The sequence below is a fragment of the Bradyrhizobium valentinum genome, from assembly GCF_001440405.1.
GTDB classification, from domain to species: domain Bacteria; phylum Pseudomonadota; class Alphaproteobacteria; order Rhizobiales; family Xanthobacteraceae; genus Bradyrhizobium; species Bradyrhizobium valentinum.
Genome location: NZ_LLXX01000119.1, coordinates 233916 through 347695, shown reverse-complemented (window position 1 = coordinate 347695; position 113780 = coordinate 233916). Strand labels below are relative to the sequence as shown.

General features: G+C 61.7%; 92 protein-coding genes, 1 tRNA gene and 4 pseudogenes. 55 read left to right on the top strand and 42 right to left on the bottom strand.

Features of this window, described 5'->3' with window-relative positions; all coding sequences use genetic code 11:
• Window positions 1-803, top strand: an 803-nt coding sequence (locus tag CP49_RS46135) for a hypothetical protein (protein ID WP_057851827.1), incomplete at its 5' end; no start/stop codon positions are given.
• 118 nt (window positions 804-921) lie between these two features.
• Window positions 922-1251 carry a GcrA family cell cycle regulator gene (locus CP49_RS19615; RefSeq protein ID WP_057851826.1) on the top strand — a complete coding sequence of 110 codons (330 nt, stop codon included), beginning with the start codon at window positions 922-924 and terminating at the stop codon, window positions 1249-1251.
• 107 nt (window positions 1252-1358) lie between these two features.
• On the opposite strand, the gene CP49_RS19610 is transcribed toward CP49_RS19615, so the two are convergent.
• Window positions 1359-2750 (bottom strand): hypothetical protein, encoded by a 1392-nt coding sequence (locus CP49_RS19610; protein ID WP_057851825.1) that lies wholly within the window; start codon window positions 2748-2750, stop codon window positions 1359-1361.
• A gap of 603 nt (window positions 2751-3353) precedes the next feature.
• On the opposite strand from CP49_RS19610, the gene CP49_RS19605 reads away from it, so the two are divergent.
• Window positions 3354-3563 (top strand): hypothetical protein, encoded by a 210-nt coding sequence (locus CP49_RS19605; RefSeq protein ID WP_057851824.1) that lies wholly within the window; start codon window positions 3354-3356, stop codon window positions 3561-3563.
• A gap of 43 nt (window positions 3564-3606) precedes the next feature.
• Here the strand turns inward: CP49_RS19605 and CP49_RS19600 are convergent, their stop codons facing one another.
• The gene (locus tag CP49_RS19600) at window positions 3607-5391 is read right to left on the bottom strand and encodes an acyl-CoA dehydrogenase family protein (RefSeq protein ID WP_057851823.1); all 1785 of its coding nucleotides are present in this window, start codon (window positions 5389-5391) and stop codon (window positions 3607-3609) included.
• A 283-nt stretch (window positions 5392-5674) separates the two neighbouring features.
• On the opposite strand from CP49_RS19600, the gene CP49_RS19595 reads away from it, so the two are divergent.
• A tRNA-Gln gene (locus CP49_RS19595) sits at window positions 5675-5749 on the top strand.
• Between the two features lie 381 nt (window positions 5750-6130).
• On the opposite strand, the gene CP49_RS19590 is transcribed toward CP49_RS19595, so the two are convergent.
• From CP49_RS19590 to CP49_RS19560, 7 genes are all read right to left on the bottom strand, one after another.
• The gene (locus CP49_RS19590) at window positions 6131-7954 is read right to left on the bottom strand and encodes a S8 family serine peptidase (RefSeq protein ID WP_156438519.1); all 1824 of its coding nucleotides are present in this window, start codon (window positions 7952-7954) and stop codon (window positions 6131-6133) included.
• Between the two features lie 17 nt (window positions 7955-7971).
• Window positions 7972-8430 (bottom strand): hypothetical protein, encoded by a 459-nt coding sequence (locus CP49_RS19585; protein WP_057851821.1) that lies wholly within the window; start codon window positions 8428-8430, stop codon window positions 7972-7974.
• Window positions 8431-8528: 98 nt separating this feature from the next.
• Window positions 8529-9248, bottom strand: a complete 720-nt coding sequence (locus CP49_RS44790) for a hypothetical protein (protein WP_156438518.1) — start codon at window positions 9246-9248, stop codon at window positions 8529-8531.
• A gap of 486 nt (window positions 9249-9734) precedes the next feature.
• The gene (locus CP49_RS19575) at window positions 9735-10811 is read right to left on the bottom strand and encodes a zinc metalloprotease HtpX (protein WP_156438517.1); all 1077 of its coding nucleotides are present in this window, start codon (window positions 10809-10811) and stop codon (window positions 9735-9737) included.
• Between the two features lie 771 nt (window positions 10812-11582).
• Window positions 11583-16412 (bottom strand): NAD-glutamate dehydrogenase, encoded by a 4830-nt coding sequence (locus CP49_RS19570; RefSeq protein WP_057851864.1) that lies wholly within the window; start codon window positions 16410-16412, stop codon window positions 11583-11585.
• 629 nt (window positions 16413-17041) lie between these two features.
• On the bottom strand, window positions 17042-20230 hold the full coding sequence (locus tag CP49_RS19565) for an efflux RND transporter permease subunit (RefSeq protein ID WP_057851818.1): 3189 nt from the start codon (window positions 20228-20230) through the stop codon (window positions 17042-17044).
• A gap of 26 nt (window positions 20231-20256) precedes the next feature.
• Window positions 20257-21498 carry an efflux RND transporter periplasmic adaptor subunit gene (locus CP49_RS19560; protein WP_057851817.1) on the bottom strand — a complete coding sequence of 414 codons (1242 nt, stop codon included), beginning with the start codon at window positions 21496-21498 and terminating at the stop codon, window positions 20257-20259.
• Between the two features lie 202 nt (window positions 21499-21700).
• Here CP49_RS19560 and CP49_RS19555 point away from each other — a divergent pair, with 202 nt between their 5' ends.
• Window positions 21701-22300: a TetR/AcrR family transcriptional regulator gene (locus CP49_RS19555; RefSeq protein ID WP_057851816.1), complete on the top strand. Its 600-nt coding sequence runs from the start codon at window positions 21701-21703 to the stop codon at window positions 22298-22300.
• Window positions 22301-22523: 223 nt separating this feature from the next.
• Here the strand turns inward: CP49_RS19555 and CP49_RS19550 are convergent, their stop codons facing one another.
• A complete protein-coding gene (locus tag CP49_RS19550; RefSeq protein ID WP_082646098.1) occupies window positions 22524-23000 on the bottom strand; it encodes a helix-turn-helix domain-containing protein in 477 nt (158 codons plus the stop codon).
• A 165-nt stretch (window positions 23001-23165) separates the two neighbouring features.
• On the opposite strand from CP49_RS19550, the gene CP49_RS19545 reads away from it, so the two are divergent.
• Together CP49_RS19545 and CP49_RS19540 are read left to right on the top strand one after the other, a co-directional pair.
• A complete protein-coding gene (locus CP49_RS19545; RefSeq protein WP_057851815.1) occupies window positions 23166-23948 on the top strand; it encodes a hypothetical protein in 783 nt (260 codons plus the stop codon).
• 19 nt (window positions 23949-23967) lie between these two features.
• A complete protein-coding gene (locus tag CP49_RS19540; protein WP_057851814.1) occupies window positions 23968-24342 on the top strand; it encodes a nuclear transport factor 2 family protein in 375 nt (124 codons plus the stop codon).
• Here CP49_RS19540 and CP49_RS19535 read toward each other — a convergent pair.
• Entirely contained in the window at window positions 24307-25185 is an 879-nt protein-coding gene (locus CP49_RS19535; RefSeq protein WP_057851813.1) for a hypothetical protein, read from the bottom strand. The genes CP49_RS19540 and CP49_RS19535 overlap by 36 nt on opposite strands.
• A gap of 396 nt (window positions 25186-25581) precedes the next feature.
• Here CP49_RS19535 and aepX point away from each other — a divergent pair, with 396 nt between their 5' ends.
• From aepX to phnY, 5 genes and pseudogenes are all read left to right on the top strand, one after another.
• Window positions 25582-26532 (top strand): phosphoenolpyruvate mutase, encoded by a 951-nt coding sequence (gene aepX, locus CP49_RS19530; protein WP_057851812.1) that lies wholly within the window; start codon window positions 25582-25584, stop codon window positions 26530-26532.
• Window positions 26533-26803: 271 nt separating this feature from the next.
• The gene (locus CP49_RS19525; protein ID WP_245310758.1) at window positions 26804-27664 is read left to right on the top strand and encodes a methyltransferase; all 861 of its coding nucleotides are present in this window, start codon (window positions 26804-26806) and stop codon (window positions 27662-27664) included.
• Window positions 27665-27705: 41 nt separating this feature from the next.
• Complete coding sequence (gene aepY, locus CP49_RS19520) at window positions 27706-28968, top strand: phosphonopyruvate decarboxylase (RefSeq protein WP_245310757.1); 1263 nt, start codon at window positions 27706-27708, stop codon at window positions 28966-28968.
• Between the two features lie 17 nt (window positions 28969-28985).
• Window positions 28986-29819: pseudogene (locus tag CP49_RS19515) on the top strand (DMT family transporter); the annotation flags it as partial.
• 106 nt (window positions 29820-29925) lie between these two features.
• Window positions 29926-31362 carry a phosphonoacetaldehyde dehydrogenase gene (gene phnY / locus CP49_RS19510; RefSeq protein ID WP_057851810.1) on the top strand — a complete coding sequence of 479 codons (1437 nt, stop codon included), beginning with the start codon at window positions 29926-29928 and terminating at the stop codon, window positions 31360-31362.
• Window positions 31363-31370: 8 nt separating this feature from the next.
• Here the strand turns inward: phnY and CP49_RS19505 are convergent, their stop codons facing one another.
• Window positions 31371-32279, bottom strand: coding sequence for a sugar-binding transcriptional regulator (locus CP49_RS19505; RefSeq protein WP_245310756.1), 909 nt, complete (start codon window positions 32277-32279; stop codon window positions 31371-31373).
• A gap of 244 nt (window positions 32280-32523) precedes the next feature.
• Between CP49_RS19505 and CP49_RS19500 the strand changes: the two genes are divergently transcribed.
• The 12 genes and pseudogenes from CP49_RS19500 (at window position 32524) to CP49_RS19450 (ending at window position 45275) form a co-directional block, all read left to right on the top strand.
• Window positions 32524-33726 carry an ABC transporter substrate-binding protein gene (locus CP49_RS19500; RefSeq protein WP_057851808.1) on the top strand — a complete coding sequence of 401 codons (1203 nt, stop codon included), beginning with the start codon at window positions 32524-32526 and terminating at the stop codon, window positions 33724-33726.
• Complete coding sequence (locus CP49_RS19495; protein WP_063791719.1) at window positions 33723-34544, top strand: ABC transporter ATP-binding protein; 822 nt, start codon at window positions 33723-33725, stop codon at window positions 34542-34544. Before CP49_RS19500 ends, CP49_RS19495 begins: the two co-directional genes overlap by 4 nt.
• Window positions 34537-35244 (top strand): ABC transporter ATP-binding protein, encoded by a 708-nt coding sequence (locus tag CP49_RS19490; RefSeq protein ID WP_063791718.1) that lies wholly within the window; start codon window positions 34537-34539, stop codon window positions 35242-35244. The genes CP49_RS19495 and CP49_RS19490 overlap by 8 nt, the downstream gene beginning before the upstream one ends.
• Window positions 35245-35254: 10 nt before the next feature.
• Window positions 35255-36115 (top strand): annotated as a pseudogene (locus tag CP49_RS48950) (branched-chain amino acid ABC transporter permease); the annotation flags it as partial.
• Window positions 36116-36199: 84 nt separating this feature from the next.
• A complete protein-coding gene (locus CP49_RS48945; protein ID WP_338060367.1) occupies window positions 36200-37168 on the top strand; it encodes a branched-chain amino acid ABC transporter permease in 969 nt (322 codons plus the stop codon).
• Window positions 37165-38505 (top strand): amidase, encoded by a 1341-nt coding sequence (locus tag CP49_RS19480; protein ID WP_057851806.1) that lies wholly within the window; start codon window positions 37165-37167, stop codon window positions 38503-38505. The genes CP49_RS48945 and CP49_RS19480 overlap by 4 nt, the downstream gene beginning before the upstream one ends.
• On the top strand, window positions 38502-39794 hold the full coding sequence (gene phnA, locus CP49_RS19475; RefSeq protein ID WP_057851805.1) for a phosphonoacetate hydrolase: 1293 nt from the start codon (window positions 38502-38504) through the stop codon (window positions 39792-39794). The genes CP49_RS19480 and phnA overlap by 4 nt, the downstream gene beginning before the upstream one ends.
• A gap of 2 nt (window positions 39795-39796) precedes the next feature.
• Window positions 39797-41083: an alkaline phosphatase family protein gene (locus CP49_RS19470; RefSeq protein ID WP_057851804.1), complete on the top strand. Its 1287-nt coding sequence runs from the start codon at window positions 39797-39799 to the stop codon at window positions 41081-41083.
• On the top strand, window positions 41076-42197 hold the full coding sequence (locus CP49_RS19465) for an ABC transporter ATP-binding protein (protein WP_057851860.1): 1122 nt from the start codon (window positions 41076-41078) through the stop codon (window positions 42195-42197). Before CP49_RS19470 ends, CP49_RS19465 begins: the two co-directional genes overlap by 8 nt.
• 101 nt (window positions 42198-42298) lie before the next feature.
• Window positions 42299-43126, top strand: coding sequence for a carbohydrate ABC transporter permease (locus CP49_RS19460; RefSeq protein WP_245310754.1), 828 nt, complete (start codon window positions 42299-42301; stop codon window positions 43124-43126).
• Window positions 43123-43965 (top strand): carbohydrate ABC transporter permease, encoded by an 843-nt coding sequence (locus CP49_RS19455; protein ID WP_057851802.1) that lies wholly within the window; start codon window positions 43123-43125, stop codon window positions 43963-43965. The genes CP49_RS19460 and CP49_RS19455 overlap by 4 nt, the downstream gene beginning before the upstream one ends.
• Window positions 43966-43985: 20 nt before the next feature.
• On the top strand, window positions 43986-45275 hold the full coding sequence (locus CP49_RS19450; protein ID WP_057851801.1) for an ABC transporter substrate-binding protein: 1290 nt from the start codon (window positions 43986-43988) through the stop codon (window positions 45273-45275).
• Window positions 45276-45374: 99 nt separating this feature from the next.
• Here the strand turns inward: CP49_RS19450 and CP49_RS19445 are convergent, their stop codons facing one another.
• Window positions 45375-48101, bottom strand: coding sequence for a molybdopterin-dependent oxidoreductase (locus tag CP49_RS19445; RefSeq protein ID WP_057851800.1), 2727 nt, complete (start codon window positions 48099-48101; stop codon window positions 45375-45377).
• A complete protein-coding gene (locus tag CP49_RS19440) occupies window positions 48098-48925 on the bottom strand; it encodes an FAD binding domain-containing protein (RefSeq protein ID WP_057851799.1) in 828 nt (275 codons plus the stop codon). The genes CP49_RS19445 and CP49_RS19440 overlap by 4 nt, the downstream gene beginning before the upstream one ends.
• A 135-nt stretch (window positions 48926-49060) precedes the next feature.
• Between CP49_RS19440 and CP49_RS19435 the strand changes: the two genes are divergently transcribed.
• Window positions 49061-50410 (top strand): 8-oxoguanine deaminase, encoded by a 1350-nt coding sequence (locus CP49_RS19435; RefSeq protein ID WP_057851798.1) that lies wholly within the window; start codon window positions 49061-49063, stop codon window positions 50408-50410.
• A 204-nt stretch (window positions 50411-50614) separates the two neighbouring features.
• On the opposite strand, the gene CP49_RS19430 is transcribed toward CP49_RS19435, so the two are convergent.
• The 13 genes from CP49_RS19430 to CP49_RS19365 form a co-directional block, all read right to left on the bottom strand.
• Window positions 50615-51694: a BMP family ABC transporter substrate-binding protein gene (locus tag CP49_RS19430; protein WP_057851797.1), complete on the bottom strand. Its 1080-nt coding sequence runs from the start codon at window positions 51692-51694 to the stop codon at window positions 50615-50617.
• A gap of 76 nt (window positions 51695-51770) precedes the next feature.
• A complete protein-coding gene (locus CP49_RS19425; RefSeq protein WP_057851796.1) occupies window positions 51771-52688 on the bottom strand; it encodes an ABC transporter permease in 918 nt (305 codons plus the stop codon).
• Complete coding sequence (locus CP49_RS19420) at window positions 52675-53766, bottom strand: ABC transporter permease (RefSeq protein WP_057851795.1); 1092 nt, start codon at window positions 53764-53766, stop codon at window positions 52675-52677. The genes CP49_RS19425 and CP49_RS19420 overlap by 14 nt, the downstream gene beginning before the upstream one ends.
• Window positions 53750-55321 (bottom strand): ABC transporter ATP-binding protein, encoded by a 1572-nt coding sequence (locus CP49_RS19415; protein ID WP_057851794.1) that lies wholly within the window; start codon window positions 55319-55321, stop codon window positions 53750-53752. Before CP49_RS19415 ends, CP49_RS19420 begins: the two co-directional genes overlap by 17 nt.
• Before the next feature lie 306 nt (window positions 55322-55627).
• Window positions 55628-56125 (bottom strand): nucleoside deaminase, encoded by a 498-nt coding sequence (locus tag CP49_RS19410; protein ID WP_057851793.1) that lies wholly within the window; start codon window positions 56123-56125, stop codon window positions 55628-55630.
• Window positions 56125-57657 carry an ABC transporter ATP-binding protein gene (locus CP49_RS19405; protein WP_057851792.1) on the bottom strand — a complete coding sequence of 511 codons (1533 nt, stop codon included), beginning with the start codon at window positions 57655-57657 and terminating at the stop codon, window positions 56125-56127. Before CP49_RS19405 ends, CP49_RS19410 begins: the two co-directional genes overlap by 1 nt.
• Window positions 57654-58337, bottom strand: coding sequence for a biuret amidohydrolase (gene biuH, locus CP49_RS19400; protein WP_057851791.1), 684 nt, complete (start codon window positions 58335-58337; stop codon window positions 57654-57656). The genes CP49_RS19405 and biuH overlap by 4 nt, the downstream gene beginning before the upstream one ends.
• Before the next feature lie 26 nt (window positions 58338-58363).
• Entirely contained in the window at window positions 58364-59290 is a 927-nt protein-coding gene (locus tag CP49_RS19395) for an ABC transporter permease (RefSeq protein WP_057851790.1), read from the bottom strand.
• 1 nt (window position 59291) lies between these two features.
• Window positions 59292-60401, bottom strand: coding sequence for an ABC transporter permease (locus CP49_RS19390; protein ID WP_057851789.1), 1110 nt, complete (start codon window positions 60399-60401; stop codon window positions 59292-59294).
• Window positions 60398-61507 (bottom strand): BMP family ABC transporter substrate-binding protein, encoded by a 1110-nt coding sequence (locus CP49_RS19385; RefSeq protein ID WP_057851788.1) that lies wholly within the window; start codon window positions 61505-61507, stop codon window positions 60398-60400. Before CP49_RS19385 ends, CP49_RS19390 begins: the two co-directional genes overlap by 4 nt.
• 378 nt (window positions 61508-61885) lie before the next feature.
• Window positions 61886-62902 (bottom strand): formamidase, encoded by a 1017-nt coding sequence (locus CP49_RS19380; RefSeq protein WP_057851787.1) that lies wholly within the window; start codon window positions 62900-62902, stop codon window positions 61886-61888.
• A 1036-nt stretch (window positions 62903-63938) separates the two neighbouring features.
• Complete coding sequence (locus CP49_RS19370; protein ID WP_057851785.1) at window positions 63939-64265, bottom strand: antibiotic biosynthesis monooxygenase family protein; 327 nt, start codon at window positions 64263-64265, stop codon at window positions 63939-63941.
• Window positions 64266-64344: 79 nt separating this feature from the next.
• Window positions 64345-65535 (bottom strand): NADH-quinone oxidoreductase subunit D, encoded by a 1191-nt coding sequence (locus tag CP49_RS19365; RefSeq protein WP_057851784.1) that lies wholly within the window; start codon window positions 65533-65535, stop codon window positions 64345-64347.
• Window positions 65536-65759: 224 nt separating this feature from the next.
• Here CP49_RS19365 and CP49_RS19360 point away from each other — a divergent pair.
• The 3 genes and pseudogenes from CP49_RS19360 (at window position 65760) to CP49_RS19355 (ending at window position 67515) form a co-directional block, all read left to right on the top strand.
• Window positions 65760-66314 (top strand): annotated as a pseudogene (locus CP49_RS19360) (NuoB/complex I 20 kDa subunit family protein).
• A gap of 295 nt (window positions 66315-66609) precedes the next feature.
• Entirely contained in the window at window positions 66610-66747 is a 138-nt protein-coding gene (locus CP49_RS44785; RefSeq protein ID WP_156438516.1) for a hypothetical protein, read from the top strand.
• Between the two features lie 534 nt (window positions 66748-67281).
• Window positions 67282-67515, top strand: coding sequence for a hypothetical protein (locus CP49_RS19355; RefSeq protein ID WP_057851859.1), 234 nt, complete (start codon window positions 67282-67284; stop codon window positions 67513-67515).
• Between the two features lie 75 nt (window positions 67516-67590).
• Here the strand turns inward: CP49_RS19355 and CP49_RS19350 are convergent, their stop codons facing one another.
• Window positions 67591-68514 carry a complex I NDUFA9 subunit family protein gene (locus CP49_RS19350; protein ID WP_063791724.1) on the bottom strand — a complete coding sequence of 308 codons (924 nt, stop codon included), beginning with the start codon at window positions 68512-68514 and terminating at the stop codon, window positions 67591-67593.
• Window positions 68515-68649: 135 nt separating this feature from the next.
• Here CP49_RS19350 and CP49_RS44780 point away from each other — a divergent pair, with 135 nt between their 5' ends.
• The 5 genes and pseudogenes from CP49_RS44780 to CP49_RS19330 all read left to right on the top strand — a co-directional run bounded on the left by CP49_RS44780 (window position 68650) and on the right by CP49_RS19330 (window position 72716).
• Window positions 68650-68997, top strand: coding sequence for a hypothetical protein (locus CP49_RS44780; RefSeq protein ID WP_156438515.1), 348 nt, complete (start codon window positions 68650-68652; stop codon window positions 68995-68997).
• 796 nt (window positions 68998-69793) lie between these two features.
• Window positions 69794-70195 (top strand): annotated as a pseudogene (locus CP49_RS42935) (DUF2267 domain-containing protein); the annotation flags it as partial.
• A 60-nt stretch (window positions 70196-70255) separates the two neighbouring features.
• Window positions 70256-70690, top strand: a complete 435-nt coding sequence (locus CP49_RS19340; RefSeq protein WP_057851858.1) for a CBS domain-containing protein — start codon at window positions 70256-70258, stop codon at window positions 70688-70690.
• A 172-nt stretch (window positions 70691-70862) separates the two neighbouring features.
• Window positions 70863-72353: a trypsin-like peptidase domain-containing protein gene (locus tag CP49_RS19335; RefSeq protein ID WP_057851781.1), complete on the top strand. Its 1491-nt coding sequence runs from the start codon at window positions 70863-70865 to the stop codon at window positions 72351-72353.
• 183 nt (window positions 72354-72536) lie between these two features.
• Window positions 72537-72716, top strand: a complete 180-nt coding sequence (locus tag CP49_RS19330) for a hypothetical protein (RefSeq protein ID WP_057851780.1) — start codon at window positions 72537-72539, stop codon at window positions 72714-72716.
• Between the two features lie 15 nt (window positions 72717-72731).
• On the opposite strand, the gene CP49_RS19325 is transcribed toward CP49_RS19330, so the two are convergent.
• From CP49_RS19325 to CP49_RS19315, 3 genes are all read right to left on the bottom strand, one after another.
• Complete coding sequence (locus tag CP49_RS19325) at window positions 72732-73001, bottom strand: hypothetical protein (protein WP_057851779.1); 270 nt, start codon at window positions 72999-73001, stop codon at window positions 72732-72734.
• A 241-nt stretch (window positions 73002-73242) separates the two neighbouring features.
• Window positions 73243-74775, bottom strand: coding sequence for a sensor histidine kinase (locus tag CP49_RS19320; RefSeq protein WP_063791717.1), 1533 nt, complete (start codon window positions 74773-74775; stop codon window positions 73243-73245).
• Complete coding sequence (locus CP49_RS19315; protein ID WP_057851777.1) at window positions 74772-75491, bottom strand: response regulator; 720 nt, start codon at window positions 75489-75491, stop codon at window positions 74772-74774. The genes CP49_RS19320 and CP49_RS19315 overlap by 4 nt, the downstream gene beginning before the upstream one ends.
• Before the next feature lie 504 nt (window positions 75492-75995).
• Here CP49_RS19315 and CP49_RS44775 point away from each other — a divergent pair.
• The 9 genes from CP49_RS44775 (at window position 75996) to rpiB (ending at window position 83789) form a co-directional block, all read left to right on the top strand.
• Entirely contained in the window at window positions 75996-76397 is a 402-nt protein-coding gene (locus tag CP49_RS44775) for a hypothetical protein (protein WP_156438514.1), read from the top strand.
• Between the two features lie 341 nt (window positions 76398-76738).
• Window positions 76739-78247 carry an amidohydrolase family protein gene (locus CP49_RS19305; RefSeq protein WP_057851775.1) on the top strand — a complete coding sequence of 503 codons (1509 nt, stop codon included), beginning with the start codon at window positions 76739-76741 and terminating at the stop codon, window positions 78245-78247.
• A gap of 412 nt (window positions 78248-78659) precedes the next feature.
• On the top strand, window positions 78660-79400 hold the full coding sequence (locus CP49_RS19295; RefSeq protein ID WP_057851773.1) for a FadR/GntR family transcriptional regulator: 741 nt from the start codon (window positions 78660-78662) through the stop codon (window positions 79398-79400).
• Window positions 79401-79438: 38 nt separating this feature from the next.
• Window positions 79439-80341 carry an NAD(P)-dependent oxidoreductase gene (locus CP49_RS19290; protein ID WP_057851772.1) on the top strand — a complete coding sequence of 301 codons (903 nt, stop codon included), beginning with the start codon at window positions 79439-79441 and terminating at the stop codon, window positions 80339-80341.
• A gap of 10 nt (window positions 80342-80351) precedes the next feature.
• Window positions 80352-81035 (top strand): amino acid ABC transporter permease, encoded by a 684-nt coding sequence (locus tag CP49_RS19285; RefSeq protein WP_057851771.1) that lies wholly within the window; start codon window positions 80352-80354, stop codon window positions 81033-81035.
• A gap of 8 nt (window positions 81036-81043) precedes the next feature.
• A complete protein-coding gene (locus tag CP49_RS19280; RefSeq protein ID WP_057851770.1) occupies window positions 81044-81712 on the top strand; it encodes an amino acid ABC transporter permease in 669 nt (222 codons plus the stop codon).
• A gap of 1 nt (window position 81713) precedes the next feature.
• Window positions 81714-82469: an amino acid ABC transporter ATP-binding protein gene (locus CP49_RS19275; protein WP_057851769.1), complete on the top strand. Its 756-nt coding sequence runs from the start codon at window positions 81714-81716 to the stop codon at window positions 82467-82469.
• Between the two features lie 17 nt (window positions 82470-82486).
• Window positions 82487-83284, top strand: coding sequence for a transporter substrate-binding domain-containing protein (locus CP49_RS19270; protein WP_057851768.1), 798 nt, complete (start codon window positions 82487-82489; stop codon window positions 83282-83284).
• A 58-nt stretch (window positions 83285-83342) separates the two neighbouring features.
• Window positions 83343-83789 carry a ribose 5-phosphate isomerase B gene (gene rpiB / locus CP49_RS19265; RefSeq protein WP_057851857.1) on the top strand — a complete coding sequence of 149 codons (447 nt, stop codon included), beginning with the start codon at window positions 83343-83345 and terminating at the stop codon, window positions 83787-83789.
• A gap of 103 nt (window positions 83790-83892) precedes the next feature.
• Here the strand turns inward: rpiB and greA are convergent, their stop codons facing one another.
• The 4 genes from greA to CP49_RS19245 all read right to left on the bottom strand — a co-directional run bounded on the left by greA (window position 83893) and on the right by CP49_RS19245 (window position 90465).
• Window positions 83893-84375: a transcription elongation factor GreA gene (gene greA, locus CP49_RS19260; RefSeq protein WP_057851767.1), complete on the bottom strand. Its 483-nt coding sequence runs from the start codon at window positions 84373-84375 to the stop codon at window positions 83893-83895.
• Between the two features lie 144 nt (window positions 84376-84519).
• Entirely contained in the window at window positions 84520-86028 is a 1509-nt protein-coding gene (locus CP49_RS19255) for a helicase HerA domain-containing protein (protein ID WP_057851766.1), read from the bottom strand.
• A gap of 151 nt (window positions 86029-86179) precedes the next feature.
• Window positions 86180-89290: an efflux RND transporter permease subunit gene (locus CP49_RS19250; RefSeq protein ID WP_057851765.1), complete on the bottom strand. Its 3111-nt coding sequence runs from the start codon at window positions 89288-89290 to the stop codon at window positions 86180-86182.
• Complete coding sequence (locus tag CP49_RS19245; RefSeq protein ID WP_057851764.1) at window positions 89287-90465, bottom strand: efflux RND transporter periplasmic adaptor subunit; 1179 nt, start codon at window positions 90463-90465, stop codon at window positions 89287-89289. The genes CP49_RS19250 and CP49_RS19245 overlap by 4 nt, the downstream gene beginning before the upstream one ends.
• 67 nt (window positions 90466-90532) lie before the next feature.
• Here CP49_RS19245 and CP49_RS44770 point away from each other — a divergent pair, with 67 nt between their 5' ends.
• Both CP49_RS44770 and CP49_RS44765 read left to right on the top strand, forming a co-directional pair.
• The gene (locus CP49_RS44770) at window positions 90533-90676 is read left to right on the top strand and encodes a hypothetical protein (RefSeq protein WP_156438513.1); all 144 of its coding nucleotides are present in this window, start codon (window positions 90533-90535) and stop codon (window positions 90674-90676) included.
• Window positions 90676-91887, top strand: a complete 1212-nt coding sequence (locus CP49_RS44765; protein ID WP_057851763.1) for a hypothetical protein — start codon at window positions 90676-90678, stop codon at window positions 91885-91887. Before CP49_RS44770 ends, CP49_RS44765 begins: the two co-directional genes overlap by 1 nt.
• A gap of 125 nt (window positions 91888-92012) precedes the next feature.
• Here the strand turns inward: CP49_RS44765 and CP49_RS19235 are convergent, their stop codons facing one another.
• Window positions 92013-92243 carry a hypothetical protein gene (locus CP49_RS19235; protein ID WP_057851762.1) on the bottom strand — a complete coding sequence of 77 codons (231 nt, stop codon included), beginning with the start codon at window positions 92241-92243 and terminating at the stop codon, window positions 92013-92015.
• A 445-nt stretch (window positions 92244-92688) separates the two neighbouring features.
• Here CP49_RS19235 and CP49_RS19230 point away from each other — a divergent pair, with 445 nt between their 5' ends.
• Together CP49_RS19230 and CP49_RS19225 are read left to right on the top strand one after the other, a co-directional pair.
• Entirely contained in the window at window positions 92689-93366 is a 678-nt protein-coding gene (locus tag CP49_RS19230; RefSeq protein ID WP_057851856.1) for a response regulator transcription factor, read from the top strand.
• A 78-nt stretch (window positions 93367-93444) separates the two neighbouring features.
• Complete coding sequence (locus CP49_RS19225) at window positions 93445-94809, top strand: sensor histidine kinase (protein WP_057851761.1); 1365 nt, start codon at window positions 93445-93447, stop codon at window positions 94807-94809.
• 20 nt (window positions 94810-94829) lie between these two features.
• Here the strand turns inward: CP49_RS19225 and CP49_RS19220 are convergent, their stop codons facing one another.
• On the bottom strand, window positions 94830-95123 hold the full coding sequence (locus tag CP49_RS19220; protein WP_057851760.1) for a hypothetical protein: 294 nt from the start codon (window positions 95121-95123) through the stop codon (window positions 94830-94832).
• 353 nt (window positions 95124-95476) lie between these two features.
• On the opposite strand from CP49_RS19220, the gene CP49_RS19215 reads away from it, so the two are divergent.
• Entirely contained in the window at window positions 95477-96379 is a 903-nt protein-coding gene (locus CP49_RS19215) for an RNA polymerase factor sigma-32 (protein ID WP_082646093.1), read from the top strand.
• A 254-nt stretch (window positions 96380-96633) separates the two neighbouring features.
• On the opposite strand, the gene CP49_RS49300 is transcribed toward CP49_RS19215, so the two are convergent.
• Complete coding sequence (locus CP49_RS49300) at window positions 96634-96819, bottom strand: helix-turn-helix domain-containing protein (RefSeq protein ID WP_082646092.1); 186 nt, start codon at window positions 96817-96819, stop codon at window positions 96634-96636.
• A 208-nt stretch (window positions 96820-97027) separates the two neighbouring features.
• Here CP49_RS49300 and CP49_RS19205 point away from each other — a divergent pair, with 208 nt between their 5' ends.
• Genes CP49_RS19205 through CP49_RS19195 form a run of 3 tightly spaced genes read left to right on the top strand, consistent with a single transcriptional unit; the run spans window position 97028 to window position 99819 of the window.
• Entirely contained in the window at window positions 97028-98017 is a 990-nt protein-coding gene (locus CP49_RS19205) for a C4-dicarboxylate TRAP transporter substrate-binding protein (RefSeq protein WP_057851757.1), read from the top strand.
• Window positions 98018-98027: 10 nt separating this feature from the next.
• Window positions 98028-98522: a TRAP transporter small permease gene (locus tag CP49_RS19200; protein WP_057851756.1), complete on the top strand. Its 495-nt coding sequence runs from the start codon at window positions 98028-98030 to the stop codon at window positions 98520-98522.
• Window positions 98523-98538: 16 nt separating this feature from the next.
• The gene (locus CP49_RS19195; RefSeq protein WP_057851755.1) at window positions 98539-99819 is read left to right on the top strand and encodes a TRAP transporter large permease; all 1281 of its coding nucleotides are present in this window, start codon (window positions 98539-98541) and stop codon (window positions 99817-99819) included.
• Between the two features lie 227 nt (window positions 99820-100046).
• Here the strand turns inward: CP49_RS19195 and CP49_RS19190 are convergent, their stop codons facing one another.
• The gene (locus tag CP49_RS19190) at window positions 100047-100913 is read right to left on the bottom strand and encodes an aldo/keto reductase (protein ID WP_057851754.1); all 867 of its coding nucleotides are present in this window, start codon (window positions 100911-100913) and stop codon (window positions 100047-100049) included.
• Window positions 100914-101551: 638 nt separating this feature from the next.
• On the opposite strand from CP49_RS19190, the gene CP49_RS19185 reads away from it, so the two are divergent.
• Together CP49_RS19185 and CP49_RS19180 are read left to right on the top strand one after the other, a co-directional pair.
• The gene (locus tag CP49_RS19185; protein ID WP_057851753.1) at window positions 101552-103348 is read left to right on the top strand and encodes a vanadium-dependent haloperoxidase; all 1797 of its coding nucleotides are present in this window, start codon (window positions 101552-101554) and stop codon (window positions 103346-103348) included.
• A gap of 767 nt (window positions 103349-104115) precedes the next feature.
• Window positions 104116-106431, top strand: coding sequence for an MHYT domain-containing protein (locus tag CP49_RS19180; protein WP_245310753.1), 2316 nt, complete (start codon window positions 104116-104118; stop codon window positions 106429-106431).
• Between the two features lie 237 nt (window positions 106432-106668).
• On the opposite strand, the gene CP49_RS19175 is transcribed toward CP49_RS19180, so the two are convergent.
• A complete protein-coding gene (locus tag CP49_RS19175; protein WP_057851752.1) occupies window positions 106669-107835 on the bottom strand; it encodes an acetyl-CoA C-acyltransferase in 1167 nt (388 codons plus the stop codon).
• Window positions 107836-108065: 230 nt separating this feature from the next.
• On the opposite strand from CP49_RS19175, the gene CP49_RS19170 reads away from it, so the two are divergent.
• Together CP49_RS19170 and CP49_RS19165 are read left to right on the top strand one after the other, a co-directional pair.
• Window positions 108066-110231 (top strand): VTT domain-containing protein, encoded by a 2166-nt coding sequence (locus CP49_RS19170; protein WP_245310752.1) that lies wholly within the window; start codon window positions 108066-108068, stop codon window positions 110229-110231.
• On the top strand, window positions 110228-110911 hold the full coding sequence (locus tag CP49_RS19165) for an endonuclease/exonuclease/phosphatase family protein (RefSeq protein ID WP_245310751.1): 684 nt from the start codon (window positions 110228-110230) through the stop codon (window positions 110909-110911). The genes CP49_RS19170 and CP49_RS19165 overlap by 4 nt, the downstream gene beginning before the upstream one ends.
• Before the next feature lie 13 nt (window positions 110912-110924).
• On the opposite strand, the gene CP49_RS19160 is transcribed toward CP49_RS19165, so the two are convergent.
• Window positions 110925-111116, bottom strand: a complete 192-nt coding sequence (locus tag CP49_RS19160; RefSeq protein WP_057851751.1) for a hypothetical protein — start codon at window positions 111114-111116, stop codon at window positions 110925-110927.
• Between the two features lie 179 nt (window positions 111117-111295).
• Complete coding sequence (locus tag CP49_RS19155) at window positions 111296-112228, bottom strand: dihydrodipicolinate synthase family protein (protein WP_057851750.1); 933 nt, start codon at window positions 112226-112228, stop codon at window positions 111296-111298.
• Window positions 112229-112338: 110 nt separating this feature from the next.
• Between CP49_RS19155 and CP49_RS19150 the strand changes: the two genes are divergently transcribed.
• Complete coding sequence (locus CP49_RS19150; protein ID WP_057851749.1) at window positions 112339-113523, top strand: CaiB/BaiF CoA transferase family protein; 1185 nt, start codon at window positions 112339-112341, stop codon at window positions 113521-113523.
• Window positions 113524-113780: the final 257 nt, after the last annotated feature.

The following is a 113780-nucleotide window of genomic DNA, read 5'->3' as shown; positions in this document are numbered from 1 at the left end:
CGCTCGAGCCGCCGGCGGTTTCCGCCGCGCCCGCCGTGCCGGAGGCCGTTCCCGCCGCTCCGAAACGCACCAGCGGCGCCGTTGCCCTTGCGGCAGCGCTCGCACTGGCGACGGTTGCAGCCTATTTTTCAGTCGCGGGCATGGCCGAAATATTTCCGGGTGATCCGGTTGCGGTCATGGTGCTCGCCGCCACGATGGAAGCCGGCAAGCTCGTGATCGCCGGGTGGCTCGCCGCGCACTGGCGTCGGACCAACTGGAAAATGCGTTTCGTCATGGTCGCCCTCGTCGCCGGCCTTGCACTCATCAACGCCGCCGGTGTGTTCGGCAAGCTGGTCGAGGCACACGTCAGTGTGGCGGCCACGTCGCGTTCCGGCGTCACTGAGCGCATTGAAGCGCTCGATGCCCGCGTCACGGCGCAAACGGCTGTTGTCGCCGACCTGGCCGGCCGCATTGCGCAAATCGACCGGGCGGTGGACGAGTCGACACGGCGTGGCCGGGTAACCCGGGCCATCAACATCGCGGCGCAAGAGCGCGCAACGCGGGATGGACTGGATACGCAGCGACAGGCGGCAACCGCAGCGCTGGTGGGTCTGCAGGCGCAACGCGCGGCGCTGGCCGGCGAGCGTTCGCGCATCGAAGCATCCGCAGGCCCGATCCAGTATCTTGCGATGATGGTCGGTGCCGCGCCCGAAGCCGCGGTGCGATGGCTGATCCTGTTGATGGTGCTGTGCTGCGATCCCGCAGCGATCGCCTTGACGGTCGCGGCGACCGCTTCGCGAGCTGGCGAGCCGAGGCAGGAGTAGACACCACTAGCCAATTCCCCAAGCTGGTGGCGGCTGCATTAACGACGAGATCAACCGTCGGCCGAGCACCATCAGCAACGACTCGCCTGTTGTCGACAACAGGCGTATAGTATCTTCCATGAGTTGGGATGCGAAAGACGTAGCACTGCTCAAGCAGCTCTGGGCCGACGGCCAGAGTGCCGGTCAGATCGCAAGTCGGCTGGGCTACAGCCGCAACGCCGTCAGCGCCAAGTTGAAGCGCCTGGGCCACAAGCGGGGTCACAAGCCACCAACGACCAGCCCCAAGATCGTGGCCGTGCCGACGCGAAGGCCAGCCCTGGCGGCAGCGTGTGGCCGGCCGGTGGATAAGGTGGTGTCGAAGCCCAAGCAGGTACCGACGCCGACCAAGGAATTCACCAAGCGCGAGCTTTACGCCATGCTGGCTGATGCGGTCAGAAACACGGGCTGACGCTCGCTGCCGCCTGGTCGAGAGGATGTGCATGATGGATGCGCTCCTGGCAGGAGCGTAAGCGAGGCGGGTTTGCAGGTCCTTCCGCATGAAGCCGGAAGTGCCGGCTACATGGTTCGTCCCTTGGACAATTTTGCGGTCTTGGCCTGTGGCAATCTTGCGGCCTTAGCCTGTTTCGTCTTGCTGCTGTGGTCGTTCCGCTTCGCCTTGGCCTTGCTGTGGTCGTCCCGCACAGCGACCCGGTTGGGCTTCTTGACCTTCGCTTGCGCGTCTTGCGTTTTCGTTCCGCCGCGGCGAGAGGCATATTCCTGGCCGTCGATCGGCGCCACATGCGGCGGATCCCTATCGAGATAGGGCCGCCCGATTCCAAATTCCCTGCCGCGCTCGTCGATCCACTTCCAGAGCTTTTCAGTGGAGACCCATCGCTGCGCGCGGGTGCTGCCCTTGACGCTCACCACATCGGCCGCAACCCCGCCGCCATAGCCGCCGCGGGAACTGCCGCCATGGTAGGATCGGCCGGTTGCTGCCTTCAGGCCGGTTGCGATCGACTGACGGTAGTCGTCGCGGAACGCGCTGGTGATGCCGGGCGACAGGCCGGCCTGCTCAGCCGCATGGAGCGTATGAAAGAGCTTCAGCTTGAACTTCCGGTCCATGCCTCCGATCACGTAGTCCATCATCGCCATACCGGCCTTGTCCGCCGCCTTCGGGTCCTTCCACGTAAAATCCTCGTCGACCCGCCTGGTAAAGGTCCTGGTGACAGTCACTGTCTTGCCCTTCCTCTTGACTGTCACTTTCCTTCGCTCATGCACCTTGATGGCGTCGATCTTGGGCGCCCGCTCGTAGAGGGCCCACAGGTATCGGTCGATGCAGATCTCGACCACCAGACATTCCTCGTTGATTTCGATGATGCTCACAGCTTGCTGGGCATTGAGGGTCGTTGCGCCGTCGGCGGATAGTGCTTCGGGCGGAAACACCTGCGACGGATCGGTCAGCGTGGCCACGACCAAAGGTTTCGGCTCGTCCTGGCTTGCCGTCGCGTCGGCGGCTTTCTCCGGCGCGGGATCAGCCTTGCTCGCTGTCACGCCCCCGGCGGACGGTGCTTCGGGCGGAAACACCTGCGACGAATCCGGCAGCGCGGCCACGACAAACGGTTTCGGCTCATCCAGACTCGCCGTCGTGTCGGTGGTTTTTTCTGGCGTGGCTTTGGCGGGCGTCGCCACCTCAACATCGCCGATGGTGGCGTTCGCTACTACGGTCGGCGGCGGTAGGTCCGTGGGCTCGGTGCTTGCGATGACAGTTGGTTCGTGGCGCTCCACGATTGGCTTCGCGCCGACGCTCGCGATGGAAGCTGCACCGGTGCCCTCGACGGAAGCGCTGGTGTACTTGATGGAAGCCGAACCGAAGCCTGCAAGCCAGGCCAGAATACAGCTCGCGAGAGCCAGGCTCGCGAGCGCGTTGATTCGGCGCTGCGCCGTCGTCGCCAATCGCCATGGGTCCATGATCCGGCCTCCCCAAGGCTCCGCATGAGCCCAATTGCAAAGCCAAGCACGCGACAGCGCTCATTCTTCGCATTGCGAAATAAATGCGCAACGGCCGGAGACTACGTGATCTTTCATTTTTTCCAAGGTGTTGCTTCAATACCACGCGCTGCAAACATGGAACTCGGCGGACGTTCTGCAACGTTTGAGCCGTAAGTGTGCCGCCCTGTCCCACACGAAACAATGCTGCAATACGCCCGAAACCATTTTTCGAAGGCCGCGAAGACACCCCGAAACGGAGGCCTGATATCAAAAGCCCACGATCAAACAACGGGGTGCGATCATGTGGATGCTTCTCAGCGTGCTTTACCGCCAATATTGCCGTGCACGGGTGGCTGAAATCCGCAGATGCAACTTCGCAAGGACCGCCTGATGTAATGGCGGTCTCGTGGAATGGGAACAATGCGTGACGAATTTGCCTCCAATGCATTCCTTGCGGTTACCGTCGCCGGCCTTTTTCTGCTCGGTTCCGGCTTACTCGCCCTGGCGTTTAGCTGAGCGGGCCACTTTTCGTAGTCGGCACGCACCGATTTGGATCTAGGAAAAGTCTCGGGAAGCCTTCGCATGACTGAGTCCGATTTGGACAAATTATGGAACGTAGTTCCCGTCGGCGAAGCCAATGCGGCGGCGGCAAGCAAGATCTGGAAGCGCCTCGACATGTGGACGCGCCCAACGATCCAACACAAGCTGCGCTGGATGGCTGACGTCGGACGAATTCACCGGCTGTCGCGCCCTATGCCGATGGGCGGGGTAGTGCGTTTGTACTACCGCTGATGCTCGGCCATGGTCAGGGGGCTGCGTCCATCTGTACGAACTGTCATCCCAGCAACACCGCGTCCGCGCCGTTCACGGCTTCGGCCGAGTCGGTGACCGTCTTCTCCAGCGATCCCGCCTGCACAGTGATGTTCTCGGCAAAGAACCGCGCCACCGTCACGTAGCGCTGCGGATCGCCGCCGGCCTCGCCGCTGTTCTTGGCAGCCAGCGCTTCGCCGGCCAGCATGCAGCCGCCGAGCGTCGAGCCGAACAGGCGCAGATACGGCGTGGCGCCGGCGAGCGCATCGTTCGGCGCGGAAGCCACGCACTCCAGCAGCCATTTGCTGGCGCGTTCGAGCGAGCCGAGCGCATCCCGCAGCTTGGTGCCGGTGGTGCCGAAGGCGGGATCGTTCGAGGCTTCGACCTGCTTGACGATGCCGCCCAGTTCATCGAGCAGGGCCCAGACCGACGCGCCGCCATTGGCGGCGAGCTTGCGCGTGACGAGGTCGATCGACTGGATGCCGTTGGTGCCTTCATAGATCGAGGTGATGCGCGCATCACGATAATGCTGCGCGGCGCCCGTTTCCTCGATGAACCCCATACCGCCGTGGATCTGCACGCCCAGATACGTCACCTCGTTGCCGATGTCGGTGGAGAACGCCTTTGCGATCGGCGTCAGCAGCGCGCCGCGGGCGGCGGCATCTGCGCGCACCTTGGCGTCCTTGGCGCGCACGGAAATGTCGAGCGCGACAGCAGTGGCGTAGCAGATCGAGCGCGCGGCGGCCGTCATGCTCCGCATTTGCAAGAGCATCCGCTTGACGTCGGGATGCACGATGATCGGATCGAGCCCGTCGCCCTTCTTGCCGACGGCGCGGCCCTGGCGGCGTTCCTGTGCGAACGCCAGCGCCTGCTGATAGGCGCGGTCGGCGATGCCGACGCCTTCGAGGCCGACGCCGAGGCGGGCCTGGTTCATCATTGTGAACATGCAGAGCATGCCCTTGTTTTCCTCGCCGATCAGGTTACCGATGGCGCCACCATGATCGCCCATGGTCATGGTGCAGGTGGGGGAGGCGTGCATGCCGAGCTTGTGCTCGACGCCTGACGGATAGATGTCGTTGCGCGCGCCGAGCGAGCCATCGGCGTTGACGAGGAATTTCGGAATCAGGAACAGCGAAATCCCCTTGGTGCCAGCGGGCGCATCGGGCAGGCGCGCCAGCACGAAATGCACGATGTTGTCGGTCATGTCGTGGTCGCCATAGGTGATGAAGATCTTGGTCCCTTTGATGCGATAGCTGCCGTCGGGCGCGCGCTCCGCGCGAGTACGCAAGGCTCCGACGTCGGAGCCGGCCTGCGGCTCGGTGAGTTGCATCGTGCCGGTCCATTCGCCGGAGACGAGTTTTTCCAGATAGATTTTCTTCAGCCCCTCGCTGCCATGGGCGTCGAGCGCCTCGATCGCAGAGAGCGTGAGCAGCGGGCAGAGGCCGAAGGCGATGTTCGACGCGCTCCAGATTTCGGTGCAGGCGGCGTTGATGGCGAGCGGCAGGCCCTGGCCGCCAAAAGCTTCCGGGCCCGACACCGCGTTCCACCCGGCGGCGGCCCAGCGCTGATAGGCGTCCGGCCAGCCGGGCGCGGTCGTCACCTTGTTGTCGGCGAGCTTGATGCCGTGTTCGTCGCCCACGCGGTTCAGCGGCGCCAGCACGTCGCCGGCGAATTTTCCGGCTTCCTCCAGCACGGCCGCGGCGATGTCGCCGTCGAAATCGCCGTAATGGCCGGCCTTCACGGCCGCCTGCAGGCCTGCGCCGTGGTTGAGCGCGAGCAGGATGTCGGAGATCGGCGCGCGGTAAGTCATGACGAAAATCTCGCTTTTGGAGTAATGAGCTGCCGCCGTCTTCCCACGAAACCGGGGCTCTCTCAACTCTCCGCCGGGCGGTATTCGCCTCGCTCGGGGGCGGCGGAAACCGGCGGCGGACGGTCCCTATATATCCTATATATAAAGGCTCACGCCCCTGCGGGGCGGATTCGGGTGAAATTCGAGATTTCAGCCTGTTGAAATGGCTGAAGTCCCTCTATAGACCGGCATTGTCCGAACCGGTTCGCGCGGGGCATCCCCGGCGCGTTCGGCCTCGGCCTGTTGGGGCGTAGCCAAGCGGTAAGGCAGCGGATTTTGATTCCGCCATTCGGAGGTTCGATCCCTCCCGCCCCAGCCAGCGTGCAAGCTGCTGTGTTCGTTATATAAACAGCTCTGTTCCCGGCCAAGTTTAGGGGCGTGTTTGGAAATTGAGATTTAGAAGCTCGGTCGAGAATCGAACGAAACGGCTTCGCGCGTCATGCTGACCATATCGGCTTATCTCCATGGCTTTCATCCCAACATATACCGCGGAGACTAGTCGGGGCAGCGCCGTTATGTCCTCATCGTAGAACAGGGTATTGCGGCGAGCAAATCGGACAACCAATCGAAATGATGCGTCCCGGGACCACGAGGTGTGTCGCGCAGCCCTTGGCAATAAGCGGTGTCCGCCCGCCGCGATAAATGCGACGGACGCGACCGACTAAAGCGCGATTGCGATTCGACTTAGAGCCATCGCGCTTTAGCGTTCTGCCGCCAAACCAGCGAACGCCATTGCTGCCTTGAGTTCGTGGATGCTTGCTTTCCCGCCGCCGTCGGCCTGGAACGCCAGAGGTCCCGAACTCAGCGGCAGGCTACTCACCTTGGCCGGACCACGCGGCAGCTCGAGCGGCATCAAGTTGCTTGCGCCGAACTGAATCTGGTCGAGCTGCCGAATGGCGCTGCGCATCTGACGCAATCCGACATCCAGCGGCACGACTGTCGCTCGCTGCTCAGACCAGATGCCAAGCGCACGCGCCGCGTTCGGTAGCCCAGCCCCGGTCTGCCAGGGATGACCGATCGGCTGCGCGGTATCCTTGAGAATCTGGAATAGCCGTTCGACGCGTTGCAAATCTCTGGCAGCGAAACTGCTCTTGAAATCGCTGTGATCGGCGAGGATCAGGGCTGCGAGTGCGGTAACGTGGGCAGCCGCGAGCGAGGTCCCGTCACAGACCGCGTAACTGTCAGGGGACTGGCAGGCAGTGATCGCAACGCCAGGCGCGCAGAGGTCGAGCTCGGGCCCGCGACAGGAAAACGGCGGTACGAAGAACCCGCCGGCGAGCGCGATGGCTGCCGCCGCTTGTGCCGCCTGCGGACTGTCCTCTGGGAAGCTTCCCGCTTGTCCGACCGCACCAACCGCCATGACGTTCGGGGAGCAAGCCGGAAATAGCACCGCTCCTGCGGAATTTCCGGCAGCCGCAATGAGGCTCATGCCATGCTGTTTTGCCTCAGCGATGCGTTGCTCAACCAGAGCTGAGCCGCGCTCGCAACCGAATCCCAGACACGCCACGTCAATGGCGTTCTGCAGGCAATAGTCGAGCGCCACGATCAGATCGCTGCAATAGGCATCGGACGGAAGCTTGCAGATATGCAGCTCGCTGTCCGGCGCGTAACCCTGTACGCCGTGCGCTGTCTGGGGCGCGGCACTGATAAGGCCCGCGCATGGCGTGCCGTGGCCGATTGCGTCCTTCGACCAGGATTTTGCTTCGGCGCTCCTGATGTCGATACCGTGATCGATTCTGGTCAATCGCTTGTGGCTGGTCGCAACGCCGCTGTCGATCAGAGCGATCTTGATTCCGGCGCCGCGGCATTGCTTCGGGATCTGATCAACCTGCATGGCTGCGCCCCCCCAATCCAGCGCCTCCGGCAGCGACACCGGTTTTAGGGTGAAGATGTTCACCGCATCGGCGTCGAGATGAGGTCGATGTTGCCACAGGCCCCAAAAGCCGGAGCGCGGGTTGACAAATATGGCAGCGACCGTGTCCGGCTGCTCGCCTTGCAGCGTCAGATCTATTCTGCCGTCGTTATCCGTCAGTCCCTGAACTGACACCTGCTCGCCGATGAGCCGCACCGCCGTCTGCTCCACGGGCGTGCCGGCTTCGCTCACGATCCGGATCGTCACCTTCAAATCCGGCCCGAATGCGGTCATCATCGGGGCCGTCGGGAGAACCGATGACGCGCCAGCGAATGATGCAGCTCGCAGATGGAGGTCCGGCTCGATGATCAAGCTGCCGGCTGCGGAGCGGCGCAGTGCGGTGGCGGCATCGTCAGCTATGCGCACGACCGCAATCGGCGGGGCAGTGGTGTCGCGCCGGTCACGGGTCCGCAGGATTTCGATGTTGCCGAACTGGTTGAGCTGCTCGGCTAGCTCTTGACCGCTTACGCCAGGTCCCGCCGGCGCAATCATGTACTGACTGGTGCGAGCCGGTTTTCTTCGATCACCGGCCGGGGCTGAGCGCGCGTCACGTGCTGATTTGCGTCGGTCGCCGCTCGCCGTGGAGCGCGCATCATCTGAACTTGCTGCCATGGTGTCGCCTCCCACCTTTAGTGGATTGAGGATCGAGTCTGATCGGTCGAAGCCTGTCGCACCGGCGGAACGCGCGGATCAGCTGCGCGGACGATTTCGATCATGCGATAGGCCTGCCCGATCAGGTCGAAGGCCTGCGCATAATCCCGCGCGGCAAACCTGTGCGCGGCTTGGGTCACGATCGGCACGCAGTTCTCCAGGCCGGCATGCTGCGCTGCGTTGGCTGCGAGAAAGGCGGAAAGCGAGCGTAGCGATTCCGCGACCATATCGCCGATCATGTTTTCCGCGGCCTGACGATCGAGGACCGGGTTCGGTATCGGCAGGCTACCGGGCATGGTCTGGAACGGTTGCTCAAAAGGTTGAGACTGAAGGCGCATGAGAAGCGGCATCAAATTGCCGAGCAGCGCGACGAGCTGCTGAATGTCTGCCGGGCGTGGCTGTGACGCGGTTGCGCCAGAAGGATTGGAATCGGACATGGATGTTCTCCTCCGGAGGGAAGCATGACGGCAGAGACCGCAACCGCCGCTTTGGGCGGCGGTGGCTGATTACCTTGCGGACTGGCCGCGAATTGCGCTCAGATCATCCGCTGTTGGCTATAGGCCTGAAGGTTACCTATGACCTGAGGAATGACGCCGATCAGCTGGCGGGTGATGTCGGCCACATCCTGCTGCGTCAGTTGTCGCTGCTGGCCAAAGGCCATGGGACCGCCGAACGCCGACTGGAACTGAGGTGTGCCCCAGGCCTGCGCTGGATGGCCGAGACCAAGCTGGCCGAGGCCTCCGAACTGACCCTGACCGAGGCCGCCCTGCATGGCCGCATAGTGAGGTTGCTGCTGACTCTGCAGCATTCCAACGATCTGCGGAACGACGGGCAGGATTTGCCGCACGACTTCATTCACGTCCTGCGGGCTCAGCTGCCGCGGCGCTTGGCCGTAGGCTGCGTAGCTGATTCCGCCGAACGGATTTTGTGCTTGCGCGAGGATTTGAGGCAGCGCCGGTACCAGTTGACGCACGACCTCGTTCACGTCCTGTTGCGAAAGCTGGCGCTGTTGGCCACCCCACTGCTGGCCCCATCCCATCGGTTGCCCGCCCCAGCCGGGGCTATATCCGAATGCGCCGAAGGGCTGCTGACCGCCGTATTGTCCATATTGCTGGCCGTAGGCCGCCTGTCCGCCTTGTCCAAGACCGCCTTGTCCAAGACCGCCTTGCGAACCTAATGCTCCCCATCCCCCTTGTTGTTGCGGACCGAACTGTCCGAACTGCGGATTATGTTGCGGGGTGTCAAAGTAGGTCATCGCCATTCTCCTTGCGATGGTTGGTGCCCTCAGCCCAAAGCCCTTTGAAGGAGCATCCGCATGCGAGGTCCTTCGGTGGCACAGTCCGTCACGCCGGTTTGTGACGGCTTTGCATTTTTCAAATTCAAATGCTCAACGCCGGACACGTCGCAGCAATAGGCCACATCTTCCTTGAGGCACGCGAACTGCGTTCCTCAAGGCAACAAACGAATGAGAAGCATAAGGCGGCAAAACAAAGCCGTTGAGAGATGAAGGAGCGGGTTTGTTGTTTCTTACCAGCCATCTCCTAGAGGCCGGCCACTTACGTCCGCTCAGACGCTCTGCGATTGATCGCTGACTTTTCCCCGAACGCGTTCAAGCGCGAATAGTTTCGCGGAAACGCGACGATATTTTGGTGGCAACTCCATGAAAATTCCAAGACGCGCGGATCTTGTCAGCCTAGTCAGCACTCTCGCCGAAGCACATCTGCTTCGGCTCACGCGATTGCTAAAAAGTGAGGTTGAGTAGAGTACCGACGCGCTCGGAGGTAGCGGGGTGGCTGCGAAGCAAGCGCATGGGATCATGCCCGAATGCAGACACAGCCATTGGCACAGAGCCGGTATGATGGCGCTCCAGCTTATCAAGTGCGGCGATGAGTGCCCGCGAGTCGCCGGTCAATTCTAGCGCGGTTGCATCCGCATCCAGTTCGCGGACGCGCGACAGCGCCAGTCCAAGCAGCTGACCGAGCGTCGGAGCTGCGCTCAGCAGCGTCGCCAATGGCTGGCTTGCCCTCATCGCGCCGTGGTTATGTCGCGTTCGCAGCAGGGCGAGACCGGCGAGCGAGGTCCAATCGATCGCACGACGCAATGCAGTCGCCCAACTCATTGTCCAGGTGTCATTGTTGCGGATATGCGCCACTTCGTGGGCCAAGATCCCGGCGATCTCTTCGCGCGTCATGCCTCGCAACAGCCCCTCAGTTAAGACGATGGCGCTGCGTTCCGGTCCGCCGAGCGCGTAGGCATTCATATCGCTTGGCGCCGGTAGACAATAAAGCTCCGGCACTCGAGCCAAGCCGGCTCGGCCGCAAATCTTCGTCAGAATGGCGAACAACTCCGGCACCTGGGCGTGGGACAGCAGGCGGGCGCCGAACCAGCGATACATGCTCTCGCGCGAGATGACCGTGCCATCGGGGCGGGGGGCGGCTCCCTGTAACGCGCGCCGCATGCCCTCGGTCCCACCGACGATCCAACCGCACACCGCGAGCAGCAACATCATTGCAAGGATCGCCAATGCCGATGATTGATAGTTCGCCGTCTGATGGGCGAGCCGCCGACGCCGCAACAGGTCCCGATCTTTCGAGTTCAGCTCGGATTTCAGCTCAATACGGCATCGCAGGTAAACGCCTGCCTCACCCGACGGCCAATAAATCTCCACGGTAGTACCGCACCGGGAAATGCTCAGCATTTGCATCGGCGGCGCGCAGCGCACCAAAGCAAGTGAAATGCCTGGCGTGAGGTCGACGACGACATCCCGCCGCGGCCGATGACCATGTAAAGCTGTCCAGCTTATGCCAGCGTCAAACACCCCTGTTCCTGCCCCCTGATGCACGCCCAACGCGAAGGTTACGGACCAACTTGCGCCCTGTCATGCCAATTTCATGCCATAGACACAGGAAACTTGCGGAATGCACAAGGGATACTACGGTATTAGCGGGAACCGGCTTTGGTTGCGTGGCGTATTGGGACCCGCCGATGGTTCGCATCGATCACGATGGTGCGGAAAGTCTGTGAGCTAGACTAGACCGATCTGCTGGTCGACTCAGGCCCGCGAGAGATCTCGACCCTCTTCTGGGGAAGACACGAGGTCGGCGTAAGTTTGCGGGGGCGGTACGAGCAAGATCCGTGAGAGCAGGGGAGATGGTCAGTTAGAGGTCAATGCCCCCTACCTGTCGCGCCCGGGCGACCTCTGCCGGGTGACGGGCGACGGCATGCTGGTCGAATTCGCAAGTACTGTCGACGCCGTGACCTTCGCGGTCGGCATGCGCGCAACCCGTTGCCTCAGATTTTGCGAGACTGATTCCCTGCGACGGCTGCTTATTTGGAAACGGCGGCCAAGCTATTGAAATCGCTAGAGGGCATTTTGAGCCTTTTCTCCAAATGCGCCTTGAAATTGTTGGATAATCAAACTGATTTTGATTCCGCCATTCGGAGGTTCGATCCCTCCCGCCCCAGCCAGGACTTAAGCTGCTGAGTTCGTTATGTAAGGCGCGTTTGGAAATGGAGCTTTGAAGCTCGTTCCAGAATCGAACTAAGCGGCGTCGTGCATGACCCATTGGGGTTAGAGCTAGCGCGCCCATCAACTCTTGGCCAAATCCCCCAGCAGGTTCGCCGTCACAGTCAGCTTGGCGAGCGTCAGTCCGCTGACAGCGATCTCCTCGACGGAGCGGCGGATGCGCGTCGCCTGAGGATGAGCCGCGAGCCAGGTCTCGGTAGCCTGCTGGCCGCATTGGCCGGTTGTCAGCATATCCGCGGCCAATCTTCTTTCGGCTGCTGCGATCTGGTCAATCGCGCGGTCGATGGCGAGACGTTCGAAATGATCGTTTGCCGGAACGCTGCGCGCCGCGACGATGATGGGATGAAGGTGGAAATGGGCCTCGGCAGCGAAGAAGGTCGTGGCGGCGTCGCCGATGGCGCGGCTGGTGCGCTCGGCGACAGTCACGATATCCGGTGCGGAGACCAAGGCGTCGAGATCGGCGAGTTCGTTTGCGAGGTCGGTGGGGACGCCGGCATCGACCAGGTCCCGTCGCCGCTTGCTGCGGCCAGCCTGCAAGTCCTGCGGCAGGGCGTTGTCGAGCCCAGCGGCGATCTCTCGGATACTCGGGCCGAAGCGCGAGATGACCGCGTCCAGGCCGGCTTTGAAATCAACGTTGCGCACGTACCAGATCATGCGGGAGAGCAGGAGATCCTGAATCGCCGCGTAGAGGCCGAGTTGCACTTGACCGTTGATCTCCGTGTCAAGCGCATCAATCGCGTTGTTCAGCCGCTCGAGACCGTAAGATTCCTCCACCGCCACGAAGGCCATGGCGATGGTGGATACGTCGGCGTCCGTCTCATCGATCAGGCGGCCGATGCAGGTCGGGCCGCCACGATTGATTACGGCATTGGCAAGATTGGTGGAGATGATCTCCCGGCGCAGACGATGGTGTTTCATGGCATCGGGGAACTTGTCTCGAATCTCGTGCGGGAAATATTTTGACAATTCGCCGATGAGATAAGGGTCGTCCGGCACGCTTGTGACGAGCAGATCATCGTAAAGGGTAAGCTTGGCGTAGGCGAGCAGGACGGCGAGTTCTGGCCGCGTAAAGGGTTGGCCGCGCTGGGTGCGCGCGGCGATCGCGACGTCGTCCGGCAGGAACTCAACGGCGCGGTCGAGGAGGCCCCTCCGCTCGAGCGCTTGCATCAGGCGGGCAAGGAAGCCATTGTCGGCCACGCCCTTTCGTTCGGCTAGCGACAACGCCAGCGACTGAAGGTAATTGTTGCGAAGCACCAGCGTGCCGACCTCGTCGGTCATCGCGGCAAGCAGGCTGTTGCGGTCACTCGGACTGAGGCGTCCCTCGCGTTCGGGACGCGCCAGCGCAATCTTGATATTGACCTCGACGTCGGAAGTGTTCACTCCCGCCGAATTGTCGATGGCATCGGTGTTGAGCTTGACGCCTCTCTGCGCCATTTCGATGCGGCCGCGCTGGGTCGCGCCGAGATTGGCACCTTCGCCGATCACCCGGGCGCGGATGTCAGAACCGGTAACACGGATCGGATCATTGGCGCGATCGCCCGCCTGATCGTCGCTTTCCGTAGACGCGCGGACATAGGTGCCGATGCCGCCAAACCAGAGCAGGTCGACGCGCGCCTTCAGAATCGCCGTCATCACCTCGAAAGGCGTGGCCTGCGGCTTGTCGAGATCCAGCAGGGTGCGCACTTCCGGCGCGAGCGGAATTGCCTTGAGCGAACGCGAGAACACGCCGCCGCCCTGCGAGATCAGCGATTTGTTGTAGTCCTGCCAGCTCGACCGCGGCATGTTGAACAAGCGCAGGCGCTCGGCGTGGCTGATGGCAGGGTCGGGCGAGGGATCGATGAAGATGTCCCGGTGGTCGAAGGCCGCCACCAGCCTTGTCGCCGGCGAAAGCAGCATGCCATTGCCGAAGACGTCGCCGGACATATCGCCGACACCTGCAACGGTGAAGGGCATGGTCTGGATATCGGTGCCGAGCTCGCGGAAATGGCGCTTGACTGCTTCCCACGCACCGCGCGCGGTGATGCCCATCTTCTTATGGTCATAACCCTGGCTGCCGCCGGAGGCGAAAGCGTCACCGAGCCAATGGCCCTTCTCGACTGAGATCGCGTTGGCGGTGTCGGAGAAAGTCGCCGTGCCCTTGTCGGCCGCGACGACGAGATACGGATCATCCTCGTCGTGCCGCACGGTGTCGTCGGGCGGCACGATCGCATCGCCATCGAGATTGTCGGTAAGTTCGAGCAGCGAGCGAACGAAGATGCGATAGGCTTCGGTGCCTTCCGCCATCCAGGCCTCACGATTGGAGGGCGGCAGGCGCTTGGGCACGAAGCCGCCCTTGGCGCCGACCGGCACGATGACGGCGTTCTTGACCTGCTGTGCCTTGACAAGGCCGAGGATCTCGGTGCGGAAATCCTGCGGCCGGTCAGACCAGCGCAGGCCGCCGCGCGCGACCTTGCCGAAACGTAGATGGATACCTTCGAGACGCGGCGAATAGACAAAGATCTCGTAGAGCGGTCGCGGAGCCGGCAGGTCATCGATTTTGCGGGCGTCGAACTTGAAGGAAATCACCGGACGCGGATGTCCGTCCTGGCCAATTTGCCACAGGTTGGTGCGGATGATGGCCTGCACCAGATTGGTGAAGCGGCGCAGAATGCGGTCTTCGTCTAACAAGGCGACGGATTTGAGCTGCTCCTCAATCTCGGCGAGGAGGGCCGTCTCCCGCGCCGAGCGCTCGGCAGTGGTGGCGGCGAGCCGCGGGTCGAAGCGAGCCTGGAACAGCGCGACGATGCTGGTGGTGATTGCGCTGTTCTTGCGCAACGTCCCCCACATATAGTCCTGGCTGAACGGAGCGCGGATCTGGTGCAGATAGCGGGAGAGGGCGCGGATGGCCGAAACTTCGCGCCAGCTCAAGCGCGTGCGCAGGATGAGGGCGTTGTATCCGTCGGATTCGGCGCGATCGCCCACCACCGCCATGATCGAGGCTTCCAGGCGACGGCCGAATTCCTCGGTAATAACGATCGGCTTGCCGTCATTGGCCTCGATCGTCATGTCGTGTAGCCAAACCGGTGCGGGTGCAGGCGTGGCGCTGGGCGTAATCTGGTAGGTACGCTCGTTGACGACGCGCAGGCCGTGATTTTCGATTACCGGGACGCGATAGGACAGTGATAGCGGCGTGCCGCGCGAAAAGACCTTAAGGCCGAAACGCGTCGGATCGTCGCCGTCGATGCGGTAGACCGAAAGCGCCACGGGACGAGCAGCTCTGAGCTTTTCGATGGTGGCGATGTCAGTGATGGCCTGTGAGGCATCGAAGATCTCCGTATAGCCGCCGGTAAAGGCCCGGGCATAACGGTTGGCGAGCAGGCGAGCCCGCATGCCGTCAGTGGTGGTCGCAAGCGCGGCTTTCAGCTTGTCGCCCCATGTTGCGATGATTGCGCTGATCCCGCCTTCAAGCGTGGCGCGCTCGACGACGGGCGTTTCGCCTTCATAGCGCCCGATGATGTAGTGGACGCGCGCAAGCGGACCTTCGGGGAAGGACACGTAGGAGGCTGCCAAGGTCCCCTTGTATATCTGGGCCAGGAAGGCGGCGACGCGCGTCCGTACGTCGGTGTCATACTTCTCGCGCGGAATGAACACGAGGATGGAGACGAAGCGGTCAAATTTGTCAGCTCGTGCCAACGCCCGCAAGCGAGGGCGCTCATAAAGCATCAGGACTTCCATGACGAAATTATAGAGCGTCTCGATATCGACCTGGACGATCTCGTCGCGCGGATATTCTTCGAGGATATGCAGCAGTGCCTTGCCGGAATGGCTGTTGGGGTCGAAGCCGGCGCGCTCGAGCACCTGCGCCACCTTGTGGCGGACGTAGGGGATTTGTCGCACCGAACGAGTATAGGCGCCCGAGGTGAACAGACCGACGAGGCGCAGTTCGCCGTCGAGCCGGCCGTCCGATGTGTACAGTTTGATGCCTACGTAGTCCATCCGGACGCGGCGATGGACGCGGCTGCTGACATTGGCCTTGACAACGATGAGGAGTGTCGGCTCGCGCATAAACTCGCGGATTTCCTGTGTCATCACCACCATTTCGGTGCCGCGGCGCAGCACCCTCACATCAGGATCACGCAGGATGCCGAGACCTTCGCCGCTGCTGATCTCGTCCGACGCAGCGCTGTCGGGCGAGAAGCGATATTCGCGCAGGCCCAGGAAGGTGAAATTGTCGGCGCACAGCCATTGCAGGAACTGGTTGGCTTCGGCGACCTCGTCGATCGGCAGCGGCGGCGGATTGGAGCTCAAGGTCTTGATCGCCCCTTCGACGCGGGCGCGCATGGCTCGCCAGTCGGTCACGCAAGCGCGCACGTCGTTCAGCGTCTTGGTGAGGCCGTCGATCAGTTTCTGCCGGTCGTCAGCGGCGTCGAGACGGGCGATATGCAGATGGATCAGGCTTTCGCGCTCGCCCTCTGACCCTTCGGGCAGTGTTTCGCCATGGAAGCGCATCAGCTTGCCGTACGCGTCGCGCTCGACGGCTATGATCGGATGGGCGACCAGCGTGACTTCGATGCCCTGCTCGGCGAGTTCCGCCATGGTCGAATCGAAGAGGAAGGGCATGTTGTCGTTGAGAACTTCGAGCACGGAAATCTCGCGCCCGTCCGGCATCATTGGATTGATGACGCGGATATCGGCACGGCCTGCCGCGCGTTGCTGCACATGCTCCCAAGCCTGTTCCGCCAGGAAGGCGAGGGACGCGGCATCGTAGCTGGTGAGATCCTCGCTATTGGTGTGGCAGAACAGAAGCTCGGCAAAAGTCCGGGGGGTCTTGCCCGGCTGGACGCTTCCCGCTGCATCGCGGATCAGGGTTGCCCTGACCCTGTCGTCACGCCAGGACGCCATAACGTCCTCCATTTTCCGCGCCATCCGACCGCAGGTGCGATCGTCCGCTTGACTGTGGAGTGCATCTCTTCGAGGGCCATTTTCTCGACCGCGATTGATCGCGTAAGCGAAATCCTCGGTCTCGGAGCTTCAATAGCTCCTGAAGACAGTACCATCCTAGAGCGGCCCCGGCCAGCTATAGCTGGTGCCATCCCAGTTCTACAATGCCCTTGGAGAAGCTCGCCGTGTGCGGAGCGTTCCGCGTCCCGATCTGCTCGGTCGGTTCCATGAGTCGGAAGATTGAAGAAGATATCGGAGGTTCGGTTGGTGTGGGGAAAGGCGGTAGCGCCCCCCGCTACCACGGGGCCGCGATTTTCTACGCCAAGTTACGATCTTCTGCGATTTCGTACTCCTGACGGTAGCGGTTGGAGCTCGCTGGCGGCCCCGAAATGTCAATGCAAGCAGCTCACCGCCTGGTCGCAAGCCGTACTGCAAGCACACACGCCGGTCGTACTCGTCGAGATTGATCTATTCGTCGATCGTGCGCGGCTCGTTCTGCCCCGCGCCATAGGCCCGCGGCTCGCATGCGTTGCTCGACCTATGGGCGCTCGACGTTCGGCCGCGGCCAACCACTGTCCGTCGTTCGACCATAGTGCCCCGCATTAGCGACCGGGCTCCGGCGCATGACCGGTCGCTACACTGGCGGAATGGTTGGTCAGTGGCTTCAGTCCCGTGACGGTGCGCAACAGAACATAGAACACGGGTGTCAGGAAGAGGCCAAACACCGTGACGCCGATCATGCCGGAGAAGACGGCGACGCCCATAGCTCGGCGCATTTCCGAACCGGCACCGGTCGAGAGCACCAGAGGCAAGACGCCCATGATGAATGCCATCGAGGTCATCAGGATCGGACGCAGCCGCAGGCGGCTTGCCTCGATCGCTGCCCGGATCGGCGAACGACCTGCGAACTCCAGTTCGCGCGCGAATTCGACGATAAGGATCGCGTTCTTGGCAGACAATCCCACCAGCACGATCAATCCGATCTGGGTGAAGACGTTATTGTCGCCCTTCGACATCCAGACGCCGAACATCGCGGCAAGCAACCCCATTGGCACGATCATGATGATCGACAGGGGCAGGGTCAGGCTCTCATAGAGCGCAGCCAGCACCAGGAACACGAGGAGGATCGCGAGTGGAAAAACCCAGATGCCGGAGTTGCCGGCGATGAACTCCTGATAGGTCAGGTCGGTCCATTCAAAGGCGAAGCCGGGCGGTAGCACTTCGGCGGCGATGCGCGTGGCCGCTTCCTGAGCCTGGCCGGAGGAATAGCCGGGCGCTGCCGCGGCGTTGACGTCGGAGGACAAGAAACCGTTGTAACGAATCGCGCGTTCAGGCCCGGCGCTCTGGCGAATCGTCAAGAGCGCCGAGAGCGGGATCATGTCGCCGGAAGACGAGCGCACCTTCAATTGCCTGATGTCGTCGGCCCGCGCGCGGAACGGCGCGTCGGCCTGCACACGGACCGAATAGGTGCGGCCAAATTTATTGAAGTCGTTGACGTAGTAAGAGCCCAGATAGATCTGCAGCGTGTTGAAGACCTCTGTCACGGGCACGCCGAGCTGCAAGGCCTTGGTGCGGTCAATGTCGGCGAACAACTGTGGCACGTTGACCTGGAAGCTCGAGAAGACGCCGGCGATTTCCGGCGCCTTTTGCATCGCGGCCATGAACGCGTTGGTCGCCTCGTTCAGCGCGTCATAGCCGAGGCCCGCGCGGTCCTCGATCTGGAGCTTGAAGCCGCCGATGGTGCCGAGCCCGTTGACCGGCGGCGGCGGGAACATGGCGATGAAGGCCTCCTGGATCCCGGCATACTTCTTGTTCAACTCGGCCGCGATCGCGTGGCCGCTCAGCGCGGGGTCCTTGCGCTCGTCGAACGGCTTCAAGGTAGAGAACACGATTCCGGCGTTGGAGGAGTTGGTGAAACCGGAGATCGACAGGCCGGGAAACGCCACCGAGCTCTCGACGCCGGGCTGCGTCAGCGCAATGTCGCTCATCTTGCGGATGACCTCTTCGGTGCGGTCGAGCGTGGCGCCGTCGGGCAGGCGTGCGAAGCCGACGAGGTACTGCTTGTCCTGACCTGGGACGAAGCCGCTCGGCACCTGCTGGAAGAGCAGGGCGGTCAGGCCGATCAGGAGCAGATAGACGCCCATCACCGCCGCCTTGCCGGAGATCACTTTGGACACGCTGCCGCTATAATTCTCGGAGGCGCGCGCGAAGGCGCGGTTGAAGCCGCGGAAGAACCAGCCGAGCCCTTTTTCTAGAATGAGGGTAAGCCTGTCCTTGGGCTCATTGTGGCCCTTGAGCAGTAACGCCGACAATGCCGGCGACAGCGTCAGGGAGTTGATTGCGGAGATCACGGTCGAGATCGCGATCGTCAGCGCGAACTGCTTGTAGAATTGCCCGGTGAGGCCGGAGATGAAGGCGAGGGGAACGAATACGGCAATCAAGACCAGTGCGATCGCGATGATGGGGCCGGAGACCTCCCGCATTGCCTGGTAGGTGGCGTCTCGCGGCGACAGCCCGGCCTCGATGTTGCGCTCGACGTTCTCGACCACGACGATAGCGTCGTCGACGACGATGCCGATAGCGAGCACCAGGCCGAACAGGCTGAGCGCATTAATGGAGAAGCCGAACACGTACATCACGGCGAATGTGCCGACGATCGATACCGGCACGGCCAGGAGCGGAATGATGGAAGCCCGCCAGGTTTGGAGGAACAGGATGACCACCAGTACCACCAGCGCGATCGCTTCCAGCAGCGTGTGGATCACCGCCTCGATCGACGAGCGCACGAACTGTGTGGGGTCGTAGACGATCTGATAGGATACGCCCTCGGGCATGTTCTTCTTGATCTCGGCCATGGTGGCGCGGACGTGGTCGGAGATCTGGAGCGCGTTGGAGCCCGGCGCCTGGAAGATCGGGATCGCCACCGCCTGTTTGTTGTCGAGCAGCGAGCGCAGGCCGTATTCGGACGCACCTAATTCGATGCGCGCGACGTCGCGCAGCCGCACCACCTCGCCACGCGAACCGGTCTTGACCACGATGTCGCCGAACTGTTCATCACTCGCGAGCCGGCCTTCGGCGTTGACCGACATCTGAAGGTCAATGCCCTTGACGCTCGGCGAGGAGCCGACCACGCCGGCGGCGGCCTCAACGTTCTGCGCCTGGATCGCCCTCACGATGTCGCTTGCAGTCAGGCCGTGCTCGGCGGCCTTCTGCGGGTCGACCCAGACGCGCATCGAGTAGTCGCCGGCACCGTAGAGCTGGACATCACCGACGCCGTCGATCCGCGCAAGGCGGTCCTTGACGTTCAGCACCGCGTAGTTGCGGAGATACGTCATGTCGTAGCGGTTGTTTGGCGACAGCAGGTGCACGACCATGGTAAGGTCGGGCGAGCTCTTCTTGGTGATAATACCGAGCTGGCGAACTACCGCCGGCAGGCGCGGCTCGGCCTGCTGCACGCGGTTCTGCACAAGCTGTGTCGCCTTGTCAGGATCGGTGCCGAGGCGGAACGTCACTGTCAGCGTCATCGCCCCGTCGGTGGTTGCCTGGCTGCTCATATAGAGCATGTTCTCGACGCCGTTGATCTGCTCCTCGATCGGCGTTGCCACTGTCTCCGCGATCACCTTCGGATTGGCGCCGGGGTAGGTCGCGCGCACCACCACGGAGGGCGGCACAACGTCCGGATACTCCGAGATCGGCATGGCAAAGAGCGAGATCAGGCCGGCCAGGAAGATCACGATCGAAAGCACACCGGCAAAAATCGGCCGATCGATGAAGAACTTTGAGAGATTCATTGCTATGCCCCAAGCGCTGACGGTCGTTAGCGCTGCACGATTTGCCGGCTGCCGGCGTTCGATGCTTGCTGCGGTCCGCGCGAGCCCATCTCCGCAATTTCGGTCTTCAGGAGCGCGCCCGGGCGTACCCGCTGTAGGCCGTTTACGACGATGCGGTCACCGGATTTTAGGCCCCCCGTCACGATGCGGAGCCCGTCGACGGCGCCGCCGAGCGTTATTCCGCGATAGACCGCGCGGTTGTCGTCGCTGACCACCATAACGAACTTCTTATCCTGATCGGTACCGATGGCCCGCTCGTCGATCATCACCAGCGTCTGTTGCTGAGGCTGGCCCATCCGCACCCGCGCGAACTGGCCGGGGATGAGGCGTCCATCCTCGTTCTGGAATACCGCGCGGACGCGTATCGTGCCGCTCTGTCCATTGACCTGGTTGTCGATCAACTGGATATGGCCTTTGGCCGATGTGCCGCCAGAGGTGGTCATCTCGACGGGTATTTGATCAAGATTGCCGCGCTTGCCCGAACGATCTGCAATGGAATTCAGCGCCCGCAGCACGATCTCTTCGTCCGCATCGAAACTCGCATAGATCGGGTTGACAGAGACCAGAGAGGTCAGGACCGGGGAGGCAGTCCCTGCGGCCACGAGATTTCCGACGGTCACCTCGATCTTGCCGACGCGGCCATCGACGGGTGCGCGGACCTCGGTGTAGTCTAGATTGAGCTTTGCAGTCTGCAGCGTCGCCTCGGCCGCCTTCACATTTGCGATCGCTTCGCGATTGGCGTTCTCGCGCTGATCGAAATCGCGCCGCGTGACGACGGCGTTGCCGACGAGCTGCGCGCCGCGCTCGACTTCGCTCGCAGTGAAGATCGCACGCGCTTTTGCCGCCTCGAGCTGCGCACTCGCCTTATCCACTTCGGCGGCGTAGGGCGCGGGATCAATCTTGAACAGGACATCGCCGGCTTTCACCAACGCGCCCTCGGCAAAATTGGCCGAAAGGATCGCGCCAGCGACGCGTGGGCGGAGCTCGACGCGGTTGACGGCTTCGAGACGTCCAGAGAAGTCATCCCATAGCGCGGTCCGACGCGGCTCGATCACCGCGATCGTGACGGAAACGGCCTGCTCGGGTGCGGTCCCTGTGGTCGCCTGGGCCGCATGAAAATAGCGGCTGCTCGCGATCGAACCGGCCGCTGCGAGGACGCCGATGATGGCAACGCCGCTGATAACGTGTCGGAATCGGCCGGAACGGGAGGTATTGGCGGTTGGGGGCATTTGCGCGCTCCATATCTGTAGTGCTCACTACAGATATGGAGCTGGACGGCTCTCTGCAAGATACTTATGTACTGCACACTACGAAAATCTTATGTCGCAAACCGCAAGACTGGAAATCAAATAAAAGAACCACGATAAATCAGAAGGTTAGAGGATTGAACGTCGAGCGGAAAACGGCGTCGGCTTCAAGGGAGTAACGCGAATGGCCATGGGACGCCCGAGAGAATTCGACGCCGATGCCGCATTGGATCAGGCGATGGAAGTCTTCTGGAGACATGGCTATGAGGGCGCGACCATTGCCCAGCTTACCGAGGCGATGGGCATTAACCCGCCGAGCCTCTATGCGGCATTTGGAAATAAGGAAGGTCTCCTGAAGGCTGCCCTCGATCGGTACACGGCCAAACGTGCGGCCTGGATGGAGGGAGTTTTGAGCGCGCCGAGCGCCCGCGACGTCGCGGAGCGGATGCTCATGGGTACTGCAGACAGCCAAACCGATCCCGACAATCCGCCCGGTTGCCTGCTCGTGCAAGGCGGCCTTGCCTGCGGTACCGGTTCGGAGAACGTTCCCTTCGAGCTCGCGGCGCGCCGTGCACTGACCGAGGATCAGCTACGCGAACGCTTCGTCAGGGCGAAGCAGGAGGGCGATCTGAAGCAGACCGCCGACGCTGCCGCGCTGGCGCGCTATCTTTCGGCAGTGTCCGCCGGCATGGGCGTGATGGCGTCATCAGGTGCCGATCGCGAAGCGCTGCGACAGGTGGCGAACGTATCCGTCAAAGTTTTCGAAGAACAGTCGACAACGTGAGAGGTCATCTTCTTGCCGAGCCGAACTGCGCGACGGACGACGCGACGTCGATTACCTAAGGAAGAGACAGCATAGCCCGCGCTGGCTAACACAACGGCTGAAGCCACCCACCCACCAAACCACCAGCTCCCGAACCGGGTCGCCCTGCTTCGCAACAGCCACTTCTCCAGCCAGCAAGTTGCCTTGCGCGGTGATCCTCGTTGTTTCGTGCTCCCGCTGGCCCTTATTCCGCGTCAGTTGTCTTCAGAAGTTGCGCGACTTCCATCAATTTTCGGCGTAGGCGCTCATCAGCAATGCCGAAGTAGAGTTCGAGGAGCTGACGCGACTCTCGCTTCGTAACGAGTTCACTCCAATCCTGCGCTTCGGCGGTTTGCTTCGGTTCGATGGACGGTCGTTTCTTGCCTTCCATCTCGTCGAAGAACCATGTGATCGGGACGGCAAGTTGCACGGCAATGGCGTAGAGTCTTGACGCGCTGATCCGGGTTTCCCCGGCCTCATATTTTTGGATGAGCTGAGACGTCAGGCCAAGACGCCTTGCTAGTTCGTCCTGACTGAGGCCGAGGAGGTTGCGCCTAAGACGCAACCGCTTCCCCACGTGTTCGTCGACATGAGTCGGCTTCTTCGACGAGACCCTGATTTTGCCGCCGCGTTTGCTCGGCGTGCGGGATTTCGATTTCTTCTCGGAAGGTTCAGAAGGCATCAAGCACCGCGGTTGAATTCCTGCTTGGTACAATCAATGGAACTATGAACGACGGCATATCAACTCCTGGGGGGTAATATCAACTAGAATTATGTCACGCAGGTTACAAATGCGCGGATTATTAGGCCCTAAACCACAAGGTGTGAGAATGGGAGAACGTAATCCATGCAAGAGCCTCTTCCGGTATCGGGACGCCTACCCACTCAACTCAAGGTTAAATACGGTCCGGTGGACCTGCTCGGGCGGTTCTTCCTCTGGGCCGACACCGCTGCAAGGGATCGCGGAGTAACGCTTTTTTTTGCCAGCCTGAAGGATCTCATCGAAGCCAACAGGGGCAACTCCGATAGCTGGCGCCCGCTTGTGCCGGCTTTTGACGAGGCTTTGGGCGGCGTTACGCCGGAGGCAGCGTTTGTCCTGATCGGGCGGAACAAGGATGGGGAGGTCGTCGCAACACAGGCGGCGCGCATCTATGATTGGCCGGAAACGTCTCTGAAGGACGAAGCCACTTCGCTGCGAATGTTTTATGCCGATCCTGATGCCGCTTTCGCGCGCGGAGATCGCTGCGAGATCACCGCGCCGATTGCCGAGAAAATCACCGGCCGCGTCGTCTTTTCCGGTGGCATCTGGTATCGGCGTGATTTCAGAGGCAAGGACCTTGGAACCATCCTGCCGCGCATTTCGCGGGCATACGCCTTCACGCGCTGGAATAGCGATTTCACGACCGGCATGCTGGGCGATGGCGTCATCGCCGGCGGCCTGGCAGAGCGTGCCGGATACACGAAGATCGAGCTCGGCTGCATCAAACTTGTGGCGTCGCCGCTTGGCGAGATGCGTTGCGGGTTAGCCTGGATGCAGACTGACGAACTCCTCGCCGATCTCGCAGCAATCATGGATCGGGCGAATGTCCCTGTTATTGGGCCCCGCATTGCCGAGGAGGCAAATCATTGATGTCGCACGGCGAGGCAGTATGAATATCCAAACCTTTCGTCCAGAGGATTCAGAAGGGCTTGTCAAAGGGCTGTTCGGTTGCATCGACGGCCGGGACTGGGCAGGGCTTTGCGAATTTCTCCACGAGGAAGCGATCTACGAACGGCCGGGGTATGAGCCGTTCGTCGGAAAGCCGGCTATCCTGGACTTCTACCTGACGAAACGGATTATTTCGCTCGGCCAGCACCGCGTCGAGAGGGTGCTGAGCGACGGCGCAAACATTGCGTGCTGGGGCAGCTTTTCCGGCGTTGCCAAGAATGGGCGCAATCTCAGCATGCGTTTTGCAGATGTCTACCGCATCAGGGAAGGGCGGATTGATCTACGCCGGACATTCTTCGACAGCCCGGCGATCTAGGCCGGATTGTTGCTCCCTGAAGTCAAAGACCGATGCGCCGAGAAGGCATGTTCCCCCGTTTCCCTTGCAGGTGAACGGCAAGATGAGGCGCCGATAACGGCAGTGAATGCTATCGTTCTTGTCTGGCCGTCTGATCGTGGCATGCACCTCGTCCAGGCGCGGCAGTCGCGTCTCCTGGACCCGGCGGTAAATGCCTTGCACCCATTGGCCGTAGTCATAATCCGGTTGTTCTTCCATCGGCAGACCCCGCGAATTCTTCCGCCAGGTCTCGCCGTAAATCTCAAAGCCAGATCCGACATCGGTAATGGTCAGGCGGCCATCCAGGGGCTCGACAAGCATGAAGCGCGGACAAAGCGATTCAGGCAACACGTCGGCCAGCGTCGCTGAATCGTAAACCTGCTTCGAATCAATCCATTGCGTGAGAAGGGATGAAAGTGCTTCGTCCGTGTTCGCAAGTATTTCGAGCGGGAGCTCTTTGCTCGTGAACGAAGAAGGTTGCTGTTGGCTCGCAGCAATCTGCTCGGCAATGTAGGCGATCGTCTGCGCGAGGCTCGGGACCAGCTTCTCGACGAACTGGTCCGGGTGGGAAATGATGGTGCGCTCGATCCCCGTATCAGCGAGGTAGTATAGAACTGCGGCGATGCTCGTCTGGGACACCGTTTCGGGCCGAAATCGGATGCGCGCCGCATTGGGAGCGATTTTCGTGACAGCCACAAATCCCAGATTTTCGATGAGGTAGGTCAGAAAATCGAAGTCAGGAATCGAGCAGTGCAGGAAACTGCGTAAGGCCGGGGATCGAGCGTCCCATGCGCGGCCATGGTCGTCCAGAATGATTGTTTGCATGCGACCCCCACCCAACCGAGGAGCAAAGTCGTCCATCTAGCGCTCGTTATCTGGCGCAGTTGCGGCATCTTAGTGATACTCGCTCAGCTAGACATCAAAATTCGATGAACGATTGGCTTCACGCTTTCGTGACGGCAGTTTTCCTGCGATTCCGCTTCGCCTCAATCGGCGTGCCGATCTGACTGCGCGAAGTCGGGGCTGAATCAGTTCTCGGTTGCAATGAATTATTGAAGTGGCATCGGGCATCCGCCCGCGTGCGCTCCGGATGCTCCGCATCAACGAGAATTAGAAATTTAGCGCATCAACTAGAATTAGATATTGACGTCGTGTATAAACGTGTCACAACTATTGTTAGTCAAGCGTCGTGATGCAGATGGGACGCTCAAGGAGTTCGACATGCAAACGCAAAACCAGTCCGTCGTCGCAAACGGCCGTCGCCATCACGCTGCGTCGGGAGCGGCGGATAAACTTCGCAACCAGATCTGCTGCAATCACGAGCTCTCCTTTCTGATGGAGGCCCATGACGGTCTTTCGGGCGCCATAGCCGAGCGTGCAGGTTTCAAGGGACTCTGGGCATCCGGCCTGTCGATTTCGTGCTCGCTCGGCTACCGTGACGCCAACGAAGCCTCCTGGACGCAGCTCGTTGATGTCGTCGAGCGCATGGTCGACTCAACTGATCTTCCGGTGCTTGTCGACGGCGATAGCGGCTTTGGCAATTTCAACAATGCGCGCCTTCTGGCACGCAAGCTACAGCAGCGCGGCGCCGCGGGCGTCGCGCTGGAGGACAAGGGCTTTCCCAAGATGAATTCGTTCGTCGGCGATCGGCATCCGCTTGCCGATACCGGCGAATTCTCGGGCCGGCTGCGCGCTGTGAAGGATGCGGTGGGCGACGACCTGGTCCTCGTTGCACGGATCGAGGCGCTGATCGCCGGCCACGGAATGGACGAGGCCCTTACGCGCGCCCATGCCTATGCCGAGGCCGGAGCTGACGCCATCCTCATTCATTCGCGCAAGAGCGTGGCGGACGAGATCCTCGCTTTCGCCGGCGCCTGGCAGAACCGGCTTCCCGTTGTGATCGTCCCCACCAAATACTATCGAACGCCCGTCTCCGCCTATCGCGAAGCCGGTATCTCGACGGTGATCTGGGCCAACCACTCGATGCGAGCTGCAATCGCCGGGATGAGAGACATTTGCGGCCGCATTATCGCCGAGCAAAGCATCTCTGGCATCGAAGGCGAAGTCGCCACGCTCGACGAGGTTTTTGGTCTGCTGCGTTACGGCGAACTCGCTGCCGCCGAGGAGCGATACTTGCCGCAGCACAACGGAAATGGTCACGCGAAAGCGTGATCCTCCGTCCTCCATCACACACTATCCCCATAGAAACTTCCCCAACGCGGAGATCGTGCCATGCTTCATTCACCACTAGCGGCGTCAGCACCAACTCAGCTACCTGAACCTGACATCGCGCAGGTGATCCGATGGCGTGATAGTTCCTATGCGGCCGACCTCTATATTGCAGCGGTCTCGTGGCTCGATCTCTTCACCTCTCGACCAAACGCCCGCGACTGAAGCAGAGCTGCGCAGGCATTTTCAGATCAAGGAGCGGCCGACGCGAACGATGATCAGGCTCTTTGAGTCCTGGGGGCTGCTCGACAATGTTGATGGCAAGCTTCACGCTTCGGCGTCCGCGCGGCGCTATTTGAGCCGCAACTCAAGCGAGAACATTTCCTCTTACATCGCCGTCATGAAGTACAAATCGTCTGTCCGGGAGATCTACGACCTATTGCGCCTGGATGCACCTGACACGTGGCATGTCGAGCGTGGCGCCACAGTCAACTGGGACGCGCTGATGCAAACGGATGATTTCGCCGATCTGAATACGCGTGGAATGGAGGAGCGCGGGCGGATTTTTGCTCCCGACCTCGTGCGCCTGCTCGATTGTTCACAGGACACGGCCGTTCTCGATGTGGGGGGTGGGTCCGGGGTCTATTCCGCGCATCTGCTCAACCGATATCCCACTCTATCGGCGACGATCTTTGAGCGTCCCCCGGTCGACCAACTCGCCACGCGATGTCTCGCCGAGCGCAAGCTTACGGCAGCTAGAGCGCGTGTGATCGCTGGAGATATGTTTGTCGATCCATTTCCGCAAACCGCTTCTCTCCATCTCTATTCGCATGTCCTTCACAATTGGGGACCGGAAAAAGTGCGGATGCTGCTGGATAAATCCTACCAAAGCTTGCTGCCTGGAGGTCGGGTGGCCGTTTATAGCTGCCACCCGGACGACCGAGGCGGTCCTGCGCCGGTCGCAGAGGCAGAATATTCAGTCCTGCTGACCACCAGCTATGAGGGCTGCTGCTACAGCTTCGAGGACATGCGGTCCCTCATGGAAGGCGTCGGCTTTCAGCACGTCGACTATCGCAGGTCGATTTGCAACCGAAGTCTCATCACGGCGCGAAAGCTCGCCAGCAGCTCCAACTGAACAAGAACTCTATCTAAGCAAGATCGCTATCTGAAAGCGTCTTGCCTGATCCTGCTGCCGTCGACGTTGACGGCAGCAAACGCTGCGCCTTGTCTGGCGCGGGGAGAAAAATATCGCCTGTCGGGAGGAAACCTCAAATGACTATGTCAACAACGACACTCTTGGGTCTTCTGAAGCAGCAGAAGTACGAGTTTTTCTCCGGGGTACCCTGCTCGAATTTCGCCGATCTGTTCCAGCAGGTATCCTTGGATGGCGATATCACGTCGGTCCCGGCGGCGAGCGAAGGCAGCGCGCTGGCATTTGCCGTCGGCGCGGCACTGGCGGGGCGACGAAGCGTCGTCGCCCTCCAGAATTCCGGACTTGGAAACATTGTCAATCCGCTGACATCGCTGGTGCAGGTTAACTGCATTCCGACACTGCTTCTGATCTCCGTGCGGGGACATACCGACGAACCCGAGGACGAGCCGCAGCATCGCATTATGGGCGCCAGTACCCACGCATTGCTCGATCAATTGGCAATCCCATGGAGCGAGTTCGACGGGACGCCGCAGGGCTTCATGGCGACTCTCCTGAGGGCTGAAGAGGCATTCCAGCGATCGATCTCGTTTGCGATTTTGGTCCGGAAAGGTCAGCTATCGGCGAGCCTCGGCGTCGTCGTCAACGGTGAGCAACAGCTAGAGGGCTATTCGCTCAGCGTCGGATGCGCTCTCGAAATCATCAGCGAAGCCCTGCGTCCGACCGATCTCGTCGTCTCAACGACCGGGTTCATCTCCCGGGAGTTATTTCGCTTGAGCGATCGTCCGGAGAATTTCTACATGCAGGGATCGTTGGGCCATTGCAGCGCGGTTGCTGCGGGGGTCGCGCTCGCGCATCCATCGCGTCGCGTGGTCGCGCTGGATGGCGATGGCGCGGTGCTGATGCATATGGGGGTGTTATCCACGATCGGGTACGCGTCCCCCCGAAATTTCCTGCACATCGTGCTCGATAACGAAGGCTACGTTTCGACCGGAGGGCAGGAGACCACCTCGGTGACTTCCTCGCTGGAAGCCGTCGCCGTGGCCTGCGGGTACCGCGCGGTCAGCCGGTGCGTAACCAGTGCCGAATTGGGTGAGGCAGTCGCGCGAAGCCTGTCGACCGAAGGGCCGCACTTCCTGCTCTGCAAGGTCAATCAATCACATTCGCGCTCGCTACCCCGGGTTACGTCGCGTCACACGCCGGAGGAGAACAAAGAAGCGTTCCAGATCGCGCTGAACCAACCGCGGGCTTTCCATCTGAAGGCCGCACCGGCGGGAGTGGCCCGGTGAAACATCAGGCGGTCAATATGCTGACCAGCTTCCGCGGCCTCTCATTCGTCATCATTATTTGGAGCACGAACTGGCTTGCGATCAAGAATGTCTTGCAGTCTTCGCCGCCGCTGTTTTTCACCGGCATCTGTTTGCTCGGCGGCGCCATCGGGCTCGGTGCTGTCCGCCTGTGCCTCGGAAATCCACTCCAGCGCGGTTGTGAAGGGAAGGGCAGGCTTGTCGCGGTGGGTATCCTTCAAATGGCCGGAGGCCTCGGGCTGGGCCTGGTCGGCTTGCAGTATCTCGATGTCGGCACCAGCGCCCTGATCTTCTATACGATGCCCTTGTGGCTCGTCACGATCGAATGGACGATCGATCGCCAAATGCAATCGCTGCTCGATGTTATCGCACTGACCTGCGGCATGCTTGGTCTCGGGATGCTGGCATCGGGTACGATTCTCGTGGCGACATCTCATGGCATCCTGGGCCTCGCATTGCTTTCGATGTCAGCTTTCAACTGGGCGCTGCGAACATGGATCCATAAATGCACCCCCGGCGACATCAACGTGTGGACCCGTGCCGTCTTTCAATTGGCGACCTCAGGGGCAACTGTCATCGTTGCGTCGCTGCTGCTGGAACGTCGGCTTGACTGGGCTCAATTGCCGATACTCACCTGGCCCCTCGCATTCAACTTGATCGTGGCGACTGGATTGGCATTCGTCGCTTGGTACCGCGCGCTCAGCCGCATGTCCTCGCAGATCGCTTCTCAGAGCCTCATGCTCATCCCTGCCGTCGCGCTGGTTGCGGCTGCCGTTTTGCAACGTGAGACGTCTACGACGTGCGTCGTGGTCGCCTGTGTCCTTATGAGCGTCGGCGTCACCACCGCAAGTTGGCGTTCAAGGGCGCCGATCCCTGTGAGTACGGTCTCACGCGCCCTGAAACCTGCGATTGGCAGGGAACATCACATGGAGCCCGGCGATGTTGGATTCGACACGTCTCTATCACCCGATGAAGATCGCAGGAGAGGATGTCCTTGCGGATTCGTCCATCGATGTGCGGAATCCTTTTACCGATCAGGTAATAGCTGCGGTGCCGCAGGCGCGTCCCGAGCACGTGCGGCGCGCCTTCGCGATCGCCCGGGTATTCCGTCCCAGGCTCACAAGGCGTGAGCGGGCGCGGATCCTCTTCGCTACAGCGGAGGCGATCGAAGCAAACCGGGACCGGCTTGCGCATCTCATTACATCGGAGAGCGGTCTATGCCTGAAAGACGCGCTGCATGAAACCGCGCGGGCCCAGGATGTCTGGTCATTCGCAGCGCAGGCAGTGCTCCAGGACGATGTCGCGGTTTACGCGGGCGATATCGGAGGGGGCGCGCAGAGCAGGCGCATATTCGCGACCAGGACGCCGCTCCTTGGTGTAATCTCGGCGATTACCCCCTTCAACCACCCCCTGAATCTCGTGAGCCATAAGCTCGCTCCAGCGATCGCGACCAACAACAGGGTCGTGCTGAAGCCGGCGGAGGCTACTCCTTTGACCGCGCTTGCTCTTGCCGAGCTACTTTATGAAGCGGGACTACCGCCGGAAATGTTATCAGTGGTCACCGGCGATCCGCGCTCGCTGGGAGACGCGATGATCAATGACCCGGACATCGACCTGGTGACGTTTACGGGATCGGTGAGCGCCGGAAAGAAAATCGCCGAACGGGTGGGATACAGAAGGCTGGTGCTCGAGCTCGGCGGCAATGATCCTCTGATCGTAATGGGTGACGCCGATCTGGACCGCGCAGCCCGGTTGGCGGTGCAGGGTGCGACCAGAAATTCCGGGCAACGCTGTACCGCCGTCAAGCGGGTCTTGGTCGTCGATGATGTCGCCGATCGCTTTGCCGAAGCGACCCTCTCTCTGATGAAGCGCCTCAGGACCGGAGATCCCATGGACCCCAACACGGACGTGGGGACGGTCATCAACGCGAGGGCGGCGTCGATAATAGCCGGGCGCGTCGACGCCGCAATTGAAGGCGGCGCCCGCCTGCTGCTCGGCAATACTCCGGAGGGCGCGCTTTACCCGCCGACGCTGCTGGACCATGTCCCGCCCGATCGCGAGCTGGTGCGCGAAGAGACCTTTGGTCCTGTCCTGCCGATCATTCGGTGCCCGGATGATGTCGAACACATCATCGCCATTGCAAACTCGACGGCTTTCGGTCTTTCGGCGGCGTTGTGCACAAACCGGCTCGATTACATCACCCGCTTCGTCGATGCCCTCGACGTCGGCTGCGTCAACGTATGGGAAGTTCCGGGATACCGGACGGAGCTGACGCCGTTCGGCGGCATCAAGGATTCCGGCCTCGGCCATAAAGAGGGCGTGCTGGAGGCCATGAAGAGCTTTACGAATATCAAGACCTACTCGCTGCCGTGGTGAGGCAAGCCTCAATCCAGGAGTTTGGACGCGGCCGCTTCATCAGTGACCAGGACCTGGCAAATGCCCGCCAACAGGCCGGCGCGAATAATGGGGACCTTGTGCTCGCCGCCGGCCGCGAGAATCCGATGCCTGATCTGAAGCACGTGGTCGATCGGCGGATTGATCGTCCGCTGCACCAGGGGGTGGCGAAGCGGCTTGCCGGCTGAATCGAGGTAGTGACCGCAAATATCCCCGACGGCGCCGGCTTCGAGCAACGAAGCCCAGGTTTCGCGAGAAATGACCTCGTATTCGAGTGCCTTTGATTGCTCGGAGAGGTCGATCGCGCTCAACAGTGCCACGTCGAGGGAGGGCACCATGGCGAGCACGGAACGAACAGGTTCACTCGCGACGAGGATATCCCTTAGCTCGGCAGTCTCGGCGAACATCGGCGCGGTCAGATAATAGCATCGCGCGCCGAGCGCCCGGGCAATCATCGTCGCATTGTCATACGGATTGATCGGCGCGCTTTCGGCCAACCCGCCGGACATCAGCACCACGCGGGTGCCGTCTCCAGATCGCTGCGGCAGGTTTTGGGCTGCGGCATTGATGGTGCCTCCCCAGGTGATTCCCAGCGAACCCGATGGCGGAAGACACGCGGCGACGTATCGCGCGGCGGCGGCCCCGATGAAAGAACGCACGTCGGTCCCACCCATGGGGACCGGGACCACGATCGCGTGACGCAGATCAAATTTGTGGACCAGCTTTTCTTCAAGTTCGGTGCGCTGGCCGGCCGGATCGGCGATCGTGATTTGAACGAAGCCGCTTTCCCGTGCCTCGCCGAGGATCCGGTTGACGCGCTTGCGCGTCATCTTCAGCCGCTGCGCGATCGCGTCCTGGGTTTGACCTTCGCGGAAATAGTACCAGCAGATCTTGGCCACCAAAGCTGCGTCGGCTCGGCCATCGCCGGATTCGCCTTCGTTTGGTGCCGCTTGCGTGCCTCGAATCAACATCCTCTCCGATCCGCTTCAGGAATCCGCTGTTTGCCTGCTTCCGGGGTGGAATGGCAACTCTTCATACTTTTCCACAGTATATGTCAGTTGTGCACAAATGTGCCTTGATCGTCACAAATGTGTTAAGGGGAGCATCTATCTGTGCGCCGAGCTTGGAAACGGGAGATAATCCATGCGTCGGCTGATCGTCGGATCACTATTGTTGTGCGGCTGGGCAACGTCCGCCTTCGCGCAATTTTCCGACAACAAAATCGTCATCGGCGTGATGGGGGATCAAAGCGGAGTCGTCGCCGATGTCGGCGGACCCGGATCGATCCTGGCTGCCCGCATGGCGGTCGAGGACTCGGGCGGAGCCGCTGGCGGTGTCCCGATCGAGACCATCACTGCTGACCATCAGAATAAGCCCGACGTCGCGTCGGCGATTGCCCGCGAATGGTTCGACCGGCGTGGTGTCGATGTCATGGTCGACCTGCCGCATTCCGGTGTGGTCTTCGGGTTGATGGCGATTGCCACCGAAAAAAAGCGTTCCCTGATGATATCCGGCGCTGCAAGCGTGGAGATAACCGGAGGGCGCTGCTCCCCCTTTGCTACGCACTGGACTGATGACACCTACTCGCTCGCGCGCGGGACCGCCGCCGCCCTGATGCAGCAGGACCTGAAGTCCTGGTATTTTCTCACCGCGGACTATGCATTCGGCCACGATCTCGAAAAGGACGCCGCGCGCGTCGTCGAGGAACGCGGAGGCAAGGTGATCGGAAGCGCTCGCCACCCCCTGAGCACGCCCGATTTCTCCGCGCTTCTGCTGCGCGCGAAATCCTCGCAAGCGCAGGTGGTCGCTCTGGCGAGCGCTGGCGCTGACACCGTCAACGCCATCAAGCAGGCTGGCCAGTTCGGCATCATGCGCGGTGGGCGGCGCGTTGCGGCTCTCCATGCATTCGTCACCGACATCAACAGTGTCGGCCTCGAAGCGGCCCAGGGCCTGATCATCACCACCGGCTTTTACTGGAATGACACTGATGGGACGCGCGCTTTCTCGGAGCGCTTTTTCAAAGCGCATGGACGCATGCCGACCCGTGAGCAAGCCGGCGTCTATACGGGCGTGCTGCACTACATCAAGGCCGCCAGCAAAGCGAAGACTGACGATGCCGCTCTCGTGAACACGGAAATGCGAAAGCTGCCCGTCGATAGATTCGGTCGCCAGGTCCACATCCAGGAAAACGGTCGCGTCATCTACGATCTCGGTGTTTATCGTGTGAAGACCCCGGCCGAGAGCAAGGCTCCGTGGGACTATTATGAGCGTATCGCCACAGTCCCGGCCGACACCGCTTTTCGCTCCATCGATACTGCGGGCTGCGCCGCTCCGAGCGTTCGATGACGACCATCCTTCTAGATCATCCGCAGCGGGCAGCCGCGCCGATTGCCTCGGCTGACCGAGAACGCGCTGCAACATCGCTGCTGACCGCCCGCGACCTGACGGTTCGCTTCGGTGATTTCGAGGCGCTTCGCGGTGTTTCGATCGATCTCGACACAAGGTCGGTTCATGCGGTGATCGGGCCCAACGGGGCGGGCAAGACCACGCTATTCAACGTGATCAGCGGCTTTATGAAGCCAACCGCCGGTCAGGTTCGTCTCAACGGTGCGAATGTGACTGCGGCCTCACCGAACCGTCTTGCGCGGCTCGGGCTCGCCCGGTCGTTTCAGATATGCTCGATTTTCCCAAATCTCTCCGTAGCCGATAATATCCGCACGGCGCTCGCGCTGAACGTGCGGGGTCTGCAGCTCCTGCGCGGCCGTTCGCGACGGGACGAAAATGAAGCAAGGGTCCGCCATCTTCTCGATCAAGGCGGGCTGATGGACGAAAGCGAACGCCGGGCCGCGGATCTGCCCTATGGTCGCCGGCGACTGCTTGAGATCGTCACGACGATCGCGATCGCGCCGAAATTTCTGCTGCTCGACGAGCCGACTGCGGGTCTGGCGCGGGAAGACATCGCGCCGGTCGCAGGCCTGATCAAGACGGTCGCCGCCACCTGTGGCGTCCTTCTGGTGGAGCACAATCTGCAGGTCGTGAAAAGTCTGGCAGCGAAGGTCACGGTGCTCGCGGAAGGATCGGTCCTCTGTGAGGGCAGCTATGATGAGGTCGCACGCGACCCTCGCGTGATCAACGCCTATATCGGGGCCGAGCGTCGTGCCTGAGGCGGTTTCGCTGCATCTCTCGCACGTGCAGGCATGGTATGGCGATTCTCAGGCGCTGTTCGGCGTCACCTTCGCGGTTCGGCCGTGCGAGGTGACCTGTCTGGTCGGTCGCAATGGTGCGGGCAAGACAACGGTCCTTCGCGCCATCATGGGTCTACTGCCGCGACAAACCGGCAGCATTATCCTGTCCGGGCGCGAAGCAAGCGGAATGCGTCCATATGAGCGTACCCGGTTCGGCATCGGCTATTGCCCCGAGGAGCGGGCGATCTTCTCCAGCCTCACCGTCGATGAGAATCTTGCCCTTCCTCCAGCGGTCAGCGCCGCAGGCGTGGCCAAGGCTGATATCCTCGCGATGTTTCCGAATCTTCGCACAAGGGGACGCCACTACGGCGACCAGCTTAGCGGCGGCGAGCAGCAGATGCTCGCCATCGGCCGGATTTTGCGCACGGGCGCGCAGACCCTTCTTCTGGACGAACCCACCGAGGGATTGGCACCGGTCATTGTGAGGCAGATCGAGCATGCGCTGATCGAGCTCAAGCGCCGCGGCTACACGATCCTGCTAGTGGAGCAGAACATCGATTTCGTCCTGCATCTCGCCGATCGGGTGGTGGCGATCGAAAACGGTGTGGTTGTGGACGACCTCGAAACCCGAGGCGGCGAGCACGTCAAGGCTCGGCTCCTCGAACGTCTTACACTGTGATTCCCGCATGATGGACCTCATCCTCGGCTACCTTACGATCGGCCTCGTCAACGGCTCGTTCTATGCGCTGCTTAGTCTTGGGCTCGCGCTTATCTTCGGCCTCCTCAACATTCTCAACATGACGCATGGCGTGCTCTACATGATGGGCGCTTTTGCTGCATGGGCCGGTTCTCGATATCTCGGATTGGGCTATTTCGGAGGGCTGGTTTTCGCGCCGCTCTGCGTAGCTGCCTTCGGCATCATCCTGGAACGTTCATTGCTGCGTCGAACCTACGGCCTCGATCCGCTCTACGGATTCATGCTGACGTTCGGCACGGCGATGATCGTTCAGGGCGGCTTCCAAGCCTATTTCGGTTCGACCGGACTTCCCTACGCCCCGCCGGATTGGTTATCCGGCGGGCTGGATCTCGGCGTTCTGTATTTCCCTGCATACCGACTTTGGGTCGTCGCCGTGGCGCTTGTCGTATGTGTGATCGTCTGGATCGCCATTGCGCGCACGCGTCTTGGCTCTGTTCTGCGCGCGTCGTCCGAAAATGCAGCTACCGCCGAAGCACTCGGCGTCGGCGTGCCTCGCGTCTTCGCCGCCACTTTCGCCCTGGGCGCCGCGCTCGCAGGACTGGCAGGCGCGCTTGCCGCGCCGATCTACCAGGTCAGCCCGCTGATGGGCTCGGACATCCTGCTCGTCGTATTTGCAATCATCGTTATCGGCGGCATGGGTTCGATCGGGGGCACCATCGTCTCGAGCTACGCCCTCGCACTGATCGAGAGCCTTACGCAGGCGCTGCTCCCGCAGGCGGCAAGCTTCATCGTCTTCGCCTTCATGTGCGTTGTGCTTTTACTTCGGCCGCAGGGGCTGTTCGGCATTTCGGTGGTCAGATCCCACGAATTCCTGGCGGCGCGGCTTCCGTGGATTGAACCCGCGGATAAGGAAACCGCCGCCAAACGCCTGACCGGCATGGTGCCGGTGCTCGCCGCTGTCGCCGCGCTGTTGGCCCTGCCGATGCTGCTTTATCCCGTCTATCTGATGAAGATCTTCTGTTTCACCATCTTCGCCGCTTCATTCAACTTCCTGCTGGGATTTGCCGGCATCATGTCCTTCGGCCAGGCGGCCCTGTTCGGTACTGCGGCCTATCTTACGGCGCATGCGGCAAGGGAGTGGGCGCTACCGCCGGAAGCTGCGATCAGCGTCGGGATAGCGGCGGCGCTCGTTCTCGGACTGGTCATGGGCATCTTTGCGATCAGGCGCCGGGGCATCTATCAGGCCATGATTACGCTGGCGATCGCGCAGATGGTCTATTTCGTCTATGTGCAAGCCAGTTTCACCCATGGCGAGGATGGGATCCAGTCAGTCCCCCGCGGCATGTTGCTGGGGTTGATCGACCTTCGCGACGACACCAATGTTTACTGGCTCTGTGCTGCCGCCATGCTTGGCGTGCTATTCGGCCTGAGACGTCTCATCAACTCCCCATTCGGGATGATGTTGATCGCCATTCGCGACAATGAGCGCCGGGCTCTCTCGCTGGGGCACAACGTCGACGCGTACAAGCTCGCGGCATTCGGCATCGCCGCCTTCTGCGCCGGCGTCGCCGGCTCCATGAGCGCTGTTGTCTTCCAGTTGGCCACCTTGTCCGGCGTGCATTGGCACCTCTCGGGCGAAGCTGTGCTGATGGCGTTGATCGGCGGTATCGGCACATTCAGCGGGCCTCTCATTGGTGCCGCCGTGCTGGTGACGATGCAGCATTTCCTGTCACCCTTCGGCGCCTGGATCGTGGCAATTCATGGAGCCGTCTTTGTTCTTTGCGTCCTGCTGTTTCGCGACGGGCTATTGCCCCATGCCCAAGCGCTTGCCGCAAATCTTCGCCGGCCAGATGCACGGCCGAAAGCTGTCGGGGCCCCGCAGGCTGTGGAGGCTATCGGCCAATGAATGCCATAGCAGATAACCAGGGGCTGGCACTCGTTTCGAATAGCAAGCGATTGAACGAACTCTCGGCTCGCACGATCGTTGCTGCGATCCGCGATCGCCGGCTAACGGCGACGTCCGTAATGGAAGCTTGCCTGGAGCGGATTGCTGTTCGCGAACCGCAGGTGAAAGCCTGGAGCTTCCTGGATGCCGATCTGGCACGGAAACGCGCGCGGGTGGCAGATGAATGGCAGGCCGCGGGACTCCCGCTCGGTCCGCTGCATGGTCTGCCAGTAGGCGTGAAGGATGTGTTCGATACCAGCGACATGCCGTCCGAATACGGCAGCGCAAGCTTGCGTGGGCGCCGGCCGACCGAAGACGCGGATGCCGTCAGCGTGCTGCATCGGGCCGGGGCGCTAATCGTCGGCAAGACCAGCACATCCGAATTCGGAATGTATCATCCCAGCCCGACGCATAATCCCCTGGATCTGTCGCGCTCACCGGGCGTGTCGTCGGCGGGGTCTGCGGCGGCCGTCGTCGATCACATGGTTGCGCTGGCGCTCGGCACTCAGCACACGGCATCCACGACACTGCCAGCTTCGTTTTGCGGTGCGTTCGCCTTCAAACCGTCGCTCGGCTTCACGAGCATGCGGGGATCGAACGTGCTGGTCTCCCGCATGGCGCACGTCGGCCTGCTGGCCCGGTCTGTCGACGACCTCGCGCTGTTTGCCGGCGCGTTCGATCGCAGGCTCGCTGAGGTCGAAACACTGCGACATCCGCCCAGGCTCGGTTTTGCCCGCGGGCCGGGCTGGGACCTCGTAAGTCCCGACGCGCGTCAGGCTCTCGATCGCCTGGTCGACGGATTGCCTGCAACCGTGGCCACGGTCGATCTTCCCTGCGAATTCGATATGGCGCTTGAGGTCGTGCACGGCCTTCTGAACGCTCATCTGGCATATCGCTTCAGTGCCTTGCCGGAAGAAACGTTCCGCAGCTTCTGCCCTCCACTGCAGGAGGGCATCGTTGCCGGGCGTGCGTTGAGCGCCGCAAATTATCTCGAACTCGAGGCCATGGCCGACAGACTCAACGCGCTGGCCGCGGCGTTGTTCTGCGATCATGACGCCTTGATCACGCTCTCCGCACCAGGAGAGGCCACGCGCCTTGAGCAGGGACCGGGCTCTGGCGCCATGTCGATGCCCTGGAGCCTGTGCGGACTACCAACCGTGTCGCTACCGCTGCTGCGCGGGATGAATGGCATGCCGATCGGCGTTCAGCTCGTTGGTCGCCAGGGCGGCGACCGCAATCTTCTGCGCGTGGCGGCGTGGCTCACAGATGCAACAACCCTCAACGATGTCCTCCCATGAACAAACCTGATCGAATCCTGACCGACGTCGCGTCCTATCGCGCGGAGAGACCTCTGGTGAGAGTGAATGGACGCGCCTATGCGTGGCCGAAACATCCGGCTGTCGTCATCTGTTTCGACGGCTGTGATCCAGCCTATATCGATGCTGCCAGCGCCGCCGGGGCCATCCCTGCCATCGACCGGATGCGGCGCGAAGGCTTTGCCGCCTCCGCACTCGCGGCAATGCCGACATTCACCAACCCCAACAACGTGTCCATCGTCTGCGGTGTGCCGCCCGCCGTTCATGGCGTCTCCGGAAATTTCTATCTCGACCGCGACACCGGCGCAGAAATCATGATGGTAGACGCCACTCCCGTGCGCGCGCCGACTATTCTGGCAGCGTTCTCGCAAGCGGGAGCCAAGGTTGCCGCCGTTACTGCCAAAGACAAGCTGCGCAGGGCCCTGGGTCATGGGCTCGACGGCATCGCTTTCTCTGCCGAGAAAGCCGACGAGGCGACCGATGCGGAGAATGGCATCTCCGCAATTGGTGCCCTGGTGGGACGGGGAGCGCCAGACCAGTATTCCGCCGATCTTTCCTTGTTTGTGCTCGATGCCGGAATTCGCCTGCTTGAAACCCGCCGGCCAAACCTGATGTATCTGTCGCTTTCCGACTATGTGCAGCACAAGCATGCACCGGATGCGCCCGAAGCGACCGCCTTCATGCGCGCGGTGGACGAGCGGCTCGGAAGGATGATCGCGCTCGGCGCCTGCCTCGGGATTGTCGCCGACCATGGCATGAACGACATGGCCCACCCGAGCGGCGAGCCGAACGTCGTCTATCTCGGCGATCTGCTGGATGCCGCCTTCGGTGCCGGCGCAACCCGCGTCATCTGCCCGATCACCGATCCCTTCGTGCGTCACCATGGCGCTCTGGGCGGCTTTGTCCGTGTCCATCTGCAACGGACGGAGCCTTCCAGCACCGCGGTGTTGAACTTCATCCGGCAGATTCCAGGCGTCTGTATGGCCGCCCCGCGTGAGGAAGCATGCCTGCGCTTCGAATTGCCGGAAGATCGCGAAGGTGACATCGCCGTGGTGGCAAGGTCGGGCGTCGCCCTCGGCGGCCATGCCCGCGACCACGACATTTCGCAGCTATCGGGCGAGCGGCTGCGTTCTCATGGCGGGCTCGCCGAACAGGTGGTGCCGTTCATCCTCTCTCACCCGCTGAAGGCCGGACGGGTTGAGAGCGGGGCAGGGAAACCGCTCCGCAACTACGATGTCTTTTCAGTCCTGCTCAACGATATGAAAGTCTGACTATGCCTCGTGCTATCCTCGTCATCCTCGATGGTCTGCGCCGCGATCTCGTGACGCCGCAGGCCACGCCCCGTCTTGCCGCCTTCGCCGAGCGTTCCGAGCAGTTCGCCGCCCATCGCACGGTGTTTCCGTCCTGCACGCGGGTGGTTTCGGCGAGCCTGGCGACCGGTTGCTATCCCGCGCGCCACGGCTTGCAGGGCAACACCATGGCGCTAATGGAAAACGGGCGTCTCGTTCGGCACGACGCGGGTCGCCCCGACTTCCTCCAGCACAAGCGGCGCGTCACCGGCCGCGCGCTGGCCGTGCCAACTTTGGCCGAGCGCTTAACGGACAGCGGTGGTGCCATCATCTTCAGCAACGTTTCGCCAGGAGCGGCCTATGCGCACGATCCGGATGGATTTGGGCGGGTCTATCATCGCGCCGGATCATTCGGCCGCGCCCGCGTCCCGCTACCGGAAGACGAGCAGCTTCGCGTCACGCTGGATGTAGAAGGCGACCAGGCAATGACCGAACGCTTCATCCGCGAAGCAGTGTTGCCTCCGTCCGATCCGCCTGCGCTTGCGGTGCTTTGGCTCGGCGAGCCGGACGCCACGCAGCACGCCTTACCCATGGGATCGCCCGGTCATCTTGCGGTGTTGCAAGAGGCGGACCGCAATGCCGGGCGCGTCATGGACGCGGTGGCCACGCTCGCCGACAAGGACGATGTTCTCCTTCTGATAGGATCAGATCACGGCCATCAGACGGTCACCGGCGTCATCGACATCGACGAAGAACTGGTCACCGCCGGATTGAAGGAGAGCCTTGAATCGACCGATGTGGTCGTCGCCTCGAACGGCACCTCCGCGCTGCTCTACGTCCATCCGGATTTTGTCGCGCGCACGCCGTTGGTCGGCGACTTCCTCGCCAATCGGGAATGGGCGGAAACCGTCCTCGACGGCAGTGCGCTGGCGTCGGTCGGGCAGGGCCCGGATCACGGCCTCGCTTTTGCGGTCTCGATGCGCGCGAGCGATGAGCCCAATGCCTACGGCGTCGCTGGCACCAGCCTCGTCGCGGAGCGTGCCGGTAACAAGGCAGATATCCTTGGCAGCGGCCAGCACGGTGGCCTCGGTGCAGGCGAGCAGGCGCCCTTTCTAATGATCAGAGGTGCGCACTTCATCCATGGCGTGGCAAGGCAGGAGCCCTCCTGCATCACCGACATCGCGCCAACCATTCTCACGCATCTCGGGCTTCCCGCCTCCGGAATGGATGGGCGCCCGCTGCAGGCTGTTCGGGGAGGTCGCGATGGCTGAGATCGAACTGCGCCGCATCGAGAAGAGCTACGGCGAAACCGCTGTTGTGAAAGGCGTGTCGCTGAGCATTCGCGATGGGGAATTTCTTACCTTGGTGGGTCCCTCCGGATGCGGGAAATCGACCTTGCTGCGGATCATCGCCGGGCTGGAGGCGCAGGATAGCGGTGAGGTCATGGTGGCCGGCCGCTGCGTGGACGACAAGCGTCCCAAGGAGCGCGACGTCGCCATGGTATTCCAGTCGTACGCGCTCTATCCCCATCTTAGCGTGTTCGACAACGTTGCCCTTCCGCTGCGAACGCGGCGCCTGAGCTTCGCCCAGCGGCTGCCATTTGTAGGCCGTGCCGTGCCGGGACGCGGCGGCATTGAAAAGGTGATCCGCGCCGAGGTCGAGCAGGCAGCTTCCATGCTCGACATCGCCCATCTGCTGCATCGCAAGCCGGGCCAGCTTTCCGGCGGCCAGCGCCAGCGTGTCGCGCTGGGCCGCGCGATGGTGCGGCATCCCGCCGTGTTCCTGATGGACGAGCCGCTGTCCAACCTTGACGCCAAGTTGCGGGTGCAGATGCGCGCAGAAATCACCGCGCTGCATCGCCGCCTGGGCGTCACCTTCGTCTACGTGACCCACGATCAGGCAGAAGCGATGACGATGTCCGATCGCGTCGCCGTGATGACGGCCGGCGAATTGCTTCAGGTCGGCCAACCGGAGCAGCTTTATCGGGACCCGCAGGACTTGCGGGTCGCCGAGATGATCGGCAGCCCAAAGATCAACGTGGTTTCTTGCGACCATTGGATATCTTTGGGTGCGTCGCTTCCTCCAGGCATCGATGGCAACACGACGCACCTCGCGTTTCGTCCAGAGGCCGTCGGGATAGCCGCGTCTGGGGATAGAAGACTCAATGGCGTCGTCACTAGCGTCGAGAATCTTGGCTCTGATATCTTCCTGAACGTGGCGCTTGCAGACGGATGCGGCGCCGTCGTGGTGCGCACGCATCCCGACATATCGCGTTCGGAACCGGGCCGTCCGGTCGGTCTTCAGATCGACCCAGCGAGCTTGCTGCAATTTGACGGCGCGGGCATGCGCCTGCGCCAGGCCGAGCAGGTAGAGGCCGCAGCGTGAAAACTCCCGACCAGGATCGCCAACGCAGGGTCGATGCGAAAGCAAGCTTCGCGAAGAGATCGGGAGAGCATGGGGTTGGCTGGCTCGCCGTATCACCGGCCTTGCTGCTGCTGGTCGGCCTTCTGTTCGGTCCGGCTGCGGCGGTGGTGCTTTTCTCCCTGACGGACTGGCAGCTCGGATCATTTACTTTTCATTTCATCGGTGTTGCGAACTTCAGAGCCCTGTTCACGGACCCGACCTTCTGGAAGGCATTGACCAATACGCTGGTTTATGCGGCCATCGTCGTGCCGGGCACGGTGCTGCTGGGTCTCGTCGTGGCTCTGCTCATCGAGGCCAGTCCGGGCCTGCGTGGCTTCTACAGAGCCGCGCACTTCCTTCCTGTGATGTCCACAATGTCGGCCATGGCGATCGTCTGGGGCACCATGCTGCATCCTACGATCGGCCTCGTGAACCGCGGCCTGGGCGCGGTGGGGATTTCGGGGGTGAACTGGCTTCGCGACGAGCGTACGGCGCTGCTCGCTCTGGCCTTGATCGGCATATGGCAGGGCCTCGGTTTTGCCATGGTGCTGTTCGTATCCGGCCTGAAGGCCGTCCCGCAGCAGCTCTACGACGCCGCCGCCATCGACGGCGCCGATGGCGTTCTGGACCGGTTGCGTTTCGTGACGCTGCCCATGCTGGGACCGGTCACCATGTTCGTCGTCATCCTGACGGCCAAGAGGTCCTTCGAGGTATTCGACAGCGTTCGCGTCCTGACCCAGGGCGGGCCGAACTATGCGTCCGAGGTGCTGCTGCATCGGCTCTACACCGAGAGCTTCGATTTCCTGCGTATGGGATATGGCGCAGCGCTCACCGTGATCTATCTCGCAATCATTGTGCTGCTTACGCTGACACAGGCGCGGCTCCTCGAACGGCGGGTCCATTATTCATGATCGCCCGCTTTCCATACCGGCGGTTCGCTGGCCGGATTGCTCGGCATGCAATTCTGATTCTCACCGCCGCCTTTGCGCTGCTGCCGTTCGTCTGGATGGTGAGCCTGTCGCTCAAACCGCCGGAAGAGATATTCCAGGCCGATTTCCACCTTTGGCCGACGGCCTTTCATGGGGTCGAGAACTACCGCGTCGCGCTAACTGCGGCGCCGATGTTCCGCTTCCTGCTAAACGGGTTGCTGGTGTGCACGGCGATCTTCGCGCTGCAGCTCCTGGTCTGCATTCCCTGTGCCTATGCACTTGCGAAGCTGCGGTTTCGCGGCAGGGACACCTTGTTCTCCGCCGTGCTGGTCGGCCTGCTGCTGCCGCCTCAAGCTCTCGCCATTCCGCATTTCGTCCTGTTGAACGTGTTTGGGCTCCTGGACACCTATGCCGCGCTGATCCTGCCGTGGGTGATCTCTACTTTCGGCATTTTCCTGCTGCGGCAATTCTTTCGGTCCATACCCGACGAGATCATTCACGCAGCCCGCCTCGACGGGCTCGGCGAGTTCGAGATCATCTGGCGCATCATGATCCCCATGACCACGCCGGCGCTGGCCGCCTTTGGCATTTTCTCGATTGTAGCCCACTGGAACGACTTGTTCTGGCCGCTCATCGCGGTGCGCAGCGCGGAGATTTCCACGCCCGCGCTCGGCATCCTGCTCTTTCGTGACGATGAAGCCGGGCAGTTCCTCGGACCGCTGATGGCCGGCGCCGTGATTATCGTAGCCCCACTCCTCGTTGCATTCCTGATCGCGCAGCGCCGGTTTATCGACGGCCTCGCCGTAACGACCATGAAGTAATCCAAAAATGGAGACCGTCCATGCTTGATCAAATCGTAACCCGGCTAGGGCCGGTGCTCGCTGGAGCCGCTGCCCTCGTGGCAATTGGCGCGACCTCTGCACGGGCGGAGGTTACGCTCGACGTGCTCTACACCACACCCGGTACCTTCAATGCGCTGCATCAGGAATTGGCCAGGCGTTTCACCGAGGCGCACCCCGACATCAAGGTGAAGTTCCGCAATCCCGTGGCGAGCTACGAGGAGGCCGCGCAGCAGATCCTGCGTGACCAGATCACCGGTCGCCTGCCGGATGTGGCTTTCAACGGAATCAATCAGATTGGCCTGTTCGTGGATCGGGGATTAGGCGCCCCGCTGGACGGATTCGCAGCAGCAGATGGTGGGCTTGCCGAACTTGGCTATTACCCGACGCTTGCGGAACTCGGAAAATACAAAGGCAAGCTCTACGGCCTGCCGTTCGCCACCTCGACGCCTGTGCTCTACGTGAATGCTGATCTGGTCGCAAAGGCCGGCACCGATGTGTCGGCGCTTCCAAAGACCTGGCCGGAGCTTTTGGCTCTGGGCAAGACCATCGAGGCGAAAGCGGGCACTGCCGCTACGGGCTTCTATTATCAGTGGGAGCAAACCGGCAACTGGTTATTCCAGTCGCTGGTGACGAGCAAAGGCGGCCGTATTCTCAAAGCCGACGGGTGCAGCATCGCCTTCGACGACGCAAACGGCATGTGGGCGCTGAAGACGCTCGAAGCTTTCGGCAAATCGGGCATGCCGAATCTTGGGCTCGGTCAGGCCCGGCAATCATTCGTCGCCGGCAACATCGCGATACTCGCGGATTCCACATCCTATGTGGCCGCGGCCGAGCGGCAGATCGGCGGTCGGTTCCAGTTCAAAACCGTCGCCTTCCCGCTTGCCGCAGCCGACGGGCGCCTTCCCGCAGGCGGAAACGTCGCTATGGTTTTCGCAAAGGACGCCGAACGCCAGAAGGCCGCCTGGAAATACGTAAAGTTCGCCACCGGCCCGGTCGGCCAGACCGCGATGGTCAATTCCACCGGCTATATGCCCGGCAACGAGATCGCCGTGAAGACGCCGGACCTGCTCGGTGCTTTCTATGCAAGGAGCCCCAACCACCTGACCAGTATCCAGCAATTGCCGCTGCTGACGGAATGGGCATCTTTTCCAGGTGATAATTCGCTGAAAATTATTGAGGTGATCAAGCATCGTATAGAGAGCCTGGTGACGGGCAAGCGTACGGCGGAGCAGGTCATGCCTGAACTGGTTGGAGATGTGTCCAATCTTCTGCCAAAGTGCGGCGGCTAGCTAGCGATCGAACGGGGCGGGACTCAATCGGATAGTCCCGCTTGCGCCGTCGGTCACCTCGCTGGGCGGGCTCGGTAGCTACGCATAGCGGGCTCCGCTTCATCCAGGCCCAAACTTCTCATGCAACAGCGGCCATAGCCGGTCCGGCTTGAACGGAGTCGCCGTAAAGCGGATGCCGGTGGCGTTGGCAATGGCGTTACCAAGCGCAGCGGCGACCGGGTTGTACGGGCTTTCGCTCATCGATTTGGCGCCCATCGGCCCCAGCGCGTCCGACGTGTCGGCAAAGAACACTTCCGTGCGGGGAATGTCGGCAAAGGATGGCAGATGATAGTCGCGGAATTTGGGATTAATGACCCGACCGTTGTCGTCGATCACCATTTCCTCATAGAGCGCCGCGCCCAGCGATTGAGCGACCCCGCCCTCGACCTGGCCACGGCACTGCATCGGATTGGCGACACGGCCGGCATCGGCGGCCTGCACGCTTTTCAGGATCTTGAGTTCGCCGGTGTATTTGTTCACGGCGACGCGAAAGCCCTGTACATTGAAGGCGACGGAGCGCGGTGTGCCTGACGAATTGCCGCTCGCACTGAGGACCTTATTCAGCGAGTGCGCAGAAGCGGCGAGCAAAGCAAAAGAGGTGCGGCGTCCGGCACAGACCGTGCCATGGTTGTCGAGGGTGCAAGCGTCCGGGTTTTCGCCCAGCAATGACGCCGCGAATTGCTTCAGTTGGCCGGCCAGCGCCTCGGCCGCGGCCTGCGTCGCACGCCCGGCGACGAAGGTCCCGGCGCTGCCATAGGCGCCGGTGTCGTGGCCGCCATGCGCGGTGTCGGATTGCAAAAGACGGATGCGATCGACGGTCGTCGCCAGCGCGGACGCGGCGATCTGGCGATGCACGGTGCTGGTACCATTGCCGAATTCGGCGGTGCCGACAGTGAGGTCGAAGCCGCCATCCTCGCGCAGTGAAATGCTGCAATCGGCGAAATGGCCTGCTGGCGGCACCGTGTCGATCATGGTCAGCGCGATGCCGTCCCCGGTCAACCAGTCCGCTGGGAGCGAAGGCATCGGCGCTTCGGCGGCCATCGCGCGCTCGACCAGATCGAGGCATTGATCGAGGCCATAGCTGCCATAGAGCACGTCATGATATTCGGATCCTGGCGGCGACAGCATGGGATCACCGGGTTTGACGACATTGCGGCGGCGCATCTCGAACGGGCTGATGCCGAGCTGCTTCGCCAGTTCGTCGATCGCGGCTTCGACGGCGATCAGGGTCTGCGGCAGGCCGTAGCCGCGAAACGCCCCGGCGGGCACGGTGTTGGTATAGGCGGCGATGCCGTCGACCTTCTTGTTCGGACAGTTATAGACGCCGATGCATTCGCCGACAGAATGGAGCAGCACCGGGCCGGCGTGGTTGCCGTAGGCCCCGGTGTTCGAGAGGACGTCGAGCTGCAGCGCCGTGAGCTTGCCGTCCTTGTCGGCGCCTGCTTTGACGGTGACCTGCATCGGATGCCGCGTCGAGGTCGAGATGAATTGTTCTTCCCGCGTCAGTTCGAATTTTACCGGGCGGCCGGTCTTGAGCGCTGCGAGCGCAAGCATGTCCTCGACGAACATTTCCTGCTTGCCGCCGAATCCGCCGCCGACGCGCTCACAGAATACCCGCACCTTGTCCAGCGGCAGATGGAAGAGGTCGGCCAGCGTACGCCGAATGAGGAATGGCACCTGCGTGCTGGAGCGGACATTGAGAATTCCATCGGCATCGACCCAGGCAAGGCCGCCATGGGTTTCCAGCGCCGCATGCTGGACCCGCTGGGTCGTGAAAGCACCTTCATAGGTGGCGGCGGCCTGTGCCAGTGCGCTCGCGACATCGCCAAATTCGCCGTGGGTTTCCGCCACGATATTGCGGCCTGCGTCAGCGACGCGGTTTGCCAGCGTCTTGTCGCCATGAATCGCAGGGGCGCCCGGCGCGATGGCGGCTGTGGGATCGACCACGGCCGGCAGGATTTCGTATGCGACGTCGAGTTGCCGGCAGCCTTCCTCAGCGGCGGCTTCGGTCTCGGCCACCACGGCGGCGACCTTCTGTCCGATAAAGCGGACGACATTGTCGAGCACACGGGTGTCGTCCGCGTCCATCCAGTCCCACTCGTGCCGCGCGGTCGAGAACAGGCGGTCGGGCGCGTCTTCAAACGTCAGTATCGTGTGCACGCCGGGGACGCCGAGCGAGGCGCGCTTGTCGATCGAGATGATTTTTGCGTGCGGATGCGGCGAGCGCAGCATCTTGATGTGCAGCATACCTTCAGGCGCGACATCGAACGTATAGCGCGCTGCGCCGCGTACTACCTGCGGTCCGGCGGGGGCAGGAAGGCTGCGGCCGAATGCGGTGCCTGCGGCGGCGTCTTCGATGTTGCTCTTGCCGTTCAGCGCATCCTCGATCGCACGATAGCCGGTGCAACGACAGATATTGCCTTTCAGCGCGGCGCCGAGGTCGTGCCGTTGCGCCTGGTTCAGCGATGCGCAGGTCAGGATCATGCCTGACGTGCAGAAGCCGCATTGAAACCCCTGCGCATCCAGAAACGCCTGTTGCATTGGATGGGTGCCGCCATCGGGCGCAAAGCCTTCGATGGTCGTCACGGCGTGACCGTCGGCGCGGAAGGCCGGGATCAGACAACTATGCACCGGCTCGCCGTCGATCAGCACGGTGCAGGCGCCGCAGTCGCCGGCGTCGCACCCCTTCTTGACGCCGAAATGGCCGAGTTCGCGCAGGAACGTGCGCAGGCATTGGCCGGGTCGCGGCGCTTTGGAAAATTCCCTGCCGTTGATCTGGAAAGTCATGCGTATGCCGTGCCCTGCAATTCGACGCGGATTTCTTCCGCGAGCCGCAGCGTCATATGCTTGCGCCATATTGGCTTGCCGTGAACGTCGCTGTGATAGAGGTCGTCGGCGATGCGCTGCAAAATCGTTTCGCGCAATTCTTTGCTGTTTGGGATTCCCGCAAAGGACAATCGAACAGGCCTCTTGGTCGATGCCGTAATCGTCAGCGCCAATCCGCCGTCGCTGGTTACGCTGCCGATCAGCAGCGCCGCAGAGCGGCCGACCGGGGTCAGCGAAACCTGGCGGAACGCCGAACGCCGCCTCAGGGCAGCGAGCGGGATCTCGACTTGCCGCAATAGGTCGCCCGGCGCGAGCACGTTACGCTGATCGCCGGTGACGAAATCGGCGACGGGAATGTTCCGCTCACCGCCATCGGCCTGCCAGATCGTGCAGACACCGTCGAGCGCCGAGGTGAGAGAGATCATCGGCCCCGCCGGCAGCGACATGCAGATGTTGCCACCGACGGTGGCCGTCTTCCAGATCTTGAAGGAGGCGAGAAATGCGCGGCAGCACTGACTGATCAGCGGGGAGGCGATCCATTCCGGCGGACAGGCCAGCGCATCGAGCTGCGCCACCGTGCAGGTCGCCGCGATTGATAGCCCGGTCTCACTGATGGTCAGCGCCGGCCATTTCAGGTCAGTAAGATCGATCAGCCGCCTCAGGTGGGCCTGCGGTTCCGAGAACAGCCAGGTCCCGCCCGCGAGCCAAGCATCGCCTGCCGTCCAAACGGGCAATTGATCCCGCGTCGTGGGATGGGCAACCGCAGCAACGGTGTTCAGGTCCATGGATACGCCAACGCTTTCAAGTAGATGCATCTCCGACTATGAAGTCTTGCAAGTCCAGCGCCAAATTGCGATTCGGGGACGGTCCTTGCAAGAGGATGCCGTTCGCAACCACGCTTTCGCAAATCAGGTGGGATCATGGACCAAACGCAGGCGATCTGGATCAGGGATCCCCTTTCCATTCTCGCTGACGGCGCCGAGCGCGGTCTCGTGGTCCGCGGCGGCAAGATCGTCGAACTGGTGCCGCGGGGCCGGGAGCCGGTGACGGCAAACGCCGTCGCCTACGACGCCGGTGCCCATGTCGTGCTGCCGGGGTTGATCAATACACACCATCATTTCTACCAGACGCTGACGCGGGCACTTCCGGCGGCGCTGGACCGCGAGCTGTTTCCATGGTTACAGGCACTCTATCCGGTCTGGGCGCGGCTGACGCCGGAATCTCTCCACTTGGGTGTCAGCGTAGCGATGTCGGAATTGCTGCTGTCAGGCTGTACGACCACGACCGATCACCATTATGTGTTTCCGGCGGGGCTCGAGGAAGCCCTCGACATCGAGGTCGCCGCCGCGCAGCGGCTCGGTATCCGCGTGCTGCTGACGCGCGGCTCGATGAACCGCCCGCAGAAGGACGGCGGGCTGCCGCCCGACAGCGTGGTGCAGGACGAGGATACGATTTTGGCCGATAGCGAACGCGTGGTGGCAAAATATCACCAGCGCGGCGAGGATGCGATGACGCAGATCGCGCTGGCGCCGTGCTCGCCGTTTTCGGTGACGACCTCGCTGATGCGCGCGACCGCCACACTTGCTGACAAGCTCGACGTCCGCCTGCATACGCATCTGGCCGAGACCGAGGACGAGAACAAGTTCTGCGAGCAGATGCATGGCTGCCGCCCGCTCGATTATCTCGAGCAATGCGGGTGGCTCAATGCACGAGCCTGGCTGGCGCACGGCATCTACTTCAACCCAGATGAGATGGGACGGCTCGGAAAGGCCGGGACTGCCATCAGCCATTGCGCATGCAGCAACCAGATCCTGGCGTCGGGTTGCTGCCCGGTCTGCGAGATGGAGGAGGCGGGGGTTTCGATCGGGCTCGGCGTCGATGGCTCAGCGTCGAATGATGAATCCAACCTGATGCAGGAAGTCCGCGCTGCTTTCCTGCTGCAACGAGCGCGCTACGGTGTCGGCCGAGTCAGCCACAAGGACGCGCTGCGCTGGGCCACCAAGGGCTCGGCGGCCTGCATCGGACGGCCCGAGCTCGGCGAAATTGCGGTCGGGAAGGCTGCCGACCTCGCGCTGTTCAAGCTCGACGAACTGCGTTTTTCCGGCCACGGCGACCCCTTGGCCGCGCTGGTGCTATGCGGTGCGCATCGTGCCGATCGGGTGATGGTTGGCGGCAACTGGATGGTGAAGGACGGCGCGATCCCCGATCTCGATTTACCCGACCTGATCCGCCGTCACAGCGCCGCCGCGCGGGCGATGCGCGAGGGGTGAGTTGGTCTACTCCCTCGCCCCGCACTTGCGGGGAGAGGGCTGGGGTGAGGGGCTCTCTCCCCAAGTTCGATGTGAATTGTCTTGCGATGCTGTCTTCTGAAAGCGCTAAAATTGCGAGCGATGTGCCTCGCCCCTCACCCGGATCGCAAGGGCGATCCGACCTCTCCCCGCAAAGAGCGGGGAGAGGTGAAGCTCTCCCGCCCCCTACTTCCCGGGAATCTTCTCGTCGATGCCCTTCACGTAAAAATTCATGCCGAGCACCTGGCCATCATCGAGATGGGTACCGCCCTTGCATTCGACTTCCTTGCCGTCCTGGCCGACGATCGGGCACTTGAACGGCTGCAGCTTGCCTTCGGTGATCGCGGCTTCGGTCTCCATCGCGAGCTTCTTCACGTCGTCGGGCATGTTGGTGTAGGGCGCCATGACGACGATCTTGCTCTTCAGGCCGCCCCAGAAATCCTCCGACTTCCAGGTGCCGTTCAGCTCGGCCTTGACGCGCTCGATATAATAGGGGCCCCAATTGTTCATGGTCGAGGTGAGCTGCGCCTTCGGTCCGAACTTGATCATTTCAGAGTCCTGGCCGAACGCCAGCTTGCCGCGCTCGGCGGCGACCTGCATCGCGGCAGGGCTATCGGTGTGCTGCATGATGATGTCGGCGCCCTGGTCGATCAGCGCCTTGGCGGCGTCGGCCTCCTTGCCGGGATCGAACCAGGTGTTGGCCCAGATAATTTTGACCTTGATGTTCGGGTTGATCGTCTGTGCACCGAGCATGGTGGCGTTGATGCCGGAGATCACTTCGGGAATCGGGAACGAGGCGATATAGCCGAGCACGCCTGACTTCGACATCTTGGCGGCGATGATGCCCTGGATATAACGGCCCTCATAGAACCGCCCCGAATAGGTCGACATATTCTTGTCGCGCTTGTAGCCGGTGGCGTGCTCGAAATGCACGTTCGGATATTTCTTGGCGACCTTCAGCGTCGGCTCCATGTAGCCGAACGACGTGGTGAAGATCAGCTTGTTACCGGCGCGTGCCAGTTGCTCGATCGAGCGTTCGGAGTCCGGGCCCTCGCTGACATTCTCCAGAAATGTGGTTTCGACCCTGTCGCCTAATTCCTTGAGCATGGCGAGGCGTCCAAGGTCGTGCTGGTAGGTCCAGCCGAGATCGCCGACCGGTCCGATATAGATGAATCCAACCTTGAGTTTGTCGGCGGCGGAAGCGCCGAACAGGCCTGCTCCGGTAACGAGCATCGCTGCAGTCGCCGCGATGAGAATCTTTTTCATGGAATTCTCCGTTTTACTGACGGGTGGGCGGTCTCTCCCGATGCGCCGCGCCCCGTCGCGCGCGCTCCGGGCACGTCTACCGGTCGGGCACGAAGACGGTCCCGAGCGCCGCAGGCGCGGTCGAGCCGCCGGTTCGTGCACGTGAAATCAGGACAAGGACAATGACGGTCGCGAGATAGGGCAATGCCGACATGAGTTGCGATGGAATGCCGACGCCCCAGCCCTGCGCATGAAGCTGCAGGATCGTCACCGCGCCGAACAGATAGGCGCCGATCACGAGGCGTCCCGGCAGCCAAGACGCGAACACGACCAGTGCCAGCGCGATCCATCCGCGCCCGGCCGTCATGCCGGGAATGAAGAACGGTGTGTAGGCGAGCGGCAGATAGGCGCCGGCGAGGCCTGCGCAAGCGCCTCCGAACATCACCGCGAACATCCGGATCCTGAGCACGGAATAACCGAGCGCGTGCGCGGAAGCGTGATTGTCGCCTGCGGCCCGCAGGATCAGGCCGGCCCGCGTCTTGTAAAGGAAGAACCAGACGCCGGCGACCAGTGCCAGCGAGAGGTATACGAAGGCGTCCTCGCCGAACAAAATACGCCCGATCAGCGGGATATCGGTTAGGCCGGGAATATAAAGATGCGGCGCCAGCGAAATCTTTTCGCCGACGAAGCGGGAGCCGATCAGGCCGGAAAGGCCGATTCCGAGAATGGTCAGCGCGAGGCCGGTGGCCACCTGGTTGACCGCAAGTCCCAGCGTCATCAGCGCGAAGATCAGCGACATCAAGACGCCGGCGACGATGCCGCACAGCGCGCCGATTATAACCGAGCCGGAGAGCCAGGCGCCGCCGAAGCCGCAGGCCGCGCCGACGATCATCATGCCTTCGACGCCGAGGTTGAGCACGCCGGAGCGTTCGGTCACGAGTTCGCCGGTCGCAGCCAGCAGCAGCGGCGTGGAAGCCGCAAGCACCGCAAGGATGATGGCCTCAATGAGCCCCACTGGACACCTTTGGCGATGCGAAAACGAGCTTGAACCGATAGAGGATAAGGGAATCGCAGGCGAGTACGTAGAATAGCAGAATGCCCTGGAAGACCTTGGTGACGTCCAACGGAATTTTCATTGCGATCTGCGCCTGCTCGCCGCCGATGAAGGTGAGCGCCAGGAAAAGTCCTGCAATTAATATTCCAACCGGGTTCAGCCGCCCCAGGAACGCGACGATGATCGCGGTGAAACCGTAGCCGGGCGAGATCCCGGGCTGCAGATGTCCGACGGGGCCTGCGACTTCGATGATCCCGGCGAGGCCTGCGAGCGCGCCCGAAATCGCGAAGGTCAGCAGGATTAACTGGTTGGAGTTGAAACCACCGAAGCGTGCGGCGCGCGGGGCGGCGCCGACGACGCGGATTTCAAACCCCTTGATGGTCTTGCCGAGCAGCACCGCGACCGCCGCGACCACGACAAGCGCAATGACGCCGCCAAGATGCAGCCGGCCGCCCTCGATCAGCGCCGGCACGGCGGCGACCGGATCGAACTCGGCAGTGGTCGGAAAGTTGAAGCCTTTCGGGTCGCGCCACGGACCGCGCACGAGGTAGTCGAGTAGGAGGTCGGCGACATAGACCAGCATCAGGCTGGTGAGGATTTCGCTGGCGCCGAACCTGACCTTGCAGATCGCCGGTATCAGGGCATACAGCGCGCCGCCGATCGCAGCCAGCAGCATCATCGCCGGCAATACCCACGGGCCGGCGTCGGTGCCCTGCGTCTTCACCGCAAGCCAGCTTCCGGCGACGGCACCGACCAGGAATTGTCCTTCGGCGCCGATGTTCCAGGCGTTGGCGAGGTAGCAGAGCGAGAGGCCGATCGCGATCATCACCAGCGGCGTGGCCTTCACTGCGATCTCCTGCAGCGAATAGCTGTCGGTCAGGGGATCGATGAAGTAGACGCCGAGCGCGGAAATCGGGTTTTTGCCGAGGATAGCAAACAGGATGCTCATGGTCACGAGCGTCAGGCCGATCGCGATCAGCGGCGAAATCAGCGCGATCGTATTCGATCGCTCGGCGCGCTTTTCAAGCACCAGCTGCATGCGCCGCTTCCTTCTGCCCCAGAGTGCTTCCCCCCATCAGCAGGCCTAGTTTCTCGCGGCTCGCGTCGGCGGTCGGCAACGGCTCCGACAGATGGCCATGGAACATCACGGCGATGCGGTCGGTGATTTCAGCGAGTTCATCGAGGTCCTGGCTTGTCACCAGCAGCGCGGCGCCGCCGGCGGCGAGATCCAGCAGGGCCTGCCGGATCACGGCGGCGGCGCCCGCGTCGACGCCCCAGGTCGGCTGGCTCACGACGAGGACCATCGGGTTGCGCAGGATTTCGCGGCCGACAATGAATTTCTGCAGATTGCCGCCGGAGAGGCTGGCGGCTTCCGGATCGCGCTTGGCCTTGCGCACGTCGAAGGTTTCGGTGGCGCGGTCGACAGTCTTCAGCGTCACGGCGGTATTGACGAAGCCGTGCAGAACCATGCCGCTCGCGGCGTGGCCGGTCAGCAGCGCGTTCTCCGAAAGCTTCATGCGCGGCACAGTGCCGTGACCAAGCCGCTCCTCGGGAACGAATGCCGCTCCAAGTTTGCGCCGCTGCGTGATCGAAAGATGCCCTGCGGCATGCCCATCTATGACGATTGTGCTGGGATCTTGTGCCAGCCGCTCTCCCGACAAAGCGGCAAAAAGCTCATCCTGACCGTTGCCGGCGACACCTGCGATGCCCAGGATTTCGCCACCCTTGAGCTCGAAGGAGATGTTCCGAAGCCGCACACTGTGCGGATCGTCCGGCTCGAGGCTGAGGTCGTTGACGACAAGCCGAGGTATTGTGGTTCTCCGGTTGGCGGGCGCCCTCACTTCCTTGATCTCGCCGCCGACCATCATCCGCGCGAGCGAAGCCGCGGTCTCCGCTTTGGGGTTGCAGGTCGAGACCTTCCTGCCGCCGCGCAGGATGGTGGCGGTGTCGCAGAGCCGCTTCACCTCTTCGAGCTTATGGCTGATGTAGAGGATCGCGCGGCCCTCGGCCTTGAGACGATTGAGCACGACGAAGAGTTGGTCAGCCTCCTGCGGCGTTAGCACCGCGGTCGGTTCATCGAGGATCAGGAACTTCGGATTTTGCATCAGCGTGCGCACGATCTCGATGCGCTGGCGTTCGCCGACGGATAGTTGCCAGACCTCGCGTTTGGGATCGAGCGGAAGCCCGTAAACGCGGGATACTTGCTCAAGGCGCGCCGACATGTCCTTGAAGGATTCCTTGCCGTCGAGCCCGAGCGCAACGTTTTCCGCCACCGTAAGATTGTCGAACAGCGAGAAGTGCTGGAACACCATGCCGATGCCGCGGCTGCGTGCTTGCGACGGTCCGGAGAGAACCATCTTCTCGCCCTGCCAGTGCATTTCGCCTTCGCTCGGCTGGATCAATCCGTAAATGGCTTTGACGAGCGTCGATTTTCCCGCGCCGTTTTCGCCGAGCAGCGCGTGTATCTGCGTCGGCCAGACATCGATATCGATCGCCTCATTGGCGAGGAAGCTGCCATAGCGCTTGGTCAGGCCAACCGTCCGGAGCAGCGGCGCGGCACCGGTGGGCGGCTCGGCAGGCGTCGAATCCAGCATTCGTGATCACGCGTCCCAGGGAATGGTGCCTCAATATTGGGCCAGTTTCGGCGCGCGCGTAAGTGGAGAAAAAGCGCCAAGCCTTGCTCAACTCTTTGGCAAGCAAAGCGCCTTCCTGCTGCTTGATTGCTTGGATTTATGAAGCATTTCGGATCGCAGCGCGTTGTCCAGATCGAGCGAAAGCGCCTGGCCGTTGTTGCAGATTTGTAACGGTCCAGACCAATTCGAAACTGCCTAGTCAGCCCCGACGTGAAATCGAGCAGTTTTTGTTCCCGTGCCGCGAGCTGTGGGACCTCCGGCCGGAGGCTACTTGTTCCAGACCCCGGCGTGAACCGCCGCGGCCTCGTCCTCAAGCAGCGGGCCAACCACCTCGGTCGCGCGTTGCCCGCTGGCGAACACATCGCGGCAGGGCAGGTTGAGGGTCAGATTTTCCGGATGGTTGCCGGTGAGATCCCGCAGTCGATGTTCGCTCAGGCCATAGACCAGGCGGCCGATGCCGGCCCAGTAGATCGCGCCTGCGCACATCGCACAGGGCTCGGCGGACGAGTAGAGCGTTGCGCTGCGCAGAGTGCTCGGATCGAGCGCGGTGCAGGCCTGCGTCGCGAGCAGCCGCTCGGCATGCGCAGTGCCGTCATGGGAGGGCATGTAGCCGTTCTCGGCTTCCAGCAGCAAATTGCCATCCCGGTCGACGAGAACAGCGCCAAAGGGATGGTTGCCGTGGGCTGCGGCGCGGCGGGCGACATCGAACGAGCGGCGCAGGAAATGCGTGTCGCGCGCCGGCTGGTCGACTGGAACATTGGCCATCAGTGCCCTGCCATGTGCCGGCCGATCTCGGTGAGGTTGGCCTCGCTGGCGCGCGCTTCATGAACGAGCTGCCCGTGAAACATCACGACGAGGCGATCGGACAATTCGAGGAGTTCGTCGAGATCCTCGCTGACCAGCAATACCGCGGCGCCACGGTTGCGCGCAGCCATGATCTCGGCGTGGATCTGCGCGACCGCTGCGAAATCGAGCCCGAAGCAGGGATTGGCGGCGATCAGCACCTCGACTTCGCCGCCCAGTTCTCGCGCGAGCACCGCGCGCTGCACGTTGCCGCCCGACAGCGCCGAAATCGGGGTGTCCGGCGTGCGGGTCTTGATCTTGTAGAGCCCGATCTTGCGCTCGGCATCTTTCCGGAACGCCGACCGGTTGAGCCACCAACCGCCGCTGGCGAAGGGCGCCCGATCGAATTCGCGGAACGCGATGTTGTCGGCGACGCTCATACCGCCGACGCAGGCGTTCTTCAGCGGCTCCTCGGGGAGCAGCGACATCTTGTGCCGGCGCATCTCCTTGCGGCTCGCCGAATAGAGGTCGCCGCGGATGTGGATCTCGCCGCTTTCGGCTTCGCGTTGGCCGGCCAGTACTTCGACCAGTTGCCGTTGGCCGTTGCCGGAGACGCCGGCGATCCCGACGATTTCGCCTCCGCGCACGGCGAGCGATACGCCATGGACGGCGATGGCACCGGCATCGTCGAGCGCGGTGAGCTTGGTCAGCTCAAGCCTCGGTTCGCCGACCTCGCCAACCCGTGGCGGCTGGACCGTCAACTGCTCCGCTCCGATCATGGTGCGGGCCATATCGTCAGGCGTGAGATCCGCGACGCGGCCGTGGCCGGCCAGTTTGCCTCGGCGCAGGATCGTCACATCGTCGGCAAACGCCATCACCTCGCGGAATTTGTGCGTGATCATCAGGATGGTGAGGTCGCCCGCCACGACCATGGCACGCAGCATGCCCAGCACCTCGTCGGCCTCGCCCGGCGTCAGTACGGAGGTAGGCTCGTCGAGAATGAGAAAGCGCCGCTTCAGGTAGAGCTGTTTGAGTATCTCGCATTTCTGCCGCTCGCCGGCGGAAATGTCGGAGACTTTGGCATCCAGCGGCACCTTGAACGGCATCCGCGACAGGAACGCCGCGAGCAGCTTCTTCTCCTTCGTCCAATCCACCACGGCCGGCACGTCGTCGCGCGCCAACACCAGGTTTTCGGCGACCGTCATTGCGGGCACCAGCGTGAAGTGCTGGTAGACCATGCCGAGCCCGAGCGCATGTGCTTCCTTCGGATTGGCGATCGCCTGTTCGCGGCCACCGACCAGCACGCCGCCTTGGGTCGCGCGGTAATAGCCCATGATGCATTTCACCAGCGTGCTCTTCCCGGCGCCGTTCTCGCCGAGCAACGCATGGAACGAGCCCGGCCGCACCTTGAGTTCGACGTTATCGAGCGCGGTAAAGCCGCCGAACCGCATGGTCATGGCGACAACGTCTACCCCAAGCGCGCCGCTGGGCAGCGGTGTTTCGCCGATGATCATGACAGCGCTCTGATCAGCACCGTCGAGGTCGCGACCGCGCCGAACACGCCGCCCTGCATCTTGATCATCTTCAGCGCGTGGTCGTGGTTGCTCTTGTCGGTGGCGGCGCAGCAATCCTCGATCAGCACGCATTCGAAGCCGCGATCGTTCGCCTCTCGCATGGTGGTGTGAACGCAGACGTCGGTGGTGATCCCGGTCAGCACGATGTTCTGGATACCGCGCAGCCGTAGCATCAGCTCCAGATCGGTGGCGCAGAACGATCCCTTGCCGGGCTTGTCGATGACCGGCTCGCCCCGCAGCGGCGCCAGGTCGGGAATGATCTCCCAACCAGGCTCGCCCCGAACCAGCACGCGGCCGCACGGGCCAGGGTCGCCGATCCCCGCGCCGATCTGCCGAGAGCGCCACTGCTTGTTGGCTGGCAGGTCGGTGAGATCAGGCCGATGTCCTTCGCGGGTATGGATGATGTGAAAACCTTGCCTCCGCATTACCGCCAGCAGCCGCTTGATCGGTTCGATCGGGGCCCGTGTCAGCGAGAGATCATAGCCCATCTTGTCGACATAGCCGCCGACGCCGCAAAAGTCGGTCTGCATGTCGATAATGATCAGTGCGGTATTCTCCTGGCGCAGATCGCCATTATAGGGCCATGCATAGGGTTCGGATTTGATGTAGCGCTCGGCCATGGCTCGTTCTCGCTCATACGCAGATGTCATCGGGTGATCGATAATTCGGCCGGCGCGCCGGTCAGTGTGCGCTTCGGCGAACAGGTGATGATCATGATCGCCAGCGTCAGGATATAGGGCGCGGCATTGAACAGATGATAGCCGGAGGTGACGCCGACCGATTGCAGCGCCGGTCCCAGTGCCGCCGCTCCGCCAAAGGCGAGCGACGCCCACAGGCACAGCATCGGGTTCCAGCGCGCGAAGATCACCAGCGCCACCGCGGTGATGCCCTGTCCGCTGGAAAGACCCTCGTTCCAGCTACCGGGATAGAACAAGGACAGAAACGAACCGCCGATGCCGGCGAGAAAGCCGCCGGCCATGGTGGCGCGGAGCCGAATCCACAGCACGGAATAACCCATCGCGCGCGCGGCATCCGAGCTTTCACCGGCGGTGCGGATCAACAGGCCCCACCGCGTGGTTCGAAACGCCCAAAACAAAATCGGCGCGATTGCCACCCCGATCAGGAACAGCACATTGATCCGGAGCGCCGCCCGCACCTGGGGAACGTCGCTCCACCAGCCGAAATCAATCGCCGGCAGGCGCGCCGCGGTCGGCTCGATCAACGGTTTGCCGAGATAGAACGCAAGCCCGGTGCCGAAAAGCATCAGCGCGATACCTACGGCAATGTCGTTCACCCGCGGCAGCGAGCAAATGCCGGCATGGAGCGCGCCGAGCAGCGCGCCTGTGATGCCGGCCGCCAGCACGCCAAGCCAGGGCGAACCCGAGAGATAGGAGATGCCATAGGCGCTCATCGCGCCCATGATCAGCGTACCTTCGAGGCCGAGATTGATGCGCCCTGAGCGCTCGGTGATGCATTCGCCCAGGCTGACGAACAGGAACGGCGTCGAGACGCGGACGGCGCCGCCGAACACAGCGAGCGGGACAGTCCAGAGTCCGATCGTTCCATCCGCCATGTCAGGATTTTCCTTTCAGGAAGGCGATGCGTCCGTACAGCGCATCGCTGGCGAGCACGAACACAAAGATGATGCCCTGCAGCACCAGGACAGATGCGTCGGGCAATCCGAGCCGGCGCTGCAGCAGGCCGCCGCTGGCACTGATGCCGCCGAGCAGGATCGCCACGGGAATGATGGCCAGCGGATTCTGCCGCGCCAGGAAGGCGACGAGGATGCCGGTAAAACCATAGCCGGCCGCGAGATTGGCGTTGGTGCGGCCTTGCACCGCGGCGACCTCGATCATGCCGGCAAGGCCGGCCGCGCCGCCCGCGAGAAAACAGATCATCAGGATCAATTTGCCGACGCCGAGTCCGACGATCTTTGCTGCGCGGATGTTGCCGCCGGCCACGCGCGCAGCGAAGCCGAACACGGTGTGATAGATCAGGATATAGGACGCAAAGGCGGCGACTACGCCGAACACCAGCCCCCAATGCACGTCGGTGCCAGGAATGCTGCCGATCATGTTGGCGGCGCCGATCTCGCGGGTCGAGGGCTTATTGAGACTGGACGGATCGCGCATCACGCCCTCGACCAGATGATTGAGGATCGCGAGTCCGATATAGACCAGAAGCAGGCTCGAGATCGTCTCGTTGACACCGCGGTATTGCCGGAGCGCGCCCGCAAGCGTGATCCAGAGCCCGCCGCCCACGACGCCAGCGCAAACCATTGCAATTTGTACCACCAGCGGCGGTGCCCACGGTATGGCCAGAGCGATCGAGGTCGCGGACAAGGCGCCGATCAGCAGCGCGCCTTCGCCGCCGATGATGACCATGCCAAGCTGCGCGGGCAAGGCCGTGCACAGCGCCGTCAGGATCAAAGGTGCCGCGCGCGTCAAGGTGTTCTGCCAGGAGAACCAGGTGCCGAACGCGCCCTGATACATGTAGAAATACAGATCGAGCGGGTTCTTGCCGAAGAGGGCCACGAATATGCCGAACACGGCGAGCGCGCCGACCAGCGCCGCGCCCGGGATCAGAATGTATTCGATGGTGGTGCCGTAGCGTTGGAGAAAACCGGGGTCGGCGGCAGGAGAGACTGCGACCGCCTCGACCGGATCCGCAGCCTCAGTTGTCACGAAGTCGCTCCGGTCACGCCTTCGACCAGATAGTCCATCTTCTCAAGTTCCGGATCCTTCTGCCCGCGATCGGTGCCGGCGGTGATCACGGTCTTGCCCTTGTTATCCATGATCGGGCCCTTGAAGATGGTGTAGCCGCCCGCAATCAGCTTGGCCTTGATGTCGTCGGCGTGTTTGCGTGCTTCCGCAGAGACCGCCTCGCCATAGGGCGAGCATTTCACGATCTCTTCCTTCAGGCCGCCGCGATAGAAATTCGGAATCGCTTCGCCGGCGGCGATCATCTTGACGAACTTCGGATACAGCGCCTCCCAGTTCCACTCCGCGCCGGTGAGGTAGGCCTTCGGCGCCAGCGGCGACTGGTTGACGTGATAGCCGCAGACCATCGCGCCGCGGCGCGCCGCATTCTCGACCATCGTCTTCGGGCCGTCGACATGGCAGGTAAGAACATCGACGCCCTGGTCAATCAGGCTGTTGGTGGCTTCGGCTTCCTTGACCGGCATCGACCAGTCGCCGGTGAAGATCACCTGTGTGGTCGCCTTCGGGTTGGCGAGCTTGGCGCCTAGCGTGAAAGCGTTGATATTGCGAAGCACCTGCGGGATCGGTTTTGCGGCGACGAAGCCGAGTTTGCCGCTCTTGGTCGAATAGCCGGCGACAATGCCCGAGATGTACTGGGCTTCGTCGATATAGCCAAAATAGCTGCCGGCGTTTTTAGGGTCTTTGTCGCTCCACAGCCCGCCGCAATGTTCGAAGCGCAGTTTTGGAAACTTGTTCGCCATCTTGATCACGTGCGGGTTGTAGTAACCGAACGAAGTCGGGAACAGCAGCGACGCGCCATCGAGATTGATCATCGACTCGATAGTCTTTTCGACGGCGTCGGTTTCCGGCACTTTCTCTTCTTCAACGACCTTGAGGCCGCGCATTTTCTTCAGGGCCGCGGCGCCCTGGGCATGAGCCTGGTTGTAGCCATAGTCGTCACGAGAACCGACATAGATGAAGCCGATAGTGGTGTCGGCCGCTGCGGCGGAACGTACGCCGAGGACTGATCCGAGCGTCAGTGCGGCGCTTCCCCGCAGGAGATGCCGCCGAGAAATCTTTGCAAAATCCATGGGTCGCTCCTTTGGCGGGGGCATGCCGCCGCTGAATTCGCAGCCGCGCCGATGCGGCGAAGCTCACCGCTCCATGTCGCAATCTTCGTGCCAGGGCATTTCTCGTAATCATGCGTGCATAAAATATTGAATTATATCGGGTATTTGAAACTCGAATACTGGTCGAAAACTTGTGCAGCGCAGCGACTGCCTAATAAATAATCGACATTCTCCTGTTGTATGCAAGAGAGTTAAGCAATTCTTAAGCCTGGCTTGAAGGAAATCGGCGGCTGGATCGCCCGCAACTTGGCTCGGAGAGAATGCCGGTCTGATCGTTTGAACGCCGGTGCCGGGATCCTTCTTTCGTGCGAGCGAGCTCAGGCGCAATGCAGGCTTGAGTCACTCGGCTGCCTTGGCGTTCTTCGGCCCGAACAGCCGAGTGGGCATTGGAAAGCCGCACGATGTGCCGTCGGTCACCTTGACCTGGTCTTCCCACGGCAAGCGGAATGTGCCGGCCACCATGTCCTGCATGAAGGTATAGGGACAATCCATCGCGCCGCCCTTCACTGCAACGTAACCGCGGTGCCAGAGTTGATAGATGTTGTTTTCGACGCCCCAGTGAATCCGTGCTTCGCGCACGAGATCAGGACGGACCTCGGCGGTGATGATCTCGTCGGCACGTCCTGTCGTGCCGTGGGCAATGATGCTGCCGTCGAAATTCACGATCATGCCTTCGCCCATGGAATCGAATGAGCCATCCGATCCGCACATGCAGACATTGGCCGTGACCATCAGATTTTGGAAAGCATTGGCCTGATTGGTGAAGCGCCAGCTTTCGCGTATAGGCGCGGTGTATCCGGCTGTGCGGATCATTATCTCCGCGCCCTTGTAAGCGCACTCACGCGCCATCTCCGGGAACATGCCATCGTGACAGATGATCAGCGCGATCTTCGCACCCTTCGGTCCCTCGATCACGGGGATGCCGATATCGCCGGGCTCCCATGGCTCAACCGGAATCCACGGATGGAGTTTTCGATAGTACAGCTTGATCTCCCCGTGATCGTCGATGATAAGCCCCGAATTGTAAGGGTTGCCGTCGGGATTAAACTCCATGATGGAGAAGCAGCCCCAGATCTTGTTGTCGACGCAACCCTTCCGGAACGCCGCCACTTCGGGGCCGTCGAGACGGCACATGATTTCCGGATTGGTGTCCATCGACAGGCCGTGCAGGGAATACTCAGGAAACACCACCAGATCCATGGTGCCCAGATTGCGCCGCGCCTTGCCAATCATGTACACGATGCGTTCGGTCTGTCGCGCTAGGTCTGTCTTGGTGACCACAACAGGCAATTGCAATTGGACGAGCCCGATGACGACGCCATCAGGCGATTTGTTGAGGCCGCCAAGTCCGTTCATGTCCTGGTTTCCTTAGCAGTTTGCACCAAAGCGAAACAAAGCCGATTTCGGGGAACGGCAACAGATTAATTTTCAGGCGACTGGCGAACTGGCAGGCGAGGGTGATCGCCGATCGTCAAGGCAATTGCCCAATTGGCCAGGAGTAGAGCAGTAGACGACTGCCCCCGATGTCCACCCTGCCTGTCGTGGGCAAGAGCGCGCTCTACGAGCATCAACACCCGGGACCGCATCAATCCTGCTCCTGCCATCTCCCTTCACCAAGAAGTCGTCGCACGAGGTTCCCGGACAGAACCAGGTCCGGAATAACGATCGACCAGCTCGCGCTATCGTCGGCGACGCGCTCTGGTTCGCGCCGCTTTCTTGGCGGCGGCAGAGCGGCCAGAGGCGCCTTTTGTCTTTACGGCTTTCTTGGCTGAGGCAGAACGAGCAGAGGCGGTGCGGCGCGAGGCGGCACGCTGCGTTTGCTTTGAGAGCGCAGCGCGCGACGTCGTGCTGCGCGGTTCGCGTTTAAGGACCCGTGACACGGCGCGCGAGACGCGCGGCCGTCGTCGGGGCTTTCGCTTGCCCTGGCCCGCCTCATAGGCGTATTCGGCGCTTTTGCGGGTGCTCGCCTTGGCCTTGCCTTTCCGTGGCGGGCGAAGAGCAACGCCTGCGCGCCTCGCTTTGGATAGGCCAATGGCAATGGCCTGCTGCGGCGATCTCGCGCCATGTTCGCCGCGGCGAACCTTGCGGATCTCCTCGTGCACAAATTCGCCCGCCTGAGTGGTGGTTGATTTGCCCGCGCGCTTGTCCTTCCGGGCCTTCTCCACTGTTCGTCGCTCTGGCATGACTATTCCTCCAAAATGCCCTCAACAGTAACGCCGTACCTCGCAAAAGGTGCCCCCGAATGCTGTCTGCGGGCAGCCGCGCCATGGCCTAGCTTGCCGCAGGTGCTGATCGGAAGAGCATCGAGCAACTCTGGCCGATCTCGGCAGAGCCGGCGGCGCGATCTTGTGCGCACTATTTCTCGCCTTCGAGTTAGCGCATCACGAGATGCTCAGCGAACAGCGTCCAAGACCTCGGCAACTTCGTAAAGGTGTGGATCAATTTGGTCGGTCAAATCGTCGAATTTCCCCCAGGCCTTGCGAAAATCGGGCGATTGGTGAGCCTGCTGCAGGAGCTCGCGGTTTTGCCATTGCACGTAGTTGACAATGCGCCGTCCATCGAGGCTGCGATGCAGGCTAATGGAGACAAAGCCCGGCTGGCGCGCCATGAAACGCGCGCGCTCTGCCATCAATGACAAAGCCTCAGCCTGTTTTTCCGGCTCGGACTCAACGACCGTGATTTGCGTGATTGTCGGATTGTTGGTCTGAATGGTGGGCATGACGTCTCTCCTTTCTCGGTTGGTTTTCTGTCATGCAACGCAGCGATCCCCGCATTTCGGTAGTCTCAGATCCCTGAATTCATCGATCAATCTCGCCGAACACGATATCGAGCGATCCGATGATGGCGGAAACGTCGGCCAGCATGTGGCCGCGCGTCATGAAGTCCATCGCCGAGAGATGCGCAAAGGAGGGCGCGCGGATCTTGCACTTGTAGGGCCGATTGGTCCCATCGGAGACAAGATAGACACCGAACTCGCCTTTGGGCGCTTCAACGGCCGCATAGACCTCGCCGGCCGGAACGCGATGCCCCTCGGTATAGAGCTTGAAGTGTTCGATGATGGCCTCCATCGAACGCTTCATTTCGCCGCGCCGCGGCGGAACGATCTTGTTATCTTGCGTCGCGACCGGCCCCTGTCCTTCAGGCGCCTGAAGCTTTTCGATGCATTGCTTCATGATGCGGACCGACTGGCGCATCTCCTCCATGCGCACGAGATAGCGATCGTAACAGTCGCCGTGCTTGCCAACGGGGATGTCGAAATCAAACTCGGGGTAGCACTCGTAGGGCTGTGCCTTGCGCAGGTCCCATGCCGCGCCGGAGCCGCGCACCATGACGCCCGAAAATCCCCAGGCCCAGGCATCGGCGAGCTTGATCACGCCAATGTCGACATTGCGCTGCTTGAAGATGCGATTGTTGGTCAGCAGGCCTTCAAGATCGTCGCAAACCTTCAGGAACGGATCGCAGAACGCCCGGATATCGTCGAGCAGCCTGGAAGGCAGATCCTGATGTACTCCGCCGACGCGAAAATAGTTGGCATGCATCCGAGCGCCCGAGGCTCGCTCATAGAATGCCATGAGTTTTTCGCGCTCCTCAAACCCCCAAAGCGGCGGTGTCAGGGCGCCAACGTCCATCGCCTGGGTGGTAATGTTGAGCAGATGGGAGAGTAGCCTTCCGATTTCGCAATAGAGCACCCGGATGAGCTGGCCCCGTCGGGGAACCGTGATGCCGAGCAGCTTTTCGGTCGCCAGGCAGAACGCGTGTTCCTGATTCATCGGCGCGACATAGTCGAGCCGGTCGAAATATGGCAGCGCCTGCAGATAGGTTTTGTACTCGATAAGCTTCTCAGTGCCGCGATGGAGCAGGCCGATGTGGGGATCGACGCGCTGGACCACCTCGCCGTCGAGCTCCAGGACAAGTCGCAACACCCCGTGTGCCGCCGGGTGCTGCGGTCCGAAATTGATCGTGAAATTGCGGAGAGCAGCCTCGGCCATGAAGATTTCCTTCGCTGCGCTGGAACCTGAAACGCCCCAGTCCTGCATCCGTTCCGCGAACGCGCCGATCGACGGGCCGTTTGTGCCGTACGGCTAGGAACGTTTGCCCTCTGCATTGATTGGCTTGGTGTGCAGAAATGGCATCTGCCGATGGGTGCTGCTTGCCAGCTTCGTCGCTGGCTCGCATGGCGGTAATCGATGCACGAACCAAACAGGGACATCGAATGAGCATGCCTGCGTCAATCGGAACGATCCATCTGCGTACGGAGCGGGGTATTGGTCTCGATGACCGCTTCTTTCGCGAGGTGAACCACGACTTGACCGATAGAGGTTTTCTGACCACCAGCGCAGAGAACTTGATTACCTGGGCCCGCACCGGCTCGCTGATGTGGATGACCTTCGGTCTCGCTTGCTGCGCGATCGAAATGATGCAGATGTCGATGCCGCGCTAAGACGCCGAACGCTTCGGCTTTGCACCGCGTGCGTCACCGCGCCAGTCTGACGTGATGATTGTCGCCGGAACGTTGCGCAACAAAATGGCGCTGGCCCTGCGCAAGGTTTACGATCAGATGCCGGAGCCGCGCTATGTCATTTCGATGGGATCCTGCGCCAACGGCGGCGGCTACTATCACTACTCGTATTCGGTGGTGCGCGGATGCGATCGCATCGTCCCCGTCGACATCTACGTGCCGGGCTGTCCCCCTACCGCCGAGGCGCTGCTCTACGGCGTCATGCTTCTGCAGAAGAAGATTCGCCGTATAGGCACGATCGAGCGATAAACCAGCGCTCGGGCATCCGCGTTAGCCCAAAGCCGCCGCGGCTCGACCGGCCGGAAAGATCATGGGCGGCCCCGCCGCTCGCCGGCGCGCCCGAAGCCAGCGCAGCGGTCGCTCCAACGCTACTGCATCTGGAACTGGGGCGCGTCCTGAACATTATGCTTTCAATGGATTTTCCAGCCGGCCACAATTTTGGGTGGCTCGAGCATGAAAAGGCCTTATGCCATGTATTTCCGGCTGCGACGCTCGTGCGTGGTTTTCAGCGTTTGCATCTGTATTGTTCTGACCGCAGTGGCGGATGCTCGATCTGGGGAATTTCATGTCGGGCAATCGGTTGCTGGCGATGGCCCTCACATCGATCAGGGCGGGTTGTTATTTCATGGGAATTACTGTGGCCCGGGTGGCCGACCGGGAGCTCGGCCTGTTGATGCTTTAGATGCTGCCTGTATGCGTCACGATGCCTGCACGCATTTCAATGGCCTCCCGAGCTGCGCTTGCAATGCAAGACTTCAATATGAAGCAGCAGCAGTCGCGCACGATCCCGCACAGCGGCCGGATATTCAGTTCTTGGCTTCAATCACGGTGGCCGGTGCCGGCTTATTGCTGTGTCAGCCACCTTCAGAGGTGTCTTACGATTCGCCGATCAGCCGACCAGCGCAGGGCAGCCCGTTGACACACGTTTTCCCGGCGATTGACCCATATCAACCAAATCGATCACAGAAATGGAGACGCGCTCCAAGATATAACCATCCGATACGCTGAAACGGGCGACGCATGCAGAAGATCTGCGGCCGGTATCGGCTCGTGCTCCGGTCCCACGTTGCTTCGAATCAGTGGAGGCGCGCGCCGCATTTGGAATTGCCTATCTCTCGCGGCCGCTGACTGACGTGTCGCAGTGCCCGCTGTTGGAACCGGATGCCATTTGCAGACTTCAATATACATCTGCGACATATCGGCGAAGGTGGACATCATGGCTACATGTGAAACCTGCGGCAACGACTACGACAAGGCGTTTCAGGTCACGATGAGCGGCAAGGCGCATACCTTTGATAGCTTCGAATGCGCCATTCATGCGCTCGCACCAACCTGCGATCATTGCGGAATCCGCATCGTCGGACATGGCCTGGAGAAGGGGGGCACATTCTATTGTTGCGAGCATTGCGCCCAAGGCGAAGGCGTTAAGGGTCTGCGCGACCGAATATAGGCCGGGCAATCGATGCTAACTGGGTCCTGGCCATCTATTTGGGGGCGGGCGCGCTCGCCCTTAACAGCTCTTAGCTTAGCGGCCTCTCAGCATAGTCTGGATGATATCCTCGACCGCACGCGGTGAAATTCCAAGCTGTTCAAAGCCCGGCATTTCCGACGATCGCATGTTGTCGACTTGCATAAGCGCTACTTGATGACGAGTAATTGGCGGGCTCGGCAATATTGCCAACATCCGCGACAATGCATGCCACGCGGCGAAGGGAACGGGAAGAAGAACAGGTTTAACTCCGGCTTCGCGCGCCAGGGCGCTGACAAGCTCCTTATAAGAGTAGACGCGCGGGCCGCCGCACTCGAACGTGGTACCTGTTTCAGACCCTTGCAATATCAGCGCAATCGCTTCTCCCACGTCTTCCACGTAGGCCGGCTGCAATCTCGTCAGTCCTTGCCCGAACATTGGATAAACGGGGAAGCGCCGGAGGAGCGTGATTATAGTGGTAATAAACGTGTCATCTGGACCGAACATTACCGCCGGACGAACAACGGTCGCGTCGGCAAACGCTGCCCGGACTGCCGATTCGCCCTCGCCGCGTTTGCGAATGTAGGGTGATGACGAGGTCGCATCGGAGCCGATTCCAGAAATGTGTACGAGCCGCTCGACTCCAGCTTGTTGCGCCTGCGCCGCTATATGGTGCGCAGCCTCGACATGTACGGAATGAAACGTCTCCCGTCCACGCTCGACATAAAGACTAACTGCATTCACCACGCCATAAGCGCCGGCTACAGCTCTGGCGATTGATGGCTCGTTGTGAATATTCACTTCGATCGATTCGATCCGGGAATCGTCGGACCCAAACAGATCCCGACCTCGATCGGGATGTCTCGACGCCACGCGAACGGAAAACTCGTGCCTGCGTAGATGCCGGACTGCCCGGCGGCCGAGAAAACCGGTCCCGCCAAATACGACGGCGAGTTTACCTGTCTGGCTGCGACCGTTCACATTCTCCACCGACCACGACGATTGTTAACTACCCATCCCGATATCGCGTACGCCATGCGCTTATTGGCGATCATCTGCAGCATGAGCAATCTCAGGAGATGAGGTTTCATCTATCGGCTGATGATGACCCTCGTGATGATGACGCTCGTCCGCCTTGCCGAACTGCGGGTTCGCCGGCAGCTGCAGGACGGTCGCGCGCTGACCCTCTTTGAGCCTCGTCACAAGGACGCCCCTGCCATTGGCAAGCTCGAGTGCGTCATGATGCACGTGCGGTTGGCGGGGGTCGAGTCGTCGAAACCGGGCAAGTCGTTCGCCTTGCATACCAAACCGGAGGCTCGGCAGGAGGGGAGCGAAGGCATGGACGGTCTCGATTTCGTGTTCAAAAGCGAGTTCGGTGCCCGGGAGAAGGCAGACTGCCACGCCCGGCTCGCCCACCGCCGCGAAGCCTCGCGTTTCGGTCCCGGGAAATCGGGTCGAGATTAGTTGGTCGCCCACCTCGGCGGCCCGCGATCTGACAGCGTGAAGACTATAATCGCACATCAAACATTCTCCCCGGAGACGAATGAACGTCTCCTGCGAAAAAGGATCGGCGCATCACAGTTCGTAACCTAAACGGCGGTTCGCAGAAATAGGCCGCGACCCACCGAGCGAAATAGAATCGCTCGGTGGGTATTGATGGCTTTACCAGTCTGGGCCTATGCCGAAGCTGAAGCCCGGCCCATAAACGCCTACGCCCGGCCTGCGATAGTAGCCGCGATCGTAGTCGTCATAGTAGCGCGGAGCTGCATAGTAACCATCTCTGATGATGGCGCGACTCCGGGTATTCCAGCATCGGCCGGTGTCGTCACAGACTACCCGTGCCTGATGAAGGAGGGGCGAACTTCCTCCAGTTTGAATCTCGTCGGCAGCATATGCACTCGAGGCTATGAGTGCACCGGCGCCGGCGAGCAATGTCAGTGTCAGTTTTCTCATGTCTACCTCCTCTGAGTGGAGTCCTAATGGAACGCATCAATCAAGACGACGTTCCGGCAAGCGCTTGTCGACCTGGATTCAAAATCTTCGCAACGCGAAAGGGGAACGTAATGCTTCCTACGACGGGCGATCTCGGATTATCTGCAATCGTTGCGCTCTATCCGTAGCAGCCATGCATTGACGAAAGGCTGGGTTCCGCCGGCCTGGCCGGCATTTTGGCTATTCGCAGCAACCGGCCACAATTCGGCATGGAACCACTTCGGCAGGCGCCCGTTCGCCAGTAAAGCCCAACTCGCGGAGTTACCACATGAGCGCGAATGGCCTTGAAACTTTTGACAGATCGATTCACGCGACCAATGTCTGGCTCAAGGAGATTTCAAAGGAGATCGGACCGGATCGTCGATTAGCTTGGCGCGTTCTTGGCGTCGTCCTTCGGGCTTTGCGTGATCGGCTCCCCGTCGAGGACGCGGCGCATCTTGCTGCACAGTTGCCCTTGCTGATTCGTGGGGCCTTCTATGAGCAGTATCGTCCGGCTGTTCAGCCAGACCCGATGCGTTCACGCGAGGAGTTCGTAGCTCGCGTTGCGGATGGCCTCGAAGGCGGAGGAAAATCCGTAAATCCGGAGAAAGCCATCAAGGCTGTATTCTCCGCCGTCCAGCGACACGTCGTGGAGCCCGAAACGGCAAAAGTGCGCCACGCATTGCCAGAGGACATCAGGATGCTTTGGCCAAGCGGCCGCATTCCCCAGGCTAAGCATGGAAACGGATCAATGAAAGTGGCAGACGTGATGAGTCGGAATGTGCAACTTGCCAGCCCGAACGATACGCTGGGAGAGGTCGCCAAACGAATGACGGCCAAGGATATAGGCGTTTTGCCTGTCGGAGAGAACGATCGCTTGGTCGGGATGATCACCGATCGCGATATCATGGCACGGGCGGTCGCGCAGGGCAGGGACGGGCAATCGTGCGTCCGCGACGCAATGACCAGGGACGTCAAGTATTGCTTTGAGGACGACAGCATCGACGACGTTATTCAAAATATGAGCGACATACAGGTTAGGCGGTTGCCGGTCGTCAATCGGAGCAAGCGCCTCGTGGGTATTGTCTCGCTGGCTGACGCCGCGAGGAAGTACGACCCGGCGGCGACCGGCGCCGCCATGTGCGGCGTCGTCGAACCGGGAGGTTCTCACGTCTCGTCCGCGTAAGGGATTGCGCCGCTGCGCCCTCAAGGGTTCGGCCGCCAGAAGCACATGGAATCCCGAGGGCAACTGTTTCTGTGTGCCTCGGCTGAGACGAGAGTGACTACTTGAATTCAATGCTCATCGGGTGCTGGAGGGCCGCCGGGTAGGTCTGGATTGGGGCGAACGGAGAAGGCTCATGGCCGAAAAACGTACCGCTGGTAAGATGCGCCGCGCCATTCTCGCTGCCTCTATTCTTGTGATCGGAATTCTCGGAGTCGGAACGGCTGCCTGGCTGGATGGATTGAATGCCTCCACGTGGAGAGAGCTGTACTCCTGGTACAATCCCGCCGTTGGCTTCCGATCTGCCGCACTGCCGGTGGGCTTTGAAGATCTCGTGGATCGCATCAAGCCGACGGTCGTGGGGGTGCGCGCGAAGGTAGAGCAGGACGAAGACCAAGAGGAACAGCCTTCCGGTCGCGGCGCGCCCTCGAATCGTTCCGATGTGCCGATGGGTGGCCGAGGCACCTCGCAGCCCCGTATCGCCACCACTCTGGGATCAGGCTTCTTCATATCGTCGGATGGATACGCCATGACGACCAGCCATCTGGTCAGGCGCAGCGAAAAAATTGAGGTCACCACCGACGACGGCAGGATTTACCCTGCGAAGCTGGTTGGCGCCGACCCGAAAACAGATCTCGCGCTGCTCAAGATAGAAGGCGAAAAGGAATTCCCGGTTGCCCAGATCGCTGACAAGGCGCCTCGGATTGGTGCGCGGGTTCTTGCCGTCGGCAACCCATTTGGACTCGGTGGGACGGTGACGGCTGGAATTGTCTCGGCCCGCGCGCGCGATATCATTGGTCCCTACAACGACTTCATCCAAATCGATGCGCCGGTCAATCAAGGCAGCTCCGGGGGACCGACCTTCGATGTTAGCGGCAAAGTGATTGGCATCAACAGTGCAATATTTTCGCCGACAGGCGGCTCGGTCGGTGTCGGCTTTGCGATTCCAGCGGAAACGGTGAAGACGATCGCGGAAAGACTCAAGCAGAACGGTACCGTCTCCCGTGGCTGGATCGGCGTCGAGGTTCAATCGGTGAGTCCCGACATCGTGGAGGGTCTCGGTCTCAACAAGCCGGTCTACGGCGTCTTGGTTACCGAAATCCAACCGGACAGCCCGGCTGCGAAAGCCGATATCGCGCCCGGCGACGTCATCACTTCGGTTGCCGGCCAGCCAGCCAGCAATGATCGCGACTTGATAAAGAGGGTCAGCGATATGGCTCCCGGCAAATCAATCGAGCTTGGCCTGATCCGTCAGAACGAGCAAAAAAATATCAGCATAACGCTGGGCGAGCTTCCGGTTCCTGAGAGCCGCTCGATTGCTGAGAAATCGGAATCACCGACGGCGGACGGCAATAAACCAAACGTCGGGCTGACCCTGATGCCTGCGGACAACTTTGGTCCCGGTGTCCCGGGTGTCATTGTCGCCGATCTTGACCCTGGGGGTGTTGCGGCTGAGAGCGGACTTTCGACCGGGGATGTTATTCTCGACGTAGGCGGCAACGCCGTGAAGACTCCTGCCGACTTCTACAAGGCGCTGACCGAAGTTCAAAGCAAGGGCAAGCGCATCGCATTGGCGCGGGTAAAGTCAAACCAGGCAACGCGATTTGTCGCCATTCCCGTCAGTTGACGGATTGAACGTTGCGGCGGGCTCGACTGGTAGGTGCGTTAACCCGGTGCCTCGTCAAAGGATCAATTCGTGACATAGATAGTTATTCCATTGACATTATCGGCAACGCGATGACGCGGGGGCGCGTTCCATCAGGAACTCCTTCGTGGAGTATCCGCGGTATCTTGCCAAGGCGGTACGCAAATGCCTGAAAAGCAAAATCCGACGGGCCGACATTCGGATGGTTCCCGAGCCTACCCCGGCGAGAAGGCACGGCAGGGCGAGATCATTCTGCGCAAGCCGTGGATGCGTGCGGTCTTCATGGCCGGCCTTGTGGGCTGCGCTCTTCTGGCCCTGGGTATTCGCATCGCTGCGGGGCCTTGATTGGGGATATCCCGGTCAGCGCGAGAACACATTCTTCAACTGCACCAGGAATGTCACTAGCCACGCGCACGCAAACATGCCCGCGAGGCCAAGCGCCGTTCTGCGATCAATCAAAGACAGGTTTGTCCACCACCATATGCGGTAAAGCCATAGTCCTGTCGTGGCCACGCCAAGCAAGCAGACCAGCACCTTGAGAAAGGACGAGTTCGCGACACCTAAAGCGCCAAACAAAAGCGTTGCCGGAACGAGAAACATCATGCAGGCGGATATCAAAGTCTCGTTCATGGCTCCTCAAGACATCTACGAATCGCAGGCTACATAGGCAGTTTGCAGCAACCTGCACCCTTCGGGAAGGGACACCGTTGCAACTGATAATTTGCTTGCGCCGCCCACGATGCGTTCGTCCAGTCGAGTCTGAACGAGGAAATGACGAAATCCCAAATGGGTTTGCGGCTGACAGGCACACCCAATCAAGCTGCAGGCACCCATTCGAATGGAATCGATCAATCGGCGGTCTGCTGGGTGATCAATATGATTTCGACGCGCGCTGCAACATCGTGGCCACCGAAGGTTTTGCCGCTTCGAGGGCGTTGGTAACGTCCTTCGCTCCTGCGACCGGGCGGCTGATGGGAGGAGGCGGCCCGCTGTCCTGCGCTGGCAGGCTAATGGTCGCCTGTAGCCCCTTCTGCGTGTTGGTTAAGACGATATCGCCGCCGTGGTGGCGGACAATGGTCCGGGCAATGGAAAGGCCGAGACCTACGCCTCCTGTTTCGCGGTTCCGGGAATTCTCCATCCGGAAAAACGGCGTAAAAACCTGCTCTTTGGCGCTGTCTGGAATACCGGGGCCGTCGTCCGAGACGGTGATTTCGACACTATCCGCTTGCCTTTCCACGCTGACGCGCGCTCGCTCGCCATACCGGATGGCATTTTCGACGAGGTTGCGGCACGCGCGGCGCAGTGCGTCTGGTCGGCAGCTATAGCTGATTTTCTGCCCTTCAGAAAAGGAGATGTCATAACCGAGTTCAGCGAGATCATCGCAGAGACTTTCCACGAGAGCCGAGAGGTCCACGTTCCGCGTGCTTTCTGCGGTTGCGTCTTCGCGAGCGAATGCGAGAGTCGCCTCTGTCATCGTCTGGATCTCGGCAATTGTGGAGAGCATTTTCTCGCGGATGTCCTCGTCGGGCACGAATTCCGCACGCAAACGGAGCGAGGTTAGAGGTGTGCGCAGATCATGGCCGATGGCGGCCAGCATTCTGGTGCGGTCGTCGACGAAACGGTGCAGGCGCGCTTGCATGCGATTGAATGCCTCGGCGGTACGTCGGATATCGTCGGGCCCGGTTTCCGGCAGCGGTACGATCTCCTGACCACGGCCCAGGGCTTCGGCCGCTACGGCCAGGCGGCGTAATGGTTGCGCGATGCCTCGAGCGGCGAATACAGCAATGATCGACAACAACAACGCCGAGAGGCCGAGAGTAACGGTCGATTTGGAGGTCCAGAAGCCGTCTTGCGCGGGTTTGGCAAATGCAGTGTTCAGCCATGCGCCGTTCGCCAATCGAACGGCCAGTCCCATGCCGGTGGCGTCATCGAGATAAAGAAATTTCGCTGGTCGAGACAGCGGCCAGGCTTCCGGCTTTAAATCGATCCATTGCGAGGAGGCGGCGCTGCCGCCGCTGGCATTATTTCGGGCGAAATCCGGTCTCGCCTCGGCCGGGACGGTATGGCCGGGAAAGGACACGCGCGGCAATGGCTGAGCCAAACGTTCCCATGCTTCCTCACGCCACGCGGAGGCATCCTTCAGACCGTTAGCCGATATCCAATATCTCGCCGTACTGGTGTTACTGGCGTTGAGGATATCTGTTTGAAGCGCCGGAGGCGTCGCCTCCAATACCCGCGCGAGCGAAGCGCACCGGCTGAGTATCTCGCCCTTGGCAGTCTTCCGAATTGCCTGCCCGTGCTCATCCCACGAAATGAAGAACACGATTGCTTGTGACAGCATTAAAGACAGCAGGGTAAAACAGATGAAACGGGCCGCAAGACTACGCTTCCATAAGCTCATCATGGCTGCTCGACCTGCGCGGCGAGGCTGTATCCACCGCCCCAGTGCGTCTTGATCAAGGCTGGTGCTTTCGGATCGGCCTCGATCTTTTTCCGCAAGCGGCTGACCTGATTGTCGATGCTCCTGTCGAATGGATCGGCATCCCGGCCGACCGTCAGGTCAAGGAGCTGATTGCGGCTGAGTACCAGGCCCGGATGATCGAGAAATGCGCACAAGAGGCGGAACTCCGCCGTGCTGAGCGGCACTGCGACGCCGTCGTGTCCAACCAACTCGCGCCGGTTGACCTCGAAGGTCCACCGATCGAAGCGCACGACCTTGGTCGCGAGCCGGCCCTTTTGCGGCGGCAGGCTTTGGACTCGTCGAAGCACTGCTTTGATACGGGCGAGAAGTTCGCGGGGATTGAATGGCTTGCTCACGTAGTCATCGGCACCTACTTCCAGGCCGACGATTCGATCGGTCTCCTCAGCCATCGCAGTCAACAGGATAACGGGTAGATCCGTGGTGCTGCGCAGATGGCGGCACAGGGACAGTCCGTCCTCGCCCGGCATCATGACGTCAAGAACTACCAGGTCCAGAGCACTTCGTTCGAGCAAGCGGCGAAGTGCAATAGCGCTCTCCGCAAGGCTGATGCGGTAGCCATGCTGCATCAAGTATTTGCCGACCAGATCGCGAATATCGCGATGATCATCTACTACGGCGATGTGAGGTGCCGAGTCCATCTAGTTTGCTCCGCCCCGGATCATACTGAAGTCCTGCACCCAACCCATCGAAAAAGTGTAACAGAATGTATCGGCCGCATATGATCGACCGAAATCAAATGCTTGTGGCTGGCTTCACTGACAGCGTCGCGGCATCGGATCGGGATCGCAGGACCCCGATGCCGATGCCGGCCGATCCGAGCGGGAACCGGCCTCATGTGCATGATTCCCCGATCTGGCTGAAACAATTTAGGCGCAAGCTGTCGCAGAACGTTGTCCCGGTGAACCATCTTTGTCGCAAATTGTCGCAGACCGGTATGCCTGATGCGAATCGAGAAGCTGCATCGAGAGCAAGATCATTGAAGAGCGGATGACAGGAGTGGCCATCAACCTTGGCCGCAACTGTCGCGAACTATGCAATGCAGCATTCCTGAGACAGATCGCGACAATTTCCGGCAGCGGTCGGCAAAGTTCTGCGACATCCGGACTTCATCGTGCGCACGCTCAACGAAGCAGGAGCGTTACATGTACGATGCGATGCACGCCGTTTCCCGCCGGGCCGTTCCGGAAGTCTCGAAAGACTCATCGGCCGAGGGCGATGAAGACTACGCTACACCGAAGGGACTGTTTCTTCGCAGAGCCGCAGTGCGGATAAGTTGGCTGCTCGTTTTCGTGTTGCGGAATGCCTCGACCTCGGCCACACCCCTTGATTTGATGTATGGTGGAGATCGTATGGCTGTTTCGCGCCTCGTGACGGAGGACGACTGTTTGACGTCCGAGCAGAATCCCAAGTTCGTATGCAGAGTGCCCAACTTTACTTCCTGCGGGGCATGTCGTCGTATCGGTCACGGAAGCTCATCCTCTGGGCCGATCAGCCTGACTGCCGCCGTATCCAAACAAGATGACGTCTTGCCCGAGCCGGTTTGAAGTCGCGATGCGCCGCATCGTCGCTTCCCCGGCACGGCGCCGCTGCTGGGCAGATCCCCAAGTACCCCCACACAGCTAAAAGTGTTTCGTTCTCAAGTTCTGAAAACGATCAGAAGCGAAATGAGTTGGGACAGTGCGGCTGCCGGATTACTCCGCTTGCGATCATGGAAATTTGAGCGTTGAATTCGTCGCGTCATGTGCGGCTGCGATGCAATTTTTGAGCGAGCCCGGGACGGCGCGACGAGCCGGCCTGCCAACCGCTCTGAAGCAGCCAGACGCACGCAACCTCCATGCGGGCAACGACCGGCACGCGCTTCGATCATCAACAAGGGAGGAGAACGATGAGCACTTGGCTTAGTGAACGGGAGCAGCGCCTCGTTGCGGGTGCCGAGGCAGCATCGGCGGCAACGCCGATCCCCACTCAAATTGTTTCCAACGGCGAGTATCTCCCGCCCCCGCAGAGCGCTACACAGAAGAAGGTCGAGGCACGGATCAACGATCTCGCCGACCTGAACGGCAAGCACCTCGGCTTGAGTCGCAGGCAGTTCCTGCACACGAGTTGCGGCATGGCTGCGGCATTTCTCGCAATGAACGACGTCTACGGCAATGTTTTCCAGGTTGCACCTGCAGAGGCCCGCGAGCCCGAGCTGATGCTGGCGCGCGCGCAAGGCCTCGCCGGCCAATTCATCTTCGACGTCCAGACCCATTTCGTGCGCGACGACTTCGATCACAAGGAGCTTTTGGGGCTGGCGGACTTTGCGAGCCAGCACTGGAACCCGAAGATGAAGGAGGAGGGCGTCTCCTCGCTCGCCCGTTACAAGTTCATGAACTATGTGAAAGAGATCTACTACGACAGCGACACCCACATGGCGCTCTTGAGCGGCGCACCATTCGACGATCCGAGCTGGTGGCTTCTGTCCAACGAGCAGATCGTCAAGGCCCGCGAACTCATCAACGACTTCGCCGGTTCGCGCCGCCTGCTGGCGCACAGCGTCATCACCCCAAAGCAGCCCGGCTGGATGGAGGAGGTCGACAAGGCGATCGAGGTCTACAAGCCCGATTCCTGGAAGTCCTACACGATCGGCGACCCGCTGGCACCCTCCAAGTTCCCATGGCGGCTCGACGACGAGCAGGTGATGTATCCGTTCTACGAAAAAGCGGTGAAGGCCGGCATCAACACGCTGTGCATCCACAAGGGGCTGCTGCCGCCCGATTACGAGAAGTCGTTCGCCGGCGTGTGGGAATACGCAACCGCGTGGGACATCGGAAAGGCGGCAAAGGACTGGCCGCAGATGAACTTCGTGATCTATCACTCGGCGCTGCGGGCGTTCCTCGAGCTGCCGGACAAGGCCTGGGCCGAGTTCGAGCAGACCGGCCGCATCCAGTGGGCCACGGATCTTTCGGAAATCCCGCAGAAATTCGGCGTCACCAACGTCTATGCCGAGCTCGGCACGTCCTTTGCGAACTCGGCGGTGGCGCATCCGAAGTTCTGCGCCGCGCTGGTCGGCACGCTGATCAAGGGCATGGGGGTTGATCACGTCATGTGGGGGACTGACTCGGTCTGGTACGGCTCACCGCAGTGGCAGATCGAGGCGCTGCGCCGCCTCGAGATTCCCGAGGACATGCAGAAGAAGTACGGGTTTGCGCCGCTCGGCGACGCCAATAGCGCCGCCAAGCAGCTCATCTTCGGCGGCAACGCCACCAAATTCTATAAGATCAGGCTGAAAGCGGCTGAGAACACCAGGATGCCGGCCTTTTCCGAGGACCGTCTCGCTTCGCTCAAGAACGAGTATGCGCTGGCGGCCAAGGAGCCCTCGAACCTGCGCTACGGCTACGTTCGCGCCGCGTAAATGTCCAACGGCCGCGCCGGCGGAGCAGGCAAGCTTCGCGGGCGCGGCCGATGCGCGGCTGCGGTGACAAGGAAGTAGATCGACAAAATCAATTTCGGCTTCGGATGAAAAACGTCGTGCGAGATCTGCTGTTGGGCAGTAATCGGGACTGCGAACCGCACTGGTTGATGTCGGGCTTCGAGGGAATAGCGAACCCGGGCTAAGCGCCTTGCGACGCCGCGCGGATGCTTCGGCCCTTGATGAGGTAGCGAGGCCGGTTTCAAATTCGCTGCCATTGCGGACCTGCTCGACTTACCCGAGATCGCCAATTTTTGAACGATCGTTGCTCGATGCTGTACATCAAACGACTTGACGCGAGCGTCTTGGTCATCCTACTGGTCTTACCAAGGTAATATCAAAAAGATTGCAGGGAATGGAACTCAAGCGAGTGGCTGAGGGTGAGAAGGGTTTCCAGAAGGTCTTTGCCTTCCTGCGCGACCGGTTGATCGCCGGCTCGCTCAAGCCGGGCGACCGTCTGGTCTCCGAACGCGAGCTCGCGACACAGCTCGGCGTCAGCCGACCGCTTGTGCGGGAAGCCCTGCGCGCCTTGACCATGCTCGGCATCGTCGAAATTCGTGATCGCATCGGCACCGTGGTGACGCGTCCGGACGTCTCCGTGCTCAACGATTTCTTCACCTTCGCGCTGGCCCAGCAGGCCGACATGGTGGACGACGTGATGCAGGCGCGCATCGCCATCGAATGTCAGGCCGTTCGGCTGGCCTGCGAGCGCGCCAGCATCGCCGATTTCGAGCGCCTGCAGCGTGCGCTGGCGAAAATTTCGGAAACGATCGACGAGGCCGATACGGGCGGCATGGCCGACTTCGAGTTTCACCGTGCGATCGTCCTGGCGTCCCATTCGGAAACGCTCGTCGTCCTGCACAATTCGATGGCCGGCCTGTTGACGCATTCGCACCGCAGCCGCCGCGAACTCGTGCAGGCCTTCCCGTCGATGAAAACGTACTTGATCGACGATCACAAGCGCATCTTCGACGCAATCGTTGCACGCGATCCCGAGCGGGCGGATACGACACTGCGACGACATTTTGCGATCGGCGATGAATACCGACGGCGCGCCGTCGTCGGGCAGAAAGACAGCCGGCAAATATCGCGCTGATTGCTATCGACGAGAACAACGACACGACGAGAGAAACGATGGGACGGGACGGCAAGGGAAGCGTCGGCTTTATCGGCATTGGCATGATGGGCCGGGAAATGGTCCGCAACCTGCTCAAGGCGGGGCATGGCGTCAGGGCTTTTGACGTTGTCGAGGCCGCAATTGCCGCCGTGGTGTCGGAGGGAGCCGTAGGCGCCAAGAACCCTGCAGACGCCGCGCGAGGCTGCGACATCGTGATCACCATGCTGCCTGACACACCGTATGTCGAAGCGGTGGTCTACAGCGAGGACGGCCTCCTGAAATCGCCGCCTGCGGGCAAGCTGATCGTGGACATGAGCACGATCTCACCGGTCGCGGCCCGCCGCATCCATGCGGATCTGCAACGTGCGGGCGTCAGCTTCATCGATGCTCCCGTGTCCGGCGGCCCGCTCGGCGCCAAGAACGGCGCGCTGTCGATCATGGCCGGCGGCGAAGCGGAAGCCTTCGGCAAGGCTGAACCGTTCTTCAGGGCCATGGGCACCACCATCACCCATGTCGGCGCTTCCGGCGCTGGACAAACGGTCAAGCTCTGCAATCAACTGATTTGCGGCATCAACATCCAGGCGATTTGCGAAGCGCTGGCTTTGGGGCGCGCCTCCGGCGTCGACCTGGACTTGCTACGCCGCGTCCTGTTGGGCGGCTCGGCTTCATCCTGGATGCTGGACAAGCTCGGTCCGGCGATGATCGGAGGCGACGTCGGCGCCGGCTTTCGTATCGACTTGATGCTCAAGGACCTCAGGCTGGTGCAGGAGCATGCGCAGGCGCTGAACGTGCCACTGCCAGGAACCGCACTCGTCACCAGCCAATATGTCGACGCGCGGGCGCACGGCGAAGGCGCGAACGGCAATCAGGCCCTGTTCCGTGTCTACGACCGGATGACCAATCAGAGCAGCACTGGATGATCTTGTTGCGATGAGTATCGAACTCGACTTTCCCGCGGTGCTGGAACGGTGGCCGAACTTCGTCGGAGGCGCCATTCTGACGCTCGAACTCGCATTCTTTGCAACGGTTTCCGGCGCGCTTCTCGGCACACTTGCGGCAGTGGGCCGCGGAACTCATAGCCGGCTGATTGCTCGTATCTGCAAAGTCTACGTGGAAGCCATCCGCAACACGCCGCTGCTGGTCCAGATATTCCTGGTCTATTTCGGACTTGCCAGCATCGGATTGAAACTGTCAGCCTTCACCGTTGCGGTGGTTGCTCTGACGATCAATGTCGGAGCCTACACGGCCGAGATCATGCGTGCAGGCTTCGAAGCGATCCCGCGCGGACAGATCGAGGCGGCCGAAGGGCTCGCGCTCACGCGCTTCCAGATCTATTGGCACATCATCCTGCTGCCCGCCGTCGAAAAGGTCTATCCGGCGCTGACCAGCCAGTTCGTCCTGCTGATGCTCGCCTCGTCGGTCTGTTCGCAGATATCCGCCGAGGAATTGACGGCCGTGGCCAACTACATCCAGTCGGACACCTATCGGGCGTTCGAGACCTACATCATCGTCGCCGTGCTCTACATTCTGCTGTCGCTCGTCATGCGCGCGGGATTCTGGGGGCTCGGCCTGGTCCTGTTTCCGCGCCGACGCCAACTTGGCACGCCGTTGTGAGGTGATGCATGGGCGGACATCTGAACATCAACCACCTCCTCTTTCTCGGCCATGGCGCGCTATGGACGATTGGACTCTCCCTGATCGCACTGGTGGGTGGCGCTGCCGTCGGCTTCGTGATCGCGCTGGCGCGGATATCTCCCCTCAAGTCCGTGCGCCTTCTCAGTGCCGCCTATGTCCAGATTGTCCAGGGGACGCCTTTGCTCGTCATCCTGTTCCTCGGCTATTTCGGGCTGGCGGCGATCGGATTGCAGACCTCTCCCCTTGTCGCCGCCGGCGCCTCGCTGACCATTTACGTCGCGGCCTATCTCGGCGAGATCTGGCGTGGCTCGATCCAGTCCGTGCCAAAGCCGCAATGGGAAGCGGCGGAAGGCCTGGCGCTGAGCCGGACCCAGCGCATGATGAAGGTGATCCTGCCGCAGGCGGTCCGCATCGCGACGCCGCCCACCGTCGGCTTCATGGTGCAGATCATCAAGAACACCTCACTCGCTTCGGTCGTCGGTTTCGTCGAGTTGATGCGATCAGGACAGATCGTCAACAACTCGCTGTTCGAGCCGTTCGTGGTCTACGCCATCATCGCCGCCGTCTATTTCGCTATGTGCTATCCCCTGTCGCTGTTCAGCCAGAAGCTGGAGCGGCGGATGGGACGCGGTAGCGTCAACCCCGCTCTGGCCTGACATGCAGCAAACCGCATCCCCCACTCCCATTGTGTCGCTCCGCGACGTGCAGAAGAGCTTTGGTTCACTGAAGGTGCTTGATGGCGTCAGCTTTGCCGTCGAGCGCGGCGAGGTCCTTGCCATTATTGGCAGGTCGGGTTCCGGCAAGAGCACCGCGTTACGCTGCATCGACCGGTTTGAGAAGGTCGACGGGGGTGAGATCATCGTCTGCGGACGCAGGGTTGATCTTCCAGACATCGATCTGCGGGCTCTGCGACAGGATGTCGGCATCGTATTCCAAAGTTACAACCTGTTTCCCCACCTCACGATCGAGCAGAACATCACGCTGGCGCCATGCTCGGTGAAGCGAATGGGCCTGTCCGAGGCGAAAGCGCTGGCGCGCAAGGTGCTGGCGCAGGTCGGTCTCGAGGAGAAGGTTCACGCCTATCCTGAGCAGCTATCCGGTGGTCAGCAGCAACGCGCCGCCATCGCGCGTTCGCTCGCCATGCAGCCCAAGGTCATGCTGTTCGACGAGGTAACTTCGGCGCTCGATCCCGAACTGACAGGCGAAGTGCTGAAGGTGATCGAACAGCTCGCAGCCGATGGCATGACCATGGTGATGGTCACGCATGAAATGGGATTTGCAAGGAGCATCGCCGATCGGATCGTCTTCATGCATCGCGGCAAGGTTCACGAAACCGGGCCTGCCTCGATCCTGACGGCGCCGACGACGCCGGAACTCGTCCAGTTCGTGGGGACGGGCAATCTAAAATCATAACAGGAGAGGAAAACCCAATGATCGGAAACCGGAAGATTCTGAGCAGCGCCCTCGCTGCATGCTGCCTTGTCTTGCTGGCGGCCCGGCCGGCGCAAGCCGACCTGCTCGATGCCATCACGCAGGCCAAAAAGATCCGTATCTCGACGGACCTTGCCATTCCTCCGTCCGGCATGATGGACAGCAGCATGAAGCCGACCGGCTCCGATGTCGAGGTCGCCCAGTTGCTGGCCAAGGACTGGGGACTCGAGCTGGAATTCATCCAGACGACCGGTGCGACGCGGATCCCCAATGTGCAGACCGGCAAGGCGGATATCATCATTTCGACCCTGTCGGTCACGCCCGAGCGGGCCAAGGTAATCGATTTCTCCAAGCGCTACGCGACGCTGCAATCGGACATCGGCTGCCTGAAGTCACTGAACGTGAAGGACTGGCCGGACCTGAAGGACAAGACCGTGGGCGTCTCGCGCGGCACCACGCAGGATACGATGCTGTCGAATATGAAGGACAAGGAACTGAAGATCGCGCGCTACGACGACGATGCCACCGAAGTGACGGCGGCCGTCTCTGGCCAGGTCGATTGCGTCGGCACGTCGGCCACGATCATCAACCAGATCGGCGTCAAGAATCCGGCTCGAATCTTCGAGTCCAAGATCCCACTCGCCAGCTTCGATCTCGCCATCGGCCTGAAAAAGGGCGAGCCGCGCCTCCTGGACAAACTCAACGCATGGATCACCGAAAACGTGAAGAACGGCAAGCTCAACGCCATCTACAAGAAATTCCATGGTGTCGAACTGCCACCCGACATGCGCGGCTGAAACCCATAAATCCGTGGCGGCCGCCACGGCCGCCGCAAATCAACAAAAGGAAAATTATATGCGTCTCGTCGTAGGTTCCGACCACGCCGGCTGGTCACTCAAGAAGGCTGTCATCGATCACGTACGCAGCCTCGGACACGAGGTCGTCGACGTCGGATCCTACGACGAAAATCCGGTGGATTTTCCGGATATCGCACGGGCGGTGGCGCAGAAGATCATCTCCGGAGAGGTCGTTCGCGGCATCATGGTGTGCGGCACCGGCGTCGGTGCCTCGATTGCGGCCAACAAAATGAAGGGCATCCGCGCCGCGGTCTGTCACGATGTCCATTCGGCCCATCAGAGCGTCGAGCATGATGACGTGAATGTCATGTGCATTGGCGCCCAGATCGTCGGACCGTGGCTCGCCAACGATCTCATCTCCTCATTTCTTGCCGCCGAGTTTTCGACGGAGGAGGACTTCCGGCGACGCGTCCAGAAGCTTCACGAAATGGATGCAGAAGGCTGAGGCCTTACTGGTGTCCGGGTTCACTCAATGTCGATCGATCTGGTCGCCAGAGTGCCGGTCCTTCCTGGACATTCCAAACGTCGGCTGCGTCCTGTGCGGGGTGCTACGAGATCGCAATGATCTCTAGCTCTTGACCGGATGTACCGACGACATCCCCAACAGATTTGCCCATCAGCGACCTTGCCACCGGGGACACGAAGGAAATGGAACCGGCCTTCGGGTCCGCTTCGTCCTCTCCCACGATACGATATTTCTGTACGCGCCCATCGTCTCGCCTGAAGGTCACGGTGCTCCCAAAGGCGACAGTGTCAGTCGACGTTGGATTGGGGATGACCTGGGCTGTCCGAACTCTCGCCGCAAAGTAGCGCACATCACGCAATGGGGCTGCGGCCTGCCGCCGTCGTTCGTTCACGTCTTCGATCTTCTGCGCGGTCTCGTATGCCTCGCGAGCCTGGTCGAGCTGAAATTCAAGAGCCTTCAATCCCGCTTCCGTAACAAGATTCGGATGAGGTGAAATCGGACGGTCGGGGAGCAAGGTCTCCGACGCCGTTTCGGCACTGTCTTCCTTGGTGAAGGCAACGCTCAAGCTCAGAACTCCTTTTAAGCAAGATATGCAAAAAAAAAGCGGTCGGCGACAAGAGCGCGGACCCGTCAAAGGAACCGTAGCGCCACGCTCAACGGCTTTTGCGAATCATATACCGCGGAGCGCGACGGGCGCCATTATCAAGTATCAGGGAGCGGAACTGCTGCAGCCTTGCTCCGCCGGCAGTTCCTCGGCATTGGGGTCGCCCGGTGCCGTCGCCCAGGCCAGTTCGACGAGCGTCACGATCCGCCGACCGGCACCGTCAAGCTGGCAAACGATGAGGCCCTGCTCCTCGATGTAGGTCAGCAGACGCCGTGCACGGCGCAACGAATGTGAGCCGTAGGCGCGGGCAATCGCTGCATCGCCCGGGCAGGGCCAACCTTCCTTCGCGGCGCGGGCGATCATCATGAAGACGCCCTGCATATCCTCCGGCAGAAGTGAGGCGCGGACCGAGACATCCTGCCACCCGTCATCCTCCGCCATATCGGAGCCGAGCCCGGCGCGGGCGCGCGTCAGCATGCGACGGAAGTCACCGAGGTCCGGCACGGTCGAACCGAGGCCCTCTATTCGGCAGCGGACCACGAACTCCTGATAGAGGACGCCGATGGCGCGGAATCCCGCGTCGGGTTCCGCCATGACGGCGCGCAAAATACGGTCCACTCGCTCACGCCGCTCCGCCAGCTCCTCAGCGCTGAGTGGCTGCTCCACCGCTTCGGGACGGAGCTCCAGCGCCGCTGACTTCGCCGCCATGAGCTGCCCGAGGAGGTCTGGCGGCGACCGGCGCTGGGGCCGATTATTCTCAGGCGGCGGCGCTGCCAGAATGATGGCGCGTGCGTCCGGTGTCGCTTCCGGCAGAGGCAGCAAGCGCGGGGTCGCATTGTGCGGCGTGGTATCCGTTGGACCAATGCGCAGCCCCAGCGGACGGCGGGAGAGGGCCGGTCCCAGCGCCATGAATTGCCCGCGCTCCAGATCCCGAAAGGCCTCTGCCTGTCGCCGTTCCATGCCCAGAAGGTCGGCGGCGCGCGCCATGTCGATATCCAGAAAGGTTCGGCCCATGAGGAAATTGGACGCCTCGGCCGCCACGTTCTTGGCGAGCTTCGCCAGCCGCTGGGTGGCGATGACCCCCGCAAGCCCGCGTTTGCGGCCACGGCACATCAGGTTCGTCATGGCGCCGAGCGAGAGTTTGCGCGCCTCGTCCGAAACCTCGCCGGCGACGGCCGGCGCGAAGAGCTGCGCCTCATCAACCACCACCAGCATCGGGTACCAGTGGTCGCGGGCGACGTCGAAAAGCCCGCCGAGGAAGGCGGCGGCGCGCCGCATCTGGTTCTCGGCGTCGAGCCCCTCGAGATTGAGCACCGTGGAGACGCGATGGATGCGCGCTCGCTCGCCGGCGACCTGCAGGCCCCGCTCGGTATGGTCCTCGGCATCGATCAGGAGGTGGCCGAAACGGTCGGCAAGCGTCACGAAGTCGCCTTCGGGGTCGATGATGGTCTGCTGCACCCAGGGGGCACTCTGTTCCAGCAGCCGGCGCAGCAGATGGGATTTGCCGGAGCCCGAATTGCCCTGCACCAGCAAGCGAGTTGCAAGCAGTTCCTCAAGGTCCAGAGTCGCCGGGGCACCTGCCGTCGTGTGTCCCATCTCGATCGCCACGGTCATGTCTCGACTCAAAGTCTCCCTGCGGAGGCGGGCTTTAACAACCTGATCGCGGCCCGTCGAGCGCCCATGGCCGGCCTCTCCGCGTTCTCCACGGCTGGTCGAACGCCATCAGCCCGGATGGATGCCGGCCGCAGCCCGCCAAAATTTTCCGTTATTCGGCCGGTGACGGCTTGGCGCTATCGCCAATCGCCGGCTTGTTGCTGCCGAACAGCCAGCTCTGCAGCCTGTCGAGGTAGATGTAGACCACCGGCGTCGTATACAGCGTGAGAAGCTGCGACACGGCTACGCCCCCGACGATGGCGTAGCCCAGCGGCTGGCGTATCTCGGAGCCCGCACCGGTGCCGAGCATCATCGGAACGCCGGCGAGCATGGCCGCCATCGTGGTCATCAGGATCGGCCGGAAACGCATGACGCAGGCGCGATAGATGGCGTCTTCCGCCGACAATCCCTCCTGCTGGCCCACATGCAGGGCGAAATCGACCAGCATGATGCCGTTCTTCTTGACGATGCCGATCAGGAGGATGATGCCGACGATCGCGATCACGCTGAGATCGAGGTGAACCGCCATCAGCAGCAACAGCGCTCCGAGCCCCGCCGACGGCAGCGTCGAGATGATGGTGATGGGGTGGATCAGGCTCTCATACAATATGCCGAGGATGAGGTAGATCACGAACAGTGCGGCAGCGATCAGGATCGGCGTCGTCGATAGTGAATCCCCGAACGCCTGGGCATTGCCCTGGAAGCTCGTCTGCAGTGAGAGCGGCTTGCCGAGTTGCTCCTCGATATGTTGGATCGCGCTGGTCGCCTGGCCGATCGCCGTGCCGGGCAAGAGGTTGAAGGAGATCGTCACCGACGGGAATTGGCCCTGATGATTGACCACGAGCGGAGCGACCTTGACCACGCTGTCGACCAGCGTCGAAAGCGGCACTTCCTGGCCGGTTGAGGATTTGACATAGATCCCGCTCAACGCCTCGGGCGAATACTGGAACTTCGGATTGACCTCCATGATCACGTGGTACTGGTTCAGCGCCGTATACATGGTCGAGACGATGCGCTGGCCAAAGGCGTCATCGAGCGTGTTGTCGATGGTGAAGGGCAGGATGCCGTAGCTCGAAGCCACCTCGCGCTTGATGGCGATGTCGAGCAGGGGGCCGGAATTGAGCTGGTCGGTCGCGACGTCGGTGATGCCGGGGACCTTCTTGATCCCGTCGAGGAACAGCGCCGCCCAATGATTGAGCTCGCCGGGGTCGGCGTCGCCAAGTGTGTACTGATACTGGGTTTTCGAAACCCGGCCGCCGATGGTGATATCCTGCGCGGCCTGCATATAGAGAGTAATGCCCTGGATCTTGGCCAAGTTGGTCCGCAAGCGCGCAAGCACCGTTTCCATGCTGTCACGTTGCTTGTAGGGCTTGAGCGCAATGTAGATGCGGCCGTTGTTAACCGTGGTGTTGCCGCCGCCGGCGCCGATCGCCGAGCCGATGGATGCGACGGCCGAATCCTTCATGATGGCATTGAGCAGAGCCTGCTGACGCTCGGCCATCGCAGAATAGGAAATATCCTGCGCGGCCTCGGACAGGCCGATGATCAGTCCGGTGTCCTGTTGCGGAAAGAAGCCTTTGGGAATGACGACGTAGAGATAGCCGGTCAGTCCGATGGTCGCAAACATCGTCAGCAGGGTGATGAAGCGGTGACGAAGCACGATTCTGAGCCCCGCCTCGTAGGTTCCGAGCAAGGCATTGAACCCGCTTTCGAGGACGTGGAACAGCCGCCCGTGTGTCCTGCTTTCCGGCTTGAGCAGCCGCGCGCACATCATGGGCGTCAGGGTCAGCGAGATCAAGAGCGACAGCACCAGCGCTACGCTGACGGTGACGGCAAATTCGCGAAACAGCAGCCCGACATATCCGCCCATCAGGAACAGCGGAATGAACACCGCGATCAGCGACAGCGTGATCGACATGATGGTGAAGCCGATTTCGCCGGCGCCCTTCAGCGCCGCCTCGAATGGCGTGGCGCCTCCCTCCATGTGGCGCACAATGTTCTCGATCACGACGATGGCGTCGTCGACCACGAAGCCCACCGCGATCGACAGCGCCATCAGCGAGAGGTTGTCGAGGCTGTAGCCGAGCTCGTAAAGGACAGCGAAGGTGCCGATCAGCGACAACGGCACAGTGACCGCCGGAATGAGCGTCGCCCAGAAGTTTCTCAGGAAGATGAAGATCACCATCACCACCAGCGCGACCGTCAGCATCAAGGTGAACTGAACGTCGTGGATGGAGGCGCGGACCGTGTCGGTGCGGTCGGAGATGACATTGACCTTGATGGCAGGCGGAATCGAGGCCTGCAGCACCGGCATCGTCGCCTTGATCCGCTCCACGGTGTCGACGACGTTGGCGCCGGGCTGGCGCTGGATCGCCAGGATGACCGCGCGCTGATTGTTGTACCAGCCGGCGATCAGGTCGTTTTCCGGCGCGCTGACGGCGCGGCCGACGTCGCGGATGCGGACCGGCGCGCCGTTTCGATAGGCGATCACGAGATTGGCGTAGTCCTCCGCCTTCAAGAGCTGGTCGTTGGTGTTCAGGGTGAAGGTCTGGCGTGGGCTATTGAGCGTGCCTTTCGGCAGATCGACATTGGCCTGGCCGAGCGCGGTGCGGACGTCCTCGAGATTGATGCCGCGCGCGGCGAGCGCCTGCGGATCGAGCTGCACGCGCACGGCAGGTTTTTGCTGGCCGCCGATGCCGACGAGGCCGACGCCTGGTATCTGCGATATCTTCTGCAGCAGGATGTTTTCCGCATAGGCGTCCACCGTGGTCAGCGGCAGGCTGTCCGAGGTCAGGCCGAGCACAAGGATCGGCGTATCGGCCGGATTGACCTTGCGGATCGTCGGCGGATAGGGAATGCCGGGCGGCAAGAACGGGCTCGCGGCGTTGATCGCCGACAGCGTGTCGCTGACCGTTCCGTCGATCTGGCGGTTCAGATCGAACTGCAGCGTGATCTGGGTGAAGCCGAGTGCGCTCGCCGATGTCATCTGGGTGAGGCCCGGAATCTGGCCGAACTGGAGTTCGAGCGGCGTCGCCACCGACGCCGCCATGGTCTGCGGATCGGCGCCCGGCAACTGTGCCGTGACCTGAAGCGTCGGATAGTTGACGTTTGGCAATGACGCGACCGGCAGCAGCGGGTAGGCGATCAGGCCGCCGACCAAAAGGCCAACCATCAGAAGCGCGGTCGCGATCGGCCGCTGAATGAACGGTGCAGAAATGTTCATGGGATTACCGCCTGTTGTGCTTGCTGTGCCGTCACTTCCTCGGCCGCTTCGCCGTGCAGGATCGTGACATGCGTGCCCGGCTGCAGCCGGTATTGTCCGTCAACCACGACCTGCTCGCCGGCCTTCAGGCCGGAATCGATCAGTGCTTCGCCGTCGGTGATTTGCGCGACCTTGAGGGGCCGCATCGCCACGGTGTCGTCCGGCTTGATGACATAGGCATAGGCGCCGTTCGGCCCCTGCTGCACGACGTTGGCGGGAACCGTCAGGCCGTTGTGCCGGGTCGTGACGAGTAGCCGCGCGTTCACCAGCTCGCCCGGCCACAGCTCGCGGGACTTGTTGGGAAAGTTCGCCTTGAGCTGGATCGAGCCGGTGGTCTGCAGGATCTCGTTGTTGACCAGCGCGAGCTTGCCCTGTCCGAGCTGGACTGAATTGGCCTGGTCGTAGGCCAGGACGGGCAGCGGCGTCTTGCTCGCCTGCTGTTGCCGGAGGATCTGCGTCAGCACTCCTTCCGGGAGGGTGAAGATCAGCGAGACGGGATCGAGCTGCGTCACGACGACAAGACCGTTGGTCGTCGTCGGGCTGATGATGTTGCCGACGTCGATCTGGCGAATTCCCACCACGCCGTCGATCGGTGAAGTGAGGCGGGTGTAGCTGAGTTGCACCTTGGCCGCCTCGATCAGCGCCTGGTCGGTCTTGATTGCGACCTCGAGCTGGCCGACCTGCGCTTTCTGGGTCTCGATTAACTGCGGCGTGGCCCAGCCTTTGTCGCCAAGCTGGCTGTAACGCGTGAAATTGGCGCGGGCATTGGTGAGCTGAGCCTGATCGCGCTGCAGGTTTCCCTCGAACTGGTCGATCTGGGCCTGGTAGGGACGCGGATCGATTTGCGCGAGCAGGTCGCCGGCATGGACGGTCTGTCCTTCGGTGAAGTTGATGCTGATGAGCTGGCCCTGGATCTGCGCCCGCACGACATCGGTGTTGTACGCAATCACGGTGCCGACGCCATTCTGATAAATCGGCACATCACGCTGCGCGACCACGCCGGCAACGACCGGGACCGGAGGCGGCGGCGGCGCCGCGACGGCGGCCTTGAACGCGTTGGCATGCGTCAGGTAGAGAAGGCCGCCCGCGGCGGCGACGCCGAACACGACGGCAGGTATTGCGACTTTCATTTTCATGGCTGTTTCTCGCGAGTGAGTTGCCGCTCAACGGAACGTCGTGGCGGCGGTTGACAGGCCCGGTATCGTGTTCGTCGCCCCTGTGATGTTCGGTATCCCTGTGATGGGATCGGTGGTCGCGGCGACGGCCGTCGTGTTAGGGGCCGACAGGGTGACGGCGGGCACCGTCGGGATCGTCGGCGCGATGGTGCTGATGGTGGGGCGACGGTGATGGTTGGAACCATCGCGGCGGAGCTAATCCCGAGATTGCCGATCTCGGTCGAGCCCATCGGAATGCCGGTTCGCGGCACGCCGCCCGGTGTCGTAGGAGACGTCGGTGTCGATGACGCGGCAAGATTGCCTGAGCCGGCGCCGCACATGCTTTGGGTACCCGACGTGTCGATCAGTGCCGATGTCGGCGGAACGCCCGATGACGACATCGATGATGTCGACGTTCCCGGCATCATGGACATCGTGCTCTGCGGTGTGACGCTCCCGACGTCCACGCCGCCGCCGTCAAAGGTAGTCGCCGATCCGAACATCGTTGATGGTGCTGTGCCGATGGTCGAGCACACGGCGCTGCCCATGGTCGACGAGATCGGCGCCGGACTTACGCCGGGGGATGCGATTTCCGTTGCGCCCAACGGGATGCCGGTGCCGCCGACCGGCGCGCTTGGTATCATGCCGAGCGGCGACGTGGCCGAGAGCGAAGGCGTCGGCATTACCGCGGCCTGCTGCGCAAAGGCTTGGCCGCACAGCAGGGCCGAGGCTGCCGTGATCATCAGGAAGCGTTTCATGGGGTTCTCCAGTGCCGGTCGGGTAGTGCGACGAACGAGCAGGGCAGCGATCGGTCCGGAGGGCATTGAGAAAGTGCCCTCCAGTCCGAAGCCTGCGTGCAGGATTTGCGGGAGGGTCTCAGCCGCAGCTCAGCGGCAAAGGCTGGTTGGGATGCAGGTAGTACCAGTCGTAGCAATCGGGATAACCGTAGTAGTAGCCGTATCCCGGCCCGTATCCGCCGAAGCGATGCGCAGCGTGATGGTGCAGGCCGAAGCCATGCGCGCCAATGTGGCCGCTGCCGAAGTGGCCGACACCAACGCCGCCGCCAAGGCCTCCGATGTGTTCGCCGGCACCGAAGCCGCCGATATGGCCACCGCCGCCAAAGCCACCGATGTGACCTCCGCCGCCGAAGCCTCCGCCCATGTGGCCGCCGCCGCCAAAACCTCCGCCGTGCCCACCACCACCGCCGCCACCACGAGCGTTAGCCGCGCCCGCCAGCAGGCTCGAAGCGAGAAGAGCTGTCGCCAATATCGTGATCATTCGTTTCATCATGACACTCCTTTTCAATCAGATTGCTCGCCGCCGCGACGCGCGAACTTCGACGGACCGCGCGAACGAAACGTCGGATGGCTGACAGGTAGGTGCGATGCACAAGGCATCCATTAAATTCGGCGTTAGTCTCCGCCGCCTTGCATTCACGAAGGAAACACTTTGGTACGCGGCAAAAGAAAAAAGGGCCGGCGGAATATTCCGCCAGCCCGTCATGCTTCGTTGTTACATCGCAACGTCGATCAGTAACCCGTGTTGGGCTCGCAAGGGGGCGTGGTCCACGGTGCGGTGGCGAAGGCGCCGACGCGCGGAGCGCGGATGCAGCTATCGCCTACGTCGCGATGCATCGTCGACATCACGCGGCCGTTGTCATCGGTTACGACATGCCGCGAGGTGTGTGTGGCGGCCAGCGCCGGCGTGGCGAGAGTGGCTGCGGTGAGTAACGCAGCCGACAGAAGTTTGACTTTGTGCATTGTTGTTCTCCAAAGGTCAGGGGAAGCCAGGCTGGCTTCTCCCTCCGACGTGCGGCTGGCCCGCCATCGTCCAAAGGAAACATCGCTTCACGTGCTTTCAACTCGGCGTGAAGCTGATGCGGGCTCCATCTATTGTCTCGCCTGGCTCGAAACCGCCGGTGGGCCAGCCAATGCAGGCCGGCGGGTTCATTAAATTGCTATTTATTGGCGCGGCCGGTCGACGGGGACTAACTGTTTCGTGCGGCTTCGCCGTGCTCGCACTGGCGCGGCGGAACGGCCGCCGGGCGGATGGCGCATGCCGGCTTCGGAAAAGGATGGCGGCGCTGGCCGGCTCTCTTGAGCTAAGAGACATGCGGCCGTCACTGTGGCTTTGTCGGCCGGCCGGCGTATCATTGCGACCGGGCCGTGCGGTGAGGGGTATCTTGATGGCAGTCGGACCGATCTGATGACGAAAGTTCTTCTCATAGAAGATGACGGCGAGACGGCGGGGGAAATCACTGCCGAGCTGGCCGATCGCGGCTTCGAGGTCGAATGGTCGGCCAATGGGCTGGATGGCCTCGCCAAGGCGCGCGACTTGCGACCGGATGCAATGATCGTCGACCGCCTGTTGCCGGGAATGGACGGTCTTACCGTCATCGAGTCCCTGCGCAAGGATCAGGTGCGCACGCCGGTCCTCGTGCTGAGTGCGCTTGGCGCGGTCGATGACCGCGTGCGCGGATTGCGGATGGGAGGCGACGACTACCTCACCAAGCCGTTCGCGATCGTCGAACTCATTGCGCGCATAGAGGCGTTGCTGCGCCGCCCGCCGGAAACGCGGGAAACCATCGTGCGGGTAGGGCAGCTCGAACTCGACCTCGTCGAGCGCACGGCCAAACGCGGCGAGCGCAAGATCGACCTGCTGCCGCGCGAGTTTCGCCTGCTCGAATACATGATGCGGCGGAGCGACCAGCTGCTTACGCGCGCGATGCTGCTCGAAGAGGTCTGGAACTACAAGTTTGTTCCGGCAACCAACCTGGTTGACGTGCATATGGGCCGTGTGCGGCACAAGGTCGACGGTCCGGGCGACGCCCCGATGATTCACAATGTCCGCGGCGCGGGGTTCATTCTACGCGCCGTGTCCTGACTGATTTTGGATGACCGCGCCGGGCGCCCACGCCGTCGGACCGGTGAGGCAGGCGGACGGCAGGATCGGAAGCTTCAGTTGCAATTCATACGCTCGAAGACGTTTCACTGGGCCGCGGCGCTGGCGGGCCTGTTCGCGGTCTTCGTCACCGTATTGTTCGGGTTCATCTATTTCAGTATCGACGACTACCTGATCGCGCGGTCGGATCGGATGATCACGAGGCAGGCCGATTTCTTTGCCGGATTGCCGCGCGACCGCCTGATCGGTGCGCTCGATGATCATCTCGGGCAGGATTCCCGCGGCGTCCAGTTTTCCGGAGTGTTCGACGCGAGGGGGAAGCGGCTTGTCGGCAACGTCGCAGCCCTGCCGGACGGGATTCAGATCGGCGCGCCGGCGCAGAGCGTGCCGCTCGCGCGCGTCGACGACAAGGCGGCCGGCGCGACATCGGTCAGGACCGTCGCGCGGAGCCTTGAGAACGGCGACATATTGGTGATTGGGCGGAACGTCGACGAGACCGGGGAGATCTTCAGGGTTGTCGGAACGGCGTTCGCGCTTGGCTTGTTGCCGGCGTTCTGCCTCTGGCTACTGGCCGGCGCGTGGCTGAGCGTTCGCGCGCAGCGACGCGTCGAGGAAGTCAACCTGCGGGTCCAGCGCATCATCGCAGGCGACCTGCATGAGCGGTTGCCGCACCGAAAGGTGGATGAACCGTTTTCGAGGCTGGCCGCCATCGTCAACGGCATGCTCGACGAACTGGAGACGACGATCAACGCACTGGCCGGCGTCGGCAACGACATCGCCCACGATCTGCGAACGCCGCTGACGCGTGCACGCCTGACGCTCGAGCGCGGCCGTACCAATGCGGCCACGCTTGAGCAGCTCCAGGAGGTCGCCGACAAGGCCATCGCCGGCATCGACCAGTCACTGACGATCGTCACGGCGTTGCTGCGCCTGGCCGAAATCGAAAACAGCCGCCGGTCGTCTGCATTCGGTAATGTGGCGCTCGACGAAATGCTGCGCGAAGTCTGCGACATGTACGAGCCGATCGCCGAAGACAAGCAGATCGCGTTGAGCGTGGACACGTCAGACAAGCTTTACGTGCACGGCGATCGGGATCTGTTGTTGGAGGCGGTCGCCAATCTCGTCGACAATGCCATCAAGTTCACGCCCGAAAGCGGCGCGGTCAGGTTGGAGCTGCTGCGCGGCGAGGGAGAAACCATCCTGCGCGTGACGGATACGGGACCGGGGATCAGCGATCAGGAACAGGAGGCCGTGCTGCGCCGGTTCTATCGATCGGACAAGATTCGCAACACGCCGGGCGTCGGCCTCGGACTGAACCTGGTTTCGGCAATCGTGAAGCTGCACGGATTTCGCTTGATCATCCACTCCGGCCCGGGAGGCCGGGTGGAGATCATTTGCCCCGATGAGCAAGTCGTCGGGACATAGGGGCGGCAGGCTGCCGAAAGTCATCCATGCCAACGGCCGTCATGCATGGTGCTGGAGGCGTGGTGGACCCGACGGTGGTGCCAGACGTCTGGACCGGCCAAGCCGCTTTCTCTCTCGTTATAGGATTGCATCACCGAGGGCGGCAGCCCTTCCATCCGGTAGGCCGGCGTGGGCGCACCGCCATTCAGGACGTCAAGGTTCGGGTAAAAGAATGCGAAAGCCCCCGGCTCCTGGATGGCTTCTTGCGCGAAGGCAGGTGCTGCTGCCATCATCGACAGCAGTCCTGCGACGGCGATCGTCTTGATCGAGGTCATTGTCATTCTCCATACATGATGCGGGAATTCGCCGGACGCGCAAGCGCGGTAACACGCCGCGACTGGCGTATGTTTTTTTCGAACGCGAACTGCTCGCTTGAAACTGCATCCAGACAGCGGATGCGTGATGGAGATGTAGGGCGGCAGCAGTTTCGCCCCATTAAATTGCCCTTCACAAAGCTCAACTAATCTTGAGCCTCTCGTTCAGAACAAGATCGGGCTATTTTGAAATCGAGATGCAAAGCGCACGGACGCTAACAGCGAATTTATAATCCTCAATTCCAATTTAATGGCTGCGTCGCGGCGTCTTCTCCTAGGGTCCATCTGCCGGACCCGACGGATTGGAGCCACCCATGAACGCCCATAGCACAACATTGATGTCAGACAGCCGGGAGGCGCAGACCAACGGCAGATCGCAGGATTTCGTCGATGAATACGCCTCTCTCATCAAGCGATACGTTCTGCTCGAGCAGCCGCGGGAGCAGCAGCTTGCACGGCGCTGGCAGGAGCATCGAGACCGCCGGGCGACCGATGCGCTCGTCACCAGCCATCTCCGGCTGGCGGCAAAGGTCGCGCGGCGCTACCAGAGATACGACCTTCCGCTTGCCGATCTGATCGGCGAGGCCAATCTTGGCCTCGTCATCGCGGCCTCGCATTTTGAGCCCGGCCGCGGCGCCCGGTTCTCCACCTATGCGCTGTGGTGGATCAAGGCCGCTATCCACGATTACATTCTGCGGTCGCGGTCGCTGGTCAAGATCGGGACGACGGCCGCGCAGCGGAAGCTGTTCTTTGGCTTCCGGCGCGCCATGATCAAGTTCGGAGGCGACAGGGTAGGGCTCACGCAGGAGGTCGCCGAGGCCGTCGCGCGGGAGCTCGTGGTCCCCGTTCGCGAAGTGATCGAGATGAGCAGCCGTCTGACGGGGGACGTTTCGCTGAATGCGCCCGTCAGCGATGACGGGCCGACCGAATGGGAGGCGATGCTGGTCGACCATTCGCCGAACGCCGAGACGATCGTCGTCGAGCAGGATGAGAGCGCGCAAAAGGCGAAAGCGCTCCATTCAGCCCTTGATGTGCTGACGGCGCGGGAGCGACGTGTGTTCGAGGCGCGGCGGTTCAGCGAGGATCCGCCGAGCCTGGAGGAACTCGGGCGTGAGCTGTCCATTTCCGGTGAGCGCGTGCGGCAGATCGAAACCCTGGCCTTCGAAAAGGTCAAGCGTGCAGCACGGCGTTTGAGACCAGCCGTCCTCTCGGCTTGAGAGGCGTCCGGTTGGCCGGTCCTGGCGCAAAGCGGACTTTCGTCCCTACTACTGAATGCAACTATCGTTGGAACGCCGGATGGCTCAGCGTCTCGATGAAGCGCCTCGCCAGCCGAGTTTCTTCGACAGCGCCCCGCAGAGCGTCAGGACTTCAGGACGAAGTTCCCTATGCTTCTGACGTGTCATTCGACTCCGCGGCCCGACAACGCGTAGTGAGCCGACGGCGCGTCCCGAATAGGCGAGCGCCGGTGCTGCTATGCATTTGTGCTGCGATGCAAACCAGTGCGGCGTGCAGCTTCCCCGAGGCTGACGAGCGAACCGGTCGCCGCGATCGTCTCGAGCACCTGCGATCCACGCTCGAGTGATTGGTGAGTACCCCTTCCCCGGCGGCGGTTCTTCAGCCGCGGACGACACTCTGGTCCGTATCTTTCTCGCAGCATCGACGGGCCGTGGAACGGACTTTGCCTTGGCGGAATTTACCCTCGCGGCGGCCGGCGCTCTGTTTCACTGTATGAGAAAGCAAGGTCTACCTGGTTTCATTTGGTATAGCATCGGCCTCGGCGCCAAACCATCGTCAGAATGGCCGCCGCAGGAAAAAGACGGCAGGCACGGGGCGGCACGCCGGCACGAAGCCGCAGGGAGGATGTGATGAAAAATTTGGCTGTGATCACGTGTGCTGCGCTCGGCCTGTGGGCGCTCGACTGTTCGAATGTTTGGGCTCAGACACCGAAAACATTCACGCTGAAATTCAATCACGTGCTTGGCCCGAAGGAGCCATACCACGACGGCTTCCTGAAGTGGGCCAAAGCCGTCGAGCAGCGCACCAATGGCGGTCTCAAGATCGATGTCTTCCATTCCGCGCAACTGGGTCTCGAGGAAGACATCATCGAGCAGATCAGGCAGGGAGCCAATATCGGCCAGAACACCGACGCGGCGCGTATGGGAAACTACGTTCCCGGCATCGCCGTGATGAACGGACCTTATTTCGTCGAGACGCTGGAAGAGGTTGCCAAGCTGCGCAAAGCGCCGACCGTCGCAAAATGGCAGGAAGAACTCGCGGCCAAGTTCGGGCTCAAGGTGGTGTCTTTCAACTGGGTGCAAGGCTATCGACATTTCTTTACGAACAAGCCGATAAAGACGCCGGACGATCTGAAGGGCCTGCGCATCCGCACGCCGCCGGCCCCAATTTGGCAAGAGTCGATACGCGCGCTTGGCGCCGTGCCGGTAGCGATGGCATTCGGCGAGATGTACCCGGGACTGCAGCAGCGGGCGATCGATGGTGTCGAGCTGGTTTACAACAACATTCCGGGCGGCCGCTTCTACGAGGTGCTTAAAGTCGCGAATGAGACAAGGCACATCATGCTGATCAACTTCGAAGTCGTCAGCGCCAAATGGTTCGACAGCCTGCCGAAGGAGTATCAGGACGCGCTGGTGGAAGAGGCCGATCGAGCCGGAGAGGAGACATCGCGTCAGATCTTGAGGCTGGAGGCCGAAGTCGAGCAGCAATTGAAGTCTCGCGGCATGACGATCAACAAGGATGTCGATCTCGCCGCTTTCCGGAAGGCCGGCGACAAAGCGTTCGAGGTCATGAAGATAACCGATGCCAAGAGCGCGGTGCATAAGGAAATCGGCAAGTAGGTTCCGCTGAATGCAGAAAGTCTACCAGCGTGTATGCGCCGCCGAGGCATGGATCGCCTCCGTGTTTCTCATCGTGATGGTAATCCTGATCTTTCTTGGCGGCGTCATGCGGATGCTGGGCCATCCGATCAACTGGTCGACGGATGTTTCGACCGCCCTGTTCGCCTGGGCCTGCTTTCTGTGCGCCGACATTGCCTGGCGGAAGAATAGCATGATGGCCATCGAAGTTTTCGCCAATCGCCTGCCGGACAAGCTCCAGACGGCCCTCCGTATGGTGAACTACGCATTGATCACCGCGTTCCTGTTTTACCTCCTCGTGATGGGTGCCTATTTATCGTGGATCAGTCGGGTACGCAGCTTCCAGGGCATTCCGGAAGTCAGCTACTCTTGGGTCACAATGAGCTTGCCGGTCGGCGCGGCGCTGCTGATCGTGACAACCGCGCTCAAGGTCCGCGGAGAACTCCGGGGCGAGCGCGCCGAATATCGCGCCGTCGACGTCATATGATCCGACGCGCACGGCCATGTTGATCGTAATCATTGCGTTCACAGTACTGATGCTGATCGGAATGCCAGTTGCCTTCGCGATTGGAATCGCCGGCGCGCTGTTCTTCATCCAGCATCCGGAACTGCCGGCAACAATCCCGATACAGGTAACGGTAACCGAGACGCAGAATTTCGCGCTGCTTGCGGTTCCGCTGTTTATCCTCGCCGGCAATTTTCTCAACAACTCCGGCATCACGACCAACCTGCTCAAGCTCGCCACGGTACTGACAGGAAGAATGCACGGCAGTCTGGCGCAGACCTCTATTGCACTCTCGACGCTGATGAGCGGGGTGACGGGGTCCTCGATTGCCGACGCGGCAATGAATGCCCGCATCATCGGATTGCAGATGCTCAAGCGCGGCTATGCGGCCGGCGTGATTTCGTACGGTTCTCTGCTGGCGCCAATCATTCCCCCCGGGATTGGATTCATACTGTATGGCACGGTCGGCCAGGTCTCGATCGGACGGCTATTTGCTGCCGGCATTATTCCGGGTCTCATGCTGTGGGCAGCTCTCGCCGTTGCGATAGCCATCACCGCCCGCCGCCGCGGCTACGGGCCGGAACGCGAGACGCGGGCGACTGCGCGTGAAATCCTGCTGGCGTCGTGGGGTGGCATCTGGGCCATCCTGTTTCCCATCTTCCTGTTGGCGGGATTGCGTTACGGCATCTTCACGCCATCGGAGATTGGAGCCTTCGCGGTCATCTATTCGGTGGCGGTGGGGTTCTTCGCCTACCGGATGCTGACGTTCGCGAGTTTCCGTGAAGCCATCGAAGGCAGCCTGGTCGATGTCGGGGCCGTGATGTTCCTGCTCGCGCTCTCCGCGATCTTTGGTTACGGCATCGTGTTCGAGCGAATACCCGAGGTGATTTCGGATTGGATGTTGGGCATGACGGAAAACGCGCACGTTGTAATGGTGCTCATCGTGCTCTTCATCCTGATCGCCGGCACCTTCATGGAAGGCTCGGTGCTCATCATCATGCTGACGCCTATCTTCCTTCCGTTGGTGACGAAGTACGGGATTGATCCGGTCCATTTCGGGCTCGTGTTCATTATTGCTGCCACGATCGGAAACTACACGCCGCCCGTCGGCGCCGCCATGTTCGTCGCCTGCCAGGTGCTGCGTTGTCCGATCAGCGAGTACACCCGAGACTCGACGCCGTTTTTGATCGCCGTCACCGCGGTGACCCTGATACTGATCTTCGTCCCCTCGGTGGTCTTGCTTGTCCCTGATATGATCTTCGGTTCCGATTTGCGATGAGATCGAAAGGACGACCGCCTTTGGCACCTTTCGGAAGCGGTGGTGCCGGTGCGTGATGTCCGCAGTTGGGGCAAGACCGGAAGTGGTTAGCGGTGGGGCGAACCGACGCGATTGACCAAAGCGCTCATCAATCGTGCTTAGTTCAAAATGGAGCATCTTTCACTGTGACAGGTTGCGTAGCAAGTTCTCGTAACCTAAAGATCGATGTCGTTTCATGAAACGCACCTTCATCCCAAATCGTCGAAGTCTTCCGGCGCAAGCTTGAGGGCGGCCGCAAGCACATTATCCTCTAGGTGATCAATGGATCGAGTGCCGGGGATTGGCAGCATAACAGGTGATTTAGCGAGCAGCCACGCAAGAGATAAGGCTGCGTGCGTGAGACCGCGACGCGAGGCGACTTGCTTTATCTTGAGTGCCCTTAGGCCGCGTTTGCCGCCCAGGGGATACCACGGCAGAAAAGCAATTCTAAGACGCTCGCACGCGGCGAGTACGTCTTCGCTGGTTCGGTTTCGCAGATTGTACATGTTCTGAACCGACACGATTGGCGTGATGGAGCGCGCCACTTCGAGCTGCGCAACCGTGACGTTCGAAATGCCAATATGGCGAATTTGGCCTAAGCGCTGTAAATCAGCCAATGCTCCAACCGACTCTATGAATGGCACATTGGGATCAGGCGCATGAAATTGATACAAATCGATGCGCTCTAGCCGCAAGCACTGTAAGCTACCTTCAACCGCGCGTCGCAAATGGTCGGGGCGACCGTCTGGGATCCAAGATCGTCGATTTGGTCGCACCAAGCCACCTTTCGTGGCAATGACCAAACCCCGAGGGTAAGGACACAGCGCCTCCGAGATTAATAACTCGTTCGTCTCGGGGCCGTAACTATCCGCCGTGTCGATAAAATTCACGCCAAGCTCGACCGCGCGATGCAGAACCCGATTGACATGCCCTCGATCCCTTGGTCTTCCCCAAGCTGAATCTCCGCATAGACGCATTGCGCCGAAGCCCAATCGGTTAACTGTTAAGTCCCCAAGGCCAATTGTTCCAGCAACAGCTGCGCCTTTGTTAGGAGACTGTTCCACCCGCAACTCCATCTCATCGAAACCGCAACGTACATGCTCTGCATTCTCGGAAACGGTCTACCTTTGGCACTTTTCGGAAGTGTCAGTCTCGGTGCGTAAACTCTTGCGAGCGACGTTGATCGTCAAGCGAGCGACAAGAATAACCGGTGGGCTTTGGGCGGTCTTTACGGCCGCAGGGGCTGGATCTACACTGGCTGAAATTGCAATTTCTCGCGTGCGCAACCAAGCAACTTCGAGGAGCAGAGTGCGGACTTGCGGAAGCGGATGTCTCTTCCTGGCAACCTATGAGACATGCTTGCCTATCCTGAAAATGTCCGTTCACCTGGTAGACCGGAAGTCGCCGTGGCCCGGTCAAATAGACGCAATTGACCCTAAGCGGAAGTCGTCCAAAGATTCAGGCGTCTTTTCAGGACGCACGAGATCGTGTACTCTTTCAATAGCTGTCGTCGCAGGCGGGAAATGCCGAATTCCTCGCGGGACTGAACGGACAGCGGTCGTGCCATCGGCAAGCATTGCACTCAAATCACCGACTTCTTTTTCGCCGGTCCTTCAGCATTCGCATTCCAACGCGGGTGCGCGCAAGGCGCGCCCGGATGCTTTGAATCCTGAAACGCGGGCCCCAGAGCGTGCCTGCGAGGGAGGAGATCTCCATGGCTGACCACCCCACCATTTCGACTGAATCTGACCTGACATCGCCGACCCTGCCGACCACGGCGGTCACTCGCCGCTCGCTCCTCGGCGGGGCCGGCATCGCAGTTGGCGCCGCCGTGCTTGCGTCTCCGCCGGGCATGCCCGGAGTAGCCCCGGCCGCGGCGCAGACTGTGGGCGTGAGCGTGGACGTGCGCCCGCTCGACGCGGCGTTCAAGCGCCGCGCCTTCGAAGTCCGACAGGCCTGCGCGAGCAACAACGAGAAAATTCCGATCCCGCCTCATCCGGCGAATGGCGATGAGGCGCGCTACACCAACAAGATCGGTTCCGACACACGGGGCCTGCCGCACGACAAACGCGGCGAAGTGGAGCAGGCGGCGTGGCAGGCGCTCTATGCCGCTTGCCAGTCGGGCGAAGCAGCTGATTTCGAGAAAATCCCGCTCGGCGGCACCCGCAAACTGGTCAACCCCCTGGGCACGCAGGCCGTCAGCCTGAGCGGCATCAACCCTACCCAAATTGCGATACCGCCGGCGCCGGCCCTTGCAAGTGCGGAGCGCGGCGGCGAGGCGGTCGAGGTATATTGGCAATCCCTGCTTCGTGACGTTCCGCTTACCGAGTTGCGCGACGACACCTCCCATCGCGACGTGCTTGCAGCCACCGAGGAACTGAACAAGCTTGCCGATTTCCGGGGACCGAAGTCCGGTGGGCGGGTCACACCCGGTACGTTGTTCCGTGCCAATGTGCTTTATTTCGACCCGACCGACCCGAAGGGCCGCTCCGTCACGCCTCCAGGCGTTCTGGATGGCCCGCTGATCTCGCAATTCCTGCTCCGGGACGTGCCCTATTCCGCACAGTGGATCAGTGCTCAAATTCGCACCGCGTTGCCCGCCAGCGAATTCCTGACCGAATACGACGAGTGGCTGGCGATCCAGAACGGCGCTGCATCGAAACGCCGGTTGCAGTTCGACACGACACCGCGATACATCACGACAGGAAGAGATCTCGCGGAGTATGTCCGCACGCTTCCTGCACTTGGGTGGGCGGCAGCACTGATGCTTGCCACCCCCGGCGGTGGAGCGGACCCACGCTACACCGGCATGTTTCCCCCGGCGGACCCCGTGTCCTATCCGTCGAATCCATATCGGAAATCGAAGACACAGGGACCTGGAGGGGGCACCTTCGGGTTGCCCTATGTGCAGGCCCTGCTCACCACGGGGATCAGTAACTCCGTCCGTGCGTCCTACTGGCAGAAGTATTTTGTGCACCGGGCCGCGCGACCGGAAGCCTATGGCGGCCTGGCGCACCATCGCCTCGCCAATGGCGTGAGCGATTACCCGTTGCATGAGAGTTTCCTGAAATCGGAAGCCCTCGATCGCAGCAAAGCCAAATACGGCAGCTATCTTCTGTCACAAACCTATCCGGAGGGAGCGCCGCTTCACTCCACCTATCCCGGCGGCGCCACGGGCGTTGGTGCTGTCACAGCTACCATATTGAAGGCGTTCTTCGACGAGAGCCGCGTCATCGCCAACCCGGTTCAGCCCGATCCGGCTGACCCGACGAAGCTCGTGCCCTATAGCGGGCCGCCGCTCACGGTTGGCGGCGAGTTGAACAAGCTCGCGGTGAATTTCGGCTTCGGACGGAACTGGTCGGGCATCCACTGGCGTTCGGATGCTTCCGCCTCGATGGCTATCGGCGAGGAAGTGGCGATCGGAATGCTGCGGGACGAGCGCACGACGCTGCGCGAGCCCTTCGACGGCTTCTCCTTCACGCGCTTCGACGGCAGCCGCGTGACGATCTGACAGCAGTCGGGCGACGCCCCCTGCCGTGGGGCGCCGCCCGGTCCTGTGCAGAGTAGTGGAAGCGTTTATGCCCGACAGCCTATTGGTGGAAGCTGAGCGCGGCGCCTGCTCAATCAACGAGGACCCAAGCCGGGGGCAACTCTCGTTCTGATCATCTTATGATGCGTGGTTGACCTGACCCGTGAACCGCAAACTTTCAATGACCGGAGCAGCCCACCAAATGCTTGCTTACCAACAATCCCAAAGACAGCGAAATTGCTCGGCATCGAGATTCCGGCATCCTTTCTCGACTGTGCCGACGAGGTGATCGAGTAGGCACAGTCCACTTCCGGAATTGGCACTTTTCGGACCTGAGAGTTCAGGCTCACGAAGTCCGTTTAAGAGGGCACAGCAGGCCTCGTTTTCGGGCGCGTCTAGGTCCGCTGCTGGCACAAGCGGCCGTTCGTTGCTTACGACCGATAAGAACTCGCTTATCGATTCGCAGTAAAAGCGGGCATCGGCTCGAAGCGGCCGACTGCCGGCGTTGTTGACCGGCCTCCGCAAGGGTCGCTTCTTTATTTGGAAACAACTGCCGGGCCATTGAAAATGCCAGGGGCATTTTCGTCATTTTTCCAAATGCCCCTTGAAATCGTTGAATAATGCAGCGGATCTTGATTCTGCCATTGGAGGTTCGATTCCTCCCGGCCCGGCCGGCTTTTCGCCGAACTTGGCATCTTCAACTATTCGGCACCGGAACAATGCACCGTTGGAAAAACGGTGCTATTCAGATGTTTTCAACGCGCGTCGACGGAATGCATCACCATCCAGGCTCCCATGACCCCGTTCTCGTCGCGCTGTCGATCCTGATCGCCGCGCTTTCCTCCTACACGGCACTGGATCTTGCGACTCGCATGCGGGCCGCTTCAGGTTCCGCCAGCCTGGGCTGGCTCGGGGCTGCGGCAGTCGCCATGGGCGGCGGCATCTGGTCGATGCATTTCGTGGCCATGCTGGCCTTTAGCCTGCCCGGCGTGGATATTTCCTACGATCCGCTCCTCACGCTTCTCTCGCTTGCCATTCCCATCCTGGTGGCGGCAGCCGCGTTCGTCGTCGTAAGTCGGCGGCCGAACGCGCTCGTCGTTTCCGGCATTGCAATGGGGCTCGCGATTTCCGGCATGCACTACACCGGCATGAGCGCCATGCGGATGGCGGCTTCCATCCACTATGACCCCGTCTGGGTCGTGCTTTCCATCGCCATTGCGATCGGAGCGTCCATCATAGCGCTGCGCCTCGCTTTTCACATGACGAGCGTGCTCGAGCGCATAGCGGCGGGAGCCGTCATGGGCGTGGCGATTTCCGGGATGCACTACGCAGCCATGCGGGGCTCCTCCTTCGTTCCCGCGGATGTCGTCCTTGGCCGCGCAGCACCCGGCTCGGTGGGACAAGCGCCCCTCGCGTTCCTGATCGCTGGCACCACGATTGTCGTCCTTATGATGGGACTTGCTGCGGCCGTGTACGACCGATTCTCGGCCGAACGAGCTGGTCGCGAAGCCGAGGCGCTCAGGCGAAGCGAGGAGAAATTCCGGCTGCTGGTGGAGGGGGTGGCCGATCACGCCATCTTCACGCTAGACCCCGAGGGACGGGTGGCGAACTGGAATCTCGGCGCGCGCCGGCTGATCGGCTACGGCGACGAGATCGTCGGGACGCACTACGCTATCCTTCACACCGACGAGGAGCGCGATTCCGGAATTCCTGATGCCATGCTTCTGGAGGCCAAGCGGGAAGGCAAGTCGACAGGCGAAGGCTGGCGCATTCGCAAGGACGGCAGCCGCTTCTGGGCCGAGACGACTATACGTGTGGTGCAAAACGAGCGGGGCGAGACCATAGGCTTCGCCAAGATCGTTCGGGACGTGACGGAACGCCGCCGAGCCCAGGAAGCGCTGGAGCGCACGCGCGACGCGCTCGCGATGTCGCAGAAGATGGAGACTATCGGACAGCTTACCGGCGGCGTGGCCCACGACTTCAACAACATACTCGCCGTGATCCTGGGCAGCCTCGAACTCGCGAAGAAGCGCCTCCAGCCGGAAGATCCCAGGATCCACCGGCTCCTCGACAACGCGATCCAGGGTGCTCTCCGGGGCGCCTCGCTGACCCAGCGCATGCTTGCATTCGCGCGCAAGCAGGACCTCAGGCCCGTCGTCGTGAATGTCCCGGAACTGGTGCGCGGAATGGCAGCGCTCTTGAAGTTTGATCCGGGCATCCGGGTCGAGACCCGTTTTCCGATCGAACTCGCAAATGTGAAGGTCGATGCCAACCAGCTTGAGCTCGCGATCCTCAACCTCGCTGTCAATGCGCGCGATGCGATAACGGCGGGCGGTGGGGTGATCAGCATCGCCGCGCGCGAAGAGCATGCCATCGACGGCCTTGCGGAGGGACGATACGTCGCGCTTTCGGTGAGCGACACCGGATGCGGCATGGACGAGGCGACGCTGAAACATGCGCAGGAGCCGTTCTTTACGACCAAGGGTGTTGGCAAGGGAACCGGCCTCGGCCTCTCGATGGTGAAAGGGTTAGCCGAACAGTCCGGAGGCGTGCTGCTGCTGAAGAGCCACATCGGCGAAGGGACCACGGCCGAGATCTGGCTGCCCGCCTGTCAGGACGAAAAGGTGGCGGTGCCCCATGCGGCCGAGCCGTCGCGCCCCGCATCCCGCAGTCGACCCATCTCCGTGCTGGTCGTCGATGATGATCTTCTTGTTCTCGACAGCATCGCTGCGATGCTCGATGATCTCGGCCACGCCGTGATCGAGGCGCGCTCTGGCGAGGAGGCAGTCCGGCTGCTGCCCCGAATGCCGAAGATCGACATCGTGGTGACCGATTATGCCATGCCGGGAATGAACGGGCTTCAGCTTGCCGAGGTAGTGGCCGCCGAGCGTCCCGGCACGCCCGTAGTGCTCTGCACGGGATATGCCGAGCTTCCAGGCTTCACGCACCTGCCGCGCATTTCCAAGCCGTTCGACCAGACGGCGCTGGTGGCCGCTATCGAGGAGGCCATGCGCGTACAGGCCGATATGCGCTCGGTTGTGACCTTGCACCCGAAGAGAGCCTAGAGCCTGTTCTGTTCCGATGGAATCGGAACGGGCTCTAGATTTTTGATATGACGCGTTTTCTTGACGCGAACCGGTTTCCACTTCGCTGGAAAACGCTCTAGCACGCGAGGCCGCGGCCATTTTTTCTCTGGCCCTTCCGAGCGCACGCGCCAGGCGGTTGAGCGGGCCTGCGAGATGATCGATTGAGAAAAGGCGGCGGGCGACACCGTTGGCGCCGCCCGCATGTCGTTCCAACCGTCAGCGAGTGACGCGCTCGACCGCGATGGCGGTTGCTTCACCGCCGCCGATGCAGAGCGCGGCGACGCCGCGTTTCAGGTTCCGCGCCTCCAGCGCATGCAACAGCGTCACGATCAACCGCGCGCCGGTGGCGCCGATCGGGTGGCCGAGCGCGCAGGCGCCGCCATTGACATTGAGTTTTTCTCTGGCGATGCCGAGGTCCTTCTGCGCCGCCATCGCCACCACCGCGAACGCTTCGTTGATCTCGAACAGATCGACGTCGGCTGTGCTCCAGCCGACCTTGTCGAGCAGCTTGCGGATCGCGGGGATCGGCGCGGTGGTGAACCATTGCGGCTCCTGGCTGTGGGTGGCGTGTCCCTTGATCTCGGCGAGCACCGGCAGGCTGTCGCGATCGGCGAGCGAGTCCGCATTCGCGGAGGAGGCGGCCGGCGTGATGGTGCCGTTGGCGCGGAACGCGGGCTTCAGTCCGGGAATCTTGGCAGGGTCTACCTTGAGCGGATGCTCGTCATTGGCGATGATCCGCGGCCCCGCTTTTTCAGGTACCGTGACCGGCGCAATTTCAGCCTTGAACGCGCCACCTTCCACCGCCTTGCGGGCGCGGGTCAGCGTCTCCATCGCGTAAGTGTCCTGATCCTTGCGGGTGAACTGATAGGCTTCCGCGGTGGCTTCGCCAAAGTCGCCCATCGATCGCCCGGTCTCATAGGCATCTTCCAGCCCGTCCATCATCATGTGATCGATGATCCGGTCGTGGCCGGCGCGATAGCCGCCGCGCGCTTTCGCCAGCAAATAGGGTGCATTCGACATGCTCTCCATGCCGCCGGACAGCGCGATCGCGGCCGAGCCGGCACTGATGATGTCGTGGGCCAGCATGGTTGCCTTCATGCCGGAGCCGCAGACCTTGTTGACGGTGGTGGCGCCGGTGGCATCTGGCAGTCCGGCGCCGCGCGCGGCCTGTCGGGCCGGCGCCTGACCCTGTCCGGCCGGCAGCACATTGCCCATGAAGACCTCGTCAATACGCTCCGGCGCAAGTTTTGCCCGCTGCAGCGCCGCGCCGATCACGTGGGCGCCGAGCTTGTGCGCGCTGAACGGGGACAATTCGCCCATGAACCGGCCAAGCGGCGTGCGGGCGGCGGAAAGAATGACGACGGGATCGGGGCTTGCGGACATCACGGGTTCTCCTGTTCGGTCGCGGATTGTTATATGACGATAATCATATATCGCGACATTGCAATGAGGTACGGCTGCTTCCTCGCGCCCAAAGGGTCCAAACTGCCGACGTTCCCGGCCGCGGTGAGAATGGCCGCGCCGCCGTTCCGGACGCTACGGCGTCGGCGGCCGGAGGATCGCCGTCGGCGCGTGCGGCGCTGGAACCGTCTTCCCCGCCAAACGTTGGCTAGTTGGCGGCCGGGCCCGACGGCTCGCGATCCGTCCCCCATTGTCACGTATCGCCGAGGTGCCGTCTGCTGCGAAGCTCATCCATCCTCATTCCTGGCGAAACCGTCTGGAGAAGATGCAAGGCAGGGCGGCTGGCAATTCTTAACGACGCGGCCGCGTATTTCGCCGCTCTGCGGGAAGCGCTGCTTCTGGCGACGCGGCAGGTCTACATCATCGGCTGGGACATCCACAGCCAGACCCGGTTTGTCGGGCCTTCCGGGCATGCCGACGATGGTTATCCGCAAGAGCTCGGTGCGTTTCTCAAAGCGCTCCTGAAGGCGAAGCCCGAGTTGCGGGTCAACATCCTGAGCTGGAATTTCCCGGCGCTGTACGCCGCGGAGCGGGAGTGGAATTCAGCCGCCAAATTTACCTCGGAAGCGCCGGACCGGCTCCGTTTCTGTTTCGACTCCAGCCTTCCCTTGGGCTCCGCGCAGCATCAGAAGATCGTCGTCATTGACGGCGCGCTCGCCTTTGTCGGCGGTCTCGACCTCACGATCCGGCGCTGGGATACCAGCGAGCACCAAGCCCATCATCCGCTGCGGACCGATCCCGACGGCAAGCCCTATCTGCCGTTTCACGACGTGCAGTGCATGGTGGATGGCGAAGCTGCGGCCAGCCTGACGGAAATGGCCGAGGGCAGGTGGCGAGCCGCCGGCTGCACGGTCGCAACGTCAGCTGCCGTCACCTGCGAGCGCTGGCCGGCCTCGGTGCCGGTGCAGTCCCGCGGAATGACGGTGGGCATCGCCCGGACCGAGATAGCGACCGCAAGCCACGCCGGCGTGAACGAGGTCGCGCGGCTGTTCAAGGCCTCCATCAATGCGGCCGACCGCTTCATCTACATCGAGAATCAGTTCACCAGCGCCACCGACATCGCGCGCCTGCTGGCGCAGCGGATGCTGGACGTGCCGCAGCTTCGTGTTCTGATCGTCATGCCGAAGATGCACTCGTCCTGGTTCGAATCGCAGGCGATGCAGAGCGGCCGCGGCGGCTTCATTGCCCGGTTCGTGGCGGCAGGCGTCATGGACCGGATTCGTTTTCTTTATCCATCGACGCGGGATGCGCACGGGGCCGCCGTCGTCATGGTGCACAGCAAGGTGATGATCGTCGACGACCGTATTCTGCGCGTGGGTTCGGCCAACCTCAACAATCGCTCGATGGGCGCCGACACCGAATGCGATCTCGCCTTCGAGGCGACGTCTGAGGCGCACCGGGAAGATATCGCCCGGCTTCGCCGCCAACTGATCGGGCATTTCTGCGGCGTCGATGAACAGGAAATCGAAAGCAACGAAGCCGATTTGCTTGGATTTCTCGACCGCCTGGCGGAGGGCGGCGGCGCGAAATCACTGCAGCCGATCGACCCGGCCGCGTCAGCCAGCAGCATGGCAACGATGGTGCAGCCGGTCGCCGATCCCAGAGAACCGCTTCATCTCGACCGCGCCGCCAATCGCATGTGGACGCCAAGAACCATCTTCGCCGTATCCGGTTTGGCCGCGGCGCTCGCCGGCCTTGCGCTAGCCTGGCAGTACACATCGCTGCGCGATTTCACCGATGTCGGCTTCGTCTCCTCGGTCATTTCGCAGCCCGCGCGATCGCAATTCGCGCCGCTGTTTGCGATTGCCGCCTTCGTCGTCGGCGGGCTGGTGGTGTTTCCGGTTCTGGTCCTGATCGCCGCCACGGCGGCGGCACTGGGGCCGTGGATGGGGTTCGTCAGCGCCGGGGCCGGCGTACTGCTCAGCGCGCTCACGCTGTTTTCGATCGGCCGCGTGCTGGGTCAGGCCCGGTTGCAGCGCCTGCTCGGGCGCCGGGCGGCCCGGGTCCAGAGCCGCATCATTAATAGGGGCGTCGTTGCGGTCGCCATGATCCGGATGGTGCCGATTGCCCCGTTCTCGATCGTGAACGTGGTGGCGGGCGCCAGCAAATTGAGCCTGCGCGATTTTCTGCTCGGCACCGTGCTGGGCATGGCGCCAGGGATCGCGGTGATGGCTGCGCTCGGCGCGCAGATCGCGGATCTGGCCAGGAATGCCTCGTGGACGAATGCGGTGCTACTTGCGCTGGCGATCATAGCCTGGATCGCGCTGTGCCTCGGCGTGCAGTTCCTGGTGACATGGATGGCAGGACGAAGAACGTGACGCCCACCATGCGCTTCATGACGTGGAACGTGCACGGCATCTTCCACCTCAATCGGACATTCGATCTGGATGGCGTTTGTTCGATCATCCGGCACTGGTCGCCTGACGTGGTCGCGCTGCAGGAGGTCGATTCGCGCGGACGAACCGATGATCCCTTTGCCCAATTGGCGAAAGCGGTCGGAGACCACAGCATTGATGCCCGTTCGATCATCACACAGGACGGCGATTACGGACAGGTGTTGCTAAGCAAGTGGCCCTTCCTCGAGGCTCCGAAAATCGTCGACGTCTCATATCAGGAACGCGAGCCGCGCCGGGCTATTTCGGCGCGCATACAATCGAGTGCGGGCGAGATGACGGTCGTTGCCACTCATCTCGGTTTGAGCATCCATGAGAGGCACGCTCAGGCCCATGCCTTGGTTGATCTGGTGCAGCCGAAGCGAACGCTCGTGCTCGGCGACTTCAATGACTGGCTCTGGGTGAGGTCGGTGCGCGGGGTACTGGCCCAAACCTGCCCGGTTCGGACACGGTTGCGGACATTCCCCTCGCGTTTTCCGCTGCTGCGGCTGGATCGGATCTATGTCACGCGCGACGGGCTGATCCGCTCCGCCTGGACCGACCGCAAGGCCCGGACATGCTCGGACCATCTGCCCGTCATCGCCGATGTCGCTTTCTCGGATTAGGGATTGCTCGCCGTCAGGCCGGCTTTGCCGGGTGTTGTGTCCTGGGATGGCGATCATGCAACAGGCAGGCGAGGTCGTGGCGCAAATCCTCCCGCTCGCGCATCGCGGTCTCGAACAGCGCTTCCTGAATGTCGCGCGGCATATCGCCCCAAACGGCCATGGCCGCCTCGCCAAGCAGCAATGCAAAGGTCTGTTGTTCGGTCATGTCGATCCTCCGCAATTTTTACGTTTGACCGAAGCGAAGGTTCCGTTTCCGTGAGCTTTTGCGTCTAGAGCCGTTTCCGTTCCGATGGAATCGGAACGGGGCTCTAGATTTTTGTTTTGACGCGTTTTCTTGACGCGAACCGGACTTCGCCGGAAAACGCTCTAGCCGTCATGAAGACGCTATTGCCGTCCCCAACGCAACACCACGGGATCGAGCTGGCGGGCGATTTCGATGAGACCCGCGCGAGCCGCCGGGTGGACCTTTTGCAGGGGGTGACGAACCGCTTCCGAACCGATCACGCCGCCTTCCTTCATCAGGATCTTGGCGGCCTGCAATCCGCACTGGCGGTTCTCGTAATTGATCAGCGGCAGCCAGCGCGCATAGGCCGCCATCGCTTCCTCCCGGCGTCCCGCCAGATAGGGATCGATGATTTGCCTGATGCCATCAGGATAGCCGCCACCCGTCATGGCGCCAGTCGCGCCGGCATCGAGGTCGGCCATCAGCGTGATGGCTTCCTCGCCGTCCCAGGGCCCTTCGATGTTGTCGCCGCCGGCGGCAATGAGATCGCGAAGCTTTGCCGCCGCCATCGGCACCTCGATCTTGAAATAGCTGATGTTCGGGATTTCCCGCGCCATCCGCGCCAGCAGGTCGACCGAAAGCGGCGTCCCAGCAACCGGCGCATCCTGGATCATGATGGGGATATCGATGGCGTCAGACACGGTGCGGTAGAAGTCGAAAATGCCCTTTTCCGGCACGCGGAAAGTGGCGCCGTGATAGGGCGGCATGATCATCACCATCGCGGCGCCCGCGTCCTGGGCCTGGCGGCTACGTTCGGCGCAGATGCGCGAACCGAAATGGGTGGTCGTCACGATCACCGGCACGCGGCCGGCGACGTGTTCCAGCACCGCGACCATCACCTGTTCGCGCTCGGCATCGGTCAGGACGAACTGCTCGGAGAAATTGGCCAGAATGCAGAGGCCGTTTGAGCCGGCGTCGATCATGAAATCGATACAGCGGCGTTGCCCTGCAAGATCGAGCTCCCCACGATCGTCAAAGATGGTCGGAGCGACGGGGAAGACACCGCGATAGGGACGTTTTGCAGTCGTGGTCATCTGGGGATGTTCCGTTCAAAGAGGATCAGTGATTGTATGGTTGTCCAATTCATTCATCAACATGATAGAAGGCTCGGCACAATCGAGCAGAAAGAACAAGGGAAAGACCGATGGCGGGAGTTCTGGAGGGCGTTCGCGTTCTCGATTTCGGGCGCTATATCGCGGGGCCATATTGCGCGACCTTGCTGGCGGAATTCGGTGCGGAAGTCATTCGCGTGGAGAAGCGCGACGGCAGCGAGGATCGATTTGTCGCACCGGTCGGCGAAGGCGGCGAGGGCGCGCTGTTCCTGCAGGTCAACCGCAACAAGAAGTGCATCACGCTCGATCCGATGAAGCCGGAAGGGCAGGAGGTGATGCGCCGGCTGGTCGCGACATCAGACGTCGTCGTCGCCAATCTGCCGCCGCAGACGCTGCGGGCGATGAAGCTCGATTATGAATCGTTGAAGGCGATCAAGCCGGACATCATCCTGACCACGGCGACCGCCTTCGGCGGCCCCGGGCCGTGGTCCGATCGCGTCGGCTTCGACGGCGTCGGGCAGGTGATGTCGGGCGCGGTCTACATGACGGGCAAGGGCGATCCGCCATACCGCGCCGCGGTGAACTGGGTCGATTTCGGCACCGCGCTGCATTGCGCGTTCGGCACGCTCGCCGCCCTGATCGAGCGGGCTAAATCCGGCCGCGGGCAGATCGTCGAGGGAGCGCTGCTGGCGACCGCGCTCTCCTTCACCAACGCGACGCTGATCGAGCAGGCGGTGATATCAGCCAATCGTGTTCCCACAGGCAATCTCGGCCAGACCGCGGCGCCCGCCGACATCTACCGCACCAAAGACGGCTGGGTGTTGTGTCAGGTCACCGGGCACCCGCTGTTCATCCGCTGGGCGAAATTGATGGAAGAGGATCACTGGCTGCAGGACCCGCGTTTCGCCGACGACATCAAGCGCGGCGACAATGGACCCATCATCAGCGAAAGAATGGCGCGCTGGTGCGCCGAGCGCACCACGCAGGAAGCCGTCGACACCCTCGGAAGAGCGATGATTCCGGCAGGTCCCGTGCTGAGCCCGCAGCAGGCGCTGGAGCATCCGCACATCCGCGCCGCCGGCTTCATGCAGGACGTCGACTATCCCGGCTTGCCGAACCCTGCGCCGACAGCGCGCGCAGCAGTGCGGCTGTCGGAGACCCCAGGCGAAATCGTGTCGCGCCCGCCGACGCTCGGCGAGCACACCGATCGCGTGCTCGCCGATATCGGCTACGATGCGGAGGCGATCGCGGCGTTGCGCAGAGACGGGATTATTTAACGCGTAGCTGCCGTAGCAAGCATTAAACCCTCATGGTGAGGAGGCGCCAACGGGTCCGCGCGTAGCGCGGCCCGATGACAGGCTCCGCACCGTCTCGAACCATGTGGCCCCGCTGGTGCCATTCATCCTTCGCGACGGTGCTTTCGCGCCTCTTCAGGATGAGGTCTGCCATCTGTGATGTCCTATGTGACTGCCCGACGGGCAAATCAGTCAAAACCTGTCCAGCCCTTTCAGCAAAAATATTCCGCTTAACTTGG

Bases quoted from the DNA above. Each gene is read 5' to 3' on its own strand.
- CP49_RS19195 (WP_057851755.1), top strand. From the start codon at position 98,539: ATGTTGATCGTAATCATTGCGTTCACAGTACTGATGCTGATCGGAATG.
- CP49_RS19410 (WP_057851793.1), bottom strand. From the start codon at position 56,125: ATGGCCAATGTTCCAGTCGACCAGCCGGCGCGCGACACGCATTTCCTG.
- CP49_RS19395 (WP_057851790.1), bottom strand. From the start codon at position 59,290: ATGGCGGATGGAACGATCGGACTCTGGACTGTCCCGCTCGCTGTGTTC.
- CP49_RS19405 (WP_057851792.1), bottom strand. From the start codon at position 57,657: ATGATCATCGGCGAAACACCGCTGCCCAGCGGCGCGCTTGGGGTAGAC.
- CP49_RS19435 (WP_057851798.1), top strand. From the start codon at position 49,061: ATGGACCAAACGCAGGCGATCTGGATCAGGGATCCCCTTTCCATTCTC.
- CP49_RS19555 (WP_057851816.1), top strand. From the start codon at position 21,701: ATGGCCATGGGACGCCCGAGAGAATTCGACGCCGATGCCGCATTGGAT.
- CP49_RS48945 (WP_338060367.1), top strand. From the start codon at position 36,200: ATGGTGCCGGTGCTCGCCGCTGTCGCCGCGCTGTTGGCCCTGCCGATG.
- CP49_RS19335 (WP_057851781.1), top strand. From the start codon at position 70,863: ATGGCCGAAAAACGTACCGCTGGTAAGATGCGCCGCGCCATTCTCGCT.
- CP49_RS19565 (WP_057851818.1), bottom strand. From the start codon at position 20,230: ATGAATCTCTCAAAGTTCTTCATCGATCGGCCGATTTTTGCCGGTGTG.
- CP49_RS44790 (WP_156438518.1), bottom strand. From the start codon at position 9,248: ATGACCTACTTTGACACCCCGCAACATAATCCGCAGTTCGGACAGTTC.
- CP49_RS19420 (WP_057851795.1), bottom strand. From the start codon at position 53,766: ATGCAGCTGGTGCTTGAAAAGCGCGCCGAGCGATCGAATACGATCGCG.
- CP49_RS19570 (WP_057851864.1), bottom strand. From the start codon at position 16,412: ATGGAGGACGTTATGGCGTCCTGGCGTGACGACAGGGTCAGGGCAACC.
- CP49_RS19230 (WP_057851856.1), top strand. From the start codon at position 92,689: ATGACGAAAGTTCTTCTCATAGAAGATGACGGCGAGACGGCGGGGGAA.
- CP49_RS19540 (WP_057851814.1), top strand. From the start codon at position 23,968: ATGAATATCCAAACCTTTCGTCCAGAGGATTCAGAAGGGCTTGTCAAA.
- phnA (WP_057851805.1), top strand. From the start codon at position 38,502: ATGAACAAACCTGATCGAATCCTGACCGACGTCGCGTCCTATCGCGCG.
- CP49_RS19535 (WP_057851813.1), bottom strand. From the start codon at position 25,185: ATGCAAACAATCATTCTGGACGACCATGGCCGCGCATGGGACGCTCGA.
- CP49_RS19430 (WP_057851797.1), bottom strand. From the start codon at position 51,694: ATGAAAAAGATTCTCATCGCGGCGACTGCAGCGATGCTCGTTACCGGA.
- CP49_RS44765 (WP_057851763.1), top strand. From the start codon at position 90,676: ATGGTTGGAACCATCGCGGCGGAGCTAATCCCGAGATTGCCGATCTCG.
- CP49_RS44785 (WP_156438516.1), top strand. From the start codon at position 66,610: ATGCTCGATCTGGGGAATTTCATGTCGGGCAATCGGTTGCTGGCGATG.
- CP49_RS19315 (WP_057851777.1), bottom strand. From the start codon at position 75,491: ATGGACTCGGCACCTCACATCGCCGTAGTAGATGATCATCGCGATATT.
- CP49_RS19385 (WP_057851788.1), bottom strand. From the start codon at position 61,507: ATGGATTTTGCAAAGATTTCTCGGCGGCATCTCCTGCGGGGAAGCGCC.
- CP49_RS19255 (WP_057851766.1), bottom strand. From the start codon at position 86,028: ATGACCGTGGCGATCGAGATGGGACACACGACGGCAGGTGCCCCGGCG.
- CP49_RS19295 (WP_057851773.1), top strand. From the start codon at position 78,660: ATGGAACTCAAGCGAGTGGCTGAGGGTGAGAAGGGTTTCCAGAAGGTC.
- CP49_RS19340 (WP_057851858.1), top strand. From the start codon at position 70,256: ATGAAAGTGGCAGACGTGATGAGTCGGAATGTGCAACTTGCCAGCCCG.
- CP49_RS19480 (WP_057851806.1), top strand. From the start codon at position 37,165: ATGAATGCCATAGCAGATAACCAGGGGCTGGCACTCGTTTCGAATAGC.
- CP49_RS19290 (WP_057851772.1), top strand. From the start codon at position 79,439: ATGGGACGGGACGGCAAGGGAAGCGTCGGCTTTATCGGCATTGGCATG.
- CP49_RS19150 (WP_057851749.1), top strand. From the start codon at position 112,339: ATGGCGGGAGTTCTGGAGGGCGTTCGCGTTCTCGATTTCGGGCGCTAT.
- CP49_RS19320 (WP_063791717.1), bottom strand. From the start codon at position 74,775: ATGATGAGCTTATGGAAGCGTAGTCTTGCGGCCCGTTTCATCTGTTTT.
- CP49_RS19615 (WP_057851826.1), top strand. From the start codon at position 922: ATGAGTTGGGATGCGAAAGACGTAGCACTGCTCAAGCAGCTCTGGGCC.
- CP49_RS19285 (WP_057851771.1), top strand. From the start codon at position 80,352: ATGAGTATCGAACTCGACTTTCCCGCGGTGCTGGAACGGTGGCCGAAC.
- CP49_RS19325 (WP_057851779.1), bottom strand. From the start codon at position 73,001: ATGAACGAGACTTTGATATCCGCCTGCATGATGTTTCTCGTTCCGGCA.
- CP49_RS44780 (WP_156438515.1), top strand. From the start codon at position 68,650: ATGATGACGCTCGTCCGCCTTGCCGAACTGCGGGTTCGCCGGCAGCTG.
- CP49_RS19245 (WP_057851764.1), bottom strand. From the start codon at position 90,465: ATGAAAATGAAAGTCGCAATACCTGCCGTCGTGTTCGGCGTCGCCGCC.
- rpiB (WP_057851857.1), top strand. From the start codon at position 83,343: ATGCGTCTCGTCGTAGGTTCCGACCACGCCGGCTGGTCACTCAAGAAG.
- CP49_RS19445 (WP_057851800.1), bottom strand. From the start codon at position 48,101: ATGACTTTCCAGATCAACGGCAGGGAATTTTCCAAAGCGCCGCGACCC.
- phnY (WP_057851810.1), top strand. From the start codon at position 29,926: ATGTTGGATTCGACACGTCTCTATCACCCGATGAAGATCGCAGGAGAG.
- CP49_RS19465 (WP_057851860.1), top strand. From the start codon at position 41,076: ATGGCTGAGATCGAACTGCGCCGCATCGAGAAGAGCTACGGCGAAACC.
- CP49_RS19545 (WP_057851815.1), top strand. From the start codon at position 23,166: ATGCAAGAGCCTCTTCCGGTATCGGGACGCCTACCCACTCAACTCAAG.
- CP49_RS19205 (WP_057851757.1), top strand. From the start codon at position 97,028: ATGAAAAATTTGGCTGTGATCACGTGTGCTGCGCTCGGCCTGTGGGCG.
- CP49_RS19250 (WP_057851765.1), bottom strand. From the start codon at position 89,290: ATGAACATTTCTGCACCGTTCATTCAGCGGCCGATCGCGACCGCGCTT.
- aepX (WP_057851812.1), top strand. From the start codon at position 25,582: ATGCAAACGCAAAACCAGTCCGTCGTCGCAAACGGCCGTCGCCATCAC.
- CP49_RS19220 (WP_057851760.1), bottom strand. From the start codon at position 95,123: ATGACCTCGATCAAGACGATCGCCGTCGCAGGACTGCTGTCGATGATG.
- CP49_RS19160 (WP_057851751.1), bottom strand. From the start codon at position 111,116: ATGACCGAACAACAGACCTTTGCATTGCTGCTTGGCGAGGCGGCCATG.
- CP49_RS19560 (WP_057851817.1), bottom strand. From the start codon at position 21,498: ATGCCCCCAACCGCCAATACCTCCCGTTCCGGCCGATTCCGACACGTT.
- CP49_RS19175 (WP_057851752.1), bottom strand. From the start codon at position 107,835: ATGTCCGCAAGCCCCGATCCCGTCGTCATTCTTTCCGCCGCCCGCACG.
- CP49_RS19500 (WP_057851808.1), top strand. From the start codon at position 32,524: ATGCGTCGGCTGATCGTCGGATCACTATTGTTGTGCGGCTGGGCAACG.
- CP49_RS19235 (WP_057851762.1), bottom strand. From the start codon at position 92,243: ATGCACAAAGTCAAACTTCTGTCGGCTGCGTTACTCACCGCAGCCACT.
- CP49_RS19380 (WP_057851787.1), bottom strand. From the start codon at position 62,902: ATGAACGGACTTGGCGGCCTCAACAAATCGCCTGATGGCGTCGTCATC.
- CP49_RS19215 (WP_082646093.1), top strand. From the start codon at position 95,477: ATGAACGCCCATAGCACAACATTGATGTCAGACAGCCGGGAGGCGCAG.
- CP49_RS49300 (WP_082646092.1), bottom strand. From the start codon at position 96,819: ATGCTGCGAGAAAGATACGGACCAGAGTGTCGTCCGCGGCTGAAGAAC.
- biuH (WP_057851791.1), bottom strand. From the start codon at position 58,337: ATGGCCGAGCGCTACATCAAATCCGAACCCTATGCATGGCCCTATAAT.
- CP49_RS19440 (WP_057851799.1), bottom strand. From the start codon at position 48,925: ATGGACCTGAACACCGTTGCTGCGGTTGCCCATCCCACGACGCGGGAT.
- CP49_RS19365 (WP_057851784.1), bottom strand. From the start codon at position 65,535: ATGGCCGAGGCTGCTCTCCGCAATTTCACGATCAATTTCGGACCGCAG.
- CP49_RS19280 (WP_057851770.1), top strand. From the start codon at position 81,044: ATGGGCGGACATCTGAACATCAACCACCTCCTCTTTCTCGGCCATGGC.
- CP49_RS19550 (WP_082646098.1), bottom strand. From the start codon at position 23,000: ATGCCTTCTGAACCTTCCGAGAAGAAATCGAAATCCCGCACGCCGAGC.
- CP49_RS19450 (WP_057851801.1), top strand. From the start codon at position 43,986: ATGCTTGATCAAATCGTAACCCGGCTAGGGCCGGTGCTCGCTGGAGCC.
- CP49_RS44775 (WP_156438514.1), top strand. From the start codon at position 75,996: ATGTACGATGCGATGCACGCCGTTTCCCGCCGGGCCGTTCCGGAAGTC.
- CP49_RS19600 (WP_057851823.1), bottom strand. From the start codon at position 5,391: ATGACTTACCGCGCGCCGATCTCCGACATCCTGCTCGCGCTCAACCAC.
- CP49_RS19330 (WP_057851780.1), top strand. From the start codon at position 72,537: ATGCCTGAAAAGCAAAATCCGACGGGCCGACATTCGGATGGTTCCCGA.
- CP49_RS19200 (WP_057851756.1), top strand. From the start codon at position 98,028: ATGCAGAAAGTCTACCAGCGTGTATGCGCCGCCGAGGCATGGATCGCC.
- CP49_RS19270 (WP_057851768.1), top strand. From the start codon at position 82,487: ATGATCGGAAACCGGAAGATTCTGAGCAGCGCCCTCGCTGCATGCTGC.
- CP49_RS19305 (WP_057851775.1), top strand. From the start codon at position 76,739: ATGAGCACTTGGCTTAGTGAACGGGAGCAGCGCCTCGTTGCGGGTGCC.
- CP49_RS19190 (WP_057851754.1), bottom strand. From the start codon at position 100,913: ATGGAGTTGCGGGTGGAACAGTCTCCTAACAAAGGCGCAGCTGTTGCT.
- CP49_RS19185 (WP_057851753.1), top strand. From the start codon at position 101,552: ATGGCTGACCACCCCACCATTTCGACTGAATCTGACCTGACATCGCCG.
- CP49_RS19275 (WP_057851769.1), top strand. From the start codon at position 81,714: ATGCAGCAAACCGCATCCCCCACTCCCATTGTGTCGCTCCGCGACGTG.
- CP49_RS19470 (WP_057851804.1), top strand. From the start codon at position 39,797: ATGCCTCGTGCTATCCTCGTCATCCTCGATGGTCTGCGCCGCGATCTC.
- CP49_RS19590 (WP_156438519.1), bottom strand. From the start codon at position 7,954: ATGGCAGCAAGTTCAGATGATGCGCGCTCCACGGCGAGCGGCGACCGA.
- CP49_RS19605 (WP_057851824.1), top strand. From the start codon at position 3,354: ATGACTGAGTCCGATTTGGACAAATTATGGAACGTAGTTCCCGTCGGC.
- CP49_RS19455 (WP_057851802.1), top strand. From the start codon at position 43,123: ATGATCGCCCGCTTTCCATACCGGCGGTTCGCTGGCCGGATTGCTCGG.
- CP49_RS19585 (WP_057851821.1), bottom strand. From the start codon at position 8,430: ATGTCCGATTCCAATCCTTCTGGCGCAACCGCGTCACAGCCACGCCCG.
- CP49_RS19370 (WP_057851785.1), bottom strand. From the start codon at position 64,265: ATGCCCACCATTCAGACCAACAATCCGACAATCACGCAAATCACGGTC.
- CP49_RS19355 (WP_057851859.1), top strand. From the start codon at position 67,282: ATGGCTACATGTGAAACCTGCGGCAACGACTACGACAAGGCGTTTCAG.
- CP49_RS19155 (WP_057851750.1), bottom strand. From the start codon at position 112,228: ATGACCACGACTGCAAAACGTCCCTATCGCGGTGTCTTCCCCGTCGCT.
- CP49_RS19180 (WP_245310753.1), top strand. From the start codon at position 104,116: ATGTTTTCAACGCGCGTCGACGGAATGCATCACCATCCAGGCTCCCAT.
- CP49_RS19415 (WP_057851794.1), bottom strand. From the start codon at position 55,321: ATGCTGGATTCGACGCCTGCCGAGCCGCCCACCGGTGCCGCGCCGCTG.
- CP49_RS19495 (WP_063791719.1), top strand. From the start codon at position 33,723: ATGACGACCATCCTTCTAGATCATCCGCAGCGGGCAGCCGCGCCGATT.
- CP49_RS19610 (WP_057851825.1), bottom strand. From the start codon at position 2,750: ATGGACCCATGGCGATTGGCGACGACGGCGCAGCGCCGAATCAACGCG.
- CP49_RS19525 (WP_245310758.1), top strand. From the start codon at position 26,804: ATGATCAGGCTCTTTGAGTCCTGGGGGCTGCTCGACAATGTTGATGGC.